The sequence below is a fragment of the Halobacteriovorax marinus SJ genome (genome assembly GCF_000210915.2).
GTDB classification, from domain to species: domain Bacteria; phylum Bdellovibrionota; class Bacteriovoracia; order Bacteriovoracales; family Bacteriovoracaceae; genus Halobacteriovorax; species Halobacteriovorax marinus.
Genome location: NC_016620.1, coordinates 1206155 through 1321497 on the forward strand (window position 1 = coordinate 1206155; position 115343 = coordinate 1321497).

Annotated in this window: 107 protein-coding genes (1 of these 107 cut by a window edge); 54 read left to right on the plus strand and 53 right to left on the minus strand. The window is 36.8% G+C overall.

Annotated elements, in window-relative coordinates; genetic code table 11:
* Nucleotides 1-86: 86 nt before the first annotated feature.
* From BMS_RS05945 to BMS_RS05970, 6 genes are read right to left on the minus strand one after another with little or no spacing between them, the layout of a single operon-like run.
* Nucleotides 87-641: a NifU family protein gene (locus tag BMS_RS05945; protein ID WP_014243898.1), complete on the minus strand. Its 555-nt coding sequence runs from the start codon at nucleotides 639-641 to the stop codon at nucleotides 87-89.
* Nucleotides 642-658: 17 nt separating this feature from the next.
* The gene (locus tag BMS_RS05950) at nucleotides 659-1882 is read right to left on the minus strand and encodes an aminotransferase class V-fold PLP-dependent enzyme (protein ID WP_014243899.1); all 1224 of its coding nucleotides are present in this window, start codon (nucleotides 1880-1882) and stop codon (nucleotides 659-661) included.
* Nucleotides 1882-3135 carry a Fe-S cluster assembly protein SufD gene (gene sufD, locus BMS_RS05955; protein WP_014243900.1) on the minus strand — a complete coding sequence of 418 codons (1254 nt, stop codon included), beginning with the start codon at nucleotides 3133-3135 and terminating at the stop codon, nucleotides 1882-1884. The genes BMS_RS05950 and sufD overlap by 1 nt, the downstream gene beginning before the upstream one ends.
* Before the next feature lie 8 nt (nucleotides 3136-3143).
* Complete coding sequence (sufC, locus tag BMS_RS05960; protein WP_014243901.1) at nucleotides 3144-3896, minus strand: Fe-S cluster assembly ATPase SufC; 753 nt, start codon at nucleotides 3894-3896, stop codon at nucleotides 3144-3146.
* An 11-nt stretch (nucleotides 3897-3907) separates the two neighbouring features.
* Complete coding sequence (gene sufB / locus BMS_RS05965; RefSeq protein WP_014243902.1) at nucleotides 3908-5335, minus strand: Fe-S cluster assembly protein SufB; 1428 nt, start codon at nucleotides 5333-5335, stop codon at nucleotides 3908-3910.
* Nucleotides 5332-5811: an RrF2 family transcriptional regulator gene (locus tag BMS_RS05970; RefSeq protein ID WP_014243903.1), complete on the minus strand. Its 480-nt coding sequence runs from the start codon at nucleotides 5809-5811 to the stop codon at nucleotides 5332-5334. Before BMS_RS05970 ends, sufB begins: the two co-directional genes overlap by 4 nt.
* Nucleotides 5812-6019: 208 nt before the next feature.
* On the opposite strand from BMS_RS05970, the gene BMS_RS05975 reads away from it, so the two are divergent.
* Complete coding sequence (locus tag BMS_RS05975; protein WP_014243904.1) at nucleotides 6020-6793, plus strand: sterol desaturase family protein; 774 nt, start codon at nucleotides 6020-6022, stop codon at nucleotides 6791-6793.
* A gap of 3 nt (nucleotides 6794-6796) precedes the next feature.
* On the opposite strand, the gene BMS_RS05980 is transcribed toward BMS_RS05975, so the two are convergent.
* Entirely contained in the window at nucleotides 6797-7045 is a 249-nt protein-coding gene (locus BMS_RS05980) for a hypothetical protein (RefSeq protein ID WP_044557342.1), read from the minus strand.
* Nucleotides 7046-7246: 201 nt separating this feature from the next.
* Between BMS_RS05980 and BMS_RS16800 the strand changes: the two genes are divergently transcribed.
* Nucleotides 7247-8140, plus strand: coding sequence for a rhomboid family intramembrane serine protease (locus BMS_RS16800; protein ID WP_014243906.1), 894 nt, complete (start codon nucleotides 7247-7249; stop codon nucleotides 8138-8140).
* Between the two features lie 99 nt (nucleotides 8141-8239).
* Nucleotides 8240-13753: a hypothetical protein gene (locus BMS_RS05990; RefSeq protein WP_014243907.1), complete on the plus strand. Its 5514-nt coding sequence runs from the start codon at nucleotides 8240-8242 to the stop codon at nucleotides 13751-13753.
* A 25-nt stretch (nucleotides 13754-13778) separates the two neighbouring features.
* Here the strand turns inward: BMS_RS05990 and argS are convergent, their stop codons facing one another.
* Nucleotides 13779-15536, minus strand: coding sequence for an arginine--tRNA ligase (argS, locus tag BMS_RS05995; RefSeq protein WP_014243908.1), 1758 nt, complete (start codon nucleotides 15534-15536; stop codon nucleotides 13779-13781).
* A gap of 42 nt (nucleotides 15537-15578) precedes the next feature.
* Here argS and BMS_RS06000 point away from each other — a divergent pair, with 42 nt between their 5' ends.
* Nucleotides 15579-15992, plus strand: a complete 414-nt coding sequence (locus BMS_RS06000) for a hypothetical protein (RefSeq protein ID WP_157868250.1) — start codon at nucleotides 15579-15581, stop codon at nucleotides 15990-15992.
* On the opposite strand, the gene BMS_RS06005 is transcribed toward BMS_RS06000, so the two are convergent.
* A complete protein-coding gene (locus BMS_RS06005; protein WP_014243910.1) occupies nucleotides 15989-16426 on the minus strand; it encodes a GNAT family N-acetyltransferase in 438 nt (145 codons plus the stop codon). The two genes, BMS_RS06000 and BMS_RS06005, sit on opposite strands and share 4 nt — an antisense overlap.
* Nucleotides 16427-16515: 89 nt before the next feature.
* Nucleotides 16516-17148, minus strand: a complete 633-nt coding sequence (locus BMS_RS06010; RefSeq protein ID WP_014243911.1) for a hypothetical protein — start codon at nucleotides 17146-17148, stop codon at nucleotides 16516-16518.
* Between the two features lie 83 nt (nucleotides 17149-17231).
* Here BMS_RS06010 and BMS_RS06015 point away from each other — a divergent pair, with 83 nt between their 5' ends.
* Both BMS_RS06015 and BMS_RS16805 read left to right on the plus strand, forming a co-directional pair.
* Nucleotides 17232-19379 carry a toprim domain-containing protein gene (locus tag BMS_RS06015; RefSeq protein ID WP_014243912.1) on the plus strand — a complete coding sequence of 716 codons (2148 nt, stop codon included), beginning with the start codon at nucleotides 17232-17234 and terminating at the stop codon, nucleotides 19377-19379.
* 14 nt (nucleotides 19380-19393) lie between these two features.
* On the plus strand, nucleotides 19394-20836 hold the full coding sequence (locus BMS_RS16805; protein WP_014243913.1) for a DNA gyrase subunit A: 1443 nt from the start codon (nucleotides 19394-19396) through the stop codon (nucleotides 20834-20836).
* Nucleotides 20837-20861: 25 nt separating this feature from the next.
* On the opposite strand, the gene BMS_RS06025 is transcribed toward BMS_RS16805, so the two are convergent.
* A complete protein-coding gene (locus BMS_RS06025; protein ID WP_014243914.1) occupies nucleotides 20862-21368 on the minus strand; it encodes a TetR/AcrR family transcriptional regulator in 507 nt (168 codons plus the stop codon).
* 195 nt (nucleotides 21369-21563) lie between these two features.
* Here BMS_RS06025 and BMS_RS17820 point away from each other — a divergent pair, with 195 nt between their 5' ends.
* Nucleotides 21564-21977, plus strand: coding sequence for an integration host factor subunit alpha (locus BMS_RS17820; protein ID WP_014243915.1), 414 nt, complete (start codon nucleotides 21564-21566; stop codon nucleotides 21975-21977).
* A gap of 43 nt (nucleotides 21978-22020) precedes the next feature.
* Nucleotides 22021-22452, plus strand: a complete 432-nt coding sequence (locus tag BMS_RS16810) for a MerR family transcriptional regulator (protein WP_014243916.1) — start codon at nucleotides 22021-22023, stop codon at nucleotides 22450-22452.
* Here the strand turns inward: BMS_RS16810 and BMS_RS06040 are convergent.
* The 13 genes from BMS_RS06040 to BMS_RS06100 form a co-directional block, all read right to left on the minus strand.
* Nucleotides 22411-23346 (minus strand): polyprenyl synthetase family protein, encoded by a 936-nt coding sequence (locus BMS_RS06040; RefSeq protein WP_014243917.1) that lies wholly within the window; start codon nucleotides 23344-23346, stop codon nucleotides 22411-22413. The two genes, BMS_RS16810 and BMS_RS06040, sit on opposite strands and share 42 nt — an antisense overlap.
* A gap of 54 nt (nucleotides 23347-23400) precedes the next feature.
* On the minus strand, nucleotides 23401-24333 hold the full coding sequence (gene gspN / locus BMS_RS06045; RefSeq protein ID WP_014243918.1) for a type II secretion system protein GspN: 933 nt from the start codon (nucleotides 24331-24333) through the stop codon (nucleotides 23401-23403).
* A complete protein-coding gene (locus BMS_RS06050) occupies nucleotides 24333-24950 on the minus strand; it encodes a hypothetical protein (RefSeq protein ID WP_014243919.1) in 618 nt (205 codons plus the stop codon). Before BMS_RS06050 ends, gspN begins: the two co-directional genes overlap by 1 nt.
* Nucleotides 24951-26525, minus strand: a complete 1575-nt coding sequence (pilM, locus tag BMS_RS06055) for a pilus assembly protein PilM (protein WP_014243920.1) — start codon at nucleotides 26523-26525, stop codon at nucleotides 24951-24953. It abuts the gene before it with no gap.
* Between the two features lie 84 nt (nucleotides 26526-26609).
* Nucleotides 26610-27962 carry a hypothetical protein gene (locus tag BMS_RS06060; protein WP_014243921.1) on the minus strand — a complete coding sequence of 451 codons (1353 nt, stop codon included), beginning with the start codon at nucleotides 27960-27962 and terminating at the stop codon, nucleotides 26610-26612.
* On the minus strand, nucleotides 27959-28882 hold the full coding sequence (locus BMS_RS06065; protein WP_014243922.1) for a PulJ/GspJ family protein: 924 nt from the start codon (nucleotides 28880-28882) through the stop codon (nucleotides 27959-27961). The genes BMS_RS06060 and BMS_RS06065 overlap by 4 nt, the downstream gene beginning before the upstream one ends.
* Nucleotides 28879-29385, minus strand: coding sequence for a PulJ/GspJ family protein (locus BMS_RS06070; RefSeq protein WP_014243923.1), 507 nt, complete (start codon nucleotides 29383-29385; stop codon nucleotides 28879-28881). Before BMS_RS06070 ends, BMS_RS06065 begins: the two co-directional genes overlap by 4 nt.
* Nucleotides 29370-30044: a pilus assembly FimT family protein gene (locus BMS_RS06075; protein WP_014243924.1), complete on the minus strand. Its 675-nt coding sequence runs from the start codon at nucleotides 30042-30044 to the stop codon at nucleotides 29370-29372. The genes BMS_RS06070 and BMS_RS06075 overlap by 16 nt, the downstream gene beginning before the upstream one ends.
* Nucleotides 30045-30054: 10 nt before the next feature.
* Entirely contained in the window at nucleotides 30055-30507 is a 453-nt protein-coding gene (gene gspG, locus BMS_RS06080) for a type II secretion system major pseudopilin GspG (protein ID WP_014243925.1), read from the minus strand.
* Nucleotides 30508-30530: 23 nt separating this feature from the next.
* On the minus strand, nucleotides 30531-31745 hold the full coding sequence (gspF, locus tag BMS_RS06085; protein ID WP_014243926.1) for a type II secretion system inner membrane protein GspF: 1215 nt from the start codon (nucleotides 31743-31745) through the stop codon (nucleotides 30531-30533).
* 11 nt (nucleotides 31746-31756) lie between these two features.
* Nucleotides 31757-33499, minus strand: coding sequence for a type II secretion system ATPase GspE (gene gspE, locus BMS_RS06090; RefSeq protein ID WP_014243927.1), 1743 nt, complete (start codon nucleotides 33497-33499; stop codon nucleotides 31757-31759).
* 9 nt (nucleotides 33500-33508) lie between these two features.
* Nucleotides 33509-35851, minus strand: coding sequence for a type II secretion system secretin GspD (gene gspD / locus BMS_RS06095; RefSeq protein ID WP_044557345.1), 2343 nt, complete (start codon nucleotides 35849-35851; stop codon nucleotides 33509-33511).
* A gap of 20 nt (nucleotides 35852-35871) precedes the next feature.
* The gene (locus BMS_RS06100) at nucleotides 35872-37524 is read right to left on the minus strand and encodes a general secretion pathway protein GspC (protein ID WP_014243929.1); all 1653 of its coding nucleotides are present in this window, start codon (nucleotides 37522-37524) and stop codon (nucleotides 35872-35874) included.
* A gap of 215 nt (nucleotides 37525-37739) precedes the next feature.
* On the opposite strand from BMS_RS06100, the gene BMS_RS06105 reads away from it, so the two are divergent.
* The 3 genes from BMS_RS06105 to BMS_RS06115 all read left to right on the plus strand — a co-directional run bounded on the left by BMS_RS06105 (nucleotide 37740) and on the right by BMS_RS06115 (nucleotide 42073).
* Nucleotides 37740-39536, plus strand: a complete 1797-nt coding sequence (locus BMS_RS06105; protein ID WP_044557346.1) for an acyl-CoA dehydrogenase family protein — start codon at nucleotides 37740-37742, stop codon at nucleotides 39534-39536.
* A 5-nt stretch (nucleotides 39537-39541) separates the two neighbouring features.
* Nucleotides 39542-41317 (plus strand): CRTAC1 family protein, encoded by a 1776-nt coding sequence (locus BMS_RS06110; protein WP_014243931.1) that lies wholly within the window; start codon nucleotides 39542-39544, stop codon nucleotides 41315-41317.
* Nucleotides 41318-41566: 249 nt separating this feature from the next.
* The gene (locus BMS_RS06115; RefSeq protein ID WP_014243932.1) at nucleotides 41567-42073 is read left to right on the plus strand and encodes a TraR/DksA family transcriptional regulator; all 507 of its coding nucleotides are present in this window, start codon (nucleotides 41567-41569) and stop codon (nucleotides 42071-42073) included.
* A gap of 63 nt (nucleotides 42074-42136) precedes the next feature.
* On the opposite strand, the gene BMS_RS06120 is transcribed toward BMS_RS06115, so the two are convergent.
* Nucleotides 42137-42976: a hypothetical protein gene (locus BMS_RS06120; protein ID WP_162137844.1), complete on the minus strand. Its 840-nt coding sequence runs from the start codon at nucleotides 42974-42976 to the stop codon at nucleotides 42137-42139.
* A gap of 328 nt (nucleotides 42977-43304) precedes the next feature.
* Here BMS_RS06120 and BMS_RS06125 point away from each other — a divergent pair, with 328 nt between their 5' ends.
* Complete coding sequence (locus tag BMS_RS06125) at nucleotides 43305-43643, plus strand: hypothetical protein (RefSeq protein ID WP_014243934.1); 339 nt, start codon at nucleotides 43305-43307, stop codon at nucleotides 43641-43643.
* Between the two features lie 40 nt (nucleotides 43644-43683).
* Here the strand turns inward: BMS_RS06125 and htpG are convergent, their stop codons facing one another.
* The gene (gene htpG / locus BMS_RS06130) at nucleotides 43684-45621 is read right to left on the minus strand and encodes a molecular chaperone HtpG (protein WP_014243935.1); all 1938 of its coding nucleotides are present in this window, start codon (nucleotides 45619-45621) and stop codon (nucleotides 43684-43686) included.
* 180 nt (nucleotides 45622-45801) lie between these two features.
* On the opposite strand from htpG, the gene BMS_RS06135 reads away from it, so the two are divergent.
* From BMS_RS06135 to BMS_RS06165, 7 genes are all read left to right on the plus strand, one after another.
* Nucleotides 45802-46344, plus strand: coding sequence for an asparaginase domain-containing protein (locus tag BMS_RS06135; RefSeq protein WP_014243936.1), 543 nt, complete (start codon nucleotides 45802-45804; stop codon nucleotides 46342-46344).
* On the plus strand, nucleotides 46344-46964 hold the full coding sequence (locus BMS_RS06140; protein ID WP_014243937.1) for a hypothetical protein: 621 nt from the start codon (nucleotides 46344-46346) through the stop codon (nucleotides 46962-46964). Before BMS_RS06135 ends, BMS_RS06140 begins: the two co-directional genes overlap by 1 nt.
* 220 nt (nucleotides 46965-47184) lie before the next feature.
* Nucleotides 47185-49092, plus strand: coding sequence for a hypothetical protein (locus BMS_RS06145; protein WP_014243938.1), 1908 nt, complete (start codon nucleotides 47185-47187; stop codon nucleotides 49090-49092).
* 32 nt (nucleotides 49093-49124) lie between these two features.
* Nucleotides 49125-49445 (plus strand): hypothetical protein, encoded by a 321-nt coding sequence (locus BMS_RS06150; RefSeq protein ID WP_014243939.1) that lies wholly within the window; start codon nucleotides 49125-49127, stop codon nucleotides 49443-49445.
* A gap of 1 nt (nucleotide 49446) precedes the next feature.
* Nucleotides 49447-49863 carry a methylmalonyl-CoA epimerase gene (gene mce, locus BMS_RS06155; RefSeq protein WP_014243940.1) on the plus strand — a complete coding sequence of 139 codons (417 nt, stop codon included), beginning with the start codon at nucleotides 49447-49449 and terminating at the stop codon, nucleotides 49861-49863.
* 2 nt (nucleotides 49864-49865) lie between these two features.
* Complete coding sequence (locus BMS_RS06160; protein WP_014243941.1) at nucleotides 49866-50597, plus strand: rhomboid family intramembrane serine protease; 732 nt, start codon at nucleotides 49866-49868, stop codon at nucleotides 50595-50597.
* Between the two features lie 73 nt (nucleotides 50598-50670).
* Nucleotides 50671-50862: a hypothetical protein gene (locus BMS_RS06165; protein ID WP_014243942.1), complete on the plus strand. Its 192-nt coding sequence runs from the start codon at nucleotides 50671-50673 to the stop codon at nucleotides 50860-50862.
* Between the two features lie 43 nt (nucleotides 50863-50905).
* Here BMS_RS06165 and BMS_RS06170 read toward each other — a convergent pair whose 3' ends face one another.
* Nucleotides 50906-51376, minus strand: coding sequence for a flagellar basal body-associated FliL family protein (locus BMS_RS06170; RefSeq protein WP_014243943.1), 471 nt, complete (start codon nucleotides 51374-51376; stop codon nucleotides 50906-50908).
* A 194-nt stretch (nucleotides 51377-51570) separates the two neighbouring features.
* Between BMS_RS06170 and BMS_RS06175 the strand changes: the two genes are divergently transcribed.
* Complete coding sequence (locus tag BMS_RS06175; RefSeq protein WP_052590597.1) at nucleotides 51571-52491, plus strand: trypsin-like serine peptidase; 921 nt, start codon at nucleotides 51571-51573, stop codon at nucleotides 52489-52491.
* Here BMS_RS06175 and BMS_RS06180 read toward each other — a convergent pair.
* Together BMS_RS06180 and BMS_RS06185 are read right to left on the minus strand one after the other, a co-directional pair.
* A complete protein-coding gene (locus BMS_RS06180; protein WP_014243945.1) occupies nucleotides 52478-53527 on the minus strand; it encodes a hypothetical protein in 1050 nt (349 codons plus the stop codon). The genes BMS_RS06175 and BMS_RS06180 overlap by 14 nt on opposite strands.
* Complete coding sequence (locus BMS_RS06185) at nucleotides 53527-55326, minus strand: phospholipase D-like domain-containing protein (protein WP_014243946.1); 1800 nt, start codon at nucleotides 55324-55326, stop codon at nucleotides 53527-53529. Before BMS_RS06185 ends, BMS_RS06180 begins: the two co-directional genes overlap by 1 nt.
* A gap of 112 nt (nucleotides 55327-55438) precedes the next feature.
* On the opposite strand from BMS_RS06185, the gene BMS_RS06190 reads away from it, so the two are divergent.
* Entirely contained in the window at nucleotides 55439-58018 is a 2580-nt protein-coding gene (locus BMS_RS06190) for a transglycosylase SLT domain-containing protein (RefSeq protein WP_014243947.1), read from the plus strand.
* Nucleotides 58000-58389, plus strand: a complete 390-nt coding sequence (locus BMS_RS06195) for a hypothetical protein (protein ID WP_014243948.1) — start codon at nucleotides 58000-58002, stop codon at nucleotides 58387-58389. The genes BMS_RS06190 and BMS_RS06195 overlap by 19 nt, the downstream gene beginning before the upstream one ends.
* A gap of 33 nt (nucleotides 58390-58422) precedes the next feature.
* Here BMS_RS06195 and ald read toward each other — a convergent pair whose 3' ends face one another.
* Nucleotides 58423-59529 carry an alanine dehydrogenase gene (ald, locus tag BMS_RS06200; RefSeq protein ID WP_014243949.1) on the minus strand — a complete coding sequence of 369 codons (1107 nt, stop codon included), beginning with the start codon at nucleotides 59527-59529 and terminating at the stop codon, nucleotides 58423-58425.
* A 91-nt stretch (nucleotides 59530-59620) separates the two neighbouring features.
* Entirely contained in the window at nucleotides 59621-60436 is an 816-nt protein-coding gene (locus BMS_RS16815; protein WP_014243950.1) for an MBL fold metallo-hydrolase, read from the minus strand.
* Nucleotides 60437-60530: 94 nt separating this feature from the next.
* Here BMS_RS16815 and BMS_RS16820 point away from each other — a divergent pair, with 94 nt between their 5' ends.
* Nucleotides 60531-61913: a M16 family metallopeptidase gene (locus BMS_RS16820; RefSeq protein WP_014243951.1), complete on the plus strand. Its 1383-nt coding sequence runs from the start codon at nucleotides 60531-60533 to the stop codon at nucleotides 61911-61913.
* A 14-nt stretch (nucleotides 61914-61927) separates the two neighbouring features.
* Complete coding sequence (locus BMS_RS06215) at nucleotides 61928-63292, plus strand: M16 family metallopeptidase (RefSeq protein ID WP_162137845.1); 1365 nt, start codon at nucleotides 61928-61930, stop codon at nucleotides 63290-63292.
* Between the two features lie 25 nt (nucleotides 63293-63317).
* Here BMS_RS06215 and BMS_RS16825 read toward each other — a convergent pair whose 3' ends face one another.
* The 3 genes from BMS_RS16825 to BMS_RS06230 are packed head-to-tail and all read right to left on the minus strand — an operon-like array spanning nucleotide 63318 to nucleotide 65444.
* On the minus strand, nucleotides 63318-63674 hold the full coding sequence (locus BMS_RS16825; protein ID WP_014243953.1) for a bactofilin family protein: 357 nt from the start codon (nucleotides 63672-63674) through the stop codon (nucleotides 63318-63320).
* Between the two features lies 1 nt (nucleotide 63675).
* The gene (locus tag BMS_RS06225; RefSeq protein ID WP_014243954.1) at nucleotides 63676-64401 is read right to left on the minus strand and encodes a hypothetical protein; all 726 of its coding nucleotides are present in this window, start codon (nucleotides 64399-64401) and stop codon (nucleotides 63676-63678) included.
* A 2-nt stretch (nucleotides 64402-64403) separates the two neighbouring features.
* The gene (locus BMS_RS06230) at nucleotides 64404-65444 is read right to left on the minus strand and encodes a L,D-transpeptidase family protein (protein WP_014243955.1); all 1041 of its coding nucleotides are present in this window, start codon (nucleotides 65442-65444) and stop codon (nucleotides 64404-64406) included.
* A gap of 177 nt (nucleotides 65445-65621) precedes the next feature.
* On the opposite strand from BMS_RS06230, the gene BMS_RS06235 reads away from it, so the two are divergent.
* From BMS_RS06235 to BMS_RS06245, 3 genes are read left to right on the plus strand one after another with little or no spacing between them, the layout of a single operon-like run.
* Complete coding sequence (locus BMS_RS06235; protein ID WP_014243956.1) at nucleotides 65622-68255, plus strand: surface protein; 2634 nt, start codon at nucleotides 65622-65624, stop codon at nucleotides 68253-68255.
* Nucleotides 68252-69265, plus strand: a complete 1014-nt coding sequence (locus tag BMS_RS16830; RefSeq protein ID WP_014243957.1) for a GGDEF domain-containing protein — start codon at nucleotides 68252-68254, stop codon at nucleotides 69263-69265. Before BMS_RS06235 ends, BMS_RS16830 begins: the two co-directional genes overlap by 4 nt.
* On the plus strand, nucleotides 69266-70345 hold the full coding sequence (locus tag BMS_RS06245; protein WP_014243958.1) for a metallophosphoesterase family protein: 1080 nt from the start codon (nucleotides 69266-69268) through the stop codon (nucleotides 70343-70345).
* Nucleotide 70346: 1 nt separating this feature from the next.
* Here the strand turns inward: BMS_RS06245 and BMS_RS06250 are convergent, their stop codons facing one another.
* A complete protein-coding gene (locus tag BMS_RS06250; protein ID WP_044557942.1) occupies nucleotides 70347-72521 on the minus strand; it encodes an amino acid permease in 2175 nt (724 codons plus the stop codon).
* A 150-nt stretch (nucleotides 72522-72671) separates the two neighbouring features.
* Here BMS_RS06250 and BMS_RS06255 point away from each other — a divergent pair, with 150 nt between their 5' ends.
* Both BMS_RS06255 and BMS_RS06260 read left to right on the plus strand, forming a co-directional pair.
* Nucleotides 72672-73844, plus strand: a complete 1173-nt coding sequence (locus BMS_RS06255) for an ankyrin repeat domain-containing protein (protein WP_044557348.1) — start codon at nucleotides 72672-72674, stop codon at nucleotides 73842-73844.
* A 9-nt stretch (nucleotides 73845-73853) separates the two neighbouring features.
* Nucleotides 73854-74225, plus strand: coding sequence for a response regulator (locus tag BMS_RS06260; protein WP_044557350.1), 372 nt, complete (start codon nucleotides 73854-73856; stop codon nucleotides 74223-74225).
* On the opposite strand, the gene BMS_RS06265 is transcribed toward BMS_RS06260, so the two are convergent.
* From BMS_RS06265 to BMS_RS06275, 3 genes are read right to left on the minus strand one after another with little or no spacing between them, the layout of a single operon-like run.
* Entirely contained in the window at nucleotides 74222-74929 is a 708-nt protein-coding gene (locus BMS_RS06265; protein ID WP_014243962.1) for a response regulator transcription factor, read from the minus strand. The genes BMS_RS06260 and BMS_RS06265 overlap by 4 nt on opposite strands.
* Before the next feature lie 2 nt (nucleotides 74930-74931).
* A complete protein-coding gene (locus tag BMS_RS06270; protein ID WP_014243963.1) occupies nucleotides 74932-75612 on the minus strand; it encodes a response regulator in 681 nt (226 codons plus the stop codon).
* Between the two features lies 1 nt (nucleotide 75613).
* Entirely contained in the window at nucleotides 75614-75922 is a 309-nt protein-coding gene (locus BMS_RS06275) for an Hpt domain-containing protein (protein ID WP_014243964.1), read from the minus strand.
* 184 nt (nucleotides 75923-76106) lie between these two features.
* On the opposite strand from BMS_RS06275, the gene BMS_RS06280 reads away from it, so the two are divergent.
* Both BMS_RS06280 and BMS_RS06285 read left to right on the plus strand, forming a co-directional pair.
* Nucleotides 76107-77573, plus strand: coding sequence for a response regulator (locus tag BMS_RS06280; RefSeq protein WP_014243965.1), 1467 nt, complete (start codon nucleotides 76107-76109; stop codon nucleotides 77571-77573).
* Nucleotides 77574-77576: 3 nt separating this feature from the next.
* On the plus strand, nucleotides 77577-77948 hold the full coding sequence (locus tag BMS_RS06285; RefSeq protein WP_014243966.1) for a response regulator: 372 nt from the start codon (nucleotides 77577-77579) through the stop codon (nucleotides 77946-77948).
* A gap of 40 nt (nucleotides 77949-77988) precedes the next feature.
* On the opposite strand, the gene BMS_RS06290 is transcribed toward BMS_RS06285, so the two are convergent.
* Nucleotides 77989-78540: a hypothetical protein gene (locus BMS_RS06290; RefSeq protein WP_014243967.1), complete on the minus strand. Its 552-nt coding sequence runs from the start codon at nucleotides 78538-78540 to the stop codon at nucleotides 77989-77991.
* Between the two features lie 15 nt (nucleotides 78541-78555).
* Nucleotides 78556-80292, minus strand: a complete 1737-nt coding sequence (gene nadE / locus BMS_RS06295; protein ID WP_014243968.1) for an NAD(+) synthase — start codon at nucleotides 80290-80292, stop codon at nucleotides 78556-78558.
* 72 nt (nucleotides 80293-80364) lie between these two features.
* Here nadE and trmFO point away from each other — a divergent pair, with 72 nt between their 5' ends.
* From trmFO to BMS_RS06335, 8 genes are all read left to right on the plus strand, one after another.
* A complete protein-coding gene (gene trmFO, locus BMS_RS06300) occupies nucleotides 80365-81732 on the plus strand; it encodes a methylenetetrahydrofolate--tRNA-(uracil(54)-C(5))-methyltransferase (FADH(2)-oxidizing) TrmFO (protein ID WP_014243969.1) in 1368 nt (455 codons plus the stop codon).
* Complete coding sequence (locus tag BMS_RS06305; protein ID WP_014243970.1) at nucleotides 81733-82539, plus strand: DMT family transporter; 807 nt, start codon at nucleotides 81733-81735, stop codon at nucleotides 82537-82539.
* A 112-nt stretch (nucleotides 82540-82651) separates the two neighbouring features.
* On the plus strand, nucleotides 82652-83623 hold the full coding sequence (locus BMS_RS06310; protein ID WP_014243971.1) for an NAD-dependent epimerase/dehydratase family protein: 972 nt from the start codon (nucleotides 82652-82654) through the stop codon (nucleotides 83621-83623).
* A gap of 8 nt (nucleotides 83624-83631) precedes the next feature.
* Nucleotides 83632-84723, plus strand: coding sequence for a glycosyltransferase family protein (locus BMS_RS06315; RefSeq protein ID WP_014243972.1), 1092 nt, complete (start codon nucleotides 83632-83634; stop codon nucleotides 84721-84723).
* 7 nt (nucleotides 84724-84730) lie between these two features.
* Nucleotides 84731-85726, plus strand: a complete 996-nt coding sequence (locus tag BMS_RS06320) for an amino acid ABC transporter substrate-binding protein (protein ID WP_044557351.1) — start codon at nucleotides 84731-84733, stop codon at nucleotides 85724-85726.
* The gene (locus BMS_RS06325) at nucleotides 85684-86322 is read left to right on the plus strand and encodes an alpha-ketoglutarate-dependent dioxygenase AlkB family protein (RefSeq protein WP_014243974.1); all 639 of its coding nucleotides are present in this window, start codon (nucleotides 85684-85686) and stop codon (nucleotides 86320-86322) included. Before BMS_RS06320 ends, BMS_RS06325 begins: the two co-directional genes overlap by 43 nt.
* Before the next feature lie 55 nt (nucleotides 86323-86377).
* On the plus strand, nucleotides 86378-87301 hold the full coding sequence (locus BMS_RS06330; protein ID WP_044557352.1) for a MerR family transcriptional regulator: 924 nt from the start codon (nucleotides 86378-86380) through the stop codon (nucleotides 87299-87301).
* A 130-nt stretch (nucleotides 87302-87431) separates the two neighbouring features.
* On the plus strand, nucleotides 87432-87785 hold the full coding sequence (locus BMS_RS06335; protein ID WP_014243976.1) for a hypothetical protein: 354 nt from the start codon (nucleotides 87432-87434) through the stop codon (nucleotides 87783-87785).
* Here BMS_RS06335 and BMS_RS06340 read toward each other — a convergent pair.
* The gene (locus BMS_RS06340; RefSeq protein ID WP_014243977.1) at nucleotides 87772-88332 is read right to left on the minus strand and encodes a tRNA-uridine aminocarboxypropyltransferase; all 561 of its coding nucleotides are present in this window, start codon (nucleotides 88330-88332) and stop codon (nucleotides 87772-87774) included. The two genes, BMS_RS06335 and BMS_RS06340, sit on opposite strands and share 14 nt — an antisense overlap.
* Before the next feature lie 256 nt (nucleotides 88333-88588).
* Between BMS_RS06340 and BMS_RS17595 the strand changes: the two genes are divergently transcribed.
* Nucleotides 88589-88753 (plus strand): hypothetical protein, encoded by a 165-nt coding sequence (locus BMS_RS17595; protein ID WP_157765698.1) that lies wholly within the window; start codon nucleotides 88589-88591, stop codon nucleotides 88751-88753.
* A 1-nt stretch (nucleotide 88754) separates the two neighbouring features.
* Here BMS_RS17595 and BMS_RS06345 read toward each other — a convergent pair whose 3' ends face one another.
* Both BMS_RS06345 and BMS_RS06350 read right to left on the minus strand, forming a co-directional pair.
* Nucleotides 88755-89225 carry a hypothetical protein gene (locus BMS_RS06345; RefSeq protein WP_014243979.1) on the minus strand — a complete coding sequence of 157 codons (471 nt, stop codon included), beginning with the start codon at nucleotides 89223-89225 and terminating at the stop codon, nucleotides 88755-88757.
* Nucleotides 89215-90063, minus strand: coding sequence for an endonuclease I family protein (locus BMS_RS06350; RefSeq protein ID WP_044557353.1), 849 nt, complete (start codon nucleotides 90061-90063; stop codon nucleotides 89215-89217). Before BMS_RS06350 ends, BMS_RS06345 begins: the two co-directional genes overlap by 11 nt.
* Nucleotides 90064-90221: 158 nt before the next feature.
* On the opposite strand from BMS_RS06350, the gene BMS_RS06355 reads away from it, so the two are divergent.
* Nucleotides 90222-91235, plus strand: coding sequence for a 3-oxoacyl-ACP synthase III family protein (locus BMS_RS06355; RefSeq protein WP_014243981.1), 1014 nt, complete (start codon nucleotides 90222-90224; stop codon nucleotides 91233-91235).
* Between the two features lie 42 nt (nucleotides 91236-91277).
* On the opposite strand, the gene BMS_RS06360 is transcribed toward BMS_RS06355, so the two are convergent.
* The 3 genes from BMS_RS06360 to BMS_RS06370 all read right to left on the minus strand — a co-directional run bounded on the left by BMS_RS06360 (nucleotide 91278) and on the right by BMS_RS06370 (nucleotide 93776).
* Nucleotides 91278-91892: a hypothetical protein gene (locus BMS_RS06360; RefSeq protein ID WP_044557354.1), complete on the minus strand. Its 615-nt coding sequence runs from the start codon at nucleotides 91890-91892 to the stop codon at nucleotides 91278-91280.
* A 143-nt stretch (nucleotides 91893-92035) separates the two neighbouring features.
* The gene (locus BMS_RS06365) at nucleotides 92036-93073 is read right to left on the minus strand and encodes an aldo/keto reductase (protein WP_014243983.1); all 1038 of its coding nucleotides are present in this window, start codon (nucleotides 93071-93073) and stop codon (nucleotides 92036-92038) included.
* A gap of 7 nt (nucleotides 93074-93080) precedes the next feature.
* A complete protein-coding gene (locus BMS_RS06370) occupies nucleotides 93081-93776 on the minus strand; it encodes a VC0807 family protein (RefSeq protein WP_044557355.1) in 696 nt (231 codons plus the stop codon).
* 118 nt (nucleotides 93777-93894) lie between these two features.
* Between BMS_RS06370 and BMS_RS06375 the strand changes: the two genes are divergently transcribed.
* Entirely contained in the window at nucleotides 93895-95169 is a 1275-nt protein-coding gene (locus tag BMS_RS06375) for a S8 family peptidase (protein ID WP_014243985.1), read from the plus strand.
* Between the two features lie 35 nt (nucleotides 95170-95204).
* On the opposite strand, the gene BMS_RS06380 is transcribed toward BMS_RS06375, so the two are convergent.
* A complete protein-coding gene (locus BMS_RS06380; RefSeq protein ID WP_014243986.1) occupies nucleotides 95205-96356 on the minus strand; it encodes a hypothetical protein in 1152 nt (383 codons plus the stop codon).
* 46 nt (nucleotides 96357-96402) lie between these two features.
* Here BMS_RS06380 and BMS_RS06385 point away from each other — a divergent pair, with 46 nt between their 5' ends.
* Nucleotides 96403-96834, plus strand: a complete 432-nt coding sequence (locus BMS_RS06385; protein WP_014243987.1) for a group II truncated hemoglobin — start codon at nucleotides 96403-96405, stop codon at nucleotides 96832-96834.
* Here the strand turns inward: BMS_RS06385 and BMS_RS16835 are convergent.
* Together BMS_RS16835 and BMS_RS06395 are read right to left on the minus strand one after the other, a co-directional pair.
* Entirely contained in the window at nucleotides 96822-97283 is a 462-nt protein-coding gene (locus tag BMS_RS16835; RefSeq protein WP_014243988.1) for a DUF309 domain-containing protein, read from the minus strand. The two genes, BMS_RS06385 and BMS_RS16835, sit on opposite strands and share 13 nt — an antisense overlap.
* Nucleotides 97284-97285: 2 nt before the next feature.
* Nucleotides 97286-98107, minus strand: coding sequence for a 3'-5' exonuclease (locus BMS_RS06395; RefSeq protein WP_014243989.1), 822 nt, complete (start codon nucleotides 98105-98107; stop codon nucleotides 97286-97288).
* Between the two features lie 172 nt (nucleotides 98108-98279).
* Here BMS_RS06395 and BMS_RS06400 point away from each other — a divergent pair, with 172 nt between their 5' ends.
* The 4 genes from BMS_RS06400 to BMS_RS06415 all read left to right on the plus strand — a co-directional run bounded on the left by BMS_RS06400 (nucleotide 98280) and on the right by BMS_RS06415 (nucleotide 102552).
* The gene (locus BMS_RS06400; protein ID WP_044557356.1) at nucleotides 98280-99881 is read left to right on the plus strand and encodes a sensor histidine kinase; all 1602 of its coding nucleotides are present in this window, start codon (nucleotides 98280-98282) and stop codon (nucleotides 99879-99881) included.
* Complete coding sequence (locus tag BMS_RS06405) at nucleotides 99878-100552, plus strand: response regulator transcription factor (RefSeq protein ID WP_014243991.1); 675 nt, start codon at nucleotides 99878-99880, stop codon at nucleotides 100550-100552. Before BMS_RS06400 ends, BMS_RS06405 begins: the two co-directional genes overlap by 4 nt.
* 281 nt (nucleotides 100553-100833) lie before the next feature.
* Nucleotides 100834-101454: a hypothetical protein gene (locus BMS_RS06410; RefSeq protein ID WP_231853108.1), complete on the plus strand. Its 621-nt coding sequence runs from the start codon at nucleotides 100834-100836 to the stop codon at nucleotides 101452-101454.
* Nucleotides 101455-101622: 168 nt separating this feature from the next.
* Nucleotides 101623-102552, plus strand: coding sequence for a hypothetical protein (locus tag BMS_RS06415; RefSeq protein ID WP_157868251.1), 930 nt, complete (start codon nucleotides 101623-101625; stop codon nucleotides 102550-102552).
* A gap of 76 nt (nucleotides 102553-102628) precedes the next feature.
* Here BMS_RS06415 and BMS_RS16840 read toward each other — a convergent pair whose 3' ends face one another.
* Entirely contained in the window at nucleotides 102629-103675 is a 1047-nt protein-coding gene (locus BMS_RS16840) for an endonuclease I family protein (protein ID WP_014243994.1), read from the minus strand.
* A 97-nt stretch (nucleotides 103676-103772) separates the two neighbouring features.
* Nucleotides 103773-105098, minus strand: a complete 1326-nt coding sequence (locus BMS_RS06425; protein WP_044557358.1) for an MATE family efflux transporter — start codon at nucleotides 105096-105098, stop codon at nucleotides 103773-103775.
* Between the two features lie 103 nt (nucleotides 105099-105201).
* Here BMS_RS06425 and BMS_RS06430 point away from each other — a divergent pair, with 103 nt between their 5' ends.
* Complete coding sequence (locus tag BMS_RS06430; RefSeq protein ID WP_014243996.1) at nucleotides 105202-107490, plus strand: efflux RND transporter permease subunit; 2289 nt, start codon at nucleotides 105202-105204, stop codon at nucleotides 107488-107490.
* On the opposite strand, the gene BMS_RS06435 is transcribed toward BMS_RS06430, so the two are convergent.
* Nucleotides 107474-108211, minus strand: coding sequence for a PilZ domain-containing protein (locus BMS_RS06435; protein WP_014243997.1), 738 nt, complete (start codon nucleotides 108209-108211; stop codon nucleotides 107474-107476). The genes BMS_RS06430 and BMS_RS06435 overlap by 17 nt on opposite strands.
* Nucleotides 108212-108214: 3 nt before the next feature.
* On the minus strand, nucleotides 108215-109261 hold the full coding sequence (locus BMS_RS06440; RefSeq protein ID WP_014243998.1) for a lytic transglycosylase domain-containing protein: 1047 nt from the start codon (nucleotides 109259-109261) through the stop codon (nucleotides 108215-108217).
* Nucleotides 109262-109496: 235 nt separating this feature from the next.
* Here BMS_RS06440 and BMS_RS06445 point away from each other — a divergent pair, with 235 nt between their 5' ends.
* The 6 genes in view from BMS_RS06445 to BMS_RS06470 are tightly spaced (each overlapping or abutting the next) and all read left to right on the plus strand, a layout consistent with a single transcriptional unit that may run on beyond the window.
* Nucleotides 109497-110426: an AAA family ATPase gene (locus tag BMS_RS06445; protein WP_044557359.1), complete on the plus strand. Its 930-nt coding sequence runs from the start codon at nucleotides 109497-109499 to the stop codon at nucleotides 110424-110426.
* Nucleotides 110427-111317: a DUF58 domain-containing protein gene (locus tag BMS_RS06450; protein WP_014244000.1), complete on the plus strand. Its 891-nt coding sequence runs from the start codon at nucleotides 110427-110429 to the stop codon at nucleotides 111315-111317.
* Nucleotides 111310-113229, plus strand: a complete 1920-nt coding sequence (locus BMS_RS06455; RefSeq protein WP_044557360.1) for a transglutaminase family protein — start codon at nucleotides 111310-111312, stop codon at nucleotides 113227-113229. Before BMS_RS06450 ends, BMS_RS06455 begins: the two co-directional genes overlap by 8 nt.
* A complete protein-coding gene (locus tag BMS_RS06460; protein ID WP_014244002.1) occupies nucleotides 113222-113821 on the plus strand; it encodes an arylesterase in 600 nt (199 codons plus the stop codon). The genes BMS_RS06455 and BMS_RS06460 overlap by 8 nt, the downstream gene beginning before the upstream one ends.
* Entirely contained in the window at nucleotides 113818-114489 is a 672-nt protein-coding gene (locus BMS_RS06465) for an ABC transporter ATP-binding protein (protein ID WP_014244003.1), read from the plus strand. The genes BMS_RS06460 and BMS_RS06465 overlap by 4 nt, the downstream gene beginning before the upstream one ends.
* Nucleotides 114489-115343 carry the beginning of an ABC transporter permease gene (locus tag BMS_RS06470; RefSeq protein ID WP_014244004.1) on the plus strand. It continues 1650 nt past the right edge of the window, so the window shows 855 of its 2505 coding nt (coding positions 1-855); the start codon lies at nucleotides 114489-114491; its stop codon lies beyond the right edge, outside the window. The genes BMS_RS06465 and BMS_RS06470 overlap by 1 nt, the downstream gene beginning before the upstream one ends.

Consider the following 115343-nt stretch of genomic DNA (forward strand, 5'->3'; position numbering starts at 1 on the left):
TATCCTTTATTAAACTAAAGTCAAGGCTATAAAAAAAGCACTTCATAAAAAGTGCCTTTTTTAAGTAAAATCAATGTGTTATCTATTTAGTAGCTGGGAGCAATGTAGACATCTATATCAGGATTATACTCGTCTCTGAGTATGGCCTTGATGGCCTCAAGCGTTCCCGTTGTTGAAGATGGGCACGTACCACAGGCCCCTTGGTATTGAACGAGTAGAATATTGTCTTCAAATGAGATTGTTTGGATGTCTCCTCCATCTCCTTGAAGTCCTGGTCTGATTGTCTTATCTAAGATGGCCTCAATCTCTTTTAGCTCAGGGGAGAGGTTAGCTCTTCTCTCTGCTTCTGGATCAGGATCAAAGTAATTAGGATCATGCTTTGGATATTCTGAATTTATGTAGTCCATGATTGTTGGTTCCATACTTTCCCAATCTTCATAGCCAAACTTGGTGATCGTAATGACATTATCGTAGAAGTGAAGTTGATCAACACCACGAACAGTGAAAAGAGTTAAGGCAAGATTATTATCTCCACAGTCCATTGGTGATTTATAACTTGAATTCCCTTCATTCTTTACTGGCTTATCTAGTATAAACTTAAGCGCGTTTGGGTTTGGTGTTGGTTGGATTTGAATGTCCATTTTTTTCCTCTTTTATTTTATAAGAATTCTTTTGTTTTTATAATAGCAGCGACAAGAGCATCTACTTCTTCTTTCGTGTTGTAGACAGAGAATGAGGCCCTAGTTGTTGCAGGTATATTAAATCTCTTCATTAGTGGTTGAGTGCAGTGGTGACCAGTACGAACGGCGATACCTTGTCTATCTAGGAGAGTCCCTATGTCGTGAGGGTGTGCTCCTTCCATTGTGAAAGAGATAACAGATGTTTTTTCTTTTGATGTTCCAATAATCTTGAGGCCATCTATCTTAGAGAGTTGCTCTGTTGCATACTCTAAGAGCTCATGCTCCCATGCCTTTATTGTATCTAGACCTATCTCATTTATATAATCAATGGCCGCTTTAAGAGCAATAACTCCAGCAATATGCGGAGTACCTGCTTCAAATTTATGTGGAAGAGTATTGTAAGTGGTCTTTTCAAAACTAACCACGTCAATCATATCTCCTCCACCCTGGTAAGGAGGCATCTCATTTAATAAATCCTCTTTTCCGTAGAGGACTCCAACACCTGTAGGTCCAAACATTTTATGAGAGCTAAAGGCGAGGAAATCACAGTCTAAGTTCTGAACATCAATTTTCTCATGTGAGATAGACTGTGCTGCATCTACAACATAGATTGCTCCAACATCGTGAGCAAGCTTTATCATCTCAGCAATAGGATTTATCGTTCCTAGAGAATTAGAAATATGATTTGTCGCTACAATCGCCACCTTCTCGTTAAGAAGAATTTTATATGCAGTAAGATCTATTTCACCCAAGTCATTAACTGGAATCTCTATGACTTCTGCGCCGACTTCTTCAGCAATCATTTGCCATGGAACAATATTAGAGTGGTGCTCAAGTGTTGAAAGTAGGATTTGATCACCCTTTTTTAAGAACTTCCTTCCATAGCTTGAGGCAACTAAGTTAAGTGATTCAGTTGTACCCTTAGTAAAAATGACTTCGTAATCATTTCTAGCATTAATGAGATGTTGAATACTCTTTCTCGTCTCTTCGTATTTTATCGTTCCCATCTCACTAAGGTAGTGAACACCTCTGTGAATATTCGCCGCTTCATTTGAGTAGTGGGCGTTGAGTGCGTCTATTACAGGCCTACACTTCAATGTACTAGCGGCATTATCTAAGTAAATTAATGGTCTATCGTGAACAGTTCTAGAAAGTTCAGGAAAGTCATTTCGAATTTTTAAAACATCAAAGTTCTCTAGCATTATTGTCCTTGCTCTAAATGTTCAAAAACATTTTTCTCAAATGATTCAAAGAGAATATTTGAAAGATAATTCTCAATCTGAGTATCTTCTATTTTTAAAATGGCATCCGCACAGAATGCATGAATAAGTAATTTCTGAGCACGCTCCTTACTTAATCCTCTAGACTGTAAATAGAAGGCCTCTTCATCACTCATTTGCCCTACAGTAGCACCGTGGGCACATTTTACGTCGTCAGCATAGACTTCAAGTTGAGGTCTTGTGTCAACGTGTGCCTTCTTCGTTAAGAGAAGGTTTTTATTTAATTGTTCTGAGTTAACTTTCTGTGCATCTCTATCAACGAGTACTTTTCCTGTGAATACTCCACGAGCACTTTCATCTAAAACACCTTTGAAGAGCTGAGAGCTATCAGTGTGTTCAGCATCGTGGTGGATGAGTGAGAAGTTGTCACAGTGCTGTTTACCTGCAAGTGTATAGAGACCATCAACAGAGGCTTCGGCCCCTGGCTCTAGGAGTTTTACTTGAAGATTATGTCTCGCCTTAATTGCACCAGTATTAAAAGTGAAGCTCTTAAAATTTGCATCTCTTTTTAGCGTTGCATTTACACTTCCAGCATGGAAAGCAAGATTGCCCTCTGTCTGAACTTTAATATGTTTAGCTATGGCACCATCTTTTAAAGTAAAGTTTGTGACACTCACCTGGTTATAATTTAAATCATCTGCACCTTGGAAAATTTCTACAAAATTACACTGTGAATGAATATCCATTTCTATATGAATACGCGGCGTAGAGTAGCTATTGGCTTCTGTTGCTTGATGAATAATTGTAATTGGAGCTTCTTGCACAAAGTTCTTAGGAACTTTGATTTTTAGAATACTAGAATTTACTGAGGCATTAAGCATTCCAAAGATATCTTTAGTATCATCTAAGTAGTCTGCAATAGAGAGATCATTTGTAGAAATAGTCTCCAATTGAATCTCGCTTGGAAGCTTAGACATTTGTGCTTGGTAAGCACCATTGATGAAATAGAGTGAGTACTCACCGAGAGGAGACTCTATTTCCTTTGCACTATCAGTCTTTGCTAGTTTAAAGCTCTCTGGAACGACATCAGTCACTTTCGTATAGAGCCAGTCTTCCATCTTAGTGTGAGGAAGACCTCTTTCTTTAAAAAAGTTTAATGCCGACTTTTGCACATCGCTCTTTGCAATTAGCTCAAGTTCTTTAATATAATTATCTGTAACTTCATTAATTTTCATATTTAACCTTACTTAATTAGCCAGTCGTAACCTTTCTCTTCAAGTTCTAACGCAAGCTCTTTTCCTCCAGACTTAATAATCTTCCCTTGGTAGAGAACGTGAACATAGTCTGGGACAATATAGTCAAGTAGACGTTGGTAATGTGTTACGAGAACGACAGAGTTGAATCTACTCTTAAGGGCATTTACACCTTTTGCCACAATCTTTAGAGCATCGATATCAAGTCCTGAATCTGTTTCATCTAGTAGAGCAAGTCTTGGATTTAGAACGGCCATCTGTAGAATTTCGTTCTTCTTCTTCTCTCCACCTGAGAAACCAGTGTTCACTGGTCTATTTAAAAATTCTTCTCTCATTTCAAGTAGTTTAAGTTTAGGCATAAGAATTTCTTTAAATGCAGCTTCATCCATTTCACCAGCACCGTTCGCCTTTGAAACTTCGTTGAATGACTCGTGAAGGAAGTTGAAGTTTGTTACACCTGGAATCTCAATAGGGTATTGAAAACCTAGGAAGATACCATTCTTTGCTCTCTCGTCTGCTTCGAGTTCAAGTAGATCAGAGTTCTTTCCATTGATATTATATTCAATTGACCCTTGCGTTACTTCAAACGCTGGGTGACCGGCGATGACCTTTGAAAGAGTACTCTTTCCCGATCCGTTTGGTCCCATAATTGCGTGAACCTCTCCGGCCTTAATCGTTAGGTCAATACCCCTTAAAATATCGTTATCTTCAACTTTTGCGTGTAAGTTCTTTATTTCAATCATTGTTATATTCCTTATCCAATCGAATTTTCTAATTTCATTTCTATTAACTTCACAGCTTCAACTGAGAACTCTAGTGGTAGCTCTTTGAAAACATCTGAGCAAAATCCATTTACGATCATAGAGATACATTTCTCCATATCCATTCCTCTTTGTTGTAAGTAAAAGAGTTGGTCTTCACTGATCTTTGATGTCGAGGCTTCGTGCTCTACAGTCGCTGTATTATTCTTTACATCTATATATGGGAATGTATTCGCAGCACACTTATCACCAACTAACATAGAGTCACATTGAGAGTAATTTCTTGCTCCTGTCGCCGACGGCATAACTTTTACAAGCCCACGGTAGTTATTTTCAGACTGCTCTGCAGAGATACCTTTAGAGATAATTGTACTCTTAGTATTTTTACCGATGTGAACCATCTTTGTTCCAGTATCGGCCTGCATTTTATTATTTGTTAAAGCAACAGAGTAGAAAGCACCTTGTGAGTTATCTCCAATGAGATTACAACTAGGGTATTTCCATGTGATTGCTGAACCGGCCTCTACTTGTGTCCAAGAGATTTTTGAATTTCGTCCAAGACAATTTCCTCTCTTAGTAACAAAGTTATAAATACCACCAATACCTTCTTTATTTCCTGCGTACCAATTTTGAACAGTAGAGTACTTAACTTCAGCATCATCTAAAGCAACAATTTCTACGATGGCAGCATGAAGTTGGTTCTCATCTCTTTGAGGAGCTGTACAACCTTCTAGGTAATTTACGAAGCTTCCTTTTTCGGCAACGATAAGAGTTCTCTCAAATTGCCCCGTCTCTTTAGCGTTGATTCTAAAGTATGTAGACAGATCCATTGGGCAAGTGACGCCTTCAGGAATATAGACAAATGAACCATCAGAAAAAACTGCAGAGTTTAGTGCTGCGTAGAAGTTATCTGCAGGTGGAACAACTGTACCAAGGTATTTCTTTACAAGTTCAGGGTAGTCTTTGACTGCTTCTGAAATAGAGCAAAAGATAACTCCTACTTTTTCCAAGTCTTCTTTATATGTTGTTGCAACAGAGACACTATCAAAGACCGCATCTACAGCAACGCCAGAAATTCTCTTTTGTTCAGAGAGAGGAATTCCTAACTTTTCAAAAGTTGCTAAAAGCTCTGGATCTACTTCATCTAAACTTGAAAGAGCTTCTTTCTTCTTAGGAGCAGCGTAGTAGTAGAGGTCTTCAAAGTCTATCGCAGGAATATCGAGTTTTGCCCAGTTGGGCTCTTTCATTGTCTTCCAAAGCTTAAAGGCCTTGAGTCTATACTCGAGAAGCCACTGCGGCTCTTCTTTCTTTTTAGAAATAAGTCTTACGATTTCCTCATTCAGACCTTTAGGAAACTCTTCAGTTTCGATATCTGTATAGAATCCGTACTTATACTCTTCTTGTAGAATTTCTTCGCTCATACTTGTGTTCCATTTGAATCTAATTCTTTAACAATGTCTTTAATTGGACATAGTTTGTTCTTATCACTGAACTCTTCTCCAAAAAGTAATTCTTGAATAGAGAGAGAGTTTAAAAATTGGTTTAATTTCTCACTGAGTGTGCTCATTGGATTAACGATATTGCAATCACAGTGAAGTTCGCATAGGCCTTTATTCGTTTGGCAGATTGATTTAACTTCTTTTGCCTCTATAATGCGTGCAAGTTTAAGATAGCTAATTGTTGAGAGGTCTACATTTATTGTATAACCACCTTTAATTCCTTTTACAGAAGATAGGATGTCGTGTGAGTTCATCACTTGCATGACTTTAGCTGTAGTGTCGAAAGGTGTTTTGAAGTGGTCACATATTTCACGCGCACTAGTTAGTTCGCCGCCTTTTTCGACCATGAATTTTAACGCCATTAGGGCGTATTCTACTTTTTTATTAACCTTCAGCATTAAATATCCTAAGTTACTAAAATCAATATATTTTCAGATAATTTCACACATATACCTTTAAATAAGTTAAAAAGAAACCTATTTCAGTCATTATAGAGGAAAAAATACGGTAAATTTTGGCTTATTTTGTTTGATGGCCCAAATTAATTTATATCAATTGTTATTTCAGTATCTTATAATTTAATTCTTAAGTGAGTGAGGAGGGGTTTTGCAGACGCGCTTTATTGTCTTTATCTCAATTTTAGCAACTTTTTCATTGCTTGAGTGTTTACTGAAGCGCCGTAGGGATCCCAATTTATATCCTTCAAATATCTATAGGCGACTTTCGAATATTGCTTTGCTGATGTTTGGAAGTTTACTTCTATTTCTTTGGAATCATTTTCTTCCACTGGTGAGTGCTTATAGGGCAACTGACTTCGGAGTGGGCCTTATTCCCTGGCTTGGTTTATCGTTTGAGGCAAGTGTGATTTTGGGTTTTATTCTTATGGACCTGCTCATTTACTTTCAACATCTCTTATTTCATAAAATTAAAATACTTTGGAAAGTTCACCGGGTACATCATTTAGATAATTTATTAGATGTCACAACGGCCCTGCGCTTTCATCCGCTAGAGTTGATCTTATCTCAGTTAATAAAGATCACTGGAGTTATAGCTTTTGGTGTTGGCCTAGAGAGTTTATTGCTTTTTGAAATTACTCTTAGTTCTTTTGCTATTTTTAATCATGCCAATATTCAATTGCCTAAGAAGTTGGATAAGTTCTTAGCTAGTCTTTTTGTAACACCTAATTTTCACGTCATTCATCACCATCCAAAACTTCATTTACATAATTCCAATTATGGATTTTGCTTATCTATTTGGGATAGAATTTTTAAAACTTATGAGAGTGCTAAGGTAGAGGACTATAGTGAATTTGATTGTGGTCTTGATAGTGAGTATAGAGACTCTTTTAAGGGAATGCTGAGCACTCCCTTTAGGAGATAATTCTTAGGCCGCTGTTCTCTCAATAGAGTGAGTAAGCTTTGAGTCCATATATTCATAGAGTAGGTAATCAAGAGTTTTATCTTCATAAAGTTTTACAAAGCTTTCGATAACACATATCTCAACGAGGTCTTGTCTAAGCTCAGGAGCTTGCTCTTTTTGAAGAGCTAAGAGAAAGTCAAAATCAAGTTGAATAGACTTTGATTCAGTATGTTTTTCAATTCGTGATAATATTTGTGATTTAATTTGTGACATTATTATTTTCTCCTCTAGCATAATGCATTTATCTAGTCTGAGACTAGTTGCGTACTTACTGTACTTATCGGAAAAATATTGATGTTGATTAAGCTTTGGGCATGGCTGAATAATATTTTTCTATGGTATTATAAAACAATTTTAAATTTTATCACTCTTAATTTATAAATAGTTTAAATTAAATAATTAGATAGGTAAGTAATGATCCCATTTGCAAGTTTGGCAGATAAGAGAATGGCCGAGAAGATCGCTCAAGAAGGACGTTCTCAAAATATTTATATTGAAATAAAGAATGTGAATAATGAATATATTCTCGAAGTAGATAAAGAAGAAAATATAGAAATTGCTACTGATATCTATCGAGTGATGATGGGATTACCTAAGCAGTTTACTCCATCAAAAGAGTGGAGTGAGATTGCAGCAGTTCCAATGGGTTTTGCTACTAAAGCTATTATAGTATTTTGTATTGCTGTCTACGCTCTCGATGCCTTAAAGATTATGCCAGAGTTATATTCAGTGATGAAGTTCTCATCTGATCCAAAACTTGGTCTTAATGAAATTGTCCAAGGTCAATTTTGGAGAGCGATTACTCCAATTTTTCTTCACTTTGGTTTAATGCATATCCTCTTTAATATGCTTTGGATGAAAGACTTGGGAAAATTAGTTGAAGTGGAGAGATCATCTAACTTTCTATTATTATTTATCTTAGTGGTGGGCTCTATCTCTAACTTCAGTCAGTACCTTATCTCAGGTCCAAATTTTGGAGGGATGAGTGGAGTCGTCTATGGTCTCCTTGGCTACCTATGGATGTATAAGCGCTTTAATAAAGAATCAAAATATTCTCTTCCAAAGAGTGATGTTATCCTTATGGTTGGCTGGTTCTTCTTATGCTTAATGGGTGTCTTTGTTTTCTCTATCGCCAATATGGCCCACGCTCTGGGGTTGAGTTTAGGAATGTTTGCTGGAATATTCTATGGACAATACGACACGGGAAGGACCGATATGAAAAACTCTCTTCTTTTTACATCTTTGGCAATTCTCTTTAGTGGACTAACACTTGGAGTAGAACTTTTTAAATTATCACAAATTCAGTAGTTTACTAGTCGCTAAGTTACTAAAGTAAAATACTCGGAATACCGAAAAGTTCTCTGAGAGTACCCTTGTTTAATAGGGTCATATTGAGAGAACTACACTTTGAAAAAGAATCTATTCTTTATTCTATTGATTTTTATTTGCGGGCAATTGGCAATTGCTCACGAATTAATTTATGAATCAAAGAGTTCTGACAATCAACATGCGACAGCTGTTTATCACGATAAAGAAAGTGGTAAGATCGTTGTTCAAAAATTCGATTTCTCTAATTCATCAGTGAATGGAGAAAGTTTTAAATTCCCAGAGAGTGTAAACTCATTTGCAAGTGTATTCTATCCCCTTGAGCAATTAAGACCTAATATTAGACAAGAAATGGAAAGCATTGATCTCAATCAATCTAGTCCAGACATTCAAGTAGAGCTAGAGAAGATAACTGGGGCGAGTAGAGAAAATGCAAGAGAAGTGATGCTGGCCCTGAATCAAAAGATCTATAATCAAAGATCGAATGTCGTCTTAAGTACAGGTGAAGGTCTTAAGAAAAGTCTCGCAGTAGTCTCTAGTTCTAATGGTAGACTAACTTTGGCCAAGGGAAGAAACCGTAAAATGACTGTCCCTGAAAATATCTCTTTCCCAAGAGATATCGTGAATAGATTATCTTCTAGGAAGTCGAGAGATCTTGATATTAGTTCACCTGGAAAGCTCTCCAGAGTTCTATCCTCTTTTAATTCTCTTATGCGAGAGTATGAATTTGATAGAAGTGTAAGAGATGATCTTCTTGAGAGATTATCAGCTCATAAGAGAGTTCTAGATTCTAAAATAGCAAAGATGAGTCTTGTAAAATCTATCAATAAAGACGGTGAGAAGTATGATCTCTTTATGAATTTAGAAGATGGCTCTTTCTATCTTCGTCGAACAAAGGGTGATCGAATTGTTGAAGATGATTTCTATCCATTAAATGATGACAAAAACTTAGAAGACTTAAAATCAAAGTTAGAAAGATATGGTCTTTATAATAAGAATGAGTTCGATAATACTTTTAAAGATTTCTACGTACAAAGTTGTGAACAGCTAGAAGGGCTCTATGGAATCCTTCCAGAGTTAGATGAAAATATAAGTAGTATCATGAAGGTTACTGATAGATTGTGGGGAAGCTATCTTGAAAGTGCCGTCTCAAATAAGCCGATTGTCCTCGCCGATGGAAGTATGGTTCTTTCTATTTCCGCGCTGAATGAATCGCATAATGTGAAGGTAAACTATAATAGTGATGGAAGTATAAGTGATCTAAGTTTTGTTAATGAAGCTAAGGCTCAGAGAGGAAACCTAGAGATTGTAGAAGTTATAGAAAACGGAAAGAAGATTTTCAAAATTAAATTAAAGTCAGATGAAGGGGATATAGATCAATTTATATTTGATACTGAAACTGATAGCAGTGGAAAAAGTAAGCTCTCTGTTTATGTGAGAGGTGCTTCTACTGGTGATACTTTATATGATAAGAATGATTATCCTCTTGTGTTGAGTTCAAATAAGGTAATTTCTGTAGGAAATCGAGTACAACTTTCTAAGACACGTGTTAATCCATATCCTTCTAGTATATCTAAAGTAGATGGTGGTGGTGTTAAGTCATTTATCTTTAATAACTTCTTTAGCTTAGAGGATAAGAGAGAAAAATTAGCAGATGAAGTTAGGACTGCTGTTGGTTCACAGATTGATTCAATCAATAAAGATGGTAATGAATATCTAAATCCTAATGAGATAAATAGTATCGTGTTAGATATAGTTCGCGATGTTGAAAAAGATATTCCGGAGTTAGAAGCAGATATTTCTAGGTTAACAGCTAAGACCTATGAACATGCCTATAAGAATTTTGTAAATAATATTGTTCCAAAGATGATTAAGGATTTAGTACCTGGAGAGAGTGATGAGTTCTATTCAGAGATTGCTCAATCTTCTATGGTTGATTTTCATAAATGCTTAGAAGCCGCATCTAGCAGGTCTAATGAAAAAGCTGCTGAAGCATGTATGAATGCCTATATGAAAGAGGCTCCTGTGAAGATAGGAGAGTCTATCTTAATAGATCAAATCAAAAGTAATAATCAAAGTGTTATTTTAGATACGGTTGTAAGTGAATACAATAAATGTATAAAAGAAAATTATGACAACACTTTAGATATGGGTTCTATTAAAGGCTGTATTTATAAGGCGATTTTTACATCGGTGGATAAGGATATTGAAAAGGTTGTTTCTTTCTCACTCAGTGAAATGGAGAGAGACTATAAGAATCAAGGCAAAGATATTACACTTAGAGTAGATTCATCAACTCTTGCCAAGGCGAAAGAAAATCTTAGAAAGTGTTATCAAGATAGTGACTTTATTAGTCCACGTTTCTTCAATGATAATTATAATCAACAGAAATTAAATACTCTTGAAGTAGATGAATTTAAAAATTCTCTATTTAAATGTACCTCAAGAATTGAACAAGTCGTTGGGCGTGAAGTTTCGGGAATTGTTCTCGATAATGAACTCTCTTCAATGGGAATTGAAGGGACTGAAAGAGAGAGTATTAAAGAGAGAACGATTTCAAATGGATACGATAATTGTATTTCCATACAAAGTGCACAGGCCAACCTTAGGGAAGAACGTGGAGAGTTCTATAAAGTTGAGGCAGCAAAATGTACACAGTTAGTTACTCTCACTGCTACTAATGAAGTAATAACAAAGACATTAAAAGAAAAGCTAGGAACTGAGTTATGGGATGATCTGGCAACGAGAGATCAAGCTCCACATTTAAAGTGTTTTGAAGATCTAAAGTCGAAGGCCAGGGACCAACTTATCGAAAGTAATGACTCTATTGATTTTGAGACATCTTCAGCAGATTGCTTAAAAGAGAGTGTCATTTGGGCGTCTTTCTATTTAGGTAAGACAGAGCTAGCTAAAATATTTGAAAGTGATCCCCTCTATAGAAAAGTACAATTGAATGAAGAGAGGAAGAGTTATTATGCATCTTTGATTCAATCTTGTTTTAAGGAAAAACTTAAGGAGTACTCAGAGATTAATAAGATTTCATCTTCTTTAGATAAGATCCAAGATCAGTGTAGTGTTGAGTTGATAATGAGTGAGAGTGCAAAAGATGATATTCTCTCTCCAATCGTTACGGGAATGCTCGAAGATAGTGGAGTTGACGCTAAAATTATCGCTGATACTAAAGATACAATTGTTAGTAAAATGAGCGCTAATGTTGCCAATGCCCTGAAAGGGAAGAGCTTATCTTTAGAAGAAGTGATAACTGAGTTTAAGAAAATTCAAGGTGAAGCAACTTATCTTGTTGCTGATAGAACTGTTGATCAATATGTAAGAGATATGATCGATCCTGAGCGAGCTGATGCCGTTTCTGCGTCTCTACGAGAAAAAGTCTTTAATGGAGAATATGACTTTAGAAGTAAAATACTTTCAGCAAATGGAAGTGATGAATTAAATAGAACTGTCGATGAGATGACTGAAATCGTTGCAATTAACTTAACCGAAGAGGCATCTCGCTCAGAGGGAATGAAGCTCTTAGAGAAGGGAATTCTTAAAAATGAAAACGATGTAGAAAAACTAGCGCGCGGTGGTCGTAGTTCTATGGAGCAGTGTCTGAGAGAGAGACCTGCTAATGCAGTACTTAAAGAATATTTAGATAGCTGTGTATTAAAAGTAAAAACGGAAGTAACGTACGATGTTTTTGATGATCAGCTTAAGTCTATCCTCTTTGAAGGTGATTTTGCTGGCTCATTTAGCGCCAGTGAAAAGCAAGAGCTATATAGTAAGTTCATCAATGAGGACTTAAAGTCAGATATATCTAAGGCCTATGCTGACGATGGGCTAAATGAATTTCAAAATAAATTCACACTAAGAGCGACTTCAGCTATTGGTGAAAGAGTTATTAAAAAGTCTGTTCTAGATATCTATATGGGGAAATTAACTCCCAATGATGCCAATTATCAAGCAACACTCTCACAAGGAGAAGTTGTTGCTAGCGTGGCCAATACTGAACTTCAAAATTGTCTTTCAAGTCAAGATGGCAAAGAAATTATAGATACTGATAGCTGCATTGATAGGGCAAGACTTAAAGCAACAGAGTTAGTTTTTAAAGATAAGATAACACCATTTGTTTCACTACTGAGTAGTAACAAGAATGTTCAAAATCAATTTGTAGACTCTCAGATATCTACATTTAAAAAATGTACGCAAGATTCCAAGTCTGCAGCTAAAGAATATACTGATGCTGTTAATAGCTGCTTATTAGAAAGTATTTTCAATATGGTCCAGGATCTTGTCGTGGATGCTAGTAAATCTACGGATTTCTTAGCAGACCTCTCTGAAAGAGACTTAGGGGCCCTAAAGGGTTGTATTGAAGATAGCAAGAGAGAGTTGGTAAAGTCTAATCGGGACTTCCAAGGAAAAGAAGCTCTTAGAAGTGAGCTTTATTCCAAAATTGAGAAAGGTGAAGAGTTCTGGCTACACTACTTTAATGAGTCTCCAAGTGAGGACTCTCAAAAGAAAGTTGATTGGGCGATTGCTCTAGTTCAAGAGTGCGGTATTAGTTCAGCTGTTCCAAGCGTACTTCGAAGCTTAAGAATGTCTTCTCGAATTAAAGAGAATTTAGATATGAATCGCTCGCAAGAGCTCTATACTATCAATGCAATTTCTTCCCTAGAAAATTTTGCAAAAGAGAGCTTTGAAGATGGTAATTGGCTAACTTTAGAAAGCGTCGAAGAAAGCGGTGAAGGTCGTGGTGAAGATAGCTCAAGTGGAGAATTAGAGCTAAAGACGATTGACGAATATATGCGCGAGTATATGCCAATGGTTGGCGAGTACTTAAAGAAATTGCATGACTATGACTCTGCTGGATCTAAGGAACTGCTAGATAAGTTCTTACAAGAAGTTAGATCTGAGATAAAAAATAAGAAGAAACTTTCTTTGGAAGATTTGAAAGCTCTACTCATGAAGTCTGATCTCATGGATTTAATTATTGAATCTGAAGTCGCTAATTTTGTTATGAAAGAAGCGAGAGCTCCTCTTGCAGAACAAGGTGTAGGTGAGCAAACAATACTTCAACTTGGATCAAAGGAAGTTATAGGTAAGCTCTTTGATTCGACAAGAGGAAGGAAAATCATTTCGCAGATTAAGTCTGATTTTATTTCTCCTATGTTACAAGGTGAAGGTGGAAAGGAAATTCCTGAGAGCATTGTCACTGATGTCAAAAAGCTTCTCGTGAGTGATACTAAGAATGGTGGGTTTGTAGAAACATTGGCCGGGGCCATTGTACAAAATAAACTAGAAGAGAAGAGGCCTAAGAATTTCGCCACTTCTGGTATTGCATCTGTCCTAGGTTACGACTCCGCAGATTTTAAGTGGAGTAATCTAAGATCGCGAAGGGCCTCTGGAGTTAGCGATTCAGAGCAACCTGTTCAACAGGCAATGGAATACTTTGGAGATCAAATTTTACTACCGATGTTAATGAAGGAAGATCTAGGCTCTAGAGTTGAAAAAGGAATCTTTAGCAATACTAAGATTGATATAATGCAAGAGAGACAAGATAAATTCTCTGAAATGGTTGAAGAGATAATGGATTTGTAAAGGCCCTCAAATGATGGGCCTTTCGTTACATTCTCTCCGGAGCTTCAATACCGAGAAGAGATAGACCTTGCTTCATAACAAGACTTACTGACTTAGAAAGCTTAAGTCTTGCGTTCTTAAGAGTCTCAGTTTCTGCCTTCGCAATAGGGCACTCAGCATAGAACGTATTATAGAGCTTACCTAATTCGAAGAGGTATGAGCATAGTGCCGTGGCAGAGTTCTTCTCATGGCACTGAATAACAATATCATTAAAAGCTGAAATCTTAATCAGAAGTGCTAGCTCACTATCTTTTTCTAATTTTGAGAAATCTGCTTCTAGGTCACTAGAGTATCCAAGCTTCGTACAAAGTGAGTTTATTCGGGCATAGACGTATTGAAGATAAGGTCCAGTTTCACCATCTAGCTTTAACCATTCCTTCATATCAAAAACAATTTTTCTATTATTATCAAAACGAGTCATTCCGTAATTGATCGCCCCTCTGGCTATGATAGAAGATGTTTTTGCAATTTCTTCTTTATCCCATTCATCTTGATACTTACTCAAGTATTCATTGGCGATATGAGATTCCATTTGGTTAATTAAATCTTTTAGAGGGACAATATTACCCTTACGAGAACTCATGGCCCCATCTGGTAATTCAACAAAGTTGTACTGTAGGTGATGGCAATTCTTTGCTTGTTCAAAACCTATATGTTCGAGGACTTTAAAAACTTGTTTAAAGTGAAAGGCCTGACGAGTGTCTACAATGTAAATATTATTTTCAACACCAAATTCTTCAAACTTCTTAACTGCAAGAGCAACGTCTTTAGTAGCATAGAGGCCAGTCCCATCAGACTTAATAAGAATACAAAAACCTAATTTGTCTTCTTCTAAATTCATACCAATGGCGCCGTCATCTTTGACTAATTTTCCTTCTTCATAAAGCTTTTTCGCTAACTCTAGAGATGGGCTATCTACTTCTGACTCAAAGAACCAGCGATCGAATTCAACGTCGGCCCACTTATAAGCCTCTTTCATCATCTCAAGTGACCAACCACGTGTCTCCTTCCAAAGATCGAAGTATTCTCCACTTTCATTTTCAAGCTCTTTTAAAATGGCCGTCAATTGCTCACGGTTCTTGGCCTCTTTCTCTGTACCCAGCTCATCTTCAAGAAGAAGATTTGCCTTAGTATAAATACTTCCTAGCCAAGGACCTTTATCTGTTTCAGGGATAGATTCTTTATTGTGATACTTTAGATACCAAAGGCATTTGGCAACATGTGTCCCACTATCTCCCGGATAAGTTACTGCTACAACTTCTTGATCTGCATACTTCTTAATTCTCACGAGAGCATTACCGAGACACAAGTTTCTCATATGCCCGACGTGTAATTCTTTGTGGGTATTTGGCTGTGAGTATTCAATCATTGTCTTTGGGCGTTCACTGACTAATTCCTTAGTAAAGAATTCCCCAGATAGAACTTCGTTAGTCAACTCACTACCTGTCTGAGCAGGGTTAATGAAGAAGTTTAGGTAAGGTCCAACATTCTTGGCCTCTTGGATAATACCTTGTGATTGAATAGATTTTGCTAATGTTTCAGCTATGAGATTAGGAGCCGATTTGGTTGCCTTTGCCAGTGGAAAACATGGAAAAGCAAAGTGACCCATTTTCATATTAGGTGCTATTGAGATCAGTGAGTTTATTTGCTCACTTGAGATTTCGGCACCTTGATAATTGGCACCAATAGATTGTTCAATAGCTTCAGTTAATTGTTTTAGGATCTTATTGTGTAAAATGGTCATAATCGGCTCTAGTCTTTTATTTAATTACTTATGTTATACTTAATGAAATTCTTTAAAAATGCAAAGGTTATAATGAAGAATATCGTAGGCTTTTTACTCATATTTTTAATTTCATTTAGCTCTCATTCTCAGACGGCACAAAAGGCTCAGGAGATGCTAAATAAAGAGGAGAGAGATGCGACTTTAAGAAGGAGATTAGAGCCAAGAATAAGTGATAAGTACTATCTTGGACGTTTTCTCATTTACGACTGTGAAGGTCGACACTTTGCCTGTGTGAATTATCCAAGTTTCTTTAACTGCCAAGAGAGAAGAGAAAACGATAAGGAAAATAAGGAAGTTTACTTCTCATGCGCACCTTTAAAGCAATATGAGACGCTGAAAGATTGTACGCAAGCCTACTTGAACTACATCTACCGCAGAACCAATAAATCCTTTTGTATTAATAAAATCTTTTAAGAAATTGTCTTAAACATGAGAAAGTGAGGTCCAATAGATGGAACGTCAAACTCTTCTCCCACTTTCTCAAAGCCGACTTTCTGATAGAAGCCTTGTGCACTTGAGCGAGCGTTACACCAGAGCAATTGGCAGAAGTTTTGTTTAATAATTGGAAATGCTGTTTTTAAGAGGGAAGAACTCAGGCCTTGTCCTCTATGGTCTGGAAGTGTGGCCATTCCTCTAAGTCTATACTGATATTCTTCTTCAAGTTTTGGATTTTTTTCAAAGTAAAATGATGCAACACTGACAAGTTGAGAGTCAATAAAGGCTCCCAAGTGGAATGTTTGCTCATCTTCGTCATGCTCAAAGTAGCAATCTTCGATTGGTCTACCAGGTCTTAGAACCAAGTTTCTAATGTGGTATGTATCGGCTGCATTTATTCTTAGTACTTTCATATATTGTGTGTGTTGTGGGTAAGTGTGTTTATGTGTGTGGTCTTTATAGGTAGATTAGCCCCCATTGTCACGTAAATAATAGGTTTCACTTAGTAAGTACTTGAAATTCTAAAAAGGTTCTCCATAGCAAGCTGTGAAAGTGCCTTGGAGAAGAAGGAAAATAGGGTATTTGGTATACCAGTGTGGTTGCCTTGCCAATGGGCGGTTGTGTAGAAGAGGCATCTCTTCTTGTAATCAACGGCAGTGATTTTACCTTTTAAATTGATGAGAAAGCCCTTATCAAAAATAAAATCATAGCTTCCCGCTTTCTTTATTCGAGGAATTTTAAAATCTAGAATCATATTAAAGGGCATGAGCGCTGAGGAGAGTTTAAAGTGAACTCTCTCATTTTCTTCGTTGTAAGAACTAGATTTAATATAGCCTATATGGTCTTTGTATGACTCATAGTGTGAGAGTTTTTTTAGTGCAAAGCGACAGCTTTTCTTATGAAGTCCTGCAATATAGAAGTCGAGAATTTGTTTTTTTTGACCCTTGTCTCCACTGCTTCTGACTTCGGACTTTGTGTGAATCTCACCAGATAATATTTTTTTCCAGACTGATTCACCAACCGATTTTTCGATAGTTAAACTATCAATGACGCTTGCTGACGGGGGGATTGACTTGGCGTGGGTCACTGAAATAAGGGCTAATATAGTGAAAATATATTGTTTTATGTAACGCATTGTACCTTTTCTTGAATAATATGGCCTATTACTCTCAATATTATATCAAAATAAAAAAACCTAAATAATAGGGAAAATGACGCATGAGTAAGAGCATTGAAGCTGTAAAAAGAAAGGGTAAGGCCAAGGAAGCGACGATCGAAAGCAAGGATCAGAGATGGCACTGTCGAAATAGAATTACCTTAGTTTTTGGTTCAAATGATGTAGAAGAGCTAGAAACTTACACATATGAAGATGGAAAGTTGAACTTTAAAACGGTGGACTTCCATCAGGCCAAAAGTAAGGCCATAGAAGAGATTCTCGATAATTGTATTGATGAATATTACCGTGGTCACGTTACAGAGATTCACTGCGAACTCTCTGAGGACGGAAAGAGCGTAATGGTTGAGGATAATGGTATTGGTTTTCCAATAGAGAAAGTTCCTCAAGTTTATAGTGAATTTAGAACAGGTTCTAAATTTAAAGACGAGGAAACGGACGAAAAAGGTTTCCTCCACAGAACTCTTGGACAAAACGGTCTTGGTGCTGCGGCCACATGTCTTACTAGTGATGAGTTTAAAGTAAGAGTAAGGCACTATAACTCTAAAAAAGAACAAACTTATACATTTATTGATGGGGCCCTTAAGGTTAAGAAGACGAAACCAAAGCCATTTAAAGGTCACTCTGGGGTAAGAGTTGAACTTAAGCTGTCTAAAGAAGTTTATAAGAACGATGTTGTTGATGAAGAGTTACTTAGAAAGAGAATTATTGACCTCGCCTATAATAATCCAGGCCTGACATTCTATTTTAATAAGGAAAAGTATCACTATAAGAAAGGGCTATTAGAGCTTGCACAAAGAGTTGATCCCGATACTGCACAGGAGTTTGGTGCATCCGCATATATTTATGAAGCGAAGAATACCAAAGGGAAAAAAGTAAAAGGGAAGATTGATCTCTCTGTTGCTTTAAATCTTTCAAAAAAGTCTGAAGAAAGAGAGAAGTTTATCTCATTTGTAAACTCTACTCCAACATTCGATGGTGGTTTTCACCACGATAGAGTGAGAAGACTTTTTGTGAATTCAATTAAAGACAAGCTCGCTAGAAATGCTAAGAAAGAAAAGTTAACACTTGTTGATAATGATATTCTTACTGGGATTACATTCACTATTGGTGTGACAATGCCAAACCCTAGATTTGAATCTCAGACTAAGAGAAAACTCGTTCGCGATACGCATCTTGAAAAAGGTATCGAAGAGTTGATGAATAAGAATATCGATAAATTTCTTAGAAAAAATAAAGAATACTTAGAAGTAGTGATGGAGAGAGCTAAGTCTAGAAATAGATTCCAAGAGCTCAAAGATGCTTCTAAGAAGGCGAGAAAGCAGAAGAAGCAAAGAGTTGAAAAACTCCTTGATGCCAACGAGAGAAAAAAGCGTGAGTTATGTACGCTATTTATCTGTGAGGGTGACTCGGCAATCGGTGGTCTGCGTTCAGCACGAGATAAGCTATATCAAGGCGGGATCGCTCTAAAAGGTAAGCCAATGAATGTGGCCCAAGCAGCGATTTCTGATATTCTAAATAATCAAGAATTCTCAGACATTATGGCCTCAATTGGTCTTATTATTGGAGTTGAGGCGGATGTTTCAAAACTTCGTTATTCAAAAGTAGTTTTCCTAGCGGACTCGGATGTTGACGGTGGTCACATCAATACTTTACTCACAAATTTCTTCTACCAATTTTGGCCAGAGCTCTTTGATCAGGAAGCAATCTGTATCGCTAAGGCACCACTATTTGAGGTGATCACTGACAAAGGGACTAAGTATATTGAAACTCCTGATGAGCTAGAAACATTTAGAGAGACTACAAAGCTTAAGATAAAAGAGATTCAACGAAATAAAGGGCTAGGGGAAATGTCTCCAGAAGCTTGGAAGCATGTACTTTCTAGAGAGTCATTTACTATTATCTCTGCTTCAGATGTGAGTAGAGCAAAGGAAATGCTAAATGTTTGCTTTGGTAAAGATACGTCTCTTAGAAAAGAGTTATTAATGGATGAGGACTCATCGTCTTCGACAAGTGTATCTGTTTCAAGCACAACAACATCTTCGGCGAAAAAGAAGGCGAGTAAGGCCCCAGCTAAGAAGGCCAAGGCCGCGACTAAGAAGAAAGCCAAAGTGACTAAGAAGAAGGCCACTACGACTGGTAAAAAGAAAGCAAAAAAGAAAACAACAACTTCTTCTAAAAAGAAGAAATAAGGAATTTTTAAAACATGGAAGAAACATATCTACATTCAATGGAGAGTATTCCCCTAGAGGATATCGTTAGAGAGGAGTATAGGACATATCAGATTTATACTCTGATGGATCGTGCAATCCCATATCTAAAGGATGGACTTAAGCCAGGGCAAAGAAGAATTCTCTTCACTCTGTGGAAGAATCAATCTAAGGGACTTATGAAAGTCTCTTCTGCAACTGGATTAGTGTTAACTCTTCACCCACATGGTCCGGCTTCTGTAGAGTCTGCAATTGTTAATATGGCCCAGGACTATACTTTCTCAAATAACTATCCGCTAATTGATAAGAAGGGATACTTTGGTGAAAGGATGGAAACATCTCCTGCCGCTTCTAGGTATATCGAATGTAAGTTAGGGAAAATCTCTCAAATTCTACTCTTCGATGATATGGACCAAGTTGAAATGGTGCCTAACTACGATGAAAAAGTTATGGAGCCAGTAAATCTCTTACCTAAGTTACCACTGATGCTCTTAAATGGAGCAGAAGGTATTGGGACAGGTTTCTCATCTGTTATTCCAAGTTTTAGTCATAAGGAAGTGATTAACTCTATGATTAGTTTCCTAGAGTCTGGGAAGGCCAAGAAGTTAAAACCGTTTAGTAATGGCTTTAATCTTCCAATTGAAAGAGATCAGCGTGGGCGCTTAATCTTCAATATGGGCTTTGAAGAAGTTGATGGGAAAATTTATATCAATGAATTGCCTCGTGGCTATGATGCTCAAAAAATCTATAAGTATCTAACTAAGTATATTGAAGCAGACTTTATTAAAGACTTTGTTGATTCAACTGTTGATAATGATGTTCGCATTGAATTAATTTTCAAAAGAGGTGCTGAAAAGTCCTTGGAAGAAGTCGAAAAGGAAATGGGAACTGCATCGACACAAGTACCAAACTATACTTTAATCTCTGAGCGCGGTGTTCGAATTTTTGATAAGCCTGAAGAGATTATTGAAATTTTCTCTGGTCAGCGATTAGCTGTTGTTAAGAGAAGATATGAACTACGTTGTCAGGGACTTAAAGATAAGATTCAGCAAAATAATGAAATTATAAAGTTCATTAAAAAGAAAGAATACGAAGTCGCAACTAAGTCTAAGAATAGAAAGTCATTCGTAGAATATCTAACTAAGAAGAAGTTTGTTTATAGTGACTACCTCGCAGATATGCCTATTTATAGGATGACAAAAGAGGAAGTGGCCAAGCGTGCTTTAATGGTTAAGGATGATACTAAACTCTTGGCCGAGTATACTAAAATTGCTAAATCAGATAAGCTCATTAAAAAGAAATTAATTGAAGAGCTCAAAGATGTTGGTGATCAATTGACTGCTTGGCTTAAGGGAAAAGATAAAGAAAGAGCAGAGTTAAGAAAGAAAATTGAAAAGAAAACTGCTAAGAAAAAAGCTGTAAAAAAGAAGAAGAAATAAAAAAAGGAGCTCTAGGGCTCCTTTTTTATTTTTGTTTACTCACGAACTCTTGGAATACTTTCTCAGCTTCCTCATCGCTCATATTAGTTGCAATGGCACCGAGCTCTAGTAAGTAGAGTTTTCGAACTTCATCTTTACTGAGTTCTGGAAAATCTCTATCCAGAATAAATAATAAGTGGTCTTCGGCTTTTTGAATAATGTCTGAGAGTTCTCCGCCATCTCTTTTTCTTAGAAAGAAGAGAACGAAAATATAGGGCATTTCTCTAACTCTCTCTAACACAAATTTCATTCTATTGACGATACCAAGTCTTTGGCTTTGATCAGTATTGAACATTACTTCGGAAACATATTTAAAAGCTTCCTCTAGAATTGTTTCTTTCTCTTTACCAAAGTAATAGTAGATTAGGGATCTCGTCACATCAGCTTCTCTTGAAATATCAGAGAGAGACCATTTGAGATTTCCTTTGGCAACCTCTAGATGGAGAACGGCATGGCAGATTTTGTGATACACTTCTTCTTTTGAACTCGTCATGAGAGAAATTCTAGCACGGCCAAATAGGGGAAATGGCAAAAAATTCCCCATCTATTTTGTCGAGAATAGCTCTATCACTAAATAAAATAAAAAATGCGTATCTAGTTAATATTTTTATAGTAATCATTTCAGTTCTTTGTTAACCTATTAATATATATGGATTTTGAGTATTAGACTTTAATTCACGGAGGAAGTATGAGTCTTACTAAAGCCGACATTGTTGAGCGTGTTTACAAAGAAGCCGGATTTTCCAAGAAGGAAGCTGCCGATTTAGTTGATCTTGTTTTTAAGGTCATTAAAGATACGTTAGCGAGAGGCGAAAAAGTTAAGATTTCTGGATTCGGAAATTTTTCAATTAGAGACAAGGCGACGAGAGTAGGTCGTAACCCTCAGACGGGAAGTGCCATGGAGATCTCTGCAAGACGTGTTCTAACTTTTAAGCCTTCACAGGTATTAAAAGAAGACGTTACTGCTAGATTCGCGCACAGACTTGATGATAAAGGTAACGAGGATACATCTCTTCCTGCAAAGGAAGGTTCATCAAGAGCTCTCAGTTCGTTCATGAATAATACTGAGGAAGTCGGTGCTGACGACCTCGATTTTGATTAGACTCTAGCTCGTAACGGAGCTTGAGTCCCTTTAAGGGGAGACTATGAGCAACCAGATCGAAATACCAAATAAATCACACTTTAAATTAAATGAAGTGTGTTCTTTAACAGGTGTTAAGCCTTACGTTTTAAGATTTTGGGAAAGCGAATTTGACCATATCTCTCCAATTCTATCTTCTTCTGGTCAGAAGTTATTTGAACACAAAGATATTGAGGCAATTGCCCTTATTAAGAAATTACTCTTTGAAGATAAAATGAATATTGAGCAGGCAAGGGCCGAGCTTGATCTTAGATTATTATCTTCTGATAGTGAGATTATTGTAGCGGATGAGACTGAAGAGACTTCTAAAGTAATGGAGAAGTTTACAAGAAGTCTTTCTGATTCAGATATTCAGAAATTAGTAATGGCGAAGGCAAAACTAAACTCTTTGATTTCATCTGTTGATTCTATTAAGCAGAGAAATAACTGGCACTAGATCTATCTCTGAGTGTTTAGTAATATTTGTCTTACCTTCAACTAGTAGACCTTCAATCTTTTTAAAATAGTTAGCGAGAACTTTCTTAGTTGAAGCTAATTCTTCACTCGTGATTATATTTTCTATTTTCTCTAGATCAGAAATGATTTCTTTGAAACATAGATCTTTATTTGCAGTAAGCCATGGGTTAACAGCAAGCTCATGCTGACTCAATTGTTCATCTACTAGTTCTGTTAAGTCATCAAGTAATTGAAAGACAACACCTACTGAGTGGCCTAGTCTAAATAATTGTTTAGAAGTTCTATAGTCTGTTGTTGCGCTACTTGACCAGTATCCCAGTAGGATTGAAGTTTGAATAAGCCTTGCTGTTTTATATTGATGAGTGAGAATCAACTCGTCAATTCCCTTAGTCATCTCTTCACTTAAGTCTAAGTATTGTCCTTGAATAAGTCCTTTAGGTCCTAGCGCCCATGAGAAGAATTTTAATATTAGCCCTAGGTTCTTATGCCCATACTTAGCGAGAAGGGCAAAGGAAGCCGTCTGAAGACCATCTCCAGCAAGTAGCGCCTTCCATTCGTTAAACTTAATATGTGTTGCAGGTTTTCCTCTTCTAGTATCGTCATCATCCATAGAAGGAAGATCATCGTGAAGTAATGTGTATGCGTGGTGAACTTCTACGGCAGAGGCCAAGTAGTTCACTGGCGTTTTAGGATCTTCTAGAAATTTATGATCACTTTCATTGCAATAGTCTGCGTAGATAGCACTCACAAGCTGTGGCCTAAAGGCCTTACCTGGAGGAAGTACGCCGTAGCGATAGACTTCACTAAAGTTATGTTTTGGAATAACTAATTCTAGGTGAGTCTCAATATTTCTTATGATTTGCGCTACGTTCATGGCCCTTCCTTTGAAGGGCTAAATTATCAGAAAGAGAGGTTTTTGAAAAGTTTCTTAATTGAATGAAGGCATTGGTGCTGCGAACTTTCCACCAACTTTAAATTTATAGAAGCCTTTATTAGTAGACTCTTTGCCACTTAGCATCATGTTAATAATGGCAAAGTTCTCAAGAAAACTTGGTGAGAATTTAACTTCTCCGGCGATATCTAATGAGGAATTAGACATATTGTGTGTATTTAACTTAATCACACCATTGGCCTCTGCCATGACAGGTGAGGTTGGGCTACCTAATTGAAAGTCTTGTATTTCAAGTAGGTCTTTGGAGTTTAAGCTTCCTTTGAGTTGTAGGGCCCCTATTGGAAGGTTTGGAAGATCGAATCCTCCAATATTTTGTCCTGGTATTGATAGATTTGATGAAGTGATTAAAAAGTCTGACTGACTTAATTTACTTCCATCAATTTTGACGAGAGATTCTATTTCAATATCCCCAGTGAAATTTAAAGACTTTGTCCCTAGAAATTCTTTCAATGTCTTATGAGAAAGAGAGGATTTCTCAACCTTTATGACTGTGCCACCAATACCAACTGTTGGATAAATATTTATTACAGATAATTTATGCTTAACTTTAGAGTGTAGCTTTATACCAAGAGGCCAAAAGCTAGGAGATTGAAAACTAATAACGAGGTCTGATAATTTTAAAGATGAAGACGGATTGCTATAACATCTTCCACTAACGACTGGTTTGGTAAGAACGACTTTTGGAAGAAACCATTCAAATCTCATCTCGTCGTATGTAATAGGGCATGTTGGATTGGATCTAATTGCATTCTCTATTTGAGACTTAAGAATAGTTCCTATAGGAAAATTCATAAGAAAGGCCAAGAATATAAGCATACCGGAGGCCATAGCAACTTTTGCAAAATAAGTTTTCTTTTGAATGTAGATTTCATCAGGTAACTCATTTGGATGAGTTTTTAGCTTAACCATTACTTCGATACCTTAGCGTAGTGAGTGAATTTAATATTTCCCTCGATTAAACTTAGTTTATTATCTCTTTTAAGACTCATTTCAAAAATTTTAAATTTCTCTGAGTCCAACATTCTTTGCAAGAGATTGGAAAGATTTTTCGAAGTGAGTTTTGATACATTTATAGAGGCTTCTGACTTTTCAATAGCACCAGATTTTTCAAGACTCTCAAAGCTGATAACTTTAATTGAGTCAGATGAGATTCCTCGCTGTGAAGCAATTCGTTGGAGTCTCTTATCTAGATCCGCGGTATTCTTTATCGTATGAGGAGAGATGATTTGTCTTCCGACGCTCTCAACTTCAGATTTCTTTGAGTTGAAGTATTCAATTTCAGTTAATATTTCTTTTTTCATTTCAATATTAGACTTTAAGAATGAATTGGAAATAAAGATAGAGACCAAGACAATAAATGGAATAAAGATAAGTGCAAATGACCCTGCTTGGCTGAAGATTTTATGCTGCTGCTCTGTTAAAGAGTTTAGAGTGTCATTTATTTTAGTCTTCGCCTCACTCTCTTTAAAGAGGTCGATTTGCTTGAAGATAAAATCATCTATATGTTTCGATATAATTTTCTTCATCTAGTTATCCAGAAAGTTAATAGTTAAGCTATTCTCATTTTTATCGTCACCGAACTCAAGCTTTTCAAATGGACCAAGTTTCAAATGAGATTTTAATACTTCAAGTTCTTTTGGCTCTTTAGAGCTAAACTTAACTCTTACAGAACCATTTTTATTTTCATAGAAATCCATATTCACAAGTTCATTTCGAGAGATATACTCACTCAATTGAACTAGGGCATTAGTAGCATTAACCTCTGTCGCGGATTGAATTGTTTTCACTTCCTGCTTTACCATGGAGTTCTTTCTCTTCATTAATTTGAGGATACTCTCTGGGTCGCGTCGATACTTTCTTTGATCTCTTCTAGAAATTTCTAAATTATCAGCTTTGATAATCTTGGTAATTCTTCTGTCTAGTTCATCATTTTTAGAATTAAGAAAGAAAACTCTATCAATCATCATGAGGGCAGAGAGGACGACCATCAACATTAGAGCTCTCGATAAAATAAACGAGAGCGAGTGAAGAGAGATTGAGTCTGAGAATCCACTTGTGTACTTGCCAGTTAAGAAATTTGGCATAAGAGTAGATGAGCGCTGTGCTGCAGACATCATATAGGAGAGAAGAAATTGTGGTTTCTCCATCTCAGTTAATCCATCCATCTTAGGAGGATCAAATTTTTGAACTTTAATATTTAACTCTGAAGTGAGAAAGTTTTCTATATTATTTATATTCGAACTACCACCTGTAATATAAATATTATCAATAGGGTTTCCAAACTTTACCCTATAACCAAGCTCCCATCTTTTGAGATCGAGTACAAGAGGCATAATCGCTTGTTGCATTAATTTTGCGAACTCTCTTTGTTCTCCAGTAACATCATCAAGTTGATCTTCTGTTAGAAAGAAGCAGTTCTCATGCTTATAAATAATCGCTTCATCAATAGAAATTTGATAGGTCTGCGCTATGATTTCATCAAGTACTTTTCCACCTAAATTTGTAAGGTGGGAGGAGATGACTTCTCTATTGTGGATGAAGTAGGCCTTAGTTGTTTCATGTCCAATATCTACAACGCAGAATGAACCTGAATATGCCTTTTGGTCAATGAAGCTTTGAATGACTCCCATTTCTGTTGTTAGTATTGCTGGAAGAGTTCCACTAGACTCTAAGTAATTATAGTAATTATCAAAGTAGTCCAATTGAGCAATGCTAATTAATGCTGAGAAGTTCTCGCCATTTTTAATTAATGTAGAAGTAAAGTGAATATCTTTCAATGAATAGGGGATATCTTCCTCTAATTGAAAAGGAATCATTTGTTCCGCTTTCTTTCTACTATTCACTGGAAGCTCTAGGTATCTTGAACTCGTGAATTGTTCTTGAATTTGGTAAATGATTTTACCTTCGAATTGGCTTTGTTTTAGATAACTCTTAACGATTTCATTGTGAATTTCATTAGTGGTCGTCTCTGGAGCAAATTGAGAGCGAATCTTAGCGATAATAACTTCTCTATGGCCCAAATATTTGAGTTGTTTTCTTTCCAGTCGACATTCATAGAATTTAACTGAGTAACTACCTAAATCAATTGCAAGTATATTCATACGTATATATTACCAGAGTCATTATAAAAATGTTTCTAAAAATATTAGGAAAATAGTGTCTAGATAGTGGAGGTTAATACTCGGTTACTGCAGTCTTATTTCAATGACTCTAGGTGAGAGTAGCTCCATAGGGACTTCCTCTTTCTTTTCTTCATCTTCTTTTTCATCAAGAGGAGGATCAATGAACTCCTCATCTTCTACATCACCTTCTTTCTTTACTGGAGGCGCTTCTTTCTTCTCTTCTTCCTTCTTCTTTTCTGGAACTGGCTTAATAGGTAAGTCGACAAAGGCCGTAATACTATACTCTGCTCTTCCATAGAAACCTTTAGAGACTACTTTGTAGAGTTTACCAGCTACAGCTATCTTTAAACCGGCCTGCTCGAGCTCTTTTTTGCGTTTTTCATAATTAGAGCTGTCAACGATGGCCAGTTTATTGACAACAACTTCTTTGAAGTCTTTCTCAGATTTAAATTCTTGAGGCTCAATTTGAAGTTCTTGATCACCATCTCTATGCTTGAAAAATTGCTCTAGTTGGAAATCTGTAATATCTGGAAATAAAATCTTTAGCTGATCCGAAGTTAATTCATTAACAGCAATGATACTAACTTCGTGAACTGTGAGTTTATCTTTGATCAATTCGATCAACTTATCATTCCATCCTAAGAGTAGGTAGAGTTCGTCGATGGATGTTAGTGGGGCATGCTTAGGCGTAATATTTGCGGCCAAGTAATTTGCTTCAATTTCTGCTCTTTCCATATCATTGAAGTTTTTCAAATCATTGACATAGAATTTTAGCTCTTTAACGAGAAGTTCAGGGTTCACATTTCCATAGATAAGATCAAAGTCTGGGTTATTCTCTTTCTCATCTTCTAGTGCTTGGGTCAGAGTCTCTACTAATTTCTTTTCAATAAAGACATCTGGCTTAACGTCCTTCTCATCTTCCTCGTCTTCATCAAAATTTCTTCTCTCTTCATCTTGATTATTAGTTTTAGTTATACGCAGAATATTTGGATTAAGAAAACCTGAAACGGAATTTATAGTTACACCCATTCTCCCTTTTATAAGATTATTCTTTTCAAATTCTTCGAGGGCCGATCGCTGTTGAATATCTGACTTCGCAGGAATCGGAATAGGATAGATAAATTCCATCGTTACGACAGACTCAATGACTGAAGGTTGAATGAGTTCTTTTAATTGTTTATTCTTTTCAATTAAATTTCGTCCCTCTTGATAGAGCTTTAGCTTTGCAAGTGCAAAATTAAGCCCTGCCTCTGCATTTAGTCTTGCCTGTAGTTTATCTTGCTGATTATAAACTTTTAACTTATTTACCTTAGACTCAAAAGTGAAGTCAGCAAGTAAGAAGGCCATAATAGCAATAACTGACATAACCATCATAATCGCCATTCCAGATTCATTGCGAAGGATATTCTTTTTCATAGATCCTCCTCCTGACTTTCTACTGGTGCTCCTGGAGTATTAGGTGAGCCAGGCTTTTGATCGCCCTTTCTTGCATTTTCTTTTTCTTTCTCATCTTTTTCTGTATCAAAATAAGGGTAGAGTGGCCTATAGGTTCTATCAATCTCAACTTCATTATTGTCTGAATTTATCCAAACAAGTTTAATTCTAATAAGTCTAGGTGTATCTTTGTCAGTAGTTAACTGATCTAATTTATCTACGAACTTCTCTGTCTTTGGGTTCCAAAATAGAAATTGAAAAGACTTGATATCCTTTAAGAGGGGATACTCCTTAACGTTCTTCCAATCAAATTCTTTATTGTAAATATTCTCAGTTTCTATTGCTCTCGTGAGTTCATATTCTGCACCTTCTCTTCTCTCATCAGCATCTTCACTAGAGCTTCTTAAGGCATACTTCACCCACGCATAACGAGATTGTTTTGAATCTTCCAAAACTCTTCTATTTGATGTTGTCATAAAGATAAGATCAGTCTTAGTTTCATTTTGAATAATTGGAATAACATCTGCTGATGTGCTTATGGCCGGAAATCTTTCTGAAGCCTCATATGAGTCAAGAGGATTGGCCGCTTTCTCTTGCTCATCACTTCCTAAGCTTCTAGGGGCAAAGCCATTATCATTCTTCTTTTGGTACTTAGCGCTGTAGTAAAGAGGAGAGTAGAGTTGTGAGAAGTCTTGCTCCATCCTATCTAGCGCAGTAACAAGCTGGAGTGCATCTCTATCTTCAGAAATTATTTTATCTTTTGATTCCGTACTATTGTTAACAATGGTGTACATCGTTGCCATAAGAATGGAGAGGATAGTAATAGCTATCAGAACTTCTATAAGGGTGAAGCCACTCTGGTCTTTATAAATGTGAGTACTATTAATTCTTTTCTTTTTCACATTTGCTCAAACATTACTTGGGCCTGATGATTGTAGAGCCAAGTACTTACAGAGTAAGACCTTTCACTTGTCTCATTCTTTACTGTTACTTCAACTTGCCAAATAATTTTCTCTAAATTCTTTTTAACATTCTCAAATATTTTCGATTCATTTGGATCTTGTGCTTCTTCATCTGCACCAGTTATCTTATTTAAATCTGGAATTAAAAATTTCTTATATTCAATAGAGTAGGTGAAGTTATCATTCTCTTCAAACTTTCCTGTCTCTTTTGTTAGAGTAATTGATTCTTTTAGTTCTGGAGGGGTAACGATAAGCTCATTAACCTTTAGTTCAGCATATCTCTTTAGCTCAAGCTCCTCTCTCATAACAGTACTGTCACTAATATTAAAGCCCTGGGCGGTAAGGTAGGCCGATGCGAAAACCGCAAAAATTGCTAGGGAAATCATTACTTCAACTAGAGTAAATCCATCATTTGTTAATTTATACTTTAGTTTTTCTGCCATTCTTGAAAAATTCTCTCGGCCAATTCAATTTGGGCCTCAGTAATATCAGTGGAGTCTGAAGTCTCTACGCTGAAATATTCTCTTTCAATATCCATCGTAAATGGAGAGATTTTTAAAGCAGCTAATTCATCGTCCGAAGCTATTATTATTATAGCAGAATCTTTTTCTCCAGTGGGATAAATATAGAGGGAGTTGTCCCCGTCTAAGAGCATGGCCTGAGTTAGATTAGTAGCAAGACCAATCACTCTAATACCAAGTGGAAATTCTCTATCTCCATCTTGAAACTCTCTAACTCTAGAGAACTTTTTATTGAGTTGATCTTGAGTCTTCTTCTCGGCTTCTTCTTCCGACTTACTTTGTGAAACACTCTTTGAGACTGGAGGTAAAACGAAGTTACCACTTGGACCAAACTCAACCGACCAAGTTTGAGGGTCTTCATCAAATTTGAAGCGAACTCTTAACATGGAGTTTTTAAGAGCGGCCTCGTCTACTGAGAATCGAACAGCTCTTTCTACATCATTGAGGGCTTCGTCTAAATTTCTTCTGGTTGAAAAACTAGTGCCGGAGACGACAGTGAGGACGATTGTCACAAGTAATAGGGCGACTAGCATCTCAATGAGAGTAAAGCCTTTATTATTACCTGTGACAATATCTTTCATCTATTAAAGATTATTTCTTTTTATTAAGGTAAATATCGGCGTCAGTACCTTCTCCACCTTCAAGTCTATCTGGTCCATAACTCCAAATATTGAAGTCTCTTCCATCAGACTCATAGAAGTATTCTTCATCCCAAGGATCTCTAGGGATCTCGTCAGCGTCCATAAATCCTTCTGGTGGATAATTTCTACACTCTTTACCACCTGATGGTTTATTTAATAGTGCATCAAGACCTTGGTCAGTTAGTGGGTAAGTTCCACACTTTCTTCTATAGTCTTGAAGAATTGACTTAAAACTCTTCATTTGAATATTGGCAGCTTTAATTTGTCCCTCTGTTAGTTGAGAGAAGATTTGACCAGCAACAAAAGTACCAGCAATACCAAGTAAAGTTAGTGCGATTAAGATTTCGATTAGTGAAAAACCTGCAGATTGTCTAAGCAGTTTCATCATGCTCTTTCTTTTCATTATATCTCCTTATGATTTTTTATTTAATGGAGCGAATTCAGTTGCATCATTGGCACTACTACTGAGAAAATAATAAATGCCACGGCAATACCCATCCCAACCAACATTATAGGCTCTAAGACAGAGGTTAGTCCATTAAGTTTTGATTCTACTTGGTCTTCGTAATTTTCTGATATGATCTTTAGCATATCTTCTAATTCACCAGATTTTTCCCCTAGTGTCATCATATGGGTAACCATAGTTGGAAAAAGTCCAGATCTAGCGAGTGGCGCTGCTAGAGAAGCACCTTCTGATACATTGATCTTCGCCTCTTCAACAGCTTGTTGCATATGAACATTTTCGATTAGATTTTTAACAATTTTAAGTGAAGCAATAATTGGTACGCCTGAGTTGAGTAGGGTCGCAAGAGTTGAACAAAAACGACTCACGTTAATCATTGTAACAAGCTCACCTATGATAGGCATACGAAGTAGTAGACTATCCCACTTGGCCTTTCCTTTTTTGGTGGCGATATACTTTTTAAAAGAAGTAAAGCCAAAGAAGAGCGCCAATAGAACGGCCCACCAGTAACTTTTTAAGAAGGCAGAAATCCAAATACAAATTTCTGTTTGTAGTGGAAGTTCTTTTTTCATTGTGTCAAAGATTCTTGTAATTTTTGGAATAACAAAGATGAAGATAATCCCCATCATTCCCGCACCTACGAAGGCCATAATCATAGGGTAAGTCATGGCCCCTTTTATTTTATTTTTTAACTTTACTTGTGCTTCCGTAAAGTCAGCAAGCCTTAGGAGAACAACTTGTAATGTACCAGAGGTTTCTCCCGCATCAACCATATTTACATAAACATTGTCGAAGACTTTGGGATAATCACTAAGAGCATTCGCAAGCGAAGAACCTTCATTAATTTTCTGCTTGATCTCTGCGAGAATAGATTTGAATTTTTGGTTATCTGTTTGATCAACTAGGGCATTGAAAGCTTCAACAATTTGAATTTTTGCTTTAATGAGGGTAGCGAGCTGCCTTGTCATTAATGAGAGCTCTTGAATGGAGACAGTTGGACCAAAGTTAAAACTACTAGAGCCTGAAGATTTATTCTGGGCCTTTTGCTCAGAGATTTCAATGAGCATAATTCCCATAGATCTAACTTTGGCCTTAGCCGAATTTAGACTATCAGAATCAATTGTCTTTTTAATTTCCTTGCCTGTCTTATCAAGACCTTTATAGCTATATATCGCCATTTAAAAATACCTTATTCATCTTCTTGTTGTTGATGATCTTCTTCATTAATTGCTCTAACCATTTCATCAACTGATGTTACACCAGAGAAAACTTTAGAAAGAGCATCTCCTCTAAGAGTGACCATCCCACTTTTTACAGCAGCTTTCTTTATTGTTCCTGAGTCAGCTTTCTTTAGAACAAGGGGACGAATAATATCGTCTATAAGTAATAACTCTGAAACGACAGTCATTCCACTGAAACCATCGTAGTTACATTTTGGACAACCTTTATGTGTGAAGATGGTCGCATCATTTGGAACAGATGATACTCGCATCATCTCCATATCAAATGGTGTCACTTGATGAGGAACCTTACAGTGGTTACATAATTTTCTAATAAGCCTTTGTGCCAATACCCCAGCAAGGGAAGAGGCGATAAGGAAGGGTTGTACTCCCATATCAATTAATCGACCGGGAGCTGAGAAAGAGTCATTGGTGTGAATTGTTGAAAGAACAAAGTGACCAGTTAGTGACGCTTGAATCGCCATCTCAGCAGTTTCCTTATCCCTTGTTTCACCAACCATAATGACGTCAGGGTTTTGTCTTAGAATAGATCTAAGAGCAATAGCAAATGAAAGGTCAATCTTACTATTAACTTGGATTTGCGAAATTCCAGGAACTTCGTATTCCACTGGATCTTCAACAGTAATAATCATTTTATCTGGAGTATTAATCTCATCAAGCATTGCAAAGAGAGTAGTCGTCTTACCATGTCCAGTAGGTCCGGAGACGTATACAACACCGTGCTTTCTTGATCCAAGCTCTTTTAAGTCACTAAGTACTTTTCCGTGAAAACCAAGATTCTCTAATTTTAGAATCGTATTATTCTTTTCTAGAATCCTCATAACAATTCTCTCTCCGTTTTGGATAGGAACTGTTGAGAGACGTATATCGATATCTTTTCCGGCCATTTTAATAGGAATACGACCGTCTTGTGGAAGTCTTTTTTCTGCAATATCTAGCTTTGCCATAACTTTAATACGAGAACTTACTGCAGAGTGAGTTTTAATAGGCTGCCTAAGAATTTCTTTCATCACTCGATTTATTCTAAAGCGATAGACAGTCTCTTTCTCATAAGGCTCGATGTGAATATCCGATGCCCCTTCTTTCACGGCACGGAAGATAATAGAGTTTACAAACCTAATAACTGGAGCTTCATCTGCTCCTGCATCTAGAATATCAATAGGTCCATCTAGGTCTAGTGCTTCCTCAAACTCATCTTCTAGAGAGTCGACAATATTACGATTTGCTTTTTCATAAACTCTATTTATCGCCTCAGATACTTTCATCGGGTGAGCGACAATGAGTTTGATTTCTTTTTTGAACAACTCTCTAAGATCGTTGATCGCATTGAAGTTAAATGGATCAGTTAAAACAACTGATACGGTAAAGTCTGTTTCTAATATAGGTAGAATCTCATGCGACTTAGCGTAGTTAATAGGGATATTCAGCGTTAGGTTAGGGTCTATTTCATCTACATTTATATCAGTAATAAATGGTATATTCACTTGATGACAGATAACTTTTATAATGTCATGTGGATGGATATAATTCTTCTTAAGGAGTATCTCTCCAATAAGCATTCCAGATTCTTCTTGAATACTTAGTGCTTCACCTAATTGTTCTTCCGTTAGTGAAGTATGTTGCAAAAGGAGTTGACCAATCATCTCCTTCTGCCCTTCAACTTTTTCTAACATGTGTTCTGAAATTTTCAAAACAACCCCTTATTTCTTTGTCGCCGAAGCTTTAGACTTAACTTTCTGAATAATTACATTATAGTTTGGAATATTTTCTCCAAGTAGAGGGTCTTCCTCTTTCTTGTTTCCAATTCCTTGTTCTTCATTTTCTCTCTTGTACTCATCAGCTTCTTCTTGATCGTAAAGAGGACCTTGCTCTTGCTTCTTTGCCTTCTCGTAAAGACCTTTTGCTGTCGTCGCAAATGGATCTTTCTCTCCAAGAGCATTCTTTAAGTGAGTACTTCTTCTATTGAGTTGATCTTGTACATTAACGGCATTAGCTGTCTTGTAAACATCGATAATTTTTGGAGTAAGGAAAAAGAGTAGGTTGAGTTTTTCAACACTCTTTCTCGTATTCTTAAATAACCAACCGAGAACTGGAATATCTCCTAAGAGAGGAACTTTTGAAGTTACATCTGTTTCCTTATCTCTCATTAAACCACCCATTGCAATTGTGTCTCTATCTCTAACTACAACTGAAGTTACGGCACTTCTCGTAGTTGTTGCGACACCATCACTTTGCACACCTGATGGTAGTGATCTACTTGAAAAGTCATCTATCTTTTGATCAATTTTCAATTTGATAAATCTTGTAACTTTATTTACTTGTGGAGTAATTTTTAGTGTCATAGCAACTTTTTGTTGCTTAATTGAAACCGAAGAAGAACCATTGGCAGCATTTGTTCTCTCTGGAGTAGGAATACTTTCACCAACTTCAAATACAGCTTCTTCATTATCAAGGGCCATAATTTGAGGAGTGGCGAGAACGTTTGTTCCAGCATTGGAAGCAATCGCAGTGATGAGACCTGATACAGACTTAATCTTCACTTCTTGACCACTTACTGTTTGAGTTACTGAGCTACCAGTACCACCACCAACAAATAAGCCACCAAGAGCAGTAATATTATTAGACATTACATTGAAGAGGTCAGTTCCATTTCCAACAAAACCGGCCTTATCTGTAGCACCAGAACCATAAGCACCAATAATATTGATACCGAATCCTTTATCTTTTGTTACTGATGTCTCCATGATCATACCTTCAACAAAGACTTGATCTCTTGGTCTATCTAGCTTCTTAATAACTTCCTTAATTGTAAGGTAATCAGTAGGTGAAGCTGTAACAACAATTGCGTTATTTTCTTTGTCGGCTGTGATCTTTACTTCTGCGTTGAAAAGAGAAGTAGAGTCATCATTAGATGCAACTCTTGATAGTCTTGATCTTGTTGATGTCTTTGGCTGAGCAGACGTTACAAGAGAAGAAAGTGTTTTAGCTAGAGTTTCACTTGTTCCATGATTTAAATAATAGACATGAATTTGACCCGAGCTTGAATTTACAAGCTTCACATCAAGTTTCTTAATAAGAGCGTTAAGTTGTTTTGCTCCCTCTGCATTTGTCATGGCAATGATAGAGTTTGTTCTAGGCTCTGCAATTAACTTAATTTCAGAAATTAAACTTGTATTAGCTGTAGTCGATCTTACTTTAGTAGACTTAGTTCCCTTAAAAATCTTATCTAATAATTTAGCAATCTCTTGAGCGGAAGAGTTCTTAACTGGAATAATCTGTAGTGACTCTTCGTGACCTGGAACATCTAGAAACTTAATAAGACGAGCAAGTCTATTAATATTAGAACCCGTATCCTGAACGATAATAGTATTCGTTTGTTTGATTTCAATAATTCTACCGTATCTAGACATATAAGGTCTAAATGATCTTGTTACCTCTGTAGAGTTAATATTCTTAAGAGGTAAGATTCTCATTACGTAATTATCAGTATTAGGAGTAAAGTTACCAGTATAGATTTTTGTTGGCGTATATCTGATATCTCTTGCGTTGACGATTTTGTAAAATGATCCACTTTTAACGAGAGTGTAACCATTAATATTTAAAGCTGTAAGATAGGCTCTCCACGCATCTCCAACTGTAATGGCCGTTGGGGCCATGATAGAAACTTTACCTTTTAGATCTTTGTCGAGAATGAGGTTAATTCCCGTAAGCTTTTGCATATGCTTAGTAAGGTCGGTGAGGGATGTATTTGGAAAATCAAAACTAGTGATAACCTCTGGTCCAAAAGCAGTTTCAGGATTTAAGTTAACATACTTCTTATCCTTACTTGCATCAATAGCAGATGTATCAGCATTTCTTCCAAAGAAGTCAGCTGAATTGCTATTATTATTCTTTATTAAACTTGCAGCAGATTTCTCTGTGGCCTTGTACTTTGTTTTAGCACGATACTTTGAATCGTTAAACTGCGCAGTTGCATCACTAAAAAGTAGGGGAGCCATTAAGGCCACTAGTGATGAATTAATAATTAATTTCTTGTTTTTCATAAATTCCGATCCCTGGAGTTTTATTCAAAGTTATATTCTAAGTTCTGTGTAGATCCGTCTCTTCTTACTGAAAGTTCAAATCTATCAATATCTTTTATCTTTCCAAATAAATTCATTATCTCGTTTAGGTTACTAAACTTCTTTCCATTAATAGCTGTAATGGTATCGCCTTCTTGAATATTCAATTTACTATAAATAGATCCCGGCACAATTTCAGTCATTTTGAAAGCGAGTGTTCCGTCAGGGTTCTTAATTTGAATTGCTCGGGCCTGTGTTAGTACTTCACTTATATTACCAAGCATTTCATCTCTAACTTTCTTTTGAATTTTAAATGTATTTCCAACGTTCTGAATACGAGAGTCTTTATACTTATTTAAGAGATTCTTTCCTTTTGATGCGCTTACGACATTGATAGGATTCTTAACTCTTGGCTCTTTACTCTGGCTTTCAACATATTCACAATCACCAGTTTTAAGATTCTTAAAGACAACGCGTAGACGATCAATTTTTCCAATCTCTGCGTCGTTATTAATTTTCTCACCCTCTCTAATATCGAGAATTTGGTTCTTTCCTCTTACTTGTACTGAGGCAATAGACTTCACAGAGTCTTGTAAAACAATTGTGTTCACAAGCTTAATACCTAATTGGCTTTTTCTATCTGCACTCTTACATACTAGATTCTCATCTACTTTAGGTTTTTCTATTGGTTTAACACCATCTAGAGAAGGGTCCTTAGTATTAAAAAGATTTGATTTCTCTATTTTTAAAACAGCAACTCTTGCTCTAGGAGTGTAGATTCCTGTCGCTGCTCTAGGCTTCTTTGTTTGTGTTTCTAACTTAGATGAAATACCTGTCGCAATTATCTTTCCACCAAAGTAAGAACAACCAAGAATCATACACGTTAAGAATGTACGGTGAATATCTTGTCTTGAGTCTGGTGAAAAAGTTTTTTCTACAAATCCATTCCAAGTTAAGTTAGAGAGGTTAAACTTCTCTTGAACTTTCATGAGAGCAGGAGTGCTAGAGGCTACGCTTTCAAATTCTTCTTCATCACTATTGTGAGAGCGTCTTAATGAGAATGATTCTCTAGATGGAACTTTGTCTTTAACATTTGCGAGGAAGGCCATGAATCTCTGTGAAACACTAGGTTTAGGATCTTCATAGAATTCGTCTTCATAGTCATCATCAAAATGTTCAAGCTCTTCATCTTCCTGATCTCTTGCAGGATTGAATTCCTGTAGGGGAGCATCTAGATCCTCAAGCTCTTCTTTTTCTTCATCTGAAATTTTAAATTCTTGTGCAACAAAGACTTCTTCGTCTTCTTCATCATCTTCGCTGTCTTCCTCTTCTTCAACGGCGGGACGACTATTGAGCATATCTTCAATATCATCGTCTTCTTGCTCTTCGCTAAAAGAAACTTGCTCACAAGAGGCTTCGTCTATTTGAGGAGGGAGATCACTCTCTTCTAAATCTTGGTCTTCTTCATCCTTGAGGGCCTGCATTTCTAACGCCTCAGGATCTACAGCAATATCACCAGTAGACTCTTCAAAGTCATCATCAATATATTCTTCTTCATCTACTTCTTCGTAGATGTCCTCTTCAAATTCATCCTCATCTTGCTTCGAGAATTTACTTTTGATCTTCGAGAAAATTCCATTTTTCTTTTTAGTCATTAAAGATCCAGCTTTTCTGTAAAGTATTAAAAAATACGTATAATTAGCATTCTCTAATATTTTAAGGTGTTAGACTATATGCTTCAAGTAACTTCTTAAGGTTTTTTTTGCCTATTTGTTGAGCGTCTTTGTCGGGTATGTTCTTGTTGTCACAAACATATATAAGGATGTAAAATTCTCTTAAATTATAACTTATGCATAAAAAGGAATTTAGAATGAGCGAGAGTAAGGACGCTAAGTACAATGTTGACCAAGAAGGACAAGAATTCGATTCTGTCGTTGGCAGCTTATTTTTTGGTGAGATCAATGAAGACGTAATTTTTCCTTTTCCACACTTTAGTGAAGACCAAGTGGAAATGGCCAAAGAAATGTGCTCGGCCGTTTCTAAATATGGTGAAGACGCAATTGACGGTGAAAAATTTGATGAAGAGGCCAAGATACCTGACGAAGTTATTAGGGGATTAGCAGAGCTTGGGCTTTGTGGTTTGGCCGTTCCAGAAGAATATGGTGGAATGCAGCTAGACTACTCATTATATTCAAGAGTTTTTGCTGAAGTCGCATCAATGGATGGATCAACTGCTACAATGCTTGGTGCACACCAATCAATTGGTTATAGAGCTCTTTTAAATGAGGGAACTCCTGAACAAAAAGAAAAATGGCTTCCATCACTAGCTTCTGGTGAAAAATTAGCATCATTTTGTTTAACTGAGCCAGGTTCTGGTTCTGATGCATACTCTATAAAGACTAAGGCCATTAAAAATGATGATGGCTCATTCACAATCACAGGTCAAAAGCTTTGGATTACTAATGCTGGAACTGCTGAGTTCTATACTGTTTTCTGTAAAACTGATCATGAGAAAGACGGAAAGATGGTAGAGAAAATTTCTTGCTTCATTATAGAGAAGGGCATGGAAGGTGTTAGCTTCGGTGAAAAAGAAAATAAAATGGGTATCCGTGCTTCTGAAACGAGAGCTGTGTACTTTGATAAAGTAAAAGTTCCTGCTGAGAATGTTCTTGGTGAGTTAGGAAAGGGCTTTAAGATTGCGATGAATGTCTTAAACTCAGGAAGACTTTCACTTGGTGCAGGTTGTGTCGGTGGTATGAAGACTATCCTAAAGATGGCAACAGAGCACGCGAAAGGAAGAAAGCAATTTGGTGCACCTATTAGTGACTTTGGTCTTATTCAGCAAAAGTTAGCTTTCATGGCCGCTCGTTGTTATGCCACTGAAAGTATTGTTTATATGACTACGGGGAATATGATCAAGGGAATGAATGACTACTTCCTTGAGACTGCAATTTGTAAAGTTTATGGGTCTGAATCTTTATGGACAGTGGTAGATACTGGTCTTCAGATTGCGGCCGGTAATGGATATATGAAAGAGTATCCTTACGAGAGAATTATGAGAGACTCAAGGATTAACCTGATCTTTGAAGGAACAAATGAAATTCTAAGATGTTTCCTTGCTCTTTCTGGTATGAAGGGACCTTCTGACTCACTTAAGGAACTTGGTAAGGTGTCGGATGTTTCATCTGCTCTAAAAGATCCTATTAAATCTCTAGGTGTTCTCTCTGATTTTGCAAAGAAGAGAATTTCAAAGATGATTGCCTCTAGGGCCTTAACAAAAGCGCACCCTGAGCTTGAAGAGTATGCTAACTACTTCTCTTCAATGATGGCATCATTTGCTATTCAAGTTGAAAATACTTTAATTAAGCACGGTAAGAAAATTATTGGAAACGAATATCCTCAAGGAAGACTTTCTAATATGGCAACAGAGCTCTATGTTATGTTGTGTGTAATCTCTCGTACAACATCAATTCTTGAAAAAGATGATGTTCCTCAAGATAAGAAAGATTATGTTCTAGGTCTTACTAAGATTGTAATTAAAGAGTCGAGACAGAACTTTGTCGCTAACTTAAAAGAGATGACTAATAATTATGACAAGCTTACAGCAGAAGTATCGCAAGCAGTATGTAATTATGATGGTTATGGATTAGATATAATTAATTATTAATTATTATGATTAGAACTCTACTCTTTACTTCAATTTTTGTTTTCTCTGGTTGTTCTACTTTAAAGAAGATACCGAAACTTTTTAAAAAAGATAAGGAACAACCAAAGAGAGAAGTCGTTAAGATACCTCACGGCCCTTCATTAGAAGGGACGGGGACGTACTTTAAAGATATAACAAAAGAAGTTGGTTTAGAGGGAGAGATTGCTACTCATATATATGCTGTAGATTTTGATGGTGATGGTTACACTGATATTGTCACGCTTCCATTCTTTTATTCAAGGCCAAAATTCTTTAGCTATATTCCAGAGACAAAGAAGTATGTAGAGCTTAAGTACAATCCATTTGGTAAGGTTGTGCGTGCCAGTTATCTTACTTTCTTTGATGTTGATAAAGATGGACTCCTTGACCTATTGGCGGGAACACTCAACCAAAAGTCAGCACTTCCAAAAGAACCACTTAAAATTTTTAAAGCGAGTAGAGTTAAAGGACAAATTCACTATAAGCAGGTCTTGGCCACTAATATAAAAGATGCTAGGCCTACATCATCAGTTTCAATTCTTGATTTTAATCTCGACGGTTATATTGATCTCTTTGAAGCAAATTGGCTGGATTACTCTAAGGGCTCTTCTCCCAAAGCTTCTCCTGATAGACTCTATATGGGGAAGAAGAATTTTGATTATCAAGAGGTGAGCTACCTTCTAGAAGATGAAGCTCGCTTTTCGAAGGCCAATAATGCCTTTGTAAATGCAATGCCTTCTTTTTCATCTAGTACTTGTGACTTAGATCAAAATGGATTCCCTGATATCCTAACAAGCTCTTCTGGTGGGCATCCAAATAAGATGTGGATGAATCTCTATGACATTCAACACAAAGAGAGAATTTTTAAAGATCATGCTAATGGTTCAGGTTATGAGCATGACGGTTTTGGAATGCTTAATCCAAGAGGTGGAGGAAATTCTCTCTATAGCCTTTGCACTGACTATAATAATGATGGTGTAATGGATATTCTCGTTGGGGAAGTATCTCACTCCTTTGATTCTGAAAATAGGGATAAGTCCTCTTTTCTAACTGGAAGCACTAGAGAGTTTCCACCAAAGTTTTTAAGGTCTGAATACGTTCAAGATAATGGAAGAAGAGTTTGGTCTCAAAGTGATAAGAGATCAGTCTTTGGTGACTTTAATAATGATGGCCTTATTGACATTCTTGTTGAGAACACAGGCTATCCTCCGTACACGCGACTCATTTACTTTATTCAAGAGCCCGATCATGGTTTTGAAAACGTGGCCAAGGATGCAAAGATCGATATTCTCAATCCTTCAGGAGTAGTCACTCTTGATATAGATAGAGATGGAAGAATGGACTTTATTACAGGTCAAAGCAATGTGAGAAAGGCAGATCTTCCTCGAAGAATTTACGTTTATAAGAATATTATTCCAAGAGAGGGAAGGCAGTCGCTACGAATTTTCTTAGATGGGATAAAATCAAATATCCACGGTTGGGGAGCTATGGTTGAAGTGGAGACAGATCATTTCACTCAAAAGCGATGGGCAGAGTTCATCACTGGGCCTCAACCTTCTCAAAGTGAGTATGGTCTTCACTTTGGACTAGACCTAAAGAACTCTTTAAAGAATATTACTGTGACTTGGCCAATACTAGAAAAGAGACAGATTCCACTGCGTGTTGATTATCAATATAAGATACCTAAGGGAAGAGAGCACTCGGAGATCACTCTATGTGAAGACGGTAGAGTTCTAGAGGGTCGCGCTAGCTGTCGTAACTAAGTTATTGATTATTTATGTAAATATATCTAGTTGGAGCTATTTTGCTCTAATTTCAGTATCAAATTGTCCTTAAATTCCTATATGACACCTAGCAAAAGCCATATTCCTTAGCTAATTCTTGGCATGGATATTGGATAGTAGGGGTTAAAGAAATTGCTAGGAAGGCGATTTCGAGAAAAGAGATCAGGAAGAACTCTTTAAAAATACTAAATACCAGGATGGAATTAATTAGGAAAATAGGAGCATATTATGGAAAGTAAAACTCTAGAACACTTCAAAAAACTTTTTATCGAAATTAAGAGAAATAGTGCTCTTGAAAATTTAGGTAGAAATGAAGAGCAAGATCTGGCGCTAAAGTCAGGTGATGAGATTGATCAAACGAATCGAGAAAGAGATGAGAGATTAATCCTTAAGTTGCAAGGTCGACAGAGATTTTACTTAAAGAAAGTTGATGCTGCTCTTGATAGAATTGAAAATGGCACTTTTGGAGAGTGTACAGAATGTGGAGATGATATTTCAGAATCTAGACTTCTGGCAAGACCAACTGCTGATCTTTGTATCTGCTGTAAAGAGGAACAAGAAAGAGGCGAGGGTCACGTACTATATGAAAATAAGAGTCACACTCTTGGTAAGCAAATTCTTAGCGATAAAATAAATCCTAGTCTGGTAAATACAAATCCGGGCGATGATAATATCGTTCAGTTTCACTCTAAAAGTGATTTAAATAATATTAATACTCAAACTTTTGCTAGGTAATAGCAGAGATATTTCACCCCCTATTTTCTCAAAAGGGCCCAGGTAATACTTGGGCCTTTTTAATTACTTTACGTAATATCTACTTCCTTTAAATGTCCTTGGACAATACGGAAGTGAGAGGTGAAGGTGGTGTTGATGATTGTGATCTTCATGTCCGATGGAGCCCTTAGGTTCATTTCCTGGACAATTACTCTTATAAGAAACAATTTGTTCGTGCCAACACTTTCTAAATTGTTCAAAGAATTCTTTACTTGGTGATTTCTTTTGATCAGATACTTTAAGTCTTACAACTTTATCGCCTTGTTTAAAGGCAATAGTTCTTATGTCGATCGCTCTATTCACAGAGTGATAACTTCTATTTGAATGCCTTGTATCCCCAGAAATTCCTGCGTGAGAGAATTTAATGGCCTCTACTTCTGCGTCTCCACTTTGACCAAAACCTTTGGCCGCAACTTGAACACATTTTCCAAAACTCTTATCAAAGAAGCCAAAGAATTCTTTCGACATCTTTCTACGCTTACAGGTAGAGCTTTGGGCACCATCATCATAATTTGATTCGATACCTTGGCACTCATCCCAAAGAATTTGTGGCTCACCTTTAATAGAGCCAGCATTATCATCTGCCATTGTGAGAGGGAAGCCATTCATTGCCTCGTCACTTCCACCAACATTTGAAAAGTCATAGACATCTGAACAATTACTTGATTGAACATCTGCCCTTGTAAAGAATGTTTGAGATGTTGGACCAGACATAAATGAGTTTAAACTACTAGAGAAGTCTGCATCGCCATAGTAGAGTTGTTGAGATAGATCTTCGTGAGCATTTCTAGGCTTGTAGTCCCTAGACATTGGGACGTAGGGATTTGATTGATAATCCTTACAACCTGCAATTAATAATGTCACTAATATTACTATCTTTCTCACTAATCACCTTATCGACACAATTATGGAAAATATTTAGCTTTTCACTCGGATTTGAATTCATTCTAATGGTTGGAGAGAATTTTTCTTAATAGAATCCCTTTTCTTAGCAATAGAAATTTATTTTTTTATAAAATCTATTTTAAAAACAGTAGCTTGGATGAGTAGGGGATTTCTTGATAAGTTGAGGGATTTTGCACAATATCCGTGTCTTTTAGTTGGCACTTGGGCAATAAACGCAGTAATTCTCTCAAAATTAAACTAGTGTTAGAATAGAGGAAGATTTTAATACGAAAATATTGGGAGTGATATGAAGAAGTTAATCAGCCTACTACTAATTGGAATGAGCTTTAATACGATGGCCTCTGATCAGGAGATGAATTTAGAAGTCACTATTGCAGGTGGACAGCTTTCAATGATTGAAACTTATGAGGGGGAACCTGTGAGTAGAAGAAGAAGATTAGTTGTGACTCACTCGTGTAATGGTAATAAGAGTGAAATCTATAATGATAATCATTGCGACTTTACTAATTTTAAAGTGAGAGATGATGGACTTTCATTCACTGCTGTTTTTTACAATCCTGATACTGGAGAGTGCTCTGGACCAAAGTCGAAAGACTTCAATTTAAAAATCACAAAATGTAATTAATAGAAAGGCCCTCAATTGAGGGCCTTTCTTTTTTAACTTTTTAAAGCGCGAGAGTCGTTAACTCTTGCATGAGGTCTTGAGTTCTTGCAATGAAGAGCTCTTTCTCATCGGCCTTTAATCCCTCACTAGAGATTAATGCTAGGTCTTCAACATGGTGACAGATTTTTTCAACAAGTGCTTCATTTCCACCTTTTTCATGAATTTTAAGTGCATTCTGAATAAGTGGGCTAGAAGGGTTGATAACTAATGTCTTCTTTGTTGGAAACATTGTATTTTGCTGACCCATACTTTGAGCCATTTTTGCGAATCTCTTCATCTGCTCATCTACTTTAAAGTAAGCAGGTGTTGTGGAGCCTGTAATTTTTGAAATCTCTACATCGTTTCCGTCTAGAGAGTTTTCTTCTCCCTCTTTTTTAGGAGCAAGAATATTGCTGAAGAGGTCTTTTATTTTCATATCTTCTTCAGTTGTATTTTCACTTTCAAGGAGATTTCCAATTTCTGAATCAACAGATACAAATTGAAGAGTCTCCTCTCCAATTTTCTTTGTCTCTGTGTGCTGGAAGAAGTGTGGATCAATATGGTCATCACATTCAATCGCAAGTAAACCTTCCGCTAGTAATTGATTCTTTAGAGCTGCATCTGATTTCTCTTTTTCAAAGTAGAGAACCTTTCCTTTCATTTTTTCTTTATACTTCTCAGGAGTAGCTTCTAGGTACTCGCCAAGAGTTAAATACTTCCCATTTGAGGCCTTATAAACAACTCTCTCTCTCATAAGCTCATCAAATTTAGGATCACTTACACAACCGTACTTAATGAAGAGGTGAATATCTTCCCAAATTGTTTCAAATTTCTCTCTATCTTTCTTAAAGAGAACTTTTAAAGCTTCAGCAACTTTCTTAACTACATAGTTAGAAATTTTCTGAACATTTGGATCTCCTTGTAGTGAAGATCTTGAAACGTTAAGTGGGATATCCACAGAGTCAATACTTCCCTTAAGTAGTGATAAGAAATCAGGAATAACATTCTTAACATTGTCAGAGACAAAGACTTGCTTACAGTAGAGTCTGATATTGTGCTCATTCTGAGGCTTCATTGGATTAAACTTAGGGAAGAAGAGTACACCCTCAAGAGTGAATGGGTGATCTACTTTTAAGTGAATCCAAAATAGTGGATCTCCATCCATTGGAAATTGCTTTCTATAGAATTCTTTATAGTCTTCGTCTTTAAGCTCTTTTGGATCTCTCTTCCAAATAGGACGAGTTTCATTGATGATTGTTGGAGTCACAGCAACTGCTGGAGCTTCTTCGTCTACTGTACCATCTTCTTTGAGTGGTTTCTGTGGTGGCTTCATCTCATCGAGAACACCAATTTCATATGGCATATAATCACAGTGGTTTCTAAGTGTTTCAGATAGCTTCCACTCATTTAAAAACTCTGCACTCTCTTCATTAATGTGAAGATAGATTGTAGTACCAATTGTCTCTTTCGTTGAGTCTGTAAAAGTATACTCAGTGTCACCTTCACAGATCCACTTTGTTGCTTTAGCGCCTTCGTTCATAGAGAGAGATTCAATCTCAACTTTATCGGCAACCATGAATGCCGAGTAAAACCCGAGTCCAAACTTACCAATAATATCTTGTCCGTCCTCGGCACCTTCGTCTTTTAATTTCTTAACAAATTCCTCTGCACCAGAGAAGGCCAGTTGAGCAATATACTTTTCAATATCTGCTTCACTCATACCAAGTCCATTATCAGAAATAGTGATAAGCTTGTTGTCTTTGTTTACACTTATATTGATACTTCCCTGTGGAATCTCAACATTGAGGTTTCTAGAAAGAGTGTGTCTCTTAGTTATGGCGTCAGTTGCGTTGGCCACAAGTTCACGAATAAAGATATCGTGCTCAGAGTATAACCACTTCTTAATGATAGGGAAGATGTCGGATGTGTTAACGGAGATATTTCCTTTTCTCTCAGTCATGTCTGCTCCTTAGTATGAGTTCATATATTATATAAATAATTACCCCTTAAATATGGTTGTAAATTCTCCAGCGTCAAGGGCACTTTCTTTACAAAGGTGTACTTTTTGAGCGATATATAGGGAGCTTTCAAATTACTTTTAATTTATATGTATAACTTATTGAAATAATATGGTTTTTCTATGACAGCAGATATTGAAAATGATGTATTAAATATTGCGCAAGATGTAATTGTCCTTACGACAGGAGGCACAATTGAAAAGTCTTATGATGAGTACGATGGATCTTTAGAGAATAAAGACAGCATCATAAAACATATTATTTTACAGAAGTTGAGGATGCCTTATACGAAGCTTCATGTGCATTCGATTCTCGCTAAAGACTCTCTGAATATGACGGACTACGATAGGGCACTTGTGGCAAAGTCTCTCAAGGTTCAATTGGAGAAGGGATGGCCCATCATTGTTTTACACGGAACAGATACTATGGCCAAAACTGCTGAGTATTGTTTTGAAGAGTTAAAAAATATCACGAGTCCAATTGTTTTTACAGGAGCTATGAAGCCTATGGGCTTTGATGATAGCGACGCCAGACAAAATGTAACTGAAGCTCTATTGGCCTCAAAGTTACTTAAGCCTGGAGTATATATTTCTTTTCACAATAGAGTTTTCTCTGTACCTGGAGTTCGAAAGAATAGGGATAAGAAAACTTTTGAGGCCTTTTAATGCTGGCTCAAGTTCTAAAGAGTTCACGAAGCGATTATTTAAAAAAGTGTAGAGAGCATCTCTCTCTTCTTATAGGCCTTCTCTTTTTTTCAATCTTAATAGATTTGTGTAGAGACCTTTTTAATACAAGTGACATGGAGAAATTTCTCTTTGGCCTCTTTGAGGTTATTGGAAGCTGTGTATTCTATGCGCTTATTTTAGGAAGACTCTTGGGTTTGCAGAAATTTAATTTCTTAAACTTCTTTGTCTATCTTCGCGTAAATATTCTTTACTCACTCTTTTACTTATTGGGTGCCTTGGTGCTCATCATTCCCGGACTCTATATTTTAACTTTCTTTTACTTTGCGCCAATCTTAGCGCTCGAGGGAGTGGAGTGCGAGTCCTACTTTTCTAAGAGTAGGGAAATGACTAAGAAGTCTCCTTGGTCGGTCTTGGCCGTTTCTCTGAGCCTCGTTTTTCTCATGATCCTAGATCTCTTACTTCTTGGTTACGTAAAAGAAGCTGCTCTATCAGGTGAACTTGAACTCATAGTGCTGGTGGGCTTCAATGCCCTTATCGTCGCATTTGATCTCTTCTTTTTCCTAGTATCCATTGAGCTTTATAAGAAATTGCGGGCCTAACTGCTCTTTTGCCCACTAAAAAAGTCAATTAATCACGTACTTCTAAATATTCTTTTCTGAATATAAAATCTTCAACTACCCGAAAGTAGTAGCGTGTTGAAATTAAGGGTAAAACTTTGCCTCTCAAGCTCCATAACAGCTTAAAATAAGAGAAAGATTTAAGTGTTAAATACTTACAGTCGATAAGTCAGTGAGAACTCAAGATTAGAGGACAAGTTTCATGGCAGAGACAAAGAGAACGTTAACATTAATCATCCTAAGTGTATTCCTATTCACTTCATGTGTAGGAGAGGGTGGCTCGTCTAGAAAGTCTCGTTTTGCCAATAATAGTACGACAGATATAACAGGTGGAAGCGGTGGAGACACTGGTGGAAACTCTGGTTCAGCACCAGGTAGTGGTGATACTGTTGGAAATGACTCTGGAGTCTCTATTGGATCACAGGTCGAACTCATGCATCTTGTTGATCCCTTCGATGGAACATATAAGAAAAAGTTAACACTTCCAAAGAACTTCACGGGATTACTCTATCTCTCAGGTTTAAATATTTCATCACTTTCAGACCGCTTAGTTTACGCGCGTTTTGTTTTTGGAAAAGAGTATGAGCCTATAACTGTTCCAGCAACAATTGGTAGAGCTCCTGGGATCACGCCACAAACTGATGTGGAAGTTGTGATCTTAGATATGAATAACCATCCATTTGAAGATATTAGACTCTCGTACAATCTCTTTGATTATAATGAGTATGCAGATGAGGGACGTGTAGGTGGACTTACTGATATTGTAAGTGACCCTAGAGATCCAGGTCTTTATTGTCGTGGTCTAAATGCTAAAGATGATAAAACTTTTGAAAGTGGAGTTGGAAATAGTGCGTGTGATACTGCTGGCGAAGTTTGTAAGTATACATACGCAAGAATTGAAGACATCGGTCTCTACTACGATACTGATACAGCGTCTCTTCCTTTCTCTCCAACAGAGCCACACGTAGCACTTTCAAGTAATGACTATCAGTCTGAACCTTTTTCAAATTCAATCAAGAGATGTCTACCAGATACTGTTAATCAAACGATTAATGAGAATGTACTTGGTGTGACTTTTCCAGGTGGTTTTGGCTATGGAGTAAAGGTTGATGTTAACGGCGGTGTTTGTGGTGATGTCGCTGGAGAAGAATGTTACACATACTATGGTCCTTATAGAGATATTGATAGGGCCAGTTGGCAAATCTCTGGAGCGGCGATCTATTCTGATACGGATGCCTCTACAGCACCAACGGGAATTTATAAGAAGTCATTTGGCGTAAATGGATACGAGTCTTTTCTCTTTCCTAGGGCCGGTAAGATGGATCTACAGTCAGGTGTAGAGTACATCGGATCAGAGACTCCATTTGTAGGAACATCATTTGATACTTCTGTTCTCACTGCAAGTGGTGAGTCCGATTACTTATTTGGTTGTAGTATTAGGGCCACAAATTACGATTCCACAACACAAGAGGGGATCAGTTCATGTAATGTCACAGCGAGAGTTGAGCTCTTTAGTAGAGATGTGAATGGACAAGAAGTTATTATTACTCAATCTAATAATATTGTTCTTCAACTTATCAGACCTAGTCTTACAGACTACCGTGGTCAAGAAGTTCTCTACACTTCAATGAAGACTTGTTCTTCAAGTCAAACTTGTGGTGGAAGTGAATGTTGTTTTAATAATAGATGTTGGTCTAAAGAATTAGTGAGCCAGTGTTTGGAAGATGTACCTGTTGTAGGTAATAAGGGCGTTGGTGAGAGTTGTCAGTCTGATTATGAATGTTCAAGTATTTGTTGTAATCAAACAACAGGTAGCTGTGCTGTTCATTTAAATACTGATGATCAACAAGTATTTTGCTCTAAGTCTCCTGGACAGAGTTGTGTCGCTAAGGAGTGGTGTAGACAAGAGAATGTACCTAATTGCTTTATTGTTAAGACAGGTGCAGACAATACTGGTCAACCTACATGTGCACTTAGATGTTATAATGTTCCAACTTTTGGAGACTGTACAAATGGTTTATGTACACCTCCAGAGATTCCACCTGTGCCAGTTTTTGATCCTGAAAACCCGGATTGCTCTGACGCAATAGATCCTCCAACATTCAATTAGAAAATCTGTGGATTATCTTATAGAATGTCACAATGATGAATTTTATTGTGACATTTGTGATGCTAGCGCATGCTCAAACTCCATTATTTAATAATGCTGAACTGAAGGAGCTTGAGTATTTAAAGTCATCTGAATTTCTCATGAAACAACGAAAGAAAGATTTACAAGAATATTCACATACGCAAATTCGATCTATTTTGAAGTTAATAGGTGCGAGAGAGCAAAAGATTTTAGATCAGAAAATTAATGCAGAATTTTGGGAGTCATTTGATCAAGTTACAGATGATCAGATAAGAGTCAAAATAATGCTAGATTTAATTTTAAAAGATCTCTACGAAAAAGAGGGAGAGTAGAATGATAGGGAAAGATTGTGTTTTAGACCACGTAGCTATTGCAGTAAAAGACTTAGATAAGTCTCAGAGGATCTGGGAAGATATGGGATTAAGCTTCTCGACTAAAAGAGAGGTAGTTGAGTCTCAAGGTGTGACAACGGCCTTTGCCCAAATGGATGAAAATGCTCACCTTGAATTACTATGCCCTTACGGCGAAAATGGACCTATCCATAAATTTTTAGAGAAAAAGGGTGAGGGAATCCATCACTTATGTTTCAAAGTAAAAGATGTGGTCGCAAAGTGTGATGAGCTAAGAGAAAAGGGATACACACTTTTAAATGAACAACCGATCAATGGTGCAAATAACTGTCTCGTAAATTTCATTCACCCAAAATCAACGGGTGGTGTATTAGTTGAGGTCTCTCAGAAAAAGGCATAACAATGAATCAAACACAGATCCAAATTCCGACACTCACAAAAGTAAATAAGATTATTCTCATTGTTATGGGAGTGCTCTTTCTTTTATCGAGTATCTTAAAGGCAACATCGGGTGCTGGGCTTGTGGCCTATCTCGGACTCTCTCCGGCCATGTTCTTCTCTGGTCATATTTATGAGATCGTAACTTATCCGTTTATAGCGAGTGGAATTTTTGATGTTCTCTTCAATGGTCTTCTACTTTGGTTTATCGGAAGCGAGTTGGAGTCCCAATGGGGAGTAAAGAGGTATATTGCATTTCTAGTGACCTCTACAATTGGAGCAGGCTTAGTTTACTTACTGGTTGCGACAGTATTTCTATCTGATACAGGTTTATTTGGGTATCCGCTCTATGGGATGCACGGAGCTGGCTCTGCACTTTGTTTGGCCTATGCTGTTCTCTATCCAGATAGAATCTTTACCTTTATGCTTATCTTTCCAATGAGGGCCAAGTACTTTTGTATGATCTTAGTGGGAATGCTTCTCTTTAATGGTTTCTTCACTCCTGGAAAAGTTCTAGCTTGGGGACACCTCGGGGCCATGGCCTTTGGATATGGCTGGATGCACTTGATTTCCTCGCCTAAGTGGAAGGGAATTATGCAAAGGGCCGAAAAACAGCGTACAGCGAGACCAAAAAGCAAGGCCAAGCTGAGAATTGTAAAAGATGAGGATGAAAAGCCACCAAAATACTGGCAATAATCTTTACGGATTGAGTTAAAAAGTGTTAGATTGCTCTTTAATTCGCATTCATTAACTAATTTTAGAGGTAAATATGAGACTAAGTAAGGCCTTAGAAGATAAAATGTTAGATAAGAGATTAAGAGACAAGCTTGTTGCTGAAGGGAAGCTTAGCGCTGCTGAAGTTGAGAAATTTCTTAATAGTTTACCAGATGATGGAGCAAATATGACGACAACTGAAGAGGTTGAAGGAAATAGCTCTTCTGAATCAGTTACAGTAGAATAAATCTCATTTAGGGCCTTCCATTCGACGAAGGCCTTTACTTTTCTTATTGAATAACAAATTTAGTAAAGAGCACACCTTTTACAAATTGTTTTCCCATTAATTTATTTACAGACTTCTTAATTCTCTCTTCCAGTAGAATTTTTCCAGATATGCTATTGAGCTCTTCTGCAGTCATTCTTCCAGCAATATCAATTATAGAGTCATTGATCATTGAGCGGTAACTCTCAAATTTGTCATCGCTATCGTGATTAAATGGGACGAGTTGTGTTTCGACGCTTAAGAAACGAAGTCTCGTCTTGCGCGAATTTAGGTTAATTATCAGCGAGTCGAGCTTAAACGGGGCGGGAAAGGCCTTCTTCTTATTGTCGCTCATAAGTCTTTGCAATTCGACTTGCTCACTTGGCAGTGGCTTTTGGTAAATCATCTCGGTAAATACAAAGACACCTACACAAACGGCAGTGGCCAAGAAAGAGAGTATGAGAATGATATTGTCTGCGAGCTTATTTCCCGTCATGCTAAGGGCTCCTTATCACTCTTATTTTATCAGTTTACTTAAATTCGATAAAGCCTTGAAAACTCTTCCTCTTCATAGGGCTAATCTATTGAAAATATGAAATGTAAGATATTGCAAGAAATGACATTTTGAAACATTGCGTTTGGTGCGATACATAAGTTTTCCACTAAAACTCAAGCTTAGAGATGTTAAATATGTTGAAGTTGATTACAGTTGTATGCTTGCTCTTTATCTCGTTCCAAAATGAGACACAGGCAAGTGAGAAAGTTATTTATGGTGTTGATGGAAGATCTGAGGTCTATTCGGCCAATAGAAAGTGGAAGGTGCTCGCCGAATCCACTGCCGCGCTCATTGCCCTTGATCGATTAGAATATGATAGCTCAAAAGGCGTGTACAGAATCGCAGAAAATGCACAGACTACGATGGGTGAGAACCTTAATCTCTGCCAAGATGTTAGATTTCGTGAACAGGTGCATATCTCAACTTGCTCAGGCTTCTTAGTCGAAAAAGATATCCTACTAACGGCAGGTCATTGCGCAACTGGAGAAATGGCAGATATTTGCTCGTCAGGAAAGTACGCCTGGGTCTTTGGATATCAAGCTACGCAGTTCTTAAATACTCGCAATATTGAAGTGAGCAAAGAGAATGTTGTTCTCTGTAAAAAAGTCCTTAAGGCCACAATGAATAGAACAATTGATTTTGCGGCCATTAAATTAGAAAAGAAATTAAATAAACGTCCTCTTAAGATTAATAAATCTAAGAAGATCTCTGAGCGCTCATCTCTAGTCGTTATTGGTACACCTTGGGGCCTACCAACAAAAGTTACGAGAGGGGGACGTATTATGAGAAATAAGGATAAGTACTTCTTCACTGCAGCTCTAGATACTTTTCAAGGAAACTCTGGTTCCGCTGTTTTTAATGAAAAGTCTGGAGAGGTTGAAGGAATCTTAGTTCGTGGGAAAACTGATGCCCTAATGGATGAGAGAGAGTACTGTCGTCGAGTTAATCACTGTGATAATAATGGTAATAATTGTGATTACCGTGGTGGTTTTCAAGTAGGCGAGGATGTAATGAGAATGCCTTTTGTCTATAAGCAAATAGCTAGCGAGTTATAAGATAAATCTCTTTGTTTAAGATTTCTTCTATTATATCTCTCTTGTGTTGGCAGCGAACTTGTTGCCAACATGATTCAAATGTTCCGATGAGCTTTTCTTTTTCGTAGAAATCAATTGAGTAGGGGTGCTTGAACTTCTCTACGTAAATATAATTAGCAATACTTTCAATAAAGTCTTTCGAACTTCCCATGAGTGAGAAGAGATTTACAAATCCCGTCTTTTCAATTTCTTTATAAAATATTGATTGCTCTTTAGTTGAAAAGAGAGGTTCTCCCTTGGAGTAGTATCTTAAATAGTGAAGGTCTTCTAAGAGATCGTGATAGATAGGTGAAACAAGACCATTCTTTATCTTCCAAGAGGTATTTAAAAACTTATATCTATTAGGGTTTAGAAAATAGGCCTCCCTTGAGGTTGGAAAATACTCTGGGTTCCAATTTAAAATAATAGCACTAAGATAAGCTAGCGCCATTTGAGATGTATTAACGACAGTATTTTCATGAGAGAGGTAAGGTTTATAGCTATATTCTTCATCCTTTTTAAAGGCTGTGGACTCTCTCCATTTATACCAATCATTAATCTTTTGATTTAAAACATCTATATCTAAGAAACTAATAAACTTACCTGAATTTTCTTTCTCATCACTCTCTAACTGGATGGTAAGAGTGGCGACACCAAGACCTTTTACTAGAAAAATTTTCTTGATGTGATTATTTAAAAATATTTTCAACTCTCTTGGAAGAGTTAAGATTGTATAGCGAAAGATATGCTGAAAGCTATTGTCATCAATTCCAGAAGGAGTAAAGCCCTTCGCAGGATAGAGGCTATGGGCCCCTTTTAAAATCTCAAGTAACTCCTCTTCATGATCGCTCAGCTTTGTTGTTACCTTTGTTTCAAGATTGTAGTTCTGAGTCCATTGCCAGGCCGAAACTTTTGTCAGCTGATGGGCGTCTAATTTCTTTTTATAGACTTCTCTTTTTGTGCTAAAGCTGCAAGAGACGAGACAAAGAAAAATACTAATAAAGAAGAATTTACTCATTATATATTTCTCTCTAAGTTAAGGCCTTCAACAATAAAGTGGATGAGTTTGGACATTAGAAGCTTCCATTGTACATTTGGACTAGAGTTTATTTCTTGCCACTCTTTTGATCCGTACCTATGACTAATTTCCTCTAAATAATCAACTCTTTCTGATAATTGCTTTGCCACTTCAGACTTCTTATTTAAACCCGTTATTTGAACGCCGATCTCGGAGTTTAATGATCTAGAGCGAGGGTCTAAATTGGAGGTCATGACCATACTTTTATTTTGATCAACAACGACAAATTTAGCGTGAAGTTTTCCGTAGTCTTTATCGCCACCAAGAAGGACGTCATCAACTCTTCCGTAAAGAAGTATATCTAGTTGACCCTCTTTTACCTTGCCTCCGTGATCTAGGAGTTTGGGCATTAGCTGTCCATCGATAAGGGCCTGGGAAGCCAAAGTGTCGTTAGTTACTATTGAGCTCGTGACAATTCTTAGTTTTCTTCTTGGGTCCTGTGAGAGCCAGTGGTGAAGTTTTTTAACTTCCTTATCTGTTAAGTGGAGATATGGTGTAACGATATCGATACTTTCCTCAGCCTCATCTAACATTTGAGAAACTTCTTTGGACAGTGAGTTGGGGTTTATTTCATTTAGTGAAGAATATCTCACTCTTCCCCAGGGTGAATGAATATTTTGAATTTCATTTACTATGCGAACCATGCCAGAATCAAATCCTTCTTCAAAGAAGTCGCCTTCAATCATTTCATCTACTCTGGCCTTAAAGTCAGGATTCGCATTTAATGTCTTTCTGCTCACACGACTCATTCTTTGAATTTCTTTTCTATAGATTTTTCTTCTAAGTCTTACCAGTGCGTCTGCTAAGTGATTATTTCCTACATGGTAGTAGATTTTATCAAAGTAAGATTGAATCTTCATGTTTAAAGATTCTTTTTCAATTCTTTGTGAGACATCTTTTGTGTCTTTAATGAGTACATCCATATCTTCAAACTCAAAATCTTCTCCTCGAAAGGAGTCGAGAGTGTGGTAGTGGTTTGCTATATTTCTTCCACCTATAATGGCCATAGAAGAGTTCGGATCTTCTGCATCGATAAGAATGATCTTATCGTGAAGCCTTCTGTTGACAGTAGATTTACTAATTGGAATTTGATGAGCTTCGTCGCGAAAAAGATTTCTAACTCTATTAATAAACTGCTCAATTGCTTTTCTTGGGTTGAAGAAGTTATTAAAGATTACAACTTCAGCATTTCCCATCTTCTTACTATGTTGAGATAATTTCTTTAATGCCATGATGGTCTTATATTGATCATCAAAGAGATTGAAATTCATTGCCGTCGTCGAGTCTACTAGGAAGCGGACATTAACACCTCTTTTAATGGCCTTACGAATCTCATTTAACATAATATTTCCAACTTCATCATTTTCAAATATATAGTAGGAAATATCTAATGTATTCTTGGCCTTTCTAATAAGACCAATCTTGGCAGCAAGAGAGGTCTCGCCGTCTATGAGTAGTTTCACTTGAGCTCTTTGTGCCTCATCTTTTATTTTCTTAAAATCATCAATAGAGCTTTTAAAATTTGAATAATACTCTCTAAGCTCTGCTCTTTCTTGAATAAGCTTATCAACACTTCTAGAGCGCCATACTTCATTTTGAATAATATTATTGGCATGATCAAAGCAAGATTCACCTAATACAGAAGAAGGGTTTCTCTTCTCTTTTGTATTAAAGCGCTGATAATCGTGATGAATGACTATACTGGTGAATATAAGAAATATAGCGACTATGAATCTCATGCTCTTTTATCGGCAAAATAGATTAGAAAGTTTAGCTAAGACACTGTTTTTATTCTATTGAAAACAGAACATAATACTAAAGTTCTCGGTCTTTATTTCCGATAAATAACCCATGAAAATAATTATATTTTTCCTTCATTTACTTCTTTGTACCCAGGCCCTTGCTAATTCTGAGTTTGTTTCAGTTAAAAGTGATGGTGTTGTTCAAATTATTCAAAATGAAGAAACTATCTACCTGCGCGCAGGTGACTTAATTCAAATTAAAGAAAATGATGGCTGGAAGAGACATGTTAAAGTTATTTCTTCAATCGCTGACGGCGTAAGTGTTGGTGATGCATACCTAGGGGAGAGGACTTATAAAGAACACTTGGGAGATAATAATCTTGTCACAATTATGCAAGAGAAGAAGAGCAGCTATCTCACAAAGCCTATTGAAGTACAATTGCCCAATGGAGAAAAGATACAATTATCTCCAGGGGATGAAATTAAAGTTCTAAATATAGATGGGTGGAAGAGAAAGATAGAAATTGTTAACTCTAAGAGTGGAGTTAAAGGTGAGGCCATTCTTGGAAATAGTACTTACATGGAGTACCTAAATAATGATGTTCTATCTGATACTGTCTTTGTAGATACTACAAAGAGTAAGTCTCCACTAACGACGAGCACTGGCTATGAATACAATAGCCTAGACGAGTTGATTAGAAAGTTAGCAGAAAATGATGAAGAAGAAAATATAGATGAGGAGGAGTTATCCGAAGGGGTTGAGGTTGCCGCTGAATATACAGGGTGTCCTGACGTTGGAAAAACTTTTAAGATAGATCGCTATATTCATGTAACAAATAACGATAAGAAGACTTTAGGGGTTCCAAAAGGTTCTATAATTCGAGTTAATAAAATTGGTCTTACATGTGCAATAGAAGTTCTAGAACTTCCAGAGGAATCAAGTTTAAATAAGAAAATATATGAACCACAAGTCTTAACATTTCCTTCAAATCTTCATCCAGATTTCCTTACTGAAGTTGAGGCACCAAGTGAGTCGATAAAGCTAGATGCTGGCGTGAAGTTCAAGCTCTCTGATAATACTGATGTGCACGCCTACGGAAGAAGAACAGGGAAGAGATACCGCTTTAGCCCTAGTGATGAGATTACAGTTGTTGGAAAACATAGAAATGGTGATTATATCGTTAAGAGAAATGGCGAGAAGTGGGAGTACAGAATCCCCTATGAAGATTTAGATGAATTGAATGATAATGCACAATTAAGTATTAATCATCTTACTACTGCCGTTGGAATTATTGCTGATGGAGAGGTGAGTGATTCCCTAGAGCAAGTTGAACCAGACTATGACTGTGTCGATACAACTGATACGGGTGAAGAAAATATTCCCGAGGTAGGTGATATTGAATGGCAGACTTGTAGGACTAGGGCCACAAAGAATAATAGAGGCAATACACTAGCGGCAAATGATTATATGGATAGAGAGTTAAATCTCTCTAACGGTGATATGAACGCAATTCTAGAAGAGCCTCAAAAGAAGAGATATGCAAAGTGTATTTCAGTTAGTTTGAGACACGGTACAAATAGAAGTTCTAATCCAAGCTGTTCTAAAGATAGTAACGGTAATATTATTCCTAGAAGAATTCGACAGGCCCGATATCGTACCAGTAATGGTCAACGAAAATTTGCTGGCTGGAATCTTCTAAGTAAAGCACCTAAGGCCTGCGCTTCAAAGGAGCTATCAACTCACTTAGCTGATCGCTTTGTTGATATGAGTAAGTGTCTTGGTATTGATCCAAAGGAAATTTTTCCTATTATAAATCATGAGTCACACTTTCAACCAAAGACAATTAGTCCTACTTTTGCACTAGGTGTTGGACAAATTGTTCCGGTGAATTATTTAGACTTTTATAATAAGTTAAATCAGGCGAAAGATATGATTCGCTCAAACTCTAGTGTTTTAAGCTATGCTAGTGCTCTCTCTTCTAAAGAGGGCTATAGGGCCTACGAAGATAGTCCTGCTAGAGAGAAGAAAATTAGTAGGCTTACAGGCTACTTTCTCTCAGACCTTAAAGATAAGATGACTGGAAATAATCCTGAGTGTAAAGGGCTACAAGATATTTATAATAATCCAATGACTCTACCTCGCTCAGCAAAGAGTAGTGCGAGGGCAGCGAATGAATATCTAAGAGATAGAGAGAATATTAGATTGTGTGCTCCTAAGAACCCTGATGAAGGCTTCTACATGGCGACGATCTTCTATATGTATAATAAGAAGTACTTTAGATATATGCTAGAAAAAGAAAATAGAAGAAGTAATCTTAGAATGAATGAAAAGCAATTAAATGACTTTTCAATTATTCTTGCTCGCTGGTCTTATAATGGTGGAGTTGCAGGAATAAGTGCTCCTTTTGAGAGACTAGTTGAAAAAATTAAGGCCGGAAATATTGAGGCATTAAATAGCAATAATGATCCTAATGGATCGAGAAGAAATGTTTCAGGTTTTTCAGGCTTTAGTAATGATGATTTTAAAAGTTATATGAGTTACGTAATCAAACATCGCTACCGTGGTGGTAATGCTAGAAGAATGGAAGTTGCAAGATATTTACCGGGCTCAAATGGAGTTGGTGGAATTGATGGAGACTTGAAACAAATAGAAAAGGGTGAGGAGAATTCATGCGGAACTACTTATTAGTCTTCTTCTTTCTTATTTCGATTCCTTCACAGGCAATTGAAGTAAAAGATCTTATAGACTCTAAAATTAAGATGATCTATAAACTCAAAAGCAAGAGTGAGAAGATTAAGAATATTGAAACTCTTCACGAAGAAGTGAAGAAGCTCAAAGAAAATTCAAAGCTAAGTGATGCGGACTTCTATATCGCAACAGACTTCTTGAATGCGCTCTCTCCAATTCTTACTTCAAAGGATTATAAGAAAGAGAATTGCTTCAATTCTAAAGTGGAGCTGATGAGTAATTTTGGGATAAAAGAAATAGAGCAGCTAGAGAAAGAGTTACCTTTTGGGGCAAAGAAGGGATTTATTCTCTTAAGTGTTCTTTGCAGGTAAAAAAAGGCCCTCTCATCTGGAGGGCCAATTCAATTAAATATTTAATTCAGTGTATGGTAGGTCTAGATCTTCAGCTACTTGCTTATAAACTAGATTACCTTTGTAAACGTTGATTCCTTTTCTAAATGCAGCGTCTTTCTTTGCAGCTTCTTCAACACCCATTGAAGCAATCATTCTTGCATACTTTAGAGTTACGTTTGTTAGTGCGAATGTAGATGTTCTAGCTACAGCACCTGGCATATTTGCAACACAGTAGTGAACAACACCGTCGATTTCAAACGTAGGGTCTTGGTGAGTTGTAGGCTTACAAGTCTCAATACATCCACCTTGATCTACAGCGATATCAACAACGACAGATCCTTTTTCCATTTTAGAAATCATCTCTCTCGTAACAAGCTTTGGCGCTTTTGCACCAGGAATTAAAACTGCACCAATAACAAGGTCAGATGAAAGAACACTATTTTCAATATTTTCAATATTTGAGAAGAGAGTCGTGATTCTATTATCAAATAAATCATCTAGCTCAGCTAGTCTCTTAGTCGATAGGTCAATTGCCGTTACGTCAGCACCCATACCCATCGCCATCTTAATGGCATTTGTTCCCGCAATACCACAACCAATAACTGTAACCTTAGCTCTTCTTGTTCCTGGAACACCACCTAAGAGTATACCTTTTCCACCGTGGTCTTTTTGAAGGTAAGCGGCACCAACTTGAGTGGCCATTCTTCCTGCAACTTCTGACATTGGTGTTAAAAGAGGTAGAGAACCATCTTCAGGTTGAATTGTTTCGTAGGCAATAGAAGTTGAACCTGACTCCATTAATCCTTTCGTTTGGTCTGGATCTGCAGCAAGGTGAAGATAAGTGTAAAGTATGTGATGTGGTCTAAGGCAAGCAATCTCTCTCGCTTGAGGTTCCTTAACTTTGATAATCATTGTAGATTCAGCAAATACATCTTCTAACGTAGGAAGAATCTTGGCACCAGCTTTTATATATTCTTCGTTTTCGATACCAACACCAACACCAGCATTGTTTTCAACAAAAACTTCGTGACCATCATGAACTAATTGTCTAACTCCACCTGGAACAAGACCAACTCTATTTTCATTATTTTTAATTTCCTTAGGAACACCAATTTTCATGAACCCTCTCCCTAACTAAGTAATAAAAGTAAAATTTTTACTGAAATATAATCATTTAAAAGCGTTATTGAAACCAAAAAATAGGGGTATGTTAATAATATAAGACTTGGCCGTCATAGGTGGGGAAGACTTCAAATGAGAAGCTTGCCGCCGCGTCCTTTTTGAGCTGCTCGTGCTCTAGAGCGTGATTCATGTGAATGAGTCCGGCCCTCTTGGGCGCTATCTGTGAAATGTATTCAAAAGTGCGCTCTTGCCATAGGTGAGTCTTATGCTCGTGATTGGTCACACAGTCTATGATGAGAAGCTCTAATTCTCTCTTTCTAAGGTCTTCAATTTGCTCGCTACTTAGCTGGTGGCAGTCTATTATATAGGCCATTTTCTGGTGAATAATTCCAAGAGTTTGGGTGTAGCCGTGATCTAACATGGTGAACTCAAAGAGCTCAGCGCCGATCTTTTGCTGGCCAGATAAATCTACTTCCATTAACTGGAGATTTGGAATTCCACCTCCTATATTGGCGGGCAATTGCTTTGCTTTAAAAATATAGGGGAATTTCTGCGTGAGTTGTGCGGCGCATTTTTTGTAAGTATAGATGGGAATAGAAGTATACTTAGGCGCAAAAGTAAGAGGCCTTAGGTCGTCAATTCCGTGTGTATGGTCAGCGTGGTCATGAGTTATAAATGCGAAGTCAACTTTATTTATTTTATTTTTGAGAAGTTGATGGCGAAGATCAGGCGTAGTATCAATAAGTATAGAGCTTGCCTGAGCCGTTTCTAGGTAGACACTTGTCCTTAGTCTCGTATTCTCTTTAACCGTGGAAGTGCAAACTGCGCAGTCGCAGCCAACCATCGGAATACCTGTACTCGTTCCCGATCCCAGAATTGTCATTTTATTCTTTAAATTGGTCATTGATCTCTAGTTGTCATTGCAGTTTCAAGTATTTAAACTATATGTCTGTAATAACTATACCAATTCTTTTGGAAAAGAATAGGGAGAAATCTCAATGAATAAAACAATTATTCTGCTTCTTCTGGTCTCACTTCTCGGCTGCTCGGGAATGTCAAAGCAAGAGGACCAACTGACTCACTCGACAAGTGATCTTAAAATTGATGTTAAGAAATATACCTTGTCTAATGGCCTTAGGTTATTAGTTGTGGAGAATCCTCAGCTACCAATTTACTCGTACTATACTTTCTTCGATGTAGGGGGGCGCTACGAATCTAAAGGGACTACCGGAGCAACTCACTTTCTTGAGCATATGATGTTTAAGGGTGCAAAGAAGTATGGACCACATAAGTTTGATACTTTTATTGAAAGTAATGGTGGTTCTACAAATGCGTACACAACATTTGATTCGACAGTTTATTATGAAAATCTTCCAAGCCATACATTAGAGACCATGATTGATATGGAAGCCGATAGATTGAGCTACGTTCTACTTGAGCCAAAGGCCTTTGAAAAAGAGAGAGCTGTTGTTCTTGAAGAGAGAAAGTACCGCTATGAAAATAGTCCTAAAGGTCAATTATTCTTGGCCATGATGCAATCAGTATTTAAGGGTACTCCTTATGGTGGCTCGGTCATTGGTGATGCTCAGGACGTAAAGAACTTACAGATTCCTGAGATGAGAAAATTCTTTGACCAATTCTATACTCCAGACAATGCCATAGTGGTAATTGTAGGGGATGTTAAGGCCGATGAAGTCTATAAGATGGTAAAGGATAAGTATGGAGACTTAAAGGCTTCAAATGGTCTAGCTGAATTTAAAAAGAAAATGGATTCTGAAGAGAGATACTCTCACAGAGCAAGATATAAGCAAGAGGTGAAGCTCTACGGTAAGAGTCCTATCCCAATTTTTACTATTGCCTATAAAGGAAAGAAAATTGGTGAGAAAGACGCTTACGTGATGGATATTTTAAGTTCGATTTTTGGTGATGGTTCAAGCTCGTACTTTTATCAAAAGTATGTACGTGGGAAGAAGCCTATTTTAAGTAGGATAAACGTCGCAAATTATACTTTAAGAAATAATGGAGTCTTCTTTTTTACAGGAGAACTTCTACCAAATACAAATTTAACTAAGTTTAAGAGAAAGGCATTAAAAGATATTAGAAGATCTTGTGACGATGCTATTACAGATAGAACTGTTCAAAAAACAAAGAATCAATATCTAATCTCTTATTATTCTCAACTTCAGAGCAATAGTGGAATTGCTAGCTTTGTAGGACTTAGAGAGAATTTCTACAATGATTACTCTTTCTATGAGAAAGAATTAGAAATTTATCAATCTATTACAGCTGAGCAAGTGAAAGAAGTGTGTCACCAATTATTTGATGACAACGAATATATTTTCTTATCAGTTTGGGATAAGCATAAAGCAGGGAAGAAGTAATGAAAGGGAATATAATGAAAGCATTAATTATTTTATTGGCACTCTCAAGCTCTCTTCAGGCCTTCGGCTTTGGAAAGGATAGAATTAAAAAGCTAGATTGGAATGGTATAGAGGTAACTTGGTTAGAAGATAAGAGACTTCCAATGTATCAAGTTATGATTCATTTCGCTGATGGTTCTCTATCTGATCATCCTAAGAGAATGGGTGAAACTTCAATGATGTTTAATTTATTAGATAGTGGTACGAGACGCTATTCTCAAAAAGATATCTCAGACAACTTAGAGTACTTCGGGGCAAATTGGGGATCGTATGTGACTCATGAGTCAACAGTCTATGAAGTCTCTGGTCTTGCAAAGGATATGAGTCCAACGATGAAGAAAATTTGTCACCTCTTTAGAGATGCAAGCTTCACTAAGAGAGAAATTAATAAGTATAAGAGAGTCGTTAGAAGTAATGCAAAGAGTATAGTTAATGACCACTCTCATATCGCTTCTACTGCCTTTAGAGAACTCTCTTTAGCAGGAACACCTTACGATTACCCAGTGGGTGGAAAAATAAAGGACTTGAAAGGAATTAAGTCAAAGAGTCTTAAAGATAAGCTTCACTACTTTAATACAAAGGTAAAAAAGAAGATCTATATTACAGGGCCAAAATCAATTCTGGCGCTACAGGGAATTATTGAAAAAGACTGTGGATGGAAAGGAGCGAGAGAAGATTATGAGAGAGTCGTAGACTATACTCCGAAGAAGCCCTCTAAGTCTCCAGAGATTTACCTTGTAACTGTTCCTTCGGCCAATCAAGCACAGGTGAGATTTGGTCGCTTTCTAAATGAAGGGGAGTTTGAAAACTCTGAGTTAAACTCCCTTGGAACTGAGTTTCTTGGCGGTGGTTTTACATCAAAATTAATGAGAGAGATTAGAGTAAAAAGAGGTCTTTCGTACACGGCTAGCGCTTATGCTGGAGGACAACGTCAGTATGGTAGGGCCGTTATTTCTACTTTTACTAAGGTTAAATCAGTTGAAGAGCTCATAAATGTAGTAAAAGATATTTTAATTGATATTAAAGAAAATGGCGTTGATTCAGAAGAGTTAGAAAGAGCGAGAGGGGCCTTAATAGGAAGCTTTCCTTTTAGGTTTGAAAAAAGCTCAGCCTATCTTCAGCAATTAATGAACTTTGATGACATTAATAAGAGTTATGATTCTCTCTACCTCTTTCCAAAGATTGTAAAAGGATTCTCTAAGGAAGATGTTAGTAAGAATCTCTCCTCTCTATTTGATTGGAATAATCAAACGATCGTTATCGTTGGACCAAAGAGCTTGGCCAAAGACTTAAAGAACTTTGGTAAAGTAAAAGTTGTAAATTATAAGAGATTTTTCTAAAGAAATAATGAACTGGCCCTACTCTTTAGTGGCCAGTTCCTGTTGTATGCCCGTCAATATTTATAATCGCACCAGGATGAATAACTAGATTTTGAGACTTAATTAGTCCTTGAATAATTCCTGAAGGAAATATCTCGACTTTGCCACTGGAGTGAATCTCTCCCTTAACTTTTCCAAAGATTTTCAAATCAGCACAATTAATCTTACCTTCAATTTCACTGCTTTCTTCAATCGTTAGAAGAGACTTGTCTTTAATATTTAAATCACCCTCAATTGTTCCTGCTATATGAGTCAGTCCATTAAAGTTAAAGACACCACTTAGTCGTGTCTTCTTACCAATGAGAGTGAATTCTTGTTCTTCAATTGAAATTAGATTATCCATATTACTTTAAATCTTTAGCGACAAGTTTCTTAAGAAGTAGATCGCCCGTTCTAGAGAAAATTAATATTTTGAAAAGTACTTTATGTTCATCAAAGCCAGTTAGATCAAATATTGCATCAACATTTCTTAGCCTCGAAAAGGCAAATGACTCACCTTGATTATAAGAAATAAGCATATCTTCTGACGCAATTTCCTTAATAGGGTAGAAGGAAATTTTACTTGGTGAGCTCATAAGAATGTGAATATAGCCCGCTAGCTTTCTTCCGTTCTTAGTTTGATTTATTATATTAAACTTAATCTTTAGCTTCTTGTCTCCTGCCTCAAAGTCAATATCATCTACCGTAAGAGCAGGAGTTGTACTCAGGTCAGTTTGACCAGGGACAGGCTTAAACATAGCGAGAGAGCTAAAATTAACTCCATCAGTTGATGTGCTTGAGAGCTTCTGTTCAAACTCTTGGTTAAGGGCACTAATTTGCTGTAGCTGCGAGTTTAGCTCTGCATTTGTCGCCTTTAGCTCTTTTATGATTGCTGGCTCTTTACGTCTTGCCATCTCTCTAATTTGCTTGAAGTAAACACTTCCAGCGATAATCACAAGAATGGATAGAACAGTGATAATAGGGAGGACATAGAGGGTAAACTTCAATGCAAACCTATTAGTATTTAAGAAAACAGGTCCCTTTTTGTCATCGTAGATGAGAAAGGACATTTTTGCAGGTTTATGGGCCATAATTAATTACTATCTCTTTTAACGAAATCAGCTCCAAGGATTGAAGCTGGATCATTATTTTTAAAAAATCTCATAGAAGGTTGGAAAGCTACTTTCTCTTCATCTTCTTCTTTAATTCCACTCTTTGTCCAAGTTTCATTTACAATTTTCCAATTGTAGAATTCATCCTGCTTTAGGTATAGAGACTTTCTACCAACGTCGCTGACAGTGTTGGAGTTATAAATTTGTTTAAAGGTGATGACTGCATACTCTTTTGCGCGAAGGATAGAAACATCTTCAATTTCAATACTTGGTTTTCCAGGATTATTAAAGACTGCAGTTTTATATTTCTTGAAATTAGAAAAATCCCCTTTGAATTTATCAAAGAACTCTGAAGGGTGATAGCTCTTAAAATAAAGGGCCTTATTTTCAGTTTGCCACCCTGTTAGCCAGCTCTCGAGAGTGTCATTTAAGTTTCCTCTTTGTGAGAGCCAAGTCGACTTCTCTAGATAAGTGATATTTTGAACGACAACCATTGGAGTTCTATTGAGTTCGATAAACTTTGAAAGCTCAATGAGGTTTGAGTTCGTAGCAACCACACATCCTCTAGAGTCTAGACCTTTATCAATTCTAGTTTCATCATTTGTAGAGTGAAGCCAAATTCCTCCACCTGTTTTACCATTTCTCTTATCAATTGGATTTGGGTAGTTCATTACAAAGGCCCCAACTCCATAAATTTGACCTTGCTTACCATGTCTATTGAGGAGGTCTTGATGAGTGAGAAAGTCAGTAAATGAGTAAATCCCTTCTGGTGTTCTATGATCACCTTGGAAGAGTTTATCTCCGGCCTTCTTACCTGTGGCCATTGGATATTTATTAACTAGTTGAGGATTACCATTTTCATTTTTAAATAAGTAAAGTGTATGTGTTGACTTCTCTGCTAGAACTACATGATGTGAGAAGTTCTCATCGAGCATAAGTAGTTGAGCGGGAAGGTAGGTCTCTGCAAAAGAGGCGTTTACACTTAAGAAGAAAAGAATAAAACTCAAGTAATTTTTCGTCATATAATACCCAGTAAGTAATTGGTTTTTTTGAATTTTAGTAAGTTATACTATTTTAATCTAATTTTACCCTATTTTACAACTAAACAGGGACACGATTTCCTTTAGTTGGAGATTTTCTCACCGATAAGTTATTATAATTATGAAAACATTCATAGAAGGAAGGATATAACACTAAGCATGAAGATCATTTTTTACACTACAGATAAGTCCGTAAAAAATTTTTTCTCATCCCTAGAGGTTGAGAATGCTTGCCTATGTACTTCTCTCGAAGAAGTAGAAGAGCAGTTTTCATCAAGTAACCACAGTGTGGTTCTCTTAGACTTTGATTGTGAGGAGCTTAATTGTAAGGCACTCGCAAAAGAATTTAATGTTATAGAGAATGTAAATAGTGTGCTCTTAAGCGGGAAGATGGGAATCAAAGAAATCATGGACTTTCAAAACTCCAGCGATGCTTGTGATGCCTATCTAACGAAACCACTTTCAGTTGAAATTCTTACAGGTGTCATTAACGACTTTGAAATTGCCCTTAAATCAGCAAACGATGATGGTTCGTCTAATAGTGAAGAGAGTGAGAATGTAGATCTTACTTTCATTGGAATTAATAAAGATTTACTAGATCAATTAAACTCTGCCGACAGTGAAGATAAGACTGGTGAGGTAGAGGTGAGTGCTGATTTAAGTGATGAAGTTGATGAAGATGACGAAGAAGAGGCGATGGACTTTAACGCTAGTCCTATTCAGGTTGCAAAAGAAGTTCGCGATGTTATCGACTCACATAGATCAAGTGGTAAAGGCTTTCAAGGCCCTGTTCACGATGATATTCAAAGAAAATTCGACGCCGTATTTGGTAGTGAAAGAGAAGAAACTAAAAAAGAAGATGAATTTAATATTACTCCTCAGGGTTTTGATGAGGATGGTAAAACGCAAGATGATGAGAATGGAATTAGTTTTGATTTAGATTCAAATGAGTCTACTGATAACGATGCCACACTTGATATTAATGACGATGTGGCACAAGAAGCCGTTGCATCTGCACAAGAGGTTAAGATGTCTAATGAAGACGAAAACAATGAAGGCCTAGAATTTAATATTCCTTCAGATGAAGAGGAGAGTACAGAGTCAGAGCAAGCTGTTGTTGAAGACGCTAGTGACTTAGACTTCTCAAACGATGAAGATGAAGGAGGGCTCGAGTTTAATTTAGGTGCTGATGAAGATGGAACTCAAACAGAGGAGTTCTCAAACCAGGATACGTCTTCTGATTCAGATTTAGACTTTTCCGAAGATACAGGTGCAGGTTTAGATCTTAGTGGCGAGAGCGATGAGCTTGAAAGCAATGCTGAGGAGACTCAAGATGCAGGCATGAGTTTTGATGATGATACTGATGATGGACTCTCTCTATCTGCAGAAGATGACGTCATTGATAATCAAGATACTCAAGAGGGTGATGAGGACCCTGGTCTTTCATTTGACGACGATGAAAATGACGAATTAGATTTAAATGAATCATATGAAGCGAGTGAAGAAGATAGTGTTGACTCAGATAATGACACTCTTGACTTTAGCGCTTCCGAGTCAGATGAAGAGAGTTCGGACTCTGCGACAGTGAGTGAAGAACTTAACTTTAGTGCTGATGCGGATAGTGATTCAACAGATCCTTCCTTTGATGTTGGAATGGGGACGAATACATCCAATGATATAGAATCGACGATTAGCTCTATCGTCGCTCCTGATACGAGTAGCGCAAATGAGGACTCAACGGGTGAGTTTGACTTCTCTGCAGCGGCACAGGAGAGTGAGGAAGAAGATGAGATGCAGGAGTTTGACTATAAAACTTCATCTGGATTTTCACCTAGTGAACTTAGTACTTCAGAAATTGAGGATGATGACGAGTTTGGCTCAATTGATGAGAGTATAGGGGAAGATACTAACCCAACAGTTATTGCCAATACCTCAACTCTTACAACTAGTGATTTCTCTGCTGACTCAAGTGATGAAGAAGATGATGCTGATGAGCTACTCTTTGGTGAAGAAACAGGAACTAATGAATTAGATTCTCCTAGTTTTGATAATACTGCTGAGACTATAGTGTCTACATTATCAGAGAATGACTTTACAGAGACTGTGGCAACAAGTCCTTCTCCTGATCCTGCTCCTACTCAATCTTATAGTGCTCCAAACGAAGACTTTGTTAGAAATTATGACGAAGATGAAATGCTTCGCTTACAAGGTACAATTAGACAATTGAGAGAGGAGCGTGAAGCGCTCATGGAGAGTATTAATCAACTAACTAGTGAGAAGCAAATACTCTCTCAAGATAACTTAGGCTTAAAAGCCGAGCTCGATGAATTAAAGATCGAGATCGAAATTGTTAAAAAGAGAAGTCACGACGAAGTAAGTGAGATGAAGTACCAAATGAATATGAGTCAAGAGAAGAAAGATGTCTTTGAAATGAAGTATAAGACTCTTCATAAAGAGTTTGAAAGGCTCAATCAGAAGGTCAGAATTGATTTTAATCAAGTAAAGCAAAGAGAGAAAGAGCTTGAAAGTAAGCTAGAGTTAGCCGTTATGGACTCTGACTCTCAAGTGCAATCTAGAGATATGAAAATACTAGAGCTTAAGAGAAAGATTGATTCATTAGAATTTAATATGGAGAACTCATCAATTAGAGAACAAAAGCATAGAGAAGATAAGCTTAAGCTGGAAGAGAGATTGGCAAAGATTATGAAAACGCTAAGAGGATCAATTCAGCTTATTGAAGATGACTTAGAAGTTTTAGAGTCAGATAACTCTACAGAATTGGATAAGAATTGAGCGAAGAGAATTTAAATATACATTATAAGAATCTTTTAGATTTTATCTTTGAGTGCGATCAATTAGATTCGATTAAGCAAGTTTATGAACTCTTAAATAACTTTTGGATCAAAGAGTTTTCAACTTCATCAATTAATGTCTTTAGTGTTTATAGAAAGAATCCAGACTCTCGTAGTTGTAGACAAATCTGGAAGCCTAAGAAGGTTATTCAGGGCTTGAGTGAGAGTGAATTAAAACATTTGAAAAAAGAAATAAAAGCAGGGGAAGAGCTAGAGCGCTGGAAGAATATCTCACCAAAAGAGGGGGAGTTCTTCTATGTAATCTCATGTGGAGAATCATTCTCGCAAGAATTCTATGCAGGTTTTAAATCATCTGAGAAAATACCTGATAAGATTTTAGATTACCTAGTCTCTTACCTCGTAAATTCGTCAAAGAAGTTTAAGAAATTTAGTGAAGCTGAAAAGCTTAAATCACTCGTTCATATTGATGATGTAACAGGTCTTTATAATCAAAGAAAATTCCTAAAAGATATTGATGATTCGATCATTAAGTTTGAAGAGACAGGAGAAGTCTTCTCGGTCATCTTTATAGATATTGACCACTTTAAAAGTGTCAATGATGGTCATGGTCATCTCGTTGGAACCCAGCTTCTCTCCGATGTTGCTAATGTACTTAAGAGAGTCGTTAGGGAGAGTGATTTATCATACCGCTATGGTGGTGATGAATTTGTGATTATTGTCCCAACGTGTGACGCTAAAAATGCTAAAGAAGTGGGCCTAAGAATTTTAAATGGTATTTCTAAAGAAGAGTTCTACGTCTCAGAAGAGAAGGGAATCAACGGTTCACATACCTTTAAGCTATCGGTCTCTGTTGGTGTGGCAACATACCCGGAAGACGCTAAGACAAGAGTTGAAATTATTAGCTTTGCAGATAAGATGATGTATAAGGCCAAGCAGTCTGGTAGAGGAAAAGTCTGTTGTGCTGGAGAAATGTTTACTGAGGAAGAGTAGATGTTAATTTTATCTCTTAGTGATCTTCACCTTGGAAAAGGTAAATTTCTAAAAAATGGTCAACTTAATATACTAGAGGACTTCTTTGAAGATCAGAGATTCTATGAATTCTGTGAGTTTTACTCCAGTGATAAATACTATTCAATGGAAGTTCACCTAGTTCTTAATGGAGATATTTTAAATCTTATTCAAATTGATTTTGAAGGGGTATTTACTTATATAATAGATGAGAAAAAGGCCGATTTAGCTCTAAAAAAAATTATTGAGGGGCACCCGATATTCTTTGATGCATTAAAACTCTTTCTATCAGCACCTAATAAGAAAATATCCTATGTCATCGGTAACCATGACGCTTCAATGGATTTCGAGCTTCCACAGAAGAGACTCGATGTGAGAGTGGATGGAAGAATTAACTACTGTCACGTACTTGAAACTCATGGTGTGCATGTTGAACATGGACATCGCTTTGAGGCAATAAACTCAGTACCAAAAGATCGTTACTACTCAACAGGTCCAAGTGGAAAGAAAATTGTCAATCTTCCATGGGGGAGTTTATTTTGTATATCGGTTTTGCCTCAACTTAAAAAAGAGAGACCTTATCTAGATAAAGTTCGCCCAATGAGTTCTTATATTAAGTGGTGTCTCATTCACGATTTTGCATTCTTTATAAAAATGTCCATTATTGTCATTAAGTATCTAATAGAAAGTAACTTTGATACTTATATCAAGGACAATAGAAATTTTAGAACGTCACTAAAAATTCTAAAGCAAATTACGATTTATCCACGCTATGAGAAGAAAGCAAAGAGTATTCTAAAGAGAAATATTTCACTACATACCGTAATTATGGGGCATACTCATTTACAAGAGTGGAGAAGGTTTCCAGAGGGTAAGTACTACTTTAACACTGGGACATGGAATCCAATCCCATCTATTGATGCTGGTCTTCATCAAGATTCAACATGTCTTACTTACTGCATGTTAGATATTCATAAAGAGAGCTCTACCCTTAGACAGGGCTCCCTAAATGTATGGCAAGGTAAGTGGAGACCGTTTACTTCTGAAATCTCTACTATGTAGATTAGCTCCTACCTTCATGAATAATTTGAGAACTTTGCACTGAGATTACGGAACAAGACGCTCCAGCAATAAGTCTATCATCATCAGAACCAATAACATCTTTTATAAATGAGTGGTTAGAAGCCCCAAAGACAAAGAGGTCATACTCTGCTGTGAGTTGAATAATATCTTCTACAGGCTTATTTGAAATAAGAACTCTGGACTTTGAAAGAACTTTTGTTCTCTCACACATTGAAGCCAATCTATTTTGTGCTTCGTCTAGAACATTCTTAGGTGTTTTCTCTTTGAAAATTTTAACGAGATCCAGTGAAGCTTTATTCATAGTTGCAAAGTGATCTGCCGTATCGACAACAAGTTCGTAGTCACAGTTATTATTTACTATCACTAATACTTTTCTAATATAGCGAACTCCTGCATCTCTAAAGATCGCAAGATTACACTGAAGATGATTTCTAAGCCACCCTACAGGATTGTGAACCGTAAAGTTTCCTCGTTTCTTGCCTCCCCATTCTTTGAAAAGCCATAGACAATGGAGCCTTTGACTAATTTCAAAAACACTTCTCGAAATATCGTGACTAGCAATAGGGTCAAAAGTGATCGGGATATTCTGCTCGACGGACATCGCAATAATTCTTCTTCTAAGGGACCTTAGGTAAACTGTTTCCGTATTCAAATCTTTGAGCTCTGTCTGCTCTGGAACTTCAGTGAAGTGAGCAACCTCTAAGTTTTCACCTTCACTCATGGCCGCGGCCATTTGAATTAATGTCTCAGGACTTCTCTCATTACCGAAGAGAGAGACAACAACCTTCGCATCCTTTGTGAGGTCAATACTTTCATAAAAGTTTGTTAAACTAACATTTTCATCAACTAAATCACTTCTCTTTCCTCGTATCCCTAGGACACCTCTTCTTGTGGTTCTCTTTCTTGAATAAGCAAGAAAGAGAGCAACACCAGGAATTGAAATAACAAGTATGGCCGTGACAATAATGAATCCCATACCAAATAGAAGCCCAACTCCACTGAGGATTCCTAGGATCTGTAAAAAGGGGTACATCGGACTTTTAAACTGAGGACGGTACCACTGAACTCTCATTTCCCTAAGAACAATCACAGCGATATTTTCAAAGACGTAGATTAGAAGCATAAAGCCTGAGGCCAGTTTGGCAATCTTTGTTACGTCCATAAAGAGAATTGTTGCCGCTACAATTATTGAAGAGAGAAGTATACTCCAAACTGGAGTTAAGTATTTCTTGTGAAGCGTTCCAATAGCGCCAGGTAGGAGTCTGTCTCTACCCATTGCAAAAGGAAAACGCGAAGAGGCCAATATTCCTGCGTTGGCCATAGATATCATCGTAAGAATACCAATTATCGAAATAAAGATAGCGAAACCTTTTCCACCAACAGTCTGGGCCATTGTGTAGAGAGGTCTATAATTTCCAATGAGCTCTGAACTTGGAACACTTCCAACGAGAGTAAAAGTTGTTACACAGTAGATAATAGTCACTAGTAAGAGTGATAAGAGAATTCCTCTAGGGAGGTTCTTCTCTGGAGACTTTATTTCCTCTGCAATTGCTGCCACTTTTGTAACACCCGCATAAGAAACAAAGACAAGAGCAGTAGAAGACATAAGACCGCTAAAGCCCCCAGTCATAAAAGGAGTCATGAGATCTTTATCTAATACCGGAATACTAATTCCACTTAGTGCCATGAGGGAAGTTATGGCGATGGCGACGACCACCATTAGTGCACTACTAACTTTTCCAACTCCAAAAATATTTAAGATTGTTATCAGTAAAAGAGAGATAATCGCGGTAGTGATGAGAGGAACGTCCGCTAGAATCGTTAAATAAGCACCAAAGCCTACGAGAGCAAAGGCAGCTTTTAAAAGAAGTGAGAGCCAAAGCCCGAGGCCTGCAACGGTTCCAGCAAGTGGTCCAAAGGTTCTTTCTAGGTAGACGTAGGTTCCACCTGAAGTTGGCATGGCCGTAGCAAGTTCTGACTTTGACATCGAAGCGGGAAGAACACAGAGGGAGGCAAGTAAGTAAGCAAGCCAAACAGATGGACCTGTTTGAGCGATGGCCAAACTAGGAAGTACGAAAATCCCACTTCCCAACATTGCGCTTATACTTATGGCCACTACAGATAGAAGACCTAATTTTCTCTCTAATGCTTTCAATAATACCTCTCGAATTAGGTCTAGTATTCTTACATATATGACTTTATATGTCAGAAAAAGATTTTGTGCATTGCGCTCCCACAAAGCTTTAGATAGACATAATTTTAAATAAAAATTTACGAATTCTTGCTTCCTTCCGAAGAGAGTCTTATGAAACATATTCTTATTGTAGATGACGATTTAGATATTCACGGACTTTTTAAAATCCACTTCAAAGACCTAGACTATAAGCTTCACTTCGCAACAGATGTAGAAGAAGCTCTCATTCATCTAGAACATGATGACGTGGCCTTTATTTTCTTAGATATAATTATCGGGGATAATGAGACCAGTCATAGGATCCTAAGAAATAGTGGTGATAGACCAATTTTCTTGATGAGTTCTCATATTACAGATGATTTTTGTCAAAGAGTTGTAGAAAAAAATGTTAATATTTTAGATTGTCTACCAAAGCCTTTTACTAAGAAAGATATTGTTAATCTCTTATCTGACTATAAGAGTTTTGCTTATGGTAAGAAGAAGTTTAACCCAAATGAAGATACTCACTTTGTTGAAGGAAAAAGAGAAGATATAGGTGAAGAGCATATAAATGTTAAAGGCCATAAAGAATTAAGTGAATCGATTCAACTGATTTCTGGTGATGAGCCTCTAGCTGAGGAAACGGAAATCGTTAGAGGAGGTGAGCATGATGAGGAAGAAGATATTCATGTCTCTGGTAATTTTAACGAGGACTTTGATGAGCACTTTACCATAGTCAGTGGAGACTATTCAGAGCCTGACCGCGAAGAAGTAATGCGAGTCAAGAGACTGCACGAGCTTGAAGAGTTAAGAGAGAAGGGACCTCTTTCTAGAACTGATGCTGGTTACTCTCGCTTAATGATATCAGTCTTTCTAGAGAGTAAAGATGAGGTCGCACAGGCCCTTGATGATGGAATAAAAATTGATCTTCTTTGCCGTGGGGGCTTCTCAGCTCTTCACTTTGCGGTAATGAAAGATCTCTATGAAATTGCAGAGTTTCTCATTCAAAGAGGTGCCAAGCTAACAGTGAAAGATAATGATGGCAGAGAGCCATTATATTTTGCCATTTTTAGAGGCAATTTAGATTTAGTTAAGCTTATGGTTGAGGCAGGAGCGCCGTTAAATCGCAGAGTTAACGGAAAGTCCTATTTAATGATTGCAGCGCTTAAAAGACATGAAGTATTATTTAAGTATCTACTTTCACAGGGAGTTTCACTCGCAGTAAGGGATAATGAGGGCTTTAATATTAACTATTATCTAAAGAAGTTGAAGCTTGAACATTATCTGATGAGTGAAAGCGCTTAGGATATGAGTATGGATTTAAAGTTTATTGTTATAGATGATTCCGCTGAAATGGTCGCTCTTTTAAATAAGTTCATTGAAAATTGTCAGCTAGGTCATGGTCACTCTTTTGAGAATGAGTTTGAGGCCATGGATTTCGTCTCAGTAAATAAGGCGGACGTACTTATTATTGATGTAAATTTAAAACATATAAATGGCTTTAAGTTGGGTGATATGCTTAGAGAGATGCTCAAAATTGAATTACCAATCATCTATATTTCGTCCAATGATCTCTATTTGAAAGAGTTCTATGATTCAGATCAAAGAAATACTTACTTTATGAATAAGCCTTTTGATAAGGAAACTTTTGAATCTGTAATAAAGAAAATGACCAATACGAATTAGTCTTGTGAGATAGGTATTTTTAAGAGAAATTTTCTAATATTTTTCATCAACTCTTCATCGTCAAAATCAAATTTAACACTAATCAAATAGCCGATAGAGTCTTCTTCCCTAGTGCAGGATTCAATAGTGGCGTAGACAAAGTCCCTTCCTGACAGTCGCTTAAAGAGCTCTCCACTCATTCTAATTTTGTTTCCCTTTGAAATAAAATTATAGGATTTAAAGGTCGCTCCTTCTTCATAGAGTGAGGTGACATCTAGGTCTAACTCTATGTAGGACTCTCTGGCGGTGGCAGGAACGGCAAAATAGGGAAGAGACGATGACTCTTTATACATATCTCCGAGAACAGCATTTATCTTACACTGAACAGTAGTCTTATCTAAAGGCTTAGTTATGTAGTCGTCTGCTCCTAAATCGAGACCTTTTTGAATATCTTCTTCTGCAAACCTTCTGGAGACAATGACAATTTTAATTTGATTACCAAACTTCTTTCTTATGGCCCTAAGGATCTCATAACCAGCACCCTTAGAAGCTTCTAAGTTTAAGTCAATAATACAAAGATCTGGAATGAATTTATTAAATTCTTCAAAGAACTCTGGAGCCGTAAGAGTCGTTCTCACAAAGTATTCCTCAGCAGCAAGGATATCTTTTAAAAAGACATTGATATCTCTATCATCATCAATGGTGAGTATTTTCTTCTTATCCAAAACTAGATCCTTCTCTTTTGACGTTTTCTAATTGATTGAAGAATTTTTTCGGGAAGTCCAATCATTTGCATAACAGTATCATAAATTCCTGGGTTAATATCCCTCGATTTCTGATAAATTTTCATATGACCTTTCTTTATATTCATATCTCTAAAGAACTGGCTCTCTATTTCTATATTCTCCTTAGTCATGAACTTAACTCTTGATCTTAGTACGAAAGATATTTCATTAAACTTTATAATTTCAGCAGGAACATAAACCTTTGCGAGCTTGGATTCATCAACTGGTGTATAGGTGGGGAGTGCACTTTCTTTGGAAAACCTTTTTACAGTATTCACCAAAGTATTGTTACTTAGAGGTTTAATTAAATACCCTTGCACGCCATATTTCTTTGAGAGGAGAATGGACTCTTTAGACTTCTCACTAGAGATCATATAAATTTTTAAATATTGTAGAATCTCTCTCTCTTTTAATGAGTCCAGTAATTTAAATCCTGCCTCGTTTTCAAGATTAATATCAAGGAGAACCATATGAGGAGCATACTCAAGAATTTTCTTAAGGGCATCTTCAGTATTTGTTGCCTTTAGTACAACCACTCCTATATTGGAGAGAATCTTTTCACAGAATACGAGAATATCTAGATCGTCATCAACAACGAGAATGTATTTCTTCGTTTCCTTCAAGTTAACCTACCTTTACAAAAGATACTTGAACGTTTTCTACATAGCTCTTAAAATCATCGATTAATTTGCTGAGCTCATCATCTTTCTTTTCTTGGGCAACGAGCTCAATTGCTTTTGCAATCTTTCCAAGTTGATGAAAACCATAGCCGCCTGAACTACCGCTAACTTTGTGTCCAATTCTCTCAAGTTCAAGATACTCCCTTTTTTCATAAAAGGATTCTAGATCTACGATATCGTTTCTTCTATTCTCCAGAAAGCCAGGTACGATATCTTCGAGATCAATATCAATTTCTACAGTAAAAGATTCCACTATTACCTCCAGTCTAAATTCTTCTAATTCATTGAATTCCTATGAGCACCTCTCTATTCTGCCATGACTCTATAGATTCAATAACAATTTTTCCTCAAGATTTCTTAACTAGTAAGTATTTTCAGCTCTTTATATGCTAAAATTAATTTAGTTTACTGGCCTTTTTCCGATAGAATATAAGCGAATGAATATTGTAATTATCAAACACAGAGACTTTTCAACTGAGCGTATCCAAGAGACTTTCTCTAGCAAAGGATATACCGTCTACTCATTTGCCAATAGGGATGAAGTAACTGATTTTGTTGAACATAAATGTTCCAATCTTTTTCTTCTTCCTGCCGACGAACACGGATATGAAATTGCGAAGATGATTAGAAGCTCTAGAGTTATAGATTACAATCTATCTGCAACGCCAATTCTTTTTCTCGGTGATACTGATGACATTACAAAGAGAGTGGAATCAATCTCTTGTGGAGGTAATGATTTTGTTGAAAGAACCAACCTTGCAAAAATTATCAAAATTTCAAGAAATCTCTTAGAGCCCGATCTTGTATGGAAAGGTGCAAAGATTGTTGTAGTTGAAGATGATAGAACTTCTGCCAGAATTGTTTCTTCATATGTTGAGAATATGGGCTCAGTTGTGAATTGGTTTGAATCTGGAGATGAATGTTTAAAGTACTTATCTACTGATACTGCTGATCTACTTCTTGTCGATTACTTAATGCCAAAAATGAATGGTGCTGAATTAACTAAGAAGATTAGGAATGAACTAGGGCTGAAAGAGCTCCCTATCATTTTCACTTCTTCTACACTGGAGAAAGAAGAGATATTAGAATTTTATCGCAGTGGTGGTAACGACTATATTTCTAAGCCTTATTTAAAAGAAGAGCTTTATACAAAGATGAAGCTTCAACTCGAGAGTTCTCAAAATACGAGGTCTTTAAACGTCTATATTGAAGAGCTGAAGAACTTAAGTAATGTCAAAGATCAATTCCTTGCCGTATGTTCGCACGACTTGAAGACGCCGCTAAACTCTATTATTGGCTACTCCGATGTTTTAAAAGAAGATGCTCAAGTTGATGATGAGTCTAGAGAGTATATTGAAATTATTAATCATGCCTCTAGGGATTTACTCACTCTCGTAAATGATATTTTATCTTGCACTGAAGTTCATTTAAATGGAGAAATTGAACTAGAGGAAATAGAGCTAGTAAAAGTTGTTGAGTATATTTTAAAGCAAGTTAAAGGGACGTCCCGTAAAGAGTTTGAATATAAACTCACAATTGATACTAAGAAGCCTATCATTCGTGGCAATCTAGCAATGCTTCGAAGGGTGTTTTCAAATATTTATTCTAATGCTCACAAATTTACACCAACTGGTGGTAAGATTGAGACTCGAATTTGGGAAGAGGGTGACTTTATAAAATGTAGTATCTCAGATTCAGGTATTGGAATCCCCGAGGAACATTTAGAGAAATTATTTTATAGAATGTCTGGTGTTGGCCGTGAAGGTCTAGAGGGGCAAAAGAGTACAGGACTTGGTCTTTCCATCGTAAAAGATATTATGGAAAAACACGGTGGAAGAGTTGATGTCGAAAGTGAAGAAGATTTTGGGACAACTTTTATTTTATCTTTTTTAAACGGTAGGTAGATAATGAGAATTTTACTTTTAGATGACAGTGTAGATAATCTCAATTTACTTAAGATATACGCTAAGAAGTCTCAAGATGATTTTACGATGGTTTCAAAGCCAGACGAGGCAATGTCCCTTCTTCAGCAAGAATGTTTTGATCTCTTCTTTCTAGATATTCAGATGCCCGGTAAAGATGGCTTTGAAGTCTTAGAAAGTGTCCGTGATATTAAAAATGGAAAGGAGCTCTTTGTTTGTGCTCTAACTGCTCATACTTCTAAAGATGAAGTAGAGAAGATTCAAAAATCATCATTTGATGACTATCTTAAAAAGCCGATTCTTAGGGAAGATTTCTTAAATTATATCGAAAAGTATTCTGTTAAAGCGGCAGGTTAAAAAAAAGAGAGGACTTAAGCCTCTCTTTTCTTTTATTCTCTTATTTCTTTTTTGCTGGAGCTTTACTTGAGCTCGTTTTCTTAGAAACGGCTCTCTTCTTAGGTGTGGCCTTTTTCTTGGTCGTCTTCTTCTTTGAAGCAGAAGTAGACGCCGCTTTCTTAGTCGCTTTCTTTGCAACAGACTTTTTCTTTGTCACTTTCTTCTTAGTAGTCTTTTTCTTTTTGACTGAAGAAGTCGTGGCCTTCTTTTTCTTCTTAGTTGTAGCTGTATTCTTAGATACGTACTTCTCAACTTGCTTCTGTAATTTAGAGAGCTCTTTCATTTGCTCATCTACAAAAGACTTCGCTTTCTTGATTTCAGATTGAACAGTCTTATCTACAACTTTTTCAATCCTCTTCTTTTCAGCTTCAAACTTCTTAAGAAGGAGGTTTACGTCCTTTTCAACTAAGTTTTTCACGTCTTTTTCAGCTTTTTTTACAAAACTCTTAACTTGTTTTTGTACATCTTTTAGCTCGTTGTTTTTTACAATTTCTTCAATGTCTTTACCGACATTCTTTAATTGCTTCATAAAATCTTGAACTTTAAAATCCATTTGTTACTCCTAAGGTTAATTCTTTTTACAAATTGGAATTCTATATCCTGTTCCAAAGCTTTTAGCCTTTATTTTTATAATTGGACAGAATTGTTTTCTCTTATATTCGCTTCGTGTATACAGTTTGAAAACTTTACTTACCTCATCGGCATCAAGTCCCATTTCTATGAGGTTTTTTGTGCTTAGTCGGTAAGATAATATTCCTTCAAGAATTGTATCAAGAACGGGATACTCTGGAAGAGATTGAGAGTCTTCTTGATCTTCTCTCAACTCTGCCGATGGTGGGCGATCAATGATTCCCACAGGAATAATTTCTCCGTACTGCTTGTTAATATAGCGAGAAAGTGCGAAGACTTCTGACTTGTAGAGGTCTCCTAGTGGACTAATGGCCCCAACACTATCTCCATAGAGAGTGGAGTAGCCAACACTTAATTCAGATTTATTAGATGTATTGAGAACCATGGAATTTCTCTGGTTAGACCTTGCGTAGAGGATGGCACCTCTGAGTCTACTTTGAATATTTTCATCACAAAGACCTTCCATCGGGTCTTTAAAGACATCTTGATATTGTGTTCTCAGTGAGCTGTGAGCAAATTTAATAGGGAAAGTCGTTAACTTTACGCCAATCTTCTTACACATTTCAAACGAGAGGTCGTAACTCATGGTTGCTGAGAAAAAGCCAGGCATGAAGATCGCCTCGAGGTTTTGATCTTCTTCAAGGGAGAGTTTCATTACAGCGAGGACAAGGGCCGAATCTATTCCACCGGAAAGGGCCACATCGAAATTCTTAAAGCCTGATTTTCTAGCATATTCTTGTATTCCAAAGCGCAGTGATTGCAGGATCTCTTCGCAGTCCTGATCGCTGAGCTCTGGGATGCGGTATTGTCCTTGTTCATTCTTAGTAATATTGGCCTTAAAGAGAGATTCCCATGAGTTCACTCTATCACTTAGGGCCCTCAGAGATTTTTCAACAGGTGAGAATTTACTCATCTCAATTTTTAAAATATCTGGTTGGTAGAATTTTGCACGGTGAGTGACACTACTTCCATTAACTACAAAACTAGAACCGTCGAAGAGAATTTCATCTTCTCCGCCAACTCTATTGGTATAGAAGAAAGGGCAACAAAATAATGTAGAGATCTCAGAGGCCCTAATGAGTCTGGTCTTATCTTTTCCTAGGTAAAAAGGGGATGCAGATAAGTTGATGACTCCATCGAGAGTGATATCTTCATTTTCTGTGAGTTCGTATAATTCTTTGACTGGGTCTGTGCTGTGCATACTGCTCATCCACATATCTTCGCAGATCAATAGACCAAATTTCTTGTCTCTAAATTGGTAAATACAGCTCTCACTACCAGCGCTAAAATACTTCTGCTCGTCGAAAATATCGTAATTTGGTAAGAGCTTCTTTGTGTAAATAGGTTCTAGGGGCTTTGGTCCAAATTCAAAAATAACATTTCTAATTCTTAACGGTAATCCCTCACTGTCCATCTCGTAGTCTAATCCACCTAGTAGCAGAGTAGGGTTCAACTTATCTTGCAGAGCGTTTAGTTTCTCTAAAAAGTCATTATAGCGCTCAATAAATGACCTTTGGAGGCAGAGGTCCTGTAGGGGATAGCCCGTTAAAAAGAGCTCGGGAAAGATAAAGAGCTCTCCACTTCCTTGATTGTCCCTCAATAAGTTTTCAATATATGTAAAAATGGCATCAAAATCGCCAATTGTATGGTGAGTTTGTTGGATGTTTATTTGCATGTCCGCGTCCTAAAAGGTAAATTCTCGCTTTGTATTTATCATATTTTAGACGAAAAAACAGTAGAGTGAAAAATGAAATTTGAAGGTCAAAAAGTTCTAGTTATTGGTGCGGGTCTTGCGGGCTGTGACGCAGCGATGTTCTTAGCATCTCGTGGTGTGAAAGTTGTACTCGTTGAGTGCAAAACTCTCTTCTTAAATCCAGCGCAAAAGATGAAAACCTACGCTGAGCTAGTATGTACCAATTCTTTAAAAAGTATGTCTCCTGATACTGGTCATGGACTCTTAAAATATGAAATGAATGCAATGGGCTCTTATATTCTATCTAAAGGGATGGAATACGCTGTTCCAGCGGGAGATGCTTTAGCCGTTAATAGAGAAGAGTTCTCGGCCGCAATCACTAAAGGGCTACACGAGCATGAAAATATTGAGATCTTTGCTGAAGAAGCCGCAAACCCTCTTGAGCTGCAAAAGAGATTTGAATGCGCTTATACAATTGTTGCCACTGGGCCTTTGACCACTGAAAAACTTGAAAAATGGCTGACTCAGGATCTTACAGAAGAGGATTTCTACTTCTACGACGCCATCGCTCCTGTTGTGGATGCCGATACACTGGATTATTCGAAGCTCTATTTCAAAGATCGTCACAAAGAGTTGAGTGAGGAAGAGGGAGAGTCTGCGGATTATCTAAACGCGCCAATGAATAAAGAGCAATATGAAGACTTTATTGCTGAGCTTGTTAATGCTCAGAAAGTTCCGGCCCAAAATTTTGAAGATTATAAATTCTTTGAGAGCTGTCTGCCGGTGGACATTATGGCCGAGCGAGGAGTCGATACTGCACGCTTCTCTTGTATGAAACCAATTGGTTTAGAAAAGAGTGACGGAACACTACCATATGCCTGTGTTCAATTAAGAAAAGAGAACTTACTTGGAAGTGCATTTAACTTAGTGGGCTTTCAAACAAGACTTACTTATAAAGAACAGGTGAGAGTATTTAGAAAGATCCCTGGTTTTGAAGAGGCGAGCTTTATTCACTTGGGTTCAGTTCACCGCAATAGTTTTTTGAATTCTAAAAAATTATTAAACTTCGATTTAAGCTCTAAGAAATATGAAACAATTCACTTCGCTGGGCAGATTACTGGAGTTGAAGGTTATACAGAGAGTGCGTCCATGGGACTCTACGCTGCTTGGCAAGTACTGAGAAAGCTAGAGGGAAAGGCTCCTGTTCAGTGGCCAGTTGATACTGGTGTCGGAGCACTCGTTAACTATATTATGACAGTTCCAAAGCCTAGTCCGTCTAATATTAACTTTGGGCTTCTACCGACGATCCCTCTGACTAAGGAAGAGAGAAAGAATAGAAAAGGTAGAAAGAAGCTCAAAAAAGCAAAGGCATCACAAAGGGCCCGCGAATCATTTGATCAATTCATGAGTGAGAATAACTAAATGCAAGGTGTTTTCTATATATTAATTGCCTGCCTTTTATGGGCCTTAGATACGTTGATTAGGTATCCAATGCTAGGTGAGGGAATTTCTGCGAGCCGTATTGTATTTACTGAGCACTTAATTCTTACGATTATTTTCATTCCACTATTTCTAAGGAAAATTAAATTATTCTGGAGTGCGCGCGTCGCCTACGTCTTTTACTTTTTAATTATTGGGGGTCTTGGATCGGCCATCGGAACTCTATCTTTTACTAGGGCCTTTTCTTTAATCAATCCTTCTCTAGTTATTCTCTTACAAAAATTCCAACCTATTATTGCCATCACCATGGCGGCGATTGTTTTAAAGGAAAAGATGAGAAAGGACTTCATCATTTGGGCCATTGTCTGCTTAATTGGTGGAGGTATGATTTCTTATCACGATATTGCCAGTGGGCTTAAAGATGTGAGCTTTGACAAAGGACTTCTCGATCAAAAGTTTCTTGTCGGCTATGGATTAACTTTTCTCGCCGTCTTTAGTTGGGGCTGTTCCACTGTGTTTGGAAAAAAGCTTTCAAGTTGTGGATTTAAAGAGCAGGAGATTATGGCGGGAAGGTTCGCTATGGGCCTTATTTGTCTCTTTCCGATCTTACTGACGGGTGAAATTGAAATGGATACTAATGTGATGACTTGGTCTAAGATCTTGGCCATGGTTGTCATTTCTGGACTGCTAGGAATGTATATCTACTATAAGGGTCTCAAGCTCGTTTCAGCGAGAGTTGGGGCCATTGCGGAGATGTTCTTTCCCTTTTGCGCGGTATTAGTTAATTAGCTCTTCCTCAATCAAGCACTGACTTTTTGGCAGATTTTAGGTGGCATATTATTACTTATCGGGTCAACTGTGATACAGTTACGACATTACTGAAATTATTGGAGAATATATAATGAGTACAAAGGTACAATTACCAACATCACTTAAGGGAAAAACAATTCTTGTTGCTGGAGCCGCAGGTTTTGTTCCATCAACTCTTTGTGAATTTTATTTAAACTTAGATGCAAAAGTTATTGGCCTAGACAATTTCATTACTGGAAGTCAGTCAAACGTGGATATCTTAAATAAGTATGAGAACTTCACTTTTCACGAATGTAATATTTATGAAAAACTACCTGACTTTAGTGGAGTAGAGATCGATTATATCTTCTCACTTGCTTCTCCAGCTTCTCCAATAGACTTTGGTTTAATTCCAATGGAAATTATGCGTGTAAATAGTGAGGGAACTTTGGCCCTTCTAGAATTGGCGCTAGAGAAGAAGGCCCGCTTCTTAGAAGCTTCTACAAGTGAAGTTTATGGTGATCCAGAAGTTCACCCTCAGACAGAGGACTATGTTGGTCATGTAAATACACTTGGTCCAAGAGCTTGTTATGATGAATCAAAGAGATTTGCAGAAGCAATGACAATGAGTTTTCATAAGAAATTTGGATTAGACACAAGAATTATTAGAATCTTCAATACATATGGTCCAAGAATGAGACCAAATGATGGAAGAGTTATTCCAAACTTTATTAATCAGGCCATGAACGGAGAAGATATTACTGTTTACGGTGACGGTAGCCAGACAAGATCATTCTGCTACGTTACTGACCTTGTGGATGCTATTCACAACGTTATGTTCTCTGATGATCCAACTCCATTTAATTGTGGAAACCCAGATGAGTACACTATTTTAGATGCTGCAAAGTTTATTATTAAGGCACTAGATAGTAAGTCTAAAATCGTTTTCAAAGATCTTCCAAAAGATGATCCAAAGAGAAGAAGACCTGACCTCACAAAGCTACAAAGTGTAAGTGACTACGCTCCTAAGATTAGCTTTGAAGAGGGAATTAAAAGAACAACAGAATACTTTAAAAGTCTGTAGGAGATATTTTGAAGATCGCTATTAGCTGTGACGATTTACTAGTTAGAGATCATTACACTGAGATTGTCGAAAGCCTAGGCCTTGTCTATGAAGACGCCGAGATTTATACTCTCGTCCACAAAGAGAAGGCCATGCTGGGGACAGTTGAGCTTCGAAAGATTCACTCAACTTATCTCTCTCATAAAATCAAAGATAGAGAGCACCTGGCGCGCAACTCATTCTTAGTTCCAAACGCTGCTGTAAACCTATTTATTCCATGTACTGTTGATGTCATTATCAATATCTCAAATGGTATGTCTCAGGGGATTAGAAAGTGTGAAAATACAAAGCTAATAACATACTTCTATGACCATTATTATTTAAATAGAAAGAAGAAAGTTCTTAGAGAAAAGCTCTTTAACTCTTATGTCGCGAAGTGGTCTAAGAAGGCCCTTTGCATGAGTGACGAGATTTGGGTTCCCAATGAAAGTGTTAAAGAATTCGTCGAGTCTTTTTATTCTGGAGTTGTAAAAGTTATTGCACCTCCTTTCAATATTGCAGATTATCCTCTAACTCCTATGGAGGGGAAGGAATTTAATTACTATGCAATAAATGCAAAAGGAATGAGTGAGAAGTGTGCTGTAGAGCTCATTAGCTTTATGGGACAATATGATATGAAGTATATCTTCTTTGGTGAAGATTCTCATTTAGCTGGATTAAAGTATACTGATGACGATCCTCGTTTCTTGGGCGTGAAGTGCTCTGGTGAGTTAGCACCAATGCTTGGCAATGCCAGATGTCTCATAGATTTATCTGAGGGAGCCTTTCCTGAAGATGCCCTCAAGGCTCTCTCTAGTGGTAGACCTGCTATCTTGAAGAAGAGTGAAAATTATCAAAGTTACTTGGGAGATTTTGGTATTCTCTGGACTGATGGTGGCTTTGAAAATGTTATTGATGCCGTAAAGGATATGAATAATTTATTTCACACATTCGATAGAAGAAAGCTCTATAATATTGCGACAAACTTTCACGACATTAAGTTTAAGTCTGCTGTAAGAAGAGAGATTGATCACTTAACACATGTTGAACATACTCACGAAGCGGCCGATTGCTGCCATTGAGGTTGTAATGAAAATTATCTTTACCTTTTTACTACTTACTTCTCTTAGTTGGGCCTCCACTATTTCTGAAATAAAAAAGCGCGGACACTTAAACTGTGGTGTAAGTGAAGGGCTAACAGGCTTCTCTATTCCCAATGAAAAAGGTGAGTGGAAGGGCTTTGATGTGGATATCTGCAAGGCCATTGCTGTCGCTATTTTTAATGACACTCAAAAAGTTAAATTTATTCCAACTTCCCTAGGGGAGAGGTTTAACTCTTTGGCCAAGAAGCAAATTGATATTCTAAGTAGAAATACCTCGAGAACCTTTTCAAGAGAGGTTACAAGAGATATTGAGTTTGCCCCCGTTGTTTACTTTGATACTCAGGGAATATTAGTTTCGAAGAGATCAAAGATTAAGAAAATTAAAGATCTCGATAATAAGAAAATTTGTGTAAAGAATAATACGACCACACAACAGAACTTAATAGATTACTTCAAGCATCACAATCTACGACTTAGACAAGTTCGCTTCGATAATAATGATCAATTAGTATTAGGTTTTTTAAAGAAGCGCTGTATTGCTCTCACTTCTGATGTGACGACATTAATTTCTGAGAAAAATCACTTTCAAAATTCAAAAAGTTTTACTCTCTTATCTGAGCGAATTGAAAAAGAACCTCTTGCCCCTGTCATTTTATCTGGCGATAGAAGATGGAAGAACCTAGTTGATTGGACTATTTATAGTTTAATTTGGGCAGAGGAATTAGGTGTTAGCTCATCTAATATTGAAGCAATGAAAACAAGCGCTGACCCTAGAGTGAAGCGCTTCTTTGGGGAGGGCTTCAATTTTGAGAAAATGCTTGGTGTCTCAAATGGGTGGACGGGAAATATCATTTCTAAGATTGGGAATTACTCTGAGGTTTTTCACCGAAACCTAGGGCGCGATAGCAATCTAAAAATCCCACGCGGACTTAACTCTCTTTGGAAAGATGGTGGTATTCTCTATTCTCCGCCAATGAAGTAAGTATGGGTCAGGGAAGCTTTGTCTTTGAGAGTGAAGTAGAATCTTTCTTAGATGGTATGATCGAATACTATCCAAACTTTTTTAAAGATGATGAGTTTTCCTATTTAAAAGAGAAGCTTAATTGGAGGAAGGATTTAATTACAATCTTTGGTAAAACAAATCCTATTCCTAGGTTACACTGCTGGTATGGCGACCAAGGTATTAATTACGAGTATTCCAATATTCATCTTCCTCGCAATGATTGGTCAAGTGAGTTAATTAAAATCAAAGATGAGATAGAAGAAAAGGTAAGCACTCGCTTTAATGGAATGCTTGCGAATTACTATAGAGATGGTAGCGACTATGTCTCTTGGCACAGTGATGATGAGAAGAGTCTTGGGCCAAATCCAACCATTGCCTGTGCTAGTTTTGGAGGACCGAGAGTTTTCTCCCTTAAGAATAGAAAGTCAGGTGAGTTAATTAAAATAAATCTACAGGGACGAAGCCTGCTCATAATGCACCCTCCAACACAAAGAGAGTGGCTCCATCAAATTCCTAAATCCAAAGTATTTGAAGATGAGAGAATTAGTTTAACATTTCGTTTTGTTCACCAATAAATCTTGATAACCTTAGACAACTCTTATACATTACTAGGTGATTAGGAGTAAGAAAATGGGTAAATACAATATTAAAATTGCCTCAAACTTATCTGGAGTTGGAACTCACACATTGAGAGCTTGGGAGAAGCGCTATCTTGCAGTTGTTCCTGCTAGAAGTTCTACCGGCAGAAGACTCTATAGTGATGACGATATTGAAAAGCTCCAAATCTTAAATGAGCTCTGCGCCCTAGGCAATAGTATTGGATCCATTGCAAATAAAGATATCTCCGAATTAAAGTCCCTACTTTCAAAGATGGGAAAAACTAGAGTTGTAACAAAGAGAGAAAAATTCAAAGTAAGCTCTTCTGTCGAAGTGAATAACTCTCTTAAAAAAGTTTTAGAGGCCATTGGAAATTATCAAATAGAGGTCTTATCCAAGGAAATTGGAATTTTAAAAAACTCATTAAGCTCTAGAGACTTAGCGCTAAAAATCCTCTCTCCTCTCTTAGAAGAATTAAGACATAGAGTGGAGCTTAAAAAACTCTCTATTGCTCAAGAGCACGCTCTATTATCGATGGTAAAGTTTCATGTGGGCGATATCATTTATGAGAGCTACGAGAATAAGAGCAAGAATCCAAACTCCCTCTCTATTGCTACACCTAGTGGTGAGTTAGATGAATTTGATATTATCTTATTTTCTCTTTTGTGTTCTCACTACGGAGTAAAGTTCTACTACCTAGGATCTAATCTTCCATTGGCACCACTTATAGATGCAACAAAGTCATTTGAAGCAAATATTATTCTCCTATCAATTCGATCTGATAAATCAAAGAGCTATATAGAACAGCTACATAAGAAATTAGATTTAGATTGTAGTCTGTGGGTGAGTGGAGCTCAGAAGATTTCAGACTCACAAGTTTCATCTAGTGAAAACTTTAGATCAATTACTGATTTATTTCACTTAGACACTTGTTTAAAAGAGCTTGGACAAAGCTAAGACAAGTCTTTTAATCCACCATTGGTAACTCTTTGAGATTTTTGAAATCAGAGTATTTCTTATAAAAACTCCTTATTTTCTAAAAGTAAATGCCGTTATATTTAAACGAATCTTTTTAGAGAATATATTTATGAATCTTGCTTCCATAACTTCTACATTCTTTATCCTTTGCCTTTTCACTTCTTGTCTAAAGAAGTCACCTTTAGATAAGTATACTGTTGGGCAATGTTTTAAAGAAGTTCACAATAATTATGCCAGCTATGCAAAGAGTGAAGAGAGGATTTATAGAATCGAGGGAATTACTGAATCGAATTTAAAAATTTCTACTTGGTATGATCGTTATTGGATTTATCAAGGAGAGAAAGATCCAACTTATTTTAATAATAGATCTATCTTCACATACTCTAAGACCCCTTGCCCTGGCTCACGGGCGAATGCGAGTATTGCCGATAAGATTCAAGGGATTGATCTTAAGAATCAGTAAATTTACTTAGATCATTTATAAAAGACTTAAAATTATTTTCTAAATTCTCTAGTGGAGTATTGTCTACAAAGGAAAGAACTTCTGTCACGGCCTCAAGTGTACTAAAGCCACCCTCTCTTTGTTTTCTAATTTTTGAATAACTGGAAACTCTTTCTAATTCTAAATGAATGCAGGGAATTTCACTCAAGAACGAGTTAAGTTGAAATATCTTAAAGGCCTTTTTCCAAGTTCCATCTATGAAGATAAAATTATAAGATTTATTTTTGGAGAAGTTCATTTGTGTAAGCTCACACGAAGACTCACTCGGATAAATTAAGATATTTTCAAAGTCTTTCAATAAGACATCATCTTTCTCGAAAATCTCTGAGTCTATGAGACGAATTCTTTGTAGTGATAGCTTTAAAATACCAGCTGTCCCTTTTATATTTTTAATTTCACTTGGGTGTCTTAGAATTGTTATAAATGAGTCATTTGCAACTTCAGTTGCATACTTACAAATACAACCCCCAAGGGCCTTTTCACATTTGGGACAATATTCACGACTCATTTCATACCTACATTTAGTTCTAGTAATCTAAATGGCCTAGGGCCTTCTGTCCATAATCTATTTAAATCTTACACTTAGACAAAGAGCTGCTCAATTTCAAGATTTCAATTAGTTAACTATCAATGTATAAGATTTGTTAATAGTTCTTACATTGACTTTAAGAAAGACTACTGGTATTCTAAATATCTTTGATTGAGTTGATATTGAGAAAATGAAAGAACTCACGAAAGAGATAAGGTTATAGCAAGGAGTGATTATGAGCTTAAAAGAGAGAATGAGACTAGAAGAAATTGAAAGTGAATCTCTACTTAGAAAACCGCAATGGCACGTTAAGGAAGAAGAAAACGAGGCCGAAATCGTAAAAATTAATCATCTAGAGGATGAGCTTCTTCAAGAAACAAAAGTAGCAAGGGCCAAGTAGGTTACCTTAGTTTTGATTTTACACATCTAGTGAGTTTCTTATCATTCCATTGATAAGAGCTCTCACACTCAGACAGAATATTTTCAGTAAAGGACTCGCAAGTGCTGGCAGCACTAAATCTCGGGTCCTTTCTTTTTTCCATACAAAAGAATTTTAAGTTTTGCTCAACTTCAATTCTTTGTTCATCAGGATTTGTTGGAATAATTGAAGGCCTAGGCTTAGGCCTTGTTCTCTTTGGCGTTACATATCTCTTAGGGGAGATTCTTCTAACTTTTTTACGACCGCTCTTTGCGTTCTCTAAATCTTCAAGTCGAAGCTTTCTGTAGCGCTCAATCGCGTTCTCTCTCTCGATCTCTTCAAAGCTCTTTACTGTTTCTTTTGAATACGTTTTAGGCCCTTCTTTCATTGTTACCGATGAACAGGAAGTAAGTATAAGCAATGTCGTTAGTGGTATAAATTTCTTAAAAATCATTAATGGTACTTATGAGATCTGGCTGATCAATAAAAGGATTTCTATTATTTTGATATTCAAATATTTTCTGATTTCTCTCGCGCTCTTCGTTGTCAACTGGATCTTCTTGATTCCAATTTCTTAGATAGCGCTCTTGAATCTCATCAATAGGTAATTTGAATCTAACTGAGAAGTAGAACATGGCCCTAGCAACATTCCCTTTATGAGAAGCTGGAGGTTCAAATGCAGTCAGGCTTGTACCTATAGCATTTCCTCTAAGTGAAGAATCACAATTTTCATTGATAACCCTACCATTGACTTCGGCAAACATATGATTGCCTCTTGAGCTATTGGCCCTATTGTTGACAGGATAGAGGTGGTGAAGATCTGTTTTTTGAAGTGATTTACTCATGCTTGGATTGAACTTACTCTGCGGCCACGTGTGTTCACAGTTCATAACAGATGAAGAAGGTATCTTTCCTGGGCCTACACCATAGTTACTTCCATAATTATTTTCACAGTAAAGATCTTTTACAAAATGTCTTCCTCTATAATCTTTCTCTAAATGTAGATTTCCAAAAAGCTCTATTCTTGCAGCTTTATAAGAGATACTTCTCTTTTGCGAGTAGCACTTTTGATTCTTAAGACATTTACTTGTGATGAGGTCTTTATCTTCTGTTCTTATATGATAATAGCTCATGACCTTAAAAAGCTCTTCTTTCAATTGATCGGAACTTAGAGAGTTGCTTTCAATTTGTTGAATGAGTTTACTAGGGTAGTAGTTAAAGTCTTTCAATGCCGCTAAAGCATGAAAGTTGATTAAAATTGCAGACAAAAACACTATAGTTTTTAAGTTCATGATCCATCCTTGGATTTGTTCTTAAGACTAGTCTAACAAAGCTTTTCTCCATGGCCAAGAATTTATCGATACTTTTTTCTTACATCTCTTTAGTTTGCACTAATAGAGACTCCTGTTATTATTAAAGAATCCATAATTTACAGAGAAAGGAAAACACTATGAGCTACAATAGTAGAATTACAGGAGTTGGTTCTTACGTTCCACCACAGATTTATAAGAATTCAGACATTGAAGAGATGATGGATACATCTAATGAATGGATTATTCAAAGGACTGGAATTGAACAAAGACATTGGGTTGATGAAAACACGAGCACTTCAGACTTAGCTCTTGAGGCTTCAAAAATTGCTATTAAAGATGCAGGTCTTGAGGCCAGCGATATAGATATGATTGTATTTGCAACTTTAAGTCCCGATCACGACTTTCCGGGAACAGGTTGTTTTCTTCAGGCAAAATTAGGAATTGAAGATGTGACAGCATTTGATATTCGTCAACAGTGTACTGGTTTCCTCTATGGGCTAAGTATGGCAGATAAATTTGTTCAGTCAGGTAGCCATAAGAATGTTCTAGTTGTCGGAGCTGAAGTACATTCAAAGGGACTAGATAAGACTCCAAATGGTAGAGCAGTTTCAGTTTTATTTGGAGATGGAGCAGGTGCGGTTGTTGTTTCGCGTACCGAAGTTAAAGATAAGACTAAAGACCCACATATTATGACAACTAATCTTCATGCGGACGGCTCTTATGCTAAGGAGTTATGGGTTGCTGCTCCTGGATCTGCTGTAGGACCAGATAGAATGAGTCACGCACTTGTTGATGAAGGACTACACTTTCCATTTATGAATGGAAAAACTGTCTTTGTTCATGCTGTGAAGCGCATGGCAGAAACTTTGATGTTATCTTGTAAAGAAATGGGTGTGGGAATCGAAGATGTTGATCTCTTCCTATTTCATCAAGCAAATTTGAGAATTAATTCCAAGGTTGCGGAAGTTTTAAAAATCCCTGAAGATAAAATTTTCAATACAATTCAAAAGTATGGAAATACAACGGCCGCGACAATACCTCTGGGGATGCACGATGCTATTAAGGCCAATAAGTTAAAGAAGGGAATGCTAGTTGCTAGTGCTGCTTTTGGAAGTGGTTTTACTTGGGCATCTGGGCTTTGGCGATACTAGAAATTAGAGAAGCTCTTCTTAAGAGAGAAGAGCTTCCATATTCTACATACCTCTTTCTTCAGAGTAGTCGAAGATATATTGTCTAAATTCTAAAATACTTTCATGATTTAAAAGACCAATCACATTATTTGTCGATGGAATGACATCATAGATTAAATGTTCCATAGCAAATTGAATTGTCTGCATACCGATATAGAGGTTTGTGAAAAAATCTATATCGCCTTTTTGCCAGTATGTGATTAGCTCGGCAACATCCTGATGATTTTCACAACAAGGACATCCTGGGCAAAGACCTTTATTTTCAATAAAGCTCAAATGATATTGAGTTTGCTCCGCAATCATTCTCTCTCTTTCTTCAGAATCATCTGCAAAGCGGTCAATAAGAGGAATGGCGACATCATTATTCTCTTTAACGGCAATTAATAATTGCTCATAGAAAGTTGCATAGAGAGATGTAAAGATACAATCTTCCATCAGAAAGTAGAAGAGTTCTTCTTGTCCTTGGGCTGACTCTTTTAAATTGTCATAGGCCTTGAGAGCAAGAGTGTAAGGGAAGTCAGGGCTTCCTTCTAGATCGTGAAAGTATCTGGCCAAAGACTTGGATTCAGATTCTTTTTGCTTTCTAGGGTCTTTAAAAAATTTTTCAATCATTGACATGAGCACTTTCCTTGTTACACATACAATAAGTTTATTTTAATTCATTTTTAAGTATTTATCTAAAAATAAATTATACTTATTCACTCTTCGGCATTTTTACCACTTTTAGATAGCCATCTTCGCTAATAGGCAAATTTCTACACTTATGGTGCAGGGTTAGAGTGAATTTTATGTACTTGATTTATTTTATCAAGAATTTCATCATTCATTTCAAAATGAATAGAGTCTATATTTTCTTTTAATTGCTCTAGATTAGTTGCTCCAATGATATTGGAAGCAAGGAATGGTCTAGAATTTACAAAGGCCAGTGATAGTGTTGCCAGAGAAGTATCTAAAGACTTCGCAATATCTAAGTACATTTGCGTGGCCTTAACTGCTTCGGGACTTGAGTACCTAGAGTAGTGAGGCCATTTTGTAATACGAGCATTTTCTGGAAAATTGCCATTTAAATACTTTCCACTCAAGACTCCAAAGCCAAGAGGAGAGTAAGCGAGTAGACCAACATCTTCTCTATGACCAACTTCAGCTAAATTTATCTCGTATGTTCTATTGAGAAGATTATAAGGATTTTGGATCGTTTGCATTCTCGAAAATCCCTCTCTTTCACTTAGAGAGAGATACTTCATCAGACCCCAAGAAGTCTCATTCGACACTCCAATCTCACGAATCTTTCCACTTTCCTTTAATCTTGTAAGTGCTTCTAGAGTTTCCTCTAGAGGAACCATATCTTCATCACTATTGTGAATATAGTCTTTCTTTCCAAAGTAATTTGTATTTCTATCTGGCCAGTGCAGTTGATAGAGATCGATATAATCTGTCTTCAATCTTTCTAGAGAACCTTCTAAAGCTTGAATGATATGATCCCTAGTTAATCTTGGACCATTTCTTATATGCTTCATGTACTCACCTGGACCCACAACTTTCGAGGCCATAATGATTTTATCTCTTTGCTTTTGAAAAGTTTCCCAGTTTCCAAGAATCTCTTCAGTTCTGTGTACTGTGCGCGGTTTAGGTGGAATGGGATACATCTCAGCTGTATCGTAGAAATTTACTCCTTGGTCAAAGGCGTAGTCTAAGAGTTCAAAAGCCTCGTCTTGAGTATTCTGCTCTCCATAAGTCATAGTGCCCATGCAAATTAAACTAACATCTAAATCTGTGCGACCAAGTTTCTTAAATTTCATTTTCTTCCTATTGCTTTAATATAGATTCAATTTCTAAGTCAGTATTTTTCTTTATCGTCATGATTAGGTAAGTGATAATAAGACCAACCATAATAACCATTGGAACTGATATGACAGGAAAGCTAAGTGCCGTCATCTTTCCTAAACTCTCATTGAACTCAACAGTTCCTGGTTCTCCAACTAAAATCTTAATGGCCAAGATATAATTGAGTAGAGCAGAGATAAAGAACGTTCCTCCCAAGCAGAAAGAAGCAATCTTTAAGTTCTTAGCAAAGAGTCCAGAGTGCCCATTCTTGGCAAATGATTCATTAATTAACTCTAGGTTAATCATCTGCCCTAGAAAGGTCTTAACAAGAGGCTTACTGGTAAATTGGCTGATTATAACTGCGATACCCATAAGTAGAGGGATACCTGTTTCTTTGGCCACCATCCAATCTCTATTCAAATTAAATAATCCAATTCCACCAGTCATAATGACTGAAAAGAGACCTAGACCAGAGAAGAAATTTATTTTTCCCTGCTTTAGGTAGTCATAGATTCCGTACCCAATCGGAAAACTAAGTGCGAGAATTAGACTGTATACCTGACCCAAATGCTCGTCTGAACTGAATTTTGTTAAGATAACTGAAGGGATAATTACATTAAGTGTAATATTTAAAAATGAGTTCTCTTGCTTCTTATTTGGAGCTGTTTGCGTATTCATTGACTTCCTTTCTTTTAAAGATAACAAAATCTTACAGCCTTTTTTTTACCTTGTCAGATGATTTTGTGTCTGAAAAAGTATTAATACTAAAATTTAATTAACTATCAAGGATGATGTTATGAAAAAAGTAATTTTATCATGTGCTCTCGCACTATCTGTAAGCGCTGCCGCTCAAGACTTCAATGGATATATTGTAAAGTTTAAGCAAGGTTCAAACCTTCTAGAACAAAAATCTTTTAAGTCATTAGGAAAGGTAGAGAAATTAAACTTCTCTTTTGGTCAATTCGCTAAATTAAGTGAAGTTAATCTTTCAAATAAGGCAATGTCTGATTTAGCTAATAATCCAGAGATTGAATATATTGAGCCAAATTGGATTATCAAAGTTGATCCAGTTGATAGCTCTAAAGAAGAGTTAGATCCTAAGTACGCACAGCAGTGGGGACTTAAGAATACAGGTAGAAACTCTGGTGGTTGGTTCTCTAGTGGAAAGGCCGGAGAAGATGTTAACGCTGAGAAAGCTTGGGAAATTACTAAAGGTAGTAAAGATATTGTTGTTGCAGTTATCGATACTGGAATTGACTTCAGACACCCTGATTTAAAAGATCAAATGTGGACAAATGAAGCTGAACTAAATGGTATTGAAGGCGTTGATGACGATGGTAATGGATACGTTGACGATATCTATGGTTACGACTTCGCTAACCAAGATGGTAACCCAACAGATGGTCACTCTCACGGTACTCACTGTGCAGGTGTAATTGGTGCTTCTCACAACTCAATTGGTGTTATGGGTGTAATGGCCAATGTTAAGCTAATGGGAATTAAATTCTTAACTGATAGCGGTTCTGGTGAAACAGTAAATGCTATTAAGTCTATAGAGTACGCTGTAAAAAATGGAGCTCACATTACTTCAAACTCTTGGGGTGGTGGAGAAAAGTCTGAAGCATTAAAGGAAGCGATCAAAGCTGCTTACGATGCAGGAACAATGTTTGTAGCAGCTGCTGGTAACTCTAGATCTAATAATGACACTAGACCAACTTACCCTGCATCTTACGATGTTGAGGGATTAATTACTGTTGGAGCTATGGACGGTAAAGGAAATAGATCAAGCTTCTCTAACTACGGTAAGACAAGTGTTCATGTATTTGCTCCAGGTTCAAATATCCTTTCAACTGTAAAGAACGGTGGATATAAGAAAATGTCAGGAACTTCTATGGCAACTCCTTTTGTATCAGGTGTTCTAGGACTTCTTCTAGCGAATGAGCCAGGAATTACAATTGATCAAGCAAAAGAGAGATTAATGGAATCAACAATTCTAAATAGCTCTCTATCTGATTATGCAGCTGCTGGAAGAGTAGATGCTTATAGAATGCTAAGAAACGAAAGAAATTAATCTAGATTAAATTTCTTATCATAAGTGGGGGAGTCTTAGGACTCCCTTTTTATTTTTGTAAGAGACTTATAGATTATCCAAAGAAGTTGATCTCTCTTAGTGTAGACTCCATGACCGAAGATGGTGAGAAAAGAGTTTGGGATTTTTGAACTATCTTTAAAATCAACTAAGAAGTGATGACCTCTAGTATGTAACCTCTTTTTAAATTTTATATTTCTTCTAAGGCTTGTGACATCACTACCTATTCCTAGTATTAAGTCTAATTCTTCATTTCGAAGCTTGTCTTCTAAAACTAAAACTTTTGAGTCACTGCCTGCAACGGCCCATTGTTGAATATAGTCACCGCTCTTTGTTGTTATAGAACTTGAAAGACTTCCGCCCATGGGGACCTTTCCTCTATGATTTACAAAGTGCAGGAGCATATTATTCTTTAGATATTTCTCCGACCATGGGTAGCGAATAGGTGTTCCAAGAGTCACAAAGTCCATTGGCCTTTTTTTGAGTTGAGAAATTAGTTGTTCTAGTTCTTCTTTTTCTATTTCGTACTTTATGAGGAAATCTTTTAAGTGAATAGTTAGTGAATCATTACTTAGTAGATGGGATATAAGAGCAAAGAGTTGACCCGCATGAGAGTGACCATAGAGGAGAATCTTTTCACTTTTAGATGTATTCTTTGCAATTGATCTCATCAATTTCACTGCGCCTCTTATTCGGGCGATGTGATGATTAGACGAGGACCATGTAAAGTTCTCAAAATGGATATTTTCAGGACAATGTTGTTGCAGTCTCTCTAAGAGTTTAGGATGAAAATTTCCAACTTCTCTGGCGATGAGATTGCTTCCATTCTTCACTCCTTGGCGAATACTTTGAACGACTGTACTTGAGAGACTAGGGAAGGCATTCTGTATAAATGAAATAATATCAAAGGGGTCGTCGCCAACAAAAGTTCCATGAACAAAGTAGACACATGAATAATTTAGTTCTTCTAAGAGTCTTGGAACTTCGTTTTCAATAGAGAGATTTCCTTCTAGTTCTTCGAATTCTAATAATTCATAGCTCGCAGTTTTTGGAATTAAATCACTATAGTCTTGTAGAACTTCTAGTTTTGAAGTGTTGAACAGCCATAGCGCGAAGAGGTATGAGAAGAAGACAACTTGAATACAGAGGCTAAATAAAATTATGATCATCTTGCAAATTATAGCTAATATTTAAACATTGTGATAGAAGGTAGGAATGTTTAAGAAAGTCTTTCAATCAATATTTCCAAAGAAGCTTAAAGAAGAGGATATTACTCCTTATCTACTTATTGGGGAGAGTAAGGGAATTAATAAATTAGTAGATAGATTCTACTTTTATATGGACACTCTCTGCGAAGCCCAAAGGTGTAGAGAACTTCACCCTGAGAGTCTTGAGCCAGCAAAGAAGAAGTTAAAGATGTTTCTCTCTGGTTGGTTTGGAGGCCCTTCATTATATATAGAAAAATATGGTCATCCAAGAATGAGGGCGAGGCATTTGCCTTTTAAAATTTCTTCCGTTGAGAGGGATGAGTGGCTTCTGTGTATGAGAAAAGCGATGGATGACTTAAAATTAAATAAGGAATTCGATGGCTATCTATGGAAGAGCTTTGAGAGTTTTGCCGAGCACATGAGAAATCAAGAGAGCTGAAGTTCTATCTTTGAAAATATACCGTCTTTTAATTTATCGCAAATTTTGATTAAATCGTTCGTACTGATTCCACTATCTATCTTTGAATCATCTACCTTTAAGAAAAGCTCTTCGGCTCGCTCAATGTGGCCTAGTGCTGCTTGTTCAGATGAGAGTTTAAACTTTACTCCAGCGGCACACATTTTTATAAGTGCTTTACAAAAGTCTGCTGAGTCGCCCTCTCTTTGATGGGCATTCCAGATTGCTTCGAGATAGACGTGAGCTTCCCAGTAGTAGCCATGATTGATGAGATCAATTGCAAAGAGGTAATCTTTATTCTCCAGTGAAAGGGGAGAGGAGATAACTTCATCTTCGCCGAAACTATGTCCGCCTTCTTTATTGGGATGAATATTTTCTCCAGGGATAAAAGCGTAGCTTGGAAAACTACGCTCGGGTAAGTAGCGACTCATCGCTACTCAACATACCAATCGAAGTCATAGCCCAATTTTCCTTCTTCAATTAGAATTCTATGAACTATTTTTGACCATGTTTTATTAGAAGGATTCCAAGAGAATCTTGCTCTAGAGACTTTGCTCTTTATTCTATTGAACTCATCTACATCTCTTTGGTTCTTCCAATTAGGTGCCTGTAGATCAGCAATGATTCGTACTTTAGGAGAAGTTGCTAGCGCCGCAATTCTTTCAAAATCGTAGTGAGCGGCCACTTTTAGCATAGAGAGAACATCTGTCACTGCTCTATGTGGGAATGGATTAATAAAACCATGAGCATGTTCTAGGGCCGAAAGTGAATTTGCGATAATTCTCTTTGGAAATTCAATATCTGTCTTAGAGTCAATCCACTTCATTTCAGGAAAAGGAACTCTAAATCTTTCAAAAAGTGCGCGCAACATTGGAATATCGTAATTAGGTCCATTGTGTGCCATGATGAAATCGGCCTTCTTCATAATAATAGAAAGTCTCTCTAGGGCCATTCTAATTTCATCGCCTTGGAGACCGTACTTAAGAAGCATGATATCGTTAATTCCTGTCAGCTCTTCAATCTCTTCTGAAATAGGAAGTCTGTCTTCTTCGTGAATTAATTCTGAGTAAATCTTAATTGGCTGATTAAACTCCGTATCCCATAGTACAGCGCCAATTTCAGTGACTCTGTCTTTAGCGAGATTTAATCCATTCTCAACTAAATTTTCATTCATTCCCTCTAAATCAATTCCAAGAATTAACATTTCTGACCCTTTTATTTCGTAATAACAATGAGTTGTACTTATATCGGCCATGAGACCTCTTTACAATTGTCTTTTGTTCAAAGGAAGTATTATTTGCGAATGCTCAATAAATAAGTTCTATAAGGCTTTGAAATTATGAAATATTTAGCCTAGTATAATGACAAGAAATTGACAGGAAGCGGACACAAAGAAGTGCTTCAATATAGTAACTTTAGTACTGAAAATGAAATTATACTTAGTCCTCATATTTACAGCAATTTCCATGGCCTTTGCCACGGGATATGTCTCACTCTTATTGAAGGGGACTTATACTTCAACTCCTGAAGATGAGGAGCAGATAACTAGACTGAAGTTGAATTTTCAAAAGTCAGTGGCCCCAAAATCTATTATCAATTTTAATTCTCTCTACTATTCACCTGAGCAGTTTCAATTAATTGATCCTATCTATACCTTACCTGAGCCTGGTTCCGATAAGAGTGTGCAATACTTCTCAAGCCGCGGCTGTTTTACTGGCCTTAAGTCTCTTTTAAGTCGAATGAACTTTGAAAAGGTTTGGGTTTGGGAAGAGTATAGATGTGGGAAAATTGATCGACTCAATGATAGCTTCTTTAGAGAAGCGCCTTATATGCACCCAAGTGGAAAGAGTTACGCCTATCTCGCTTATCTTTTGAATAAGAATAATAAGAACAATAGAGAGTGGGTCTTAAGAAACCTTCAATACTTTCATGTTACAGAGTTATCAATTATTTCTAGATCAATTGGAGACTTGGGTGGGAAGTTTGCTCTTTTGGCAAAGCTAGATACTGACTCACTTCGAAAAGTTTCTAGAGGAAGGGGAACAATTCTAACGGAGGACTTTCTTCTTGCAAGAATAACTTATCCATCTTTCTTCTCGATTTTAGAATACCGCTTCTATGCTCGTGACGACTTGGAGAGTTTTCTAAAGGACTCGCCTTACTTTCTACATAATCACCGCTTTGGAAGAAGTTGTTTCTATCAAGATGGACAACTTTGTTGGGAATATCGAGTTGGACATATTCTTACTATTGCCAATAAGGGAACCATCATCTTTCTCTTTGGACTGGTACTCATTTGTGTGATTGTTGTTAGATTACTCATTATTCGACTTAAGAATCAAAAACATGAGGATGAGAAAAGACGTTTGGCCCTTCGAATCTTGGGACATGAATTTCGTACACCTATAACAAGTATGCTACTTCTCATGGAAAAGCTAAATAAGAAGTACGATACGATGGATGATGAAGTTCAGGAAACGTTTCTTAGAATGTCTAGTGAGGTCTATCGACTTCAGAGGCTAACTGAAACTTCGCGCCACTACCTAAAGGCCAATAAAGGTAAGAAGCTCATTCATATTAATTGTGAAGAGATTGGCTCAATGAATGATTTCATCTATGAAATTGCGCTTCCTTTCATTGACGAACACGGTGATGATCTTACTTTAAATTTACCACTAGAAGATAGAAGTTTTAATGTGGATTCTTATTGGACGCAAATTGTTTTAAAGAACCTCATTGGCAACGCATTCTTTCATGGAAAGGCACCTGTGGAAGTCCGTGTAGAGTATTTAAAAGATGCCGTAGAAGTTTGTGTGATTGACAATGGTGAATGTCAGTTCCATAGCTTTGCAGAGATGTCTGAAGAGTTTGCAAAAGGAAATAAGAGTTCCGGAACGGGGCTTGGGCTAAATATAGTTAAGCAAGTAGTGAAAGAGATGGGAGGAGATATTAGCTTCTCTCCAAATCCAACTACTTTTCGTGTGGTCTTAAAGAAGAGGCGACCTACTAAAGGAGAGAGTTTGTCATGAGTAAGGTATTATTAGTTGAGGATGACGATAGTTTAGGTTCCTCTCTAAAAAGCTATTTGACAGGAGAGGGGCACGAAGTTGTTTGGGCCCAGTCACTTTCTATGGCCAGAGAACTTAAGAGCGACGAAGAGATTATTATCCTAGATTGGATGCTGCCTGATGGACAGGGAGTAGACTTTTTAAAAGAGCTCAGAGAAGCAGAGATAAATAAGCCTGTAATCATGCTGACGGCGAGAACTGACTTGATCGATAAGGTCATAGGTCTTGAGGCGGGGGCAAATGATTATATGACAAAGCCTTTTGAACCAAGAGAGCTCATAGCGAGAATTCGCGTTCAAATTAGAGATCATGCTAAGAAGGATCACGACTCAAGTGATGGTGTTCTTACTAGGGGAGATCTAGTCATTAATCAAAATGAGCGAGAGATTCGCTGGCATGGCGAGGTGATTGAGTTTACAAAAATGGAATTTGATTTCCTTACGCTCTTAGCAGAGAGTCCAAATAGGGCCTTCTCAAGAGAGGAAATTCTCAATAAGGTTTGGGGTTATGAAAATTATCCTTCAACTCGAACTGTGGACACACACGTTTTACAAATTCGCCAAAAACTCAGTGATGAATTAATCGAAACCGTTCGAGGAATTGGTTACCGCTTTCGTTTTAACGAAGGTTAATCCCTCATTTTAAATAATTTTGAGAGTGTCAGTTTTTTATCTTAGATAAAGCTGACCTCTCGATACTTCTTTTTCTATTTCTTAATTTTTCTTAATCTTAAACAATATAAAGGTTCTTAGTTTATACTACTATTGTACATAAATTAAGAGGCGCTTCGTTGAAGAAAACACTAATTATTTTTTCTATATTTATTCTCTTGGTCACTCTTTACCGGTGTAGAGATTTTTTCTACTACACAAGAATGTGGTTAACATATGAGCCAAAAACTTTTATGGGAAATATGGAACCACCATTTCCTAATTGGTTTGAAGTGATGTGGTCGTTAAAAGGGCCAGATAGAAATAAGAATGGAATTCGTGATGACGTTGAGATTTATATTAATAATGAGTTTAAAGGTTTAAATGAGAGTGAGCTTATTATGATTTACAATTACGCAAGGTTGAATCATAAGACTCTAGTTTTAGACTCTAGTAGTGAATATAGAGAGAAGTATTGGATAGATTATAATATAAATATATTGTGTATTTCGGATTATACTTCGTTTATGAAAAACTCTGATGACAGATTTGGTGAAAAACGAAGTCGTATGTATAGACAGAAGAAGAGGGCGATATATCATCTGATAATGAATACCTACCTGAGGGAATCTATTTCTAACTTATTTTTGAACAAATTTCATATGTGGGGATTTGAAACGGGTGGACTTAAAGACATACATAGAGAGCTTAATACATGGAAGTATTGTGGATTTGATAAAATGGAGTCAGAGAGAATCGCAAGTAAATTCTTAGACAATAAATTTAAATATTATAAAAAAATCGAAATTTTAAATTTCATTAAATTCTATGAGGATGAATATGGAAAAGTTAATAGAAATATTTATGAAAAGTATCTTAAATAGCAAAGATATTAACTATAGTCTCTAGCTCTAGTTGGACTTACGAGTATCAGCTTAAGTGGTTACAATTTGAAAAGTAGTTATGGGGAATTTTAAATAAGAGGAATATTTGTGGTTATTGATCTACTAATACTTAATTTGATTGTGTTTATTTACTTCCGTAGAAAAGGAATGAGTGCAGAAAAGTCTCTTAAAAAAGGTTTTAAGGCAATGTTAATTGCAACACCTATTAAGTTTGCACTCATCTTTCTACTTGTTCCACAATACTTGCCAATTTATCCTGAGAAGAGGAAACTAAGTGAGACTGAAGTTAACATGATTGGAACAGCTATTTGGGGTTATACTATTTTTTACCCTGTTTGGGGATCTTATTACTATGGAATGTCTACCTATAGAAGTAAATTTAAGCCAGACTTTTACATTGATGAAGATGTTTCGAAGTATGGAGAACTCTGTGAGGATAGTAAATGGAGTGACTTTGAACCCTGTCATAAATATATTCAAAACTTAGGTGATCTAAAAAAGTATGAGAGTCGATTTCTTGTAGATGCAAAGAAGTTTCTTACTAAGTTTCCTGATCGAAGATGTGACTCCATTCATGCGATCATAGGTGGGTTGAGTAACTTTTCTAAAGAATCATCAGGTGAGAAAAAACAATTGGCTGGTGCTCAGGGAGTCAGCAACTTTGGAGAGAGGCTAGCAAGTTTATACTTTGGTCACTTTGATGATTTCTTTGCTCCTTATGAAGATCAGTGTCATAAGATAGCCCATAAAAAATTTTATATCTATTTTCATAGTAAGAAAGGGGACTATTTTGATAATGATATGAATAATTATCTACAATTTGTATGTGAGAAGTATAATTCGTACTGTTCTAGATATTGGGAACGGTTTTATAGTGTTTCTTATGATCAAAATTACGCCATAGCAAATGAGCTTCATCAGGAGTTATGCGAAAAGTGGCCCAAGATGAGAATGTGTCGTACTCCAAGAGGTCAGTCTATTAAGGAGTATAATAATATGATTGAAAAAATTAGAGAGTCAGGAGATCGTTCGGAAAAGACATCATTTAACAACTTAGATACAGATAAGGCGTATTAGTTTTTTATTCTTTTAAATTATTTGTAATTATTTACAGAAAGAACCAGGCGCAAGGAAGCGCCTGGAGAGATTGTTTTTAGAAGTCTTTTACAAGTTCTACTAGTTCAGGGTAGTCAATAAAAGGATTTCTATTATGTTGTACAGAGAAGACTTTATTATTTCTTTCTCTTTCTTTGTCTGAAACAGGATCTAATTTGTGCCACTCTCTAAGTGTTGCTTCTTGCTCTGGATCGATATTCATAGCGTCTTTATTCTTACTATTGAAATATCTCGCTGACATGTAGAACATAGCTCTTGCGATATCACCTTTTACAGCATCTGGAGCATCCATATAAGTCTTTCCATTATTAGTGAATAACTTTGCTTCGCTATCTGCACAGTATTGTGAGAAGTCATTTGTTACAGTTCCACCATTAGAAAGACTTCCAAATGGAAGATTAGATCTCTTAGAGTTCGTTGTAATAAATGAAGGAGCTAAGTTGTGTAGATCTGAAAGTTTTAAATTGTAATATTTAGAATCTTCGATTTCTTCAAACTTACTTCTAGGCCAAATATGTTCAGCATTGATTGTATTGTAATCAGGTCTTCTCATGACGCCGATTGAATATTGTGGGTTTTGAAGATCGTTTGTTGTAAAAACTTTTTGGCAGTAGATTGTATCGAGAGCGAATTCTCCGGCATCATTCTTAAAGAGATCAATCTTTCCATAGAGGTAAGTTCTCGCTCTTTGATAATCTCTATAAGTATCAAAATCATGAGAATAACAAGACTCTGACTCTGGAGCACCTTTTGGGCATCTCTCTGTTGTGTCTCTCTTACCAGGAACTCTTGTGTGCTCCCATTTTAGAACCTTATTAAGTTCTGATTTTAATTTATCAAGGTCAGCCTGAGAGATGGTCGCTGGGTTAGAAAGCTTTGATAAGTACTTAGCGTGAAAACCATCGTTGTAGTAATCTGCTGGATTGTCGTGAGCAGTTATCTCTACAATTGCACTTAAGTTTTGAGTGTTATCTGACTGGAAATTTCCAGTACCACTTCCTGATACAGGTGTATCGAAAGTATGTTTATCACCACAGGCACCAAGTAGTGCAAGTCCTAAAATAAGTATCGCCGATTTCTTCATTTCTTCCCCTAGAGTTTTTTTGCAAAATTAAAATATTAATTTCAAAGAGTCTAGGAGGCGTGTAAGTGTTACTCGACAAGATTCTGTCAGAAAATGATTAGGCCATGGGTACGAGAGTTGATTTAACTACTCGAAATTTAAAGAAAAACACACAGCTTAGCCCAACAGACATTATCGTGAGCCCTATGGCGAGTCCCGCCCAAAGCCCTGCTGCTTCCATTCCCTTGCTCGTGGCGAGCCAATATCCAATAGGGATACCTATACACCAGTTGAAAATGAGGGATAAGATCATTGGATGCTTTGTCTCTTCGAGACCTCTAAGTATTCCCCAGAGTGTGACTTGAATTCCATCAGGAATTTGAAAAAGCCCAACATAGAGCAGTAGGCCTGCGCTATAGGAGATAAGCTCTGGATCATCAGTTGCAAAGCGAACAAGAATATCTGGAAAACTTAAGTACATAGCACAAGTTCCAATCATTATTATAGCAACCATAATGATGGAAGAGAGTGAGTAAATTAAAATCCCTTGCTGGCTACCAGCACCATATTCTTTTCCTACTTTTACAGAGGCAGCACTTGAGATGGCCAAAGGAATCATAAAAGTACAACTCGCAAGATTGATAACAATATTGTGCGAAGCTGAGGCGATAATTGACATTTTTCCAATCAGGACAGTCACTGCTGAAAACATCAGAACTTCGCTTAAAGTTCCAAGCCCAATAGGGATACCAAATTTATAGATTCTCTTAAAGAGTACTTGATTAAAGTTCCAATCAATTTCAAACTTAGCTTTAGTGTAAATGAAGAGTGCACCAAACATAAGTGTTCTTGAAATAAGAGTTGCTAGGGCCGCACCTTTTATTCCCATTTCTGGGAAACCAAATTCTCCAAAGATAAAAATATAATTCATTCCAACATTAATTACGTTGAAGAAGAGTATTAGGGAATTTGAGAAGATATTCTTATCCCAAGCTTGCAGGTATTCTTTTGATATTTGAAAGAGTATCGCAGGTATAATACTAGGTCCCGCTATTAAAATATAATCTTTAATTAGGGGAGTTATAGTAGGGTTAAAATTAAAAAGTGGAAGCGCTACGATGAGTGCTCCTATGGCCACGAGAAGTCCCACACTAACAGTGAGCATTAAATAATGGGCATTGGCAAAAATAGATTTATCTTTTTCGTTCTTCCCTCTGAATTGGCTAGTAAGAGGACCGACGGCAAATGTAATCCCAAGTCCAAACATTAATAGAGGTGCTAAGAGACCATTGGCCACCCCAAGGGCCGCCACAACATCATTGGAATATCTACCGGCAACTATTATATCTCCAATCCCAAAAAGCATTTGACCAACTTGTCCTGCGATAAGTGGGATTGAGAAGAGAAAAATCTCTTTTATAGTAGATAGATAGGTCTTTTTCATGAAAATCATTTATCAGTAGTGTTGTTATTATGCAATCTATAGCAGATAATTATAATGTTAATTATCAACTTGATTCATCTACTAATAAATATAGAGTAAAAAAGTGCATAATAAAATAAGAAATAGACTTGTCGACTTTGCTGTACTTCATCCTTATAGATGTCTAGTTATTGCACTTCTTCTATTTTTAAGTGGACTGCCATTTCTTTCAAATACGAGAATGGACTTCTCTGCCAAAGTTTGGTTTGCAAGCCACGACCCCAATATTAAAACTTTAGAGACATTCGAGAGAACATTTGGAAATGATGAGGCAGCAACTCTCATTATCGAGTCAGATAAAGATATATTTAATCCGCACTTCATGGATATTTTAAATAAGTTAACTGAGAAGATGTGGAAAGTTCCAGAGGTGATGAGAGTTCAGTCTTTAACTAACTTTTATTGGACGAGATCATTTGAGGATGAAATTCTAACTGAAGAGTTTCTGTATGCTGAAAAATTAAATGACCAACAATATCTTAATGAAAAGAAAGTGTCTGCTCTAGAGCACAAAGTCATTCCTGGCTACTATATTAGTGAAGACGCTAAGAGTGCTTCTATCTATGCGTATATTTCTCATAACCCTGATGTCGCTCCGGATTACGCTAAAATTACTGAGGGATTAAAAGAGGTTACTAAGGAATTTGAAAATGAGCCTGGTATTAAATTTCACTATATGGGACAGCCTCCTCTTTCAGATCGTTTTCAGAAAGTATCTTTTGATGATTTAGGGACAATGGCCCCTCTTCTAATGTTACTAGTCATTATTTATCTCATCTTTTGTTTTAGATCAGTGATTGGTGTAGCGATTCCAACTATTATTATTACGCTATCTCTAATATCTACAACAGCTCTAATTGGTGTTTTTGGGTTTACGATTAATAGTTTAACTTTTGTTTTACCCTCAATTTTAATTGCAATTTCGGTGGCCGACTCTGTTCATATTATGGCCGCATTCTACGATGAATTCTCTAAGAAAGGTGATTGCTTTCATGCCTGTACTCACTCTTTAAGAAAGAATTTATGGCCAATATTTCTAACGACATTCTCAACGATGATTGGCTTTTTCTCCCTTTACTCAAGTGATATTAAGCCAGTTTCAGACCTTGGAGTCTTAGCGGGAGTGGGTACTTTTCTGGCCTTCTCCTATACGTACTTAACAACAATTCCACTACTCATAATCTTTAATAAGAATAGCGCCTCGAAAAGCTTAAACACTAAAACTCTTTCCGAGAGTGCTGTGAGAAGTTATCTCAACTTTGTTCGTGAGAAGAGAGTATGGATAATAACATTATTCATTTTAATTTCTGGATCTTTTACTTATTTAGCTCTTCAAAATGAGATCAACTCTGACCCCTATACTTACTTCTCTGAAAGTGACCCTATTTCGAAGGGAAATCGCTTTGTTTTAAATTCCTATGGAGGAGTCGGGGGGCCTGAGCTTATTGTTGATTCCGGTGAGCCTGGTGGAATCACTTCTCCTGAGTTCTTGTATAAAGTAGAGCTTTTTCAAGATTGGCTTGAAGATAAAGAGTATGTGAATAAATCGGTGAGTATAATTAATATTCTCAAAGAGATGAATCAATCTCTCAATGGTGGAAAGAAAGAATTCTTCAAAATCCCTGAGAGAAAAGATCAAATTGCTCAAGAGCTCTTCATGTATACCATGTCACTTCCGGTGGGAATGGATTTAAATAATAGGATGGATCTCTCGCAACAGAAATTGCGCCTCTCCGTGCTGTGGTCTCTCCAAACTTCTAAAGATTCTTTAAAGGGCGTAGAGGATTATGAACAGAAGGCTAAAGAGATAGGCCTCAATATCAAAACGACAGGTAAGCCAATACTCTTTCATAGAATGAATAGTTATGTTGTCTACACTTTCTTTACATCAATTGCTATGGCCCTCGTGCTCATAACAATTATTATGATCTTTATCTTTAAAGATTTAAAGTTAGGTCTATTGAGTCTCATCCCTAATATATTACCAATCGTTTTTGGTGCGGGAGCGCTTACTCTCTTGGACACCCCCATTGATATTGGATGTGCAATAGTGGCCTCTGTGACTCTTGGGATTGCTGTAGATGATACGATACATTTTCTAAGTCACTACAATCTTCTTCGTAGAAGCGGAATGAATATCTATGACTCCATGTTTAAGGTATTCACTTCAACAGGGCTTGCATTAATAGTTACTACCGTAATCTTAGTTTCTTGTTTTGGACTGTTTATGTTTGCGAACTTAACTCCGAACATAAATTTCGGAATTCTTTGCGCTTTAGTTCTCTCTCTCGCTCTTGTTACTGACTTGCTCTTGTTGCCTGCTATTATTTTTTGTTTTAAAGACCGAGAGTAGGGTTATTTAAAATTCTTCCAAGGTGAAATTTTTCAATCATGGAAACATCTTCAAAATGTAATCCAATACCTTGTGGATAACTTCCTGTTGCTTGTGCCTTTCTGACAACTTGTGCTTTACAGTGAAATTCTACGTCGTCTTTATTTCCAATTAGGACTTTTACTTCTTTTCCAAGCTCTAATTCTTTATCCAAGAAGTGATTGGAGTCTTCACTCATGGATATGAAGGCACCTGTCTTTGAAAGATCATGGGTGTGGGCCAGAACACAGAGATCTTCATCGAGAACTACCCAAATTGGAAGTGTTTTTTGATAGCGCTTAGGTATAAGCCACCATCTCTTATCTGGATTTTTAACTGTGAATCTCACTGTCTTATTTATAATGAATAGGAGTGCCAGCGCTGTTGCTCCCAGTGATGCAAAGAGAGGAAGATACCACTGTGTGTGTAGAGCATATTTAAAAACAAAGTAATTATTAATATGAATAGCAAGAAGAAGCGGAACGATAGCAAGGCCAAGTAGTTTATGACCGTTAAAGGTTAGTGATAATGTAATTAAGCACATTGCTATGACAAACCAGTTAAAAATAGTGATCTGACTTAAAAGAATATCTATATTGAGCGCCGTCACCTGTGTTTGGAAAATAATTTGTAGTGGAATTGAAATAACAACTCCAATCAAAACCAAACTTGTAAAGAGTAATAACTTCGGTCTTTGCTTCATACCTTATTCCTTATCGATAGAGTATTGTCTGCAGTAACTCTTTACTTTATAGACATACTTTCTAGCTTCTTTTAACTCTCTTGAGTCAAGCCAGTAGATTCCTTTATTGAGTAAACTCCTCTTCACTCGGCTAGGGCCAGAATTATAACTTGCAAGTATAACGGAGGTGATCTCTTCGCTATTGTCCTTTAGACCAGAGGGAAGGGCTTCTGCATTCTGGGGTCTCTTCCAATAATTTGAAATATATTTAAGGTAGTCATAGCCCCCTTGAATAGATTCCCTAGGATTGAGTTTCCAGTCATTATCTTTGTTAATTTTTCCCGTTTCTATGTACTTCTTTAAAACTGATGCCGGTAGGCGACCCCACTTGGGGTAGGGGGTATAATCTCTATTTTCTAATAATTGTCTTTCTGCAACTGGAGTTATTTGTGTGAGTCCAACCGCCTTGGCCCAGCTTACGGCCTTTGGGTTGAAGCTAGACTCTTGAGCAATTAGTCCGGCCATGAGAGCGGAGTTCATATGCATATTATTTGAGACTTCTTTAAGGGCCCTTTTAACAGATGATCTTGCTCTAATTTTTGCGGCCGAAAGAAGTGGCATTTTTTGTATGTCGCAGTCTGGAAATGGATAGTGCTTTCCAATAGGGGTTGCGACAGGGCTACTTTTATAGACGACATTAAAGTTATGAGACTCTACTGGAGGTAAAGTTAGGTTGTCGATGCGATAAAGTATTCGATCTTTTGTTTTAAATACTTCTGAGATTGACTCTACCTGTTTCGTAATGTCTTTATCATTGTAGAAGAAGTAAACTTGATCTTCTTTGGCATTAATTGGTCTTTGTATTTCAATTTGAAAGTTTCGACTCTCGTGTAGTACTTGGTACTTGGGAGAGAAAATTATATTGTTGGAGGACTTATAAAATGTTTTCTCCATAGAAGTACCGAAATACTGTTGCTCTAATTGAGAGAGTGAGTACGAAGATCCAAATGGGTGATAGGGACCGGCGCAGCTTACAAATAAAAGTGAGATGAAAAAGTAGAGGACTTTCAAGCCACTTCCTTGGTTAAGATGTTAGTAAGTAAAAGGTTTCCATATAGGCACTATACAGAAATAGCTGAGCGAATCACTTTGAAAAAGGTTTTTTGAGTTATCAGGGGTTTATAGAGGAAATTCGGCACTATTTCTTGGCGCTTATTTTGTGGGGAAGCTAAATTTTGCCTAGAAATTGGGCCAAAAGTTACACTTCTTTTCAATTCTTCTATAGAATAGAGTGATAGGAGATTTTGTGAAAGCATCAACATATTTAAATGATAAGGTTTCGCACGCCTTTGAGACGTGTAATTCAATATTTCTCGGCAAAGAAGATCAATTAAAGATCGCCTTTATAAGTATGCTCTCGAAAGGGCATCTATTAATTGAGGACGTTCCTGGAGTTGGGAAGACGACTTTAGTTTACTTACTATCTCATATTTTTGGATTAAATCTTTCAAGGATTCAGTTTACAAATGATCTTCTTGCATCAGATATCTTAGGGACTTCGATTTTCGACAAGCAAACAGCGAGTTTTATTTTTAATAAGGGACCTATCTTTAGTCGAATGGTTCTTGGCGATGAATTAAATAGGGCCTCTCCAAAAACACAAAGTGCATTACTTCAGGCCATGGAGGAGAGGTATATCACTGTAGATGGTGGTGAATATCAACTAGAGGAACCATTCATTGTTGTGGCCACTCAGAATCCTCTCGATCAAATTGGAACAAACCCCTTGCCTGAATCACAATTGGATAGATTCTTTATGAGTCTCTCAATTGGTCTACCATCAAGAGAGTATGAAAAGAAAATTCTCTTAGGAGACAATATAAGAGATCAAATTAATGGCCTTCATGCATTTCTAAGTTTAGAGGAATATTTATCAATTCATAAAATGATTCAAAAAATTCATATTGAAGAAAGTCTCATTGAGTATGTCTTGAACTTCTTAGAGTACTGCCGAGAGAACTTAGATAGTGGTATGAAACTCTCTCTAAGAGCGGGGAGAGATTTATTACTTGCCTCTAGAGCGTGCGCCTTTTTTGAAAAGAGAGATTTTGTTACTCCCCATGACGTTCAAACGATTGCACCTTATGTTTTGGCTCATAGATTAAACTCTAGAATGGGACTTACCTCTTCGCAAGATCAGATACGTGAGGCCTTAGAGAATGTAGCCATTAGGTAAATGAAGTTATCAGCGAATAAAACCTATATTCTCCCCACTAAGTTTGGCCTCGCTCTTGGTTTTGTAGCTTTCCTCGTTTTTATTATTGCCATTACATTTGGTCATCCATTTTCATACTTTATAACTTTTTTCATTGTTGCAATTATTATTGTTTGTGCCTTTTATACTAATAATTCTATCTCTAGATTGAAGTCCTTTTCTTTTAAGGATGAGTACGTAGAGTTGGGAGTAGATTCTTCAATTCTCTTTGAAGTCTCTTCTAAAGAGGTTGGTGAATATAAGAATATTGAAACGAAGGTTGGAAAGAGAGGAGCTACGAAAGTGAGCTCGGTTGGTGAGAAGAACTTAAAACTAAGGGCCATGGTAAATCCAAGTCGATGTGGTGTTTTCTCTCTTTGGAGAGTTAGGATTAGCTCCACTTACCCGTTGGGTCTTTTCTACGCTTGGAAGTATATCATGCCAAATAAAGAGGCGATCGTTTATCCAAAAAGAGTGAGGGATAAGTCATCTAGCTATGAGTCTGAATATGTTGCAAGTGAAGAAGAGAGCTTAGATTTAAACCCTGAGTCTAATGATGAATTTCTAGATCATAGAAGGTTTAGAGACAATGATTATTGGAAGCATATTGATTGGAAGGCCTACGCAAGAGGGAGAGGTCTCTTAACTAAGAATTTCTCTGGCACAAGTTCAAAAGTCAAAACTATAAAAATGTCTAGCTCAGATAATTTAGAGAAATTAGGAATTGTAGTGAATGATGTATTGGACGCCTTTGAGTCTAATAGAGATTCAATTTTAATTTGTGATAATGAGGTTGTCTCTAGAGGTAGAAATCTTGGACATTTAAATAAGTGTTTAAGAGTCCTTAGTCAATTTGGGGGACGAGTTGAGTAAGATATTCACAAAGATTTCACTTATTTTCTATATCTTCTTGATGATCTTCTTTCTTCCATACTTCTCATGGATGAGTATAGGGCTTTATAGTTCAATTATTTTAACGATTCTCTTATATAAGAAATTAAAATTTAAATCTCTTCTCTGGTTAAGGATGCCATTTCTCTTAGTATCTATTTTCCTTATTTATAAAGAATACGGAACATGGAGAGGATTTGAGCCAGCAAGTATTCTCTTTTCAACACTGGTCATACTCAAGGTATTTGAACTCAAGACGAAGCGAGATATCTACTCTTTGGTTCTCATTCAATTTTTACATATAATTTCACTGAGTTTATTAGTTGAAGATTTCTACTACCTCTTCATTATCTTTATAAGCTTAGTCATTTCCTTTTCAAATATTTATATCCTCTCTCAACTCTCAATTGGAGAGGCCCATTATAGGAAAGGGGTTAAGAAGATATTAAAGTATTCTCTCTATGGTGCTCCCATTGTTATCATTCTCTTTCTTGTTTTTCCTAGGTTTAATTTTGGAGGATTTCTTCTCTCTACGACAACTGCTACCACTGGCTTTAGCGAGGAGCTTAAGCCTGGTGATATTTCAGAAATTATTAAAGACCCTTCAGTTGTTTTTCACGTTAAGTTTACGAAGCGCTTTAAAAGACTTGATATGTATTGGAGAGGACAAATACTCGCTAAGAATAATAATTTTGACTGGTCTAAAACACCTCTTCCTGAAAGAAGAAATACGGAAACGATATATAAGAAGTTTGACTACTTTGTAACATATGACACTTTGGCGAGTGGTCCACTTTATACCCTTGAGAAGACAAGAAAGGTTTCATTAACTTCTGCGGGCTCTGTTATTAGTAGAAAGGGAAATCTTTATTTCTCTACACCTCTTCTTAATCAGAAATCTAAATTTAAAGGTTGGCTTGGTCCAAAGGTTGCTGCCAAATTATCGAAAAATTATAAGCAAACATATTTACAGGTTGATATTCCTAAGAGTTCCAAAGTTCAAAACTTTATTAAAGAGAATGAGAAACTTAAAGGAAAACCAACTGAAGTCGCACTTTTTCTAAAGGACTTTTTTAGAAAGAATTTTCTCTATTCCACGGCCCCTGGTGTCTATACGGGAGAGAGTGCATTAGATGAATTTCTCTTTAGCCGAAGAGTTGGCTTCTGTGGTCACTACGCGTCTGCAAGTGCTACACTATTTCGTCTCTTTGATATTCCAGCTCGAGTGGTTGTGGGATATCAGGGAGGGTTATACAATGATGTAGGGGACTTCTATATTATTACAAATAAAGATGCCCATACCTGGATTGAGTATTTAGACGAATCGGGTATCTGGACTCGCTTTGATGCCGTTAGTGTTATTTCTCCCGAGCGTATTGCCTATGGTGCTGATGCTTACTTTGAATACGAAAGGTTTAGAGGTAACTCTACAAATATTGAAGACTTTATCTCCTCTCGTTCAGGTGTGCTCTCCGACTGGCGTCAATATTTACAAAATATCTACTATCAATCGGGAACACTATTCTTTAATTATGATTTAGAGGCCCAGAGAGAACTCTTTCGTGGTCTTTTAAGGTACAAGTATAGAGATTCATCAATTGCATTCTATTTGCCTTATATTCTATTATTTTCTCTCTTTTATTTAATTTTTAGATTTAGGGTAAAATTGCAAAGCGTTTTACTCTACTTCTGTATTCTTAAGTATGAGAGAATGAATTGGCATGAATTCAGTGTTCTAAGTGAAGCACAACTTATGAAGTCTATTGAGGGAAGATCAGATCACTTAAGGGACTTACTCTTATTCCATCAAAGTCTAAGGTATGATCGCGGTGAGTCACTGCTAAAAGAGTTGTCTTTCTTTTTAAGGGCCTTTAGAATTTTAATCTATGGCTAAATTACTTTTAATTCTATCAATTTTATTTTCTTATTCTGCATTTTCTAAGACAAAAGTTCTCTTTATCGGAGATTCTCTGACCGAGGGTTATGGAGTGGCCAAAGAAAGTGCTTATCCAATGATTTTAAAAAGCCTTCTCAAAGAAAAGCATAAGAAAGATATCGAAGTTATTAACGGTAGTGTTTCTGGGTCTACTACTGCCAGTGGTTTATCTAGGCTCAAGTGGTTTCTAAGATCTAAGCCCGAGGTTTTAGTTTTGGCCTTGGGAGCAAATGACGGACTAAGAGGAATTAAATTAGATTCATCTAAGGAAAATTTAAAGGCCATTATCAAACTAGCAAAAGATAAGAATATGAAAGTTATCTTAGCTGGAATGTATATGCCTCCCAATTATGGACCAGACTATACAAAGAAATTTAGAAATATGTTTACCGCTCTTAAAGAGGAGATGAAGATTGATTTAATCCCTTTTCTCTTAGATGGAGTGGCGGCCAAGAAAGAGCTCAACCTCTCCGATGGTATTCATCCCAATGAACTAGGTCATAAGAAAATGGCCGAGAACTTACTTCCATACTTTAGGTTTTTAAAATGATTTTAAATTGTCAGAATATAACAAAGAGTTTCACTCAGGGTCCCAATCAAATTGATGTTTTAAAAGGGGCGAGCTTAAGCTTAGATAGTAAAGATACACTTGCGGTAGTAGGAAAGTCTGGCAGTGGTAAATCTACATTGCTCTCAATCCTCTGTGGAATTGAAAGTGTCGATGGTGGTCAGATCCACTTCGAAGATAGAGATATCACTAAGTATTCTCAGCAGGAGATGACGGCATTAAGAGCAAGCTCTATTGGTGTTGTCTTTCAACAATTTCATTTAATAGAGCATTTAAATGCTCTTGAGAACACTATGCTACCTCTAGAGATTGCAGGGGACGAAAACGCTAGAGAGAAAGCGCTCAGTCTACTTGAGAGCGTAGGATTAAAAGAGAGGGCCCTTCACTTTCCAAATCAACTAAGTGGTGGAGAAAAGCAGAGGGTTGCTATTGCTAGGGCCATGAGTAATCGTCCTAAGTTAATTCTGGCCGATGAGCCGAGTGGAAGCTTGGATGAAGAAACAGGTGTAAGCATTATGAATCTTCTCTTTGATCTGGTTGAGAAAGAGGATATGGGACTTATTTTAGTTACTCATGAGATGCAGCTAGCTAAGAGATGTAAGCGCACACTTGTTCTCTCTCAAGGAGTATTGAAGGAAGGCAATCTCTAATGGTTTTTAGACTGATTTTTAGAGAATTAAAAAGCTCTCCTAAGTTTTCACTTATTTTTATTTTAAACCTTGCAATTGGACTTATAGGCCTAGTGGCCATTCAAAGTTTCAAATCTTCATTTTCTGATGAATTAAATTCAAGATCTAAAACAATTCTAGGTGGAGATTTATCCATCAGCTCTAGACTTGATGTTGATATTAGTAAGGTTAGTGACGTTATAAAAGTTGAAGATCTTACTCGAAGTATTCGTCTCTTTTCTATGGCAGGCTATTCAGAGCAATCACGTCTTGCATCTATTAGGGTGATAGAAGATAAGTATCCATTCTATGGAAATATTGTCTTAGAAGATGGAAGTTTTCTCGAATTTAAAAATGACCATGAAGCCTATATTTATCCAGAGCTAAAGAGGCAGCTGAATATCTCTTTAGGGGATGAGCTTATTGTAGGTGAAACGACGTTTAAAGTCGCTGGCTTTGTTATTGATGATGGAGCACAGAGCTTCCAAATGGGAGGAATTGCTCCGAGAGTCTATATCACTTTTAAGGGTCTCGAACGAGCAGAACTCATTAAAGAGGGAAGTACTTACAGCAATAAATATCTATTTAAAGTAAAAGAGAAAATTACAAAAGAGAAGTTAAAGGCAATTAGTCTTGCTATTAATGATTCTAGTGCGCGCATAGTGACTCCAGAGAAATCTTCTCAGCAAGTGAGTCGAATCCTTAATTATATAAACGATTTCTTAGGTCTCGTTAGCTTAAGTGGTCTCTTCCTTGCCTCAATGGCCATGATGTATCTCTTTAGAAGTTTTCTCTATAAGAGAAGAAAAGAGATCGCCATTTTTCAATTTCTTGGG

What these genes read in the sequence shown, in the direction of transcription:
- sufC (WP_014243901.1), bottom strand. Translation starts at nt 3,896, where the DNA reads ATGATTGAAATAAAGAACTTACACGCAAAAGTTGAAGATAACGATATT.
- BMS_RS06260 (WP_044557350.1), top strand. Translation starts at nt 73,854, where the DNA reads ATGGATTTAAAGTTTATTGTTATAGATGATTCCGCTGAAATGGTCGCT.
- BMS_RS06405 (WP_014243991.1), top strand. Translation starts at nt 99,878, where the DNA reads ATGAGTAAGGTATTATTAGTTGAGGATGACGATAGTTTAGGTTCCTCT.
- BMS_RS06320 (WP_044557351.1), top strand. Translation starts at nt 84,731, where the DNA reads ATGAAAATTATCTTTACCTTTTTACTACTTACTTCTCTTAGTTGGGCC.
- BMS_RS06110 (WP_014243931.1), top strand. Translation starts at nt 39,542, where the DNA reads ATGATTAGAACTCTACTCTTTACTTCAATTTTTGTTTTCTCTGGTTGT.
- BMS_RS06010 (WP_014243911.1), bottom strand. Translation starts at nt 17,148, where the DNA reads ATGCGTTACATAAAACAATATATTTTCACTATATTAGCCCTTATTTCA.
- BMS_RS06345 (WP_014243979.1), bottom strand. Translation starts at nt 89,225, where the DNA reads ATGATTTTTAAGAAATTTATACCACTAACGACATTGCTTATACTTACT.
- BMS_RS06215 (WP_162137845.1), top strand. Translation starts at nt 61,928, where the DNA reads ATGAAAGCATTAATTATTTTATTGGCACTCTCAAGCTCTCTTCAGGCC.
- BMS_RS06395 (WP_014243989.1), bottom strand. Translation starts at nt 98,107, where the DNA reads ATGGCCGATATAAGTACAACTCATTGTTATTACGAAATAAAAGGGTCA.
- BMS_RS06245 (WP_014243958.1), top strand. Translation starts at nt 69,266, where the DNA reads ATGTTAATTTTATCTCTTAGTGATCTTCACCTTGGAAAAGGTAAATTT.
- BMS_RS06175 (WP_052590597.1), top strand. Translation starts at nt 51,571, where the DNA reads ATGTTGAAGTTGATTACAGTTGTATGCTTGCTCTTTATCTCGTTCCAA.
- BMS_RS06360 (WP_044557354.1), bottom strand. Translation starts at nt 91,892, where the DNA reads ATGTCAATGATTGAAAAATTTTTTAAAGACCCTAGAAAGCAAAAAGAA.
- BMS_RS06350 (WP_044557353.1), bottom strand. Translation starts at nt 90,063, where the DNA reads ATGAACTTAAAAACTATAGTGTTTTTGTCTGCAATTTTAATCAACTTT.
- BMS_RS06075 (WP_014243924.1), bottom strand. Translation starts at nt 30,044, where the DNA reads ATGAAAGATATTGTCACAGGTAATAATAAAGGCTTTACTCTCATTGAG.
- htpG (WP_014243935.1), bottom strand. Translation starts at nt 45,621, where the DNA reads ATGACTGAGAGAAAAGGAAATATCTCCGTTAACACATCCGACATCTTC.
- BMS_RS16810 (WP_014243916.1), top strand. Translation starts at nt 22,021, where the DNA reads ATGAGCAACCAGATCGAAATACCAAATAAATCACACTTTAAATTAAAT.
- BMS_RS06050 (WP_014243919.1), bottom strand. Translation starts at nt 24,950, where the DNA reads ATGAAGAAAATTATATCGAAACATATAGATGATTTTATCTTCAAGCAA.
- gspG (WP_014243925.1), bottom strand. Translation starts at nt 30,507, where the DNA reads ATGAAAAGAAAGAGCATGATGAAACTGCTTAGACAATCTGCAGGTTTT.
- BMS_RS06375 (WP_014243985.1), top strand. Translation starts at nt 93,895, where the DNA reads ATGAAAAAAGTAATTTTATCATGTGCTCTCGCACTATCTGTAAGCGCT.
- mce (WP_014243940.1), top strand. Translation starts at nt 49,447, where the DNA reads ATGATAGGGAAAGATTGTGTTTTAGACCACGTAGCTATTGCAGTAAAA.
- gspF (WP_014243926.1), bottom strand. Translation starts at nt 31,745, where the DNA reads ATGGCGATATATAGCTATAAAGGTCTTGATAAGACAGGCAAGGAAATT.
- BMS_RS06465 (WP_014244003.1), top strand. Translation starts at nt 113,818, where the DNA reads ATGATTTTAAATTGTCAGAATATAACAAAGAGTTTCACTCAGGGTCCC.
- BMS_RS16815 (WP_014243950.1), bottom strand. Translation starts at nt 60,436, where the DNA reads ATGACCAATTTAAAGAATAAAATGACAATTCTGGGATCGGGAACGAGT.
- BMS_RS06145 (WP_014243938.1), top strand. Translation starts at nt 47,185, where the DNA reads ATGGCAGAGACAAAGAGAACGTTAACATTAATCATCCTAAGTGTATTC.
- pilM (WP_014243920.1), bottom strand. Translation starts at nt 26,525, where the DNA reads ATGAATATACTTGCAATTGATTTAGGTAGTTACTCAGTTAAATTCTAT.
- BMS_RS06105 (WP_044557346.1), top strand. Translation starts at nt 37,740, where the DNA reads ATGAGCGAGAGTAAGGACGCTAAGTACAATGTTGACCAAGAAGGACAA.
- BMS_RS06415 (WP_157868251.1), top strand. Translation starts at nt 101,623, where the DNA reads ATGAGTGCAGAAAAGTCTCTTAAAAAAGGTTTTAAGGCAATGTTAATT.
- BMS_RS06460 (WP_014244002.1), top strand. Translation starts at nt 113,222, where the DNA reads ATGGCTAAATTACTTTTAATTCTATCAATTTTATTTTCTTATTCTGCA.
- BMS_RS06230 (WP_014243955.1), bottom strand. Translation starts at nt 65,444, where the DNA reads ATGACGAAAAATTACTTGAGTTTTATTCTTTTCTTCTTAAGTGTAAAC.
- BMS_RS06225 (WP_014243954.1), bottom strand. Translation starts at nt 64,401, where the DNA reads ATGGCCCATAAACCTGCAAAAATGTCCTTTCTCATCTACGATGACAAA.
- BMS_RS06365 (WP_014243983.1), bottom strand. Translation starts at nt 93,073, where the DNA reads ATGAAATTTAAGAAACTTGGTCGCACAGATTTAGATGTTAGTTTAATT.
- BMS_RS06385 (WP_014243987.1), top strand. Translation starts at nt 96,403, where the DNA reads ATGTTTAAGAAAGTCTTTCAATCAATATTTCCAAAGAAGCTTAAAGAA.
- BMS_RS06280 (WP_014243965.1), top strand. Translation starts at nt 76,107, where the DNA reads ATGAATATTGTAATTATCAAACACAGAGACTTTTCAACTGAGCGTATC.
- BMS_RS06425 (WP_044557358.1), bottom strand. Translation starts at nt 105,098, where the DNA reads ATGAAAAAGACCTATCTATCTACTATAAAAGAGATTTTTCTCTTCTCA.
- BMS_RS16825 (WP_014243953.1), bottom strand. Translation starts at nt 63,674, where the DNA reads ATGGATAATCTAATTTCAATTGAAGAACAAGAATTCACTCTCATTGGT.
- BMS_RS06185 (WP_014243946.1), bottom strand. Translation starts at nt 55,326, where the DNA reads ATGAGATTCATAGTCGCTATATTTCTTATATTCACCAGTATAGTCATT.
- BMS_RS06135 (WP_014243936.1), top strand. Translation starts at nt 45,802, where the DNA reads ATGACAGCAGATATTGAAAATGATGTATTAAATATTGCGCAAGATGTA.
- BMS_RS06410 (WP_231853108.1), top strand. Translation starts at nt 100,834, where the DNA reads ATGGAACCACCATTTCCTAATTGGTTTGAAGTGATGTGGTCGTTAAAA.
- BMS_RS06305 (WP_014243970.1), top strand. Translation starts at nt 81,733, where the DNA reads ATGCAAGGTGTTTTCTATATATTAATTGCCTGCCTTTTATGGGCCTTA.
- argS (WP_014243908.1), bottom strand. Translation starts at nt 15,536, where the DNA reads ATGACCATTTTACACAATAAGATCCTAAAACAATTAACTGAAGCTATT.
- BMS_RS06040 (WP_014243917.1), bottom strand. Translation starts at nt 23,346, where the DNA reads ATGAACGTAGCGCAAATCATAAGAAATATTGAGACTCACCTAGAATTA.
- BMS_RS06005 (WP_014243910.1), bottom strand. Translation starts at nt 16,426, where the DNA reads ATGAAAGTACTAAGAATAAATGCAGCCGATACATACCACATTAGAAAC.
- BMS_RS06180 (WP_014243945.1), bottom strand. Translation starts at nt 53,527, where the DNA reads ATGAGTAAATTCTTCTTTATTAGTATTTTTCTTTGTCTCGTCTCTTGC.
- BMS_RS06060 (WP_014243921.1), bottom strand. Translation starts at nt 27,962, where the DNA reads ATGAAAAAGAATATCCTTCGCAATGAATCTGGAATGGCGATTATGATG.
- BMS_RS06190 (WP_014243947.1), top strand. Translation starts at nt 55,439, where the DNA reads ATGAAAATAATTATATTTTTCCTTCATTTACTTCTTTGTACCCAGGCC.
- BMS_RS06160 (WP_014243941.1), top strand. Translation starts at nt 49,866, where the DNA reads ATGAATCAAACACAGATCCAAATTCCGACACTCACAAAAGTAAATAAG.
- ald (WP_014243949.1), bottom strand. Translation starts at nt 59,529, where the DNA reads ATGAAAATTGGTGTTCCTAAGGAAATTAAAAATAATGAAAATAGAGTT.
- BMS_RS06150 (WP_014243939.1), top strand. Translation starts at nt 49,125, where the DNA reads ATGATGAATTTTATTGTGACATTTGTGATGCTAGCGCATGCTCAAACT.
- BMS_RS06015 (WP_014243912.1), top strand. Translation starts at nt 17,232, where the DNA reads ATGAGTAAGAGCATTGAAGCTGTAAAAAGAAAGGGTAAGGCCAAGGAA.
- BMS_RS05970 (WP_014243903.1), bottom strand. Translation starts at nt 5,811, where the DNA reads ATGCTGAAGGTTAATAAAAAAGTAGAATACGCCCTAATGGCGTTAAAA.
- BMS_RS16800 (WP_014243906.1), top strand. Translation starts at nt 7,247, where the DNA reads ATGATCCCATTTGCAAGTTTGGCAGATAAGAGAATGGCCGAGAAGATC.
- trmFO (WP_014243969.1), top strand. Translation starts at nt 80,365, where the DNA reads ATGAAATTTGAAGGTCAAAAAGTTCTAGTTATTGGTGCGGGTCTTGCG.
- BMS_RS16835 (WP_014243988.1), bottom strand. Translation starts at nt 97,283, where the DNA reads ATGAGTCGCTACTTACCCGAGCGTAGTTTTCCAAGCTACGCTTTTATC.
- BMS_RS06330 (WP_044557352.1), top strand. Translation starts at nt 86,378, where the DNA reads ATGGGTAAATACAATATTAAAATTGCCTCAAACTTATCTGGAGTTGGA.
- BMS_RS06285 (WP_014243966.1), top strand. Translation starts at nt 77,577, where the DNA reads ATGAGAATTTTACTTTTAGATGACAGTGTAGATAATCTCAATTTACTT.
- BMS_RS05950 (WP_014243899.1), bottom strand. Translation starts at nt 1,882, where the DNA reads ATGCTAGAGAACTTTGATGTTTTAAAAATTCGAAATGACTTTCCTGAA.
- BMS_RS06125 (WP_014243934.1), top strand. Translation starts at nt 43,305, where the DNA reads ATGAAGAAGTTAATCAGCCTACTACTAATTGGAATGAGCTTTAATACG.
- BMS_RS06370 (WP_044557355.1), bottom strand. Translation starts at nt 93,776, where the DNA reads ATGAATACGCAAACAGCTCCAAATAAGAAGCAAGAGAACTCATTTTTA.
- BMS_RS16840 (WP_014243994.1), bottom strand. Translation starts at nt 103,675, where the DNA reads ATGAAGAAATCGGCGATACTTATTTTAGGACTTGCACTACTTGGTGCC.
- BMS_RS06000 (WP_157868250.1), top strand. Translation starts at nt 15,579, where the DNA reads ATGAAATTCTTTAAAAATGCAAAGGTTATAATGAAGAATATCGTAGGC.
- BMS_RS17595 (WP_157765698.1), top strand. Translation starts at nt 88,589, where the DNA reads ATGAGCTTAAAAGAGAGAATGAGACTAGAAGAAATTGAAAGTGAATCT.
- BMS_RS06070 (WP_014243923.1), bottom strand. Translation starts at nt 29,385, where the DNA reads ATGGCAGAAAAACTAAAGTATAAATTAACAAATGATGGATTTACTCTA.
- gspD (WP_044557345.1), bottom strand. Translation starts at nt 35,851, where the DNA reads ATGAAAAACAAGAAATTAATTATTAATTCATCACTAGTGGCCTTAATG.
- BMS_RS06235 (WP_014243956.1), top strand. Translation starts at nt 65,622, where the DNA reads ATGAAGATCATTTTTTACACTACAGATAAGTCCGTAAAAAATTTTTTC.
- BMS_RS06380 (WP_014243986.1), bottom strand. Translation starts at nt 96,356, where the DNA reads ATGATCATAATTTTATTTAGCCTCTGTATTCAAGTTGTCTTCTTCTCA.
- BMS_RS17820 (WP_014243915.1), top strand. Translation starts at nt 21,564, where the DNA reads ATGAGTCTTACTAAAGCCGACATTGTTGAGCGTGTTTACAAAGAAGCC.
- BMS_RS06450 (WP_014244000.1), top strand. Translation starts at nt 110,427, where the DNA reads ATGAAGTTATCAGCGAATAAAACCTATATTCTCCCCACTAAGTTTGGC.
- BMS_RS06115 (WP_014243932.1), top strand. Translation starts at nt 41,567, where the DNA reads ATGGAAAGTAAAACTCTAGAACACTTCAAAAAACTTTTTATCGAAATT.
- BMS_RS06400 (WP_044557356.1), top strand. Translation starts at nt 98,280, where the DNA reads ATGAAATTATACTTAGTCCTCATATTTACAGCAATTTCCATGGCCTTT.
- BMS_RS06025 (WP_014243914.1), bottom strand. Translation starts at nt 21,368, where the DNA reads ATGACGAGTTCAAAAGAAGAAGTGTATCACAAAATCTGCCATGCCGTT.
- BMS_RS06140 (WP_014243937.1), top strand. Translation starts at nt 46,344, where the DNA reads ATGCTGGCTCAAGTTCTAAAGAGTTCACGAAGCGATTATTTAAAAAAG.
- BMS_RS06340 (WP_014243977.1), bottom strand. Translation starts at nt 88,332, where the DNA reads ATGAGTCGTGAATATTGTCCCAAATGTGAAAAGGCCCTTGGGGGTTGT.
- nadE (WP_014243968.1), bottom strand. Translation starts at nt 80,292, where the DNA reads ATGCAAATAAACATCCAACAAACTCACCATACAATTGGCGATTTTGAT.
- BMS_RS06335 (WP_014243976.1), top strand. Translation starts at nt 87,432, where the DNA reads ATGAATCTTGCTTCCATAACTTCTACATTCTTTATCCTTTGCCTTTTC.
- BMS_RS06170 (WP_014243943.1), bottom strand. Translation starts at nt 51,376, where the DNA reads ATGACGGGAAATAAGCTCGCAGACAATATCATTCTCATACTCTCTTTC.
- gspN (WP_014243918.1), bottom strand. Translation starts at nt 24,333, where the DNA reads ATGGTTAAGCTAAAAACTCATCCAAATGAGTTACCTGATGAAATCTAC.
- sufB (WP_014243902.1), bottom strand. Translation starts at nt 5,335, where the DNA reads ATGAGCGAAGAAATTCTACAAGAAGAGTATAAGTACGGATTCTATACA.
- BMS_RS06435 (WP_014243997.1), bottom strand. Translation starts at nt 108,211, where the DNA reads ATGAAGCAAAGACCGAAGTTATTACTCTTTACAAGTTTGGTTTTGATT.
- BMS_RS16805 (WP_014243913.1), top strand. Translation starts at nt 19,394, where the DNA reads ATGGAAGAAACATATCTACATTCAATGGAGAGTATTCCCCTAGAGGAT.
- BMS_RS16820 (WP_014243951.1), top strand. Translation starts at nt 60,531, where the DNA reads ATGAATAAAACAATTATTCTGCTTCTTCTGGTCTCACTTCTCGGCTGC.
- BMS_RS06165 (WP_014243942.1), top strand. Translation starts at nt 50,671, where the DNA reads ATGAGACTAAGTAAGGCCTTAGAAGATAAAATGTTAGATAAGAGATTA.
- BMS_RS05945 (WP_014243898.1), bottom strand. Translation starts at nt 641, where the DNA reads ATGGACATTCAAATCCAACCAACACCAAACCCAAACGCGCTTAAGTTT.
- BMS_RS06255 (WP_044557348.1), top strand. Translation starts at nt 72,672, where the DNA reads ATGAAACATATTCTTATTGTAGATGACGATTTAGATATTCACGGACTT.
- sufD (WP_014243900.1), bottom strand. Translation starts at nt 3,135, where the DNA reads ATGAAAATTAATGAAGTTACAGATAATTATATTAAAGAACTTGAGCTA.
- BMS_RS06310 (WP_014243971.1), top strand. Translation starts at nt 82,652, where the DNA reads ATGAGTACAAAGGTACAATTACCAACATCACTTAAGGGAAAAACAATT.
- BMS_RS06195 (WP_014243948.1), top strand. Translation starts at nt 58,000, where the DNA reads ATGCGGAACTACTTATTAGTCTTCTTCTTTCTTATTTCGATTCCTTCA.
- BMS_RS06290 (WP_014243967.1), bottom strand. Translation starts at nt 78,540, where the DNA reads ATGGATTTTAAAGTTCAAGATTTTATGAAGCAATTAAAGAATGTCGGT.
- BMS_RS06100 (WP_014243929.1), bottom strand. Translation starts at nt 37,524, where the DNA reads ATGACTAAAAAGAAAAATGGAATTTTCTCGAAGATCAAAAGTAAATTC.
- BMS_RS05980 (WP_044557342.1), bottom strand. Translation starts at nt 7,045, where the DNA reads ATGTCACAAATTAAATCACAAATATTATCACGAATTGAAAAACATACT.
- BMS_RS06355 (WP_014243981.1), top strand. Translation starts at nt 90,222, where the DNA reads ATGAGCTACAATAGTAGAATTACAGGAGTTGGTTCTTACGTTCCACCA.